77 protein-coding genes, 4 tRNA genes and 2 pseudogenes (1 of these 83 running past the window's edge) are annotated in these 89,293 nt (G+C 59.9%); 50 read left to right on the plus strand and 33 right to left on the minus strand.

The window, feature by feature from the left end; all coding sequences use genetic code 11:
• The 3 genes in view from HF257_RS28980 to phnP are tightly spaced (each overlapping or abutting the next) and all read left to right on the plus strand, a layout consistent with a single transcriptional unit that may run on beyond the window.
• Positions 1-897, plus strand: the 3' portion of a protein-coding gene (locus tag HF257_RS28980) for an alpha-D-ribose 1-methylphosphonate 5-triphosphate diphosphatase (protein WP_185708845.1). It extends 249 nt beyond the left edge of the window; only the last 897 of its 1,146 coding nucleotides appear in the window; its start codon lies beyond the left edge, outside the window; it ends in the stop codon at positions 895-897.
• Positions 897-1,469: a phosphonate metabolism protein/1,5-bisphosphokinase (PRPP-forming) PhnN gene (phnN, locus tag HF257_RS28985; RefSeq protein ID WP_185708846.1), complete on the plus strand. Its 573-nt coding sequence runs from the start codon at positions 897-899 to the stop codon at positions 1,467-1,469. Before HF257_RS28980 ends, phnN begins: the two co-directional genes overlap by 1 nt.
• Positions 1,460-2,209: a phosphonate metabolism protein PhnP gene (gene phnP, locus HF257_RS28990; RefSeq protein ID WP_185708847.1), complete on the plus strand. Its 750-nt coding sequence runs from the start codon at positions 1,460-1,462 to the stop codon at positions 2,207-2,209. The genes phnN and phnP overlap by 10 nt, the downstream gene beginning before the upstream one ends.
• A gap of 33 nt (positions 2,210-2,242) precedes the next feature.
• Here the strand turns inward: phnP and HF257_RS28995 are convergent, their stop codons facing one another.
• Positions 2,243-3,142, minus strand: coding sequence for a LysR family transcriptional regulator (locus HF257_RS28995; RefSeq protein ID WP_185712132.1), 900 nt, complete (start codon positions 3,140-3,142; stop codon positions 2,243-2,245).
• A gap of 191 nt (positions 3,143-3,333) precedes the next feature.
• Here HF257_RS28995 and HF257_RS29000 point away from each other — a divergent pair, with 191 nt between their 5' ends.
• Together HF257_RS29000 and HF257_RS29005 are read left to right on the plus strand one after the other, a co-directional pair.
• Positions 3,334-3,522: a type II toxin-antitoxin system HicA family toxin gene (locus tag HF257_RS29000; protein ID WP_185708849.1), complete on the plus strand. Its 189-nt coding sequence runs from the start codon at positions 3,334-3,336 to the stop codon at positions 3,520-3,522.
• A gap of 11 nt (positions 3,523-3,533) precedes the next feature.
• Complete coding sequence (locus HF257_RS29005) at positions 3,534-3,938, plus strand: type II toxin-antitoxin system HicB family antitoxin (protein ID WP_185708850.1); 405 nt, start codon at positions 3,534-3,536, stop codon at positions 3,936-3,938.
• 38 nt (positions 3,939-3,976) lie between these two features.
• Here HF257_RS29005 and HF257_RS29010 read toward each other — a convergent pair whose 3' ends face one another.
• Positions 3,977-5,173 carry an MFS transporter gene (locus HF257_RS29010; protein ID WP_185708851.1) on the minus strand — a complete coding sequence of 399 codons (1,197 nt, stop codon included), beginning with the start codon at positions 5,171-5,173 and terminating at the stop codon, positions 3,977-3,979.
• Positions 5,174-5,351: 178 nt separating this feature from the next.
• Here HF257_RS29010 and HF257_RS29015 point away from each other — a divergent pair, with 178 nt between their 5' ends.
• Positions 5,352-5,966: a DUF5666 domain-containing protein gene (locus HF257_RS29015; protein WP_185708852.1), complete on the plus strand. Its 615-nt coding sequence runs from the start codon at positions 5,352-5,354 to the stop codon at positions 5,964-5,966.
• A 122-nt stretch (positions 5,967-6,088) separates the two neighbouring features.
• The gene (locus tag HF257_RS29020) at positions 6,089-7,456 is read left to right on the plus strand and encodes a hypothetical protein (RefSeq protein ID WP_185708853.1); all 1,368 of its coding nucleotides are present in this window, start codon (positions 6,089-6,091) and stop codon (positions 7,454-7,456) included.
• Between the two features lie 37 nt (positions 7,457-7,493).
• Here the strand turns inward: HF257_RS29020 and HF257_RS29025 are convergent, their stop codons facing one another.
• The 8 genes from HF257_RS29025 to gcl all read right to left on the minus strand — a co-directional run bounded on the left by HF257_RS29025 (position 7,494) and on the right by gcl (position 16,974).
• Entirely contained in the window at positions 7,494-8,498 is a 1,005-nt protein-coding gene (locus tag HF257_RS29025; protein ID WP_185708854.1) for a sulfate ABC transporter substrate-binding protein, read from the minus strand.
• Positions 8,499-8,603: 105 nt separating this feature from the next.
• Positions 8,604-9,425, minus strand: a complete 822-nt coding sequence (locus HF257_RS29030) for an ion transporter (protein ID WP_185708855.1) — start codon at positions 9,423-9,425, stop codon at positions 8,604-8,606.
• A gap of 31 nt (positions 9,426-9,456) precedes the next feature.
• A complete protein-coding gene (locus HF257_RS29035; RefSeq protein WP_185708856.1) occupies positions 9,457-10,332 on the minus strand; it encodes an urea transporter in 876 nt (291 codons plus the stop codon).
• A gap of 129 nt (positions 10,333-10,461) precedes the next feature.
• On the minus strand, positions 10,462-11,877 hold the full coding sequence (pyk, locus tag HF257_RS29040; protein WP_185708857.1) for a pyruvate kinase: 1,416 nt from the start codon (positions 11,875-11,877) through the stop codon (positions 10,462-10,464).
• Positions 11,867-13,147, minus strand: a complete 1,281-nt coding sequence (locus HF257_RS29045) for a glycerate kinase type-2 family protein (protein ID WP_185708858.1) — start codon at positions 13,145-13,147, stop codon at positions 11,867-11,869. The genes pyk and HF257_RS29045 overlap by 11 nt, the downstream gene beginning before the upstream one ends.
• A 190-nt stretch (positions 13,148-13,337) precedes the next feature.
• Positions 13,338-14,231 (minus strand): 2-hydroxy-3-oxopropionate reductase, encoded by an 894-nt coding sequence (locus HF257_RS29050; protein ID WP_185708859.1) that lies wholly within the window; start codon positions 14,229-14,231, stop codon positions 13,338-13,340.
• Positions 14,232-14,405: 174 nt separating this feature from the next.
• On the minus strand, positions 14,406-15,188 hold the full coding sequence (gene hyi, locus HF257_RS29055; protein WP_185708860.1) for a hydroxypyruvate isomerase: 783 nt from the start codon (positions 15,186-15,188) through the stop codon (positions 14,406-14,408).
• A gap of 10 nt (positions 15,189-15,198) precedes the next feature.
• Positions 15,199-16,974: a glyoxylate carboligase gene (gcl, locus tag HF257_RS29060; protein ID WP_185708861.1), complete on the minus strand. Its 1,776-nt coding sequence runs from the start codon at positions 16,972-16,974 to the stop codon at positions 15,199-15,201.
• A gap of 255 nt (positions 16,975-17,229) precedes the next feature.
• On the opposite strand from gcl, the gene HF257_RS29065 reads away from it, so the two are divergent.
• Positions 17,230-17,670 carry a GlcG/HbpS family heme-binding protein gene (locus HF257_RS29065; protein ID WP_185708862.1) on the plus strand — a complete coding sequence of 147 codons (441 nt, stop codon included), beginning with the start codon at positions 17,230-17,232 and terminating at the stop codon, positions 17,668-17,670.
• A 131-nt stretch (positions 17,671-17,801) separates the two neighbouring features.
• Here the strand turns inward: HF257_RS29065 and HF257_RS29070 are convergent, their stop codons facing one another.
• Complete coding sequence (locus HF257_RS29070) at positions 17,802-18,260, minus strand: REP-associated tyrosine transposase (protein WP_185708863.1); 459 nt, start codon at positions 18,258-18,260, stop codon at positions 17,802-17,804.
• A gap of 209 nt (positions 18,261-18,469) precedes the next feature.
• Positions 18,470-19,075 (minus strand): TetR/AcrR family transcriptional regulator, encoded by a 606-nt coding sequence (locus HF257_RS29075; RefSeq protein WP_185708864.1) that lies wholly within the window; start codon positions 19,073-19,075, stop codon positions 18,470-18,472.
• Between the two features lie 212 nt (positions 19,076-19,287).
• Here HF257_RS29075 and HF257_RS29080 point away from each other — a divergent pair, with 212 nt between their 5' ends.
• Genes HF257_RS29080 through HF257_RS29095 form a run of 4 tightly spaced genes read left to right on the plus strand, consistent with a single transcriptional unit; the run spans position 19,288 to position 28,030 of the window.
• Entirely contained in the window at positions 19,288-20,412 is a 1,125-nt protein-coding gene (locus tag HF257_RS29080; RefSeq protein WP_185708865.1) for an efflux RND transporter periplasmic adaptor subunit, read from the plus strand.
• Positions 20,413-20,425: 13 nt separating this feature from the next.
• Complete coding sequence (locus tag HF257_RS29085; RefSeq protein WP_185708866.1) at positions 20,426-23,488, plus strand: efflux RND transporter permease subunit; 3,063 nt, start codon at positions 20,426-20,428, stop codon at positions 23,486-23,488.
• A 4-nt stretch (positions 23,489-23,492) separates the two neighbouring features.
• Positions 23,493-26,618 (plus strand): efflux RND transporter permease subunit, encoded by a 3,126-nt coding sequence (locus HF257_RS29090; protein WP_185708867.1) that lies wholly within the window; start codon positions 23,493-23,495, stop codon positions 26,616-26,618.
• Positions 26,615-28,030, plus strand: coding sequence for an efflux transporter outer membrane subunit (locus HF257_RS29095; RefSeq protein WP_185708868.1), 1,416 nt, complete (start codon positions 26,615-26,617; stop codon positions 28,028-28,030). Before HF257_RS29090 ends, HF257_RS29095 begins: the two co-directional genes overlap by 4 nt.
• 149 nt (positions 28,031-28,179) lie before the next feature.
• Here the strand turns inward: HF257_RS29095 and HF257_RS29100 are convergent, their stop codons facing one another.
• On the minus strand, positions 28,180-28,968 hold the full coding sequence (locus tag HF257_RS29100; protein WP_185708869.1) for an MlaA family lipoprotein: 789 nt from the start codon (positions 28,966-28,968) through the stop codon (positions 28,180-28,182).
• Positions 28,961-30,259, minus strand: coding sequence for a serine/threonine protein kinase (locus HF257_RS29105; protein ID WP_185708870.1), 1,299 nt, complete (start codon positions 30,257-30,259; stop codon positions 28,961-28,963). Before HF257_RS29105 ends, HF257_RS29100 begins: the two co-directional genes overlap by 8 nt.
• A 236-nt stretch (positions 30,260-30,495) precedes the next feature.
• Here HF257_RS29105 and HF257_RS29110 point away from each other — a divergent pair, with 236 nt between their 5' ends.
• The gene (locus HF257_RS29110) at positions 30,496-30,864 is read left to right on the plus strand and encodes a hypothetical protein (protein ID WP_185708871.1); all 369 of its coding nucleotides are present in this window, start codon (positions 30,496-30,498) and stop codon (positions 30,862-30,864) included.
• Between the two features lie 98 nt (positions 30,865-30,962).
• Here HF257_RS29110 and HF257_RS29115 read toward each other — a convergent pair whose 3' ends face one another.
• The gene (locus HF257_RS29115; protein WP_185708872.1) at positions 30,963-32,516 is read right to left on the minus strand and encodes a glycoside hydrolase family 17 protein; all 1,554 of its coding nucleotides are present in this window, start codon (positions 32,514-32,516) and stop codon (positions 30,963-30,965) included.
• 332 nt (positions 32,517-32,848) lie between these two features.
• On the opposite strand from HF257_RS29115, the gene HF257_RS29120 reads away from it, so the two are divergent.
• The 3 genes from HF257_RS29120 (at position 32,849) to HF257_RS29130 (ending at position 35,954) form a co-directional block, all read left to right on the plus strand.
• Complete coding sequence (locus HF257_RS29120; protein ID WP_185708873.1) at positions 32,849-33,700, plus strand: glycine betaine ABC transporter substrate-binding protein; 852 nt, start codon at positions 32,849-32,851, stop codon at positions 33,698-33,700.
• A gap of 287 nt (positions 33,701-33,987) precedes the next feature.
• Positions 33,988-34,299 (plus strand): DUF485 domain-containing protein, encoded by a 312-nt coding sequence (locus tag HF257_RS29125; protein WP_185708874.1) that lies wholly within the window; start codon positions 33,988-33,990, stop codon positions 34,297-34,299.
• Positions 34,296-35,954 (plus strand): cation acetate symporter, encoded by a 1,659-nt coding sequence (locus HF257_RS29130; RefSeq protein WP_185708875.1) that lies wholly within the window; start codon positions 34,296-34,298, stop codon positions 35,952-35,954. The genes HF257_RS29125 and HF257_RS29130 overlap by 4 nt, the downstream gene beginning before the upstream one ends.
• A gap of 272 nt (positions 35,955-36,226) precedes the next feature.
• On the opposite strand, the gene gltA is transcribed toward HF257_RS29130, so the two are convergent.
• Positions 36,227-37,516 carry a citrate synthase gene (gltA, locus tag HF257_RS29135; RefSeq protein WP_016979565.1) on the minus strand — a complete coding sequence of 430 codons (1,290 nt, stop codon included), beginning with the start codon at positions 37,514-37,516 and terminating at the stop codon, positions 36,227-36,229.
• A 364-nt stretch (positions 37,517-37,880) separates the two neighbouring features.
• Between gltA and sdhC the strand changes: the two genes are divergently transcribed.
• The 11 genes from sdhC to HF257_RS29190 all read left to right on the plus strand — a co-directional run bounded on the left by sdhC (position 37,881) and on the right by HF257_RS29190 (position 51,897).
• Positions 37,881-38,255 carry a succinate dehydrogenase, cytochrome b556 subunit gene (gene sdhC / locus HF257_RS29140; RefSeq protein ID WP_016979564.1) on the plus strand — a complete coding sequence of 125 codons (375 nt, stop codon included), beginning with the start codon at positions 37,881-37,883 and terminating at the stop codon, positions 38,253-38,255.
• The gene (gene sdhD, locus HF257_RS29145) at positions 38,249-38,617 is read left to right on the plus strand and encodes a succinate dehydrogenase, hydrophobic membrane anchor protein (protein ID WP_016974690.1); all 369 of its coding nucleotides are present in this window, start codon (positions 38,249-38,251) and stop codon (positions 38,615-38,617) included. The genes sdhC and sdhD overlap by 7 nt, the downstream gene beginning before the upstream one ends.
• 3 nt (positions 38,618-38,620) lie before the next feature.
• A complete protein-coding gene (gene sdhA, locus HF257_RS29150) occupies positions 38,621-40,393 on the plus strand; it encodes a succinate dehydrogenase flavoprotein subunit (protein ID WP_010211741.1) in 1,773 nt (590 codons plus the stop codon).
• An 11-nt stretch (positions 40,394-40,404) separates the two neighbouring features.
• Positions 40,405-41,109 carry a succinate dehydrogenase iron-sulfur subunit gene (locus HF257_RS29155; protein ID WP_003172807.1) on the plus strand — a complete coding sequence of 235 codons (705 nt, stop codon included), beginning with the start codon at positions 40,405-40,407 and terminating at the stop codon, positions 41,107-41,109.
• A gap of 262 nt (positions 41,110-41,371) precedes the next feature.
• A complete protein-coding gene (locus HF257_RS29160; protein ID WP_185708876.1) occupies positions 41,372-44,203 on the plus strand; it encodes a 2-oxoglutarate dehydrogenase E1 component in 2,832 nt (943 codons plus the stop codon).
• A 44-nt stretch (positions 44,204-44,247) separates the two neighbouring features.
• Complete coding sequence (gene odhB, locus HF257_RS29165) at positions 44,248-45,468, plus strand: 2-oxoglutarate dehydrogenase complex dihydrolipoyllysine-residue succinyltransferase (protein ID WP_185708877.1); 1,221 nt, start codon at positions 44,248-44,250, stop codon at positions 45,466-45,468.
• A 99-nt stretch (positions 45,469-45,567) separates the two neighbouring features.
• Positions 45,568-47,004, plus strand: coding sequence for a dihydrolipoyl dehydrogenase (gene lpdA, locus HF257_RS29170; protein WP_185708878.1), 1,437 nt, complete (start codon positions 45,568-45,570; stop codon positions 47,002-47,004).
• A 204-nt stretch (positions 47,005-47,208) separates the two neighbouring features.
• Positions 47,209-48,375, plus strand: coding sequence for an ADP-forming succinate--CoA ligase subunit beta (gene sucC, locus HF257_RS29175; RefSeq protein ID WP_003210567.1), 1,167 nt, complete (start codon positions 47,209-47,211; stop codon positions 48,373-48,375).
• Complete coding sequence (gene sucD, locus HF257_RS29180) at positions 48,375-49,256, plus strand: succinate--CoA ligase subunit alpha (protein ID WP_010166265.1); 882 nt, start codon at positions 48,375-48,377, stop codon at positions 49,254-49,256. Before sucC ends, sucD begins: the two co-directional genes overlap by 1 nt.
• 419 nt (positions 49,257-49,675) lie before the next feature.
• Positions 49,676-50,989: a branched-chain amino acid transport system II carrier protein gene (gene brnQ / locus HF257_RS29185; protein ID WP_185708879.1), complete on the plus strand. Its 1,314-nt coding sequence runs from the start codon at positions 49,676-49,678 to the stop codon at positions 50,987-50,989.
• A gap of 170 nt (positions 50,990-51,159) precedes the next feature.
• Positions 51,160-51,897 (plus strand): DUF599 domain-containing protein, encoded by a 738-nt coding sequence (locus HF257_RS29190; protein ID WP_185708880.1) that lies wholly within the window; start codon positions 51,160-51,162, stop codon positions 51,895-51,897.
• Positions 51,898-52,001: 104 nt separating this feature from the next.
• Here HF257_RS29190 and HF257_RS29195 read toward each other — a convergent pair whose 3' ends face one another.
• Positions 52,002-52,253, minus strand: coding sequence for a hypothetical protein (locus HF257_RS29195; RefSeq protein ID WP_010211724.1), 252 nt, complete (start codon positions 52,251-52,253; stop codon positions 52,002-52,004).
• A 158-nt stretch (positions 52,254-52,411) separates the two neighbouring features.
• On the opposite strand from HF257_RS29195, the gene HF257_RS29200 reads away from it, so the two are divergent.
• From HF257_RS29200 to HF257_RS29215, 4 genes are all read left to right on the plus strand, one after another.
• The gene (locus HF257_RS29200) at positions 52,412-52,888 is read left to right on the plus strand and encodes a PaaI family thioesterase (RefSeq protein ID WP_185708881.1); all 477 of its coding nucleotides are present in this window, start codon (positions 52,412-52,414) and stop codon (positions 52,886-52,888) included.
• A complete protein-coding gene (locus HF257_RS29205) occupies positions 52,885-53,337 on the plus strand; it encodes a PaaI family thioesterase (protein WP_185708882.1) in 453 nt (150 codons plus the stop codon). The genes HF257_RS29200 and HF257_RS29205 overlap by 4 nt, the downstream gene beginning before the upstream one ends.
• An 89-nt stretch (positions 53,338-53,426) precedes the next feature.
• Positions 53,427-55,331 carry a molecular chaperone HtpG gene (htpG, locus tag HF257_RS29210; RefSeq protein ID WP_185708883.1) on the plus strand — a complete coding sequence of 635 codons (1,905 nt, stop codon included), beginning with the start codon at positions 53,427-53,429 and terminating at the stop codon, positions 55,329-55,331.
• Positions 55,332-55,397: 66 nt separating this feature from the next.
• Positions 55,398-56,120, plus strand: coding sequence for a dienelactone hydrolase family protein (locus HF257_RS29215; RefSeq protein WP_185708884.1), 723 nt, complete (start codon positions 55,398-55,400; stop codon positions 56,118-56,120).
• A 97-nt stretch (positions 56,121-56,217) separates the two neighbouring features.
• Here HF257_RS29215 and HF257_RS29220 read toward each other — a convergent pair whose 3' ends face one another.
• Entirely contained in the window at positions 56,218-57,084 is an 867-nt protein-coding gene (locus HF257_RS29220; protein ID WP_185708885.1) for a pirin family protein, read from the minus strand.
• Between the two features lie 64 nt (positions 57,085-57,148).
• Positions 57,149-57,565 (minus strand): OsmC family protein, encoded by a 417-nt coding sequence (locus HF257_RS29225; RefSeq protein ID WP_185708886.1) that lies wholly within the window; start codon positions 57,563-57,565, stop codon positions 57,149-57,151.
• 208 nt (positions 57,566-57,773) lie between these two features.
• Here HF257_RS29225 and HF257_RS33810 point away from each other — a divergent pair, with 208 nt between their 5' ends.
• A complete protein-coding gene (locus HF257_RS33810) occupies positions 57,774-59,399 on the plus strand; it encodes a methyl-accepting chemotaxis protein (protein ID WP_185708887.1) in 1,626 nt (541 codons plus the stop codon).
• Between the two features lie 186 nt (positions 59,400-59,585).
• On the opposite strand, the gene fabB is transcribed toward HF257_RS33810, so the two are convergent.
• The 5 genes from fabB to HF257_RS29255 all read right to left on the minus strand — a co-directional run bounded on the left by fabB (position 59,586) and on the right by HF257_RS29255 (position 66,531).
• Complete coding sequence (fabB, locus tag HF257_RS29235; protein WP_017734322.1) at positions 59,586-60,806, minus strand: beta-ketoacyl-ACP synthase I; 1,221 nt, start codon at positions 60,804-60,806, stop codon at positions 59,586-59,588.
• A gap of 11 nt (positions 60,807-60,817) precedes the next feature.
• On the minus strand, positions 60,818-61,333 hold the full coding sequence (gene fabA, locus HF257_RS29240; RefSeq protein ID WP_010211704.1) for a 3-hydroxyacyl-[acyl-carrier-protein] dehydratase FabA: 516 nt from the start codon (positions 61,331-61,333) through the stop codon (positions 60,818-60,820).
• 248 nt (positions 61,334-61,581) lie between these two features.
• Complete coding sequence (locus HF257_RS29245; protein ID WP_185708888.1) at positions 61,582-63,483, minus strand: ATP-binding protein; 1,902 nt, start codon at positions 63,481-63,483, stop codon at positions 61,582-61,584.
• Positions 63,480-64,409, minus strand: coding sequence for an ABC transporter substrate-binding protein (locus HF257_RS29250; protein WP_185708889.1), 930 nt, complete (start codon positions 64,407-64,409; stop codon positions 63,480-63,482). The genes HF257_RS29245 and HF257_RS29250 overlap by 4 nt, the downstream gene beginning before the upstream one ends.
• A 1-nt stretch (position 64,410) precedes the next feature.
• Positions 64,411-66,531: a TonB-dependent receptor plug domain-containing protein gene (locus HF257_RS29255; protein WP_332872229.1), complete on the minus strand. Its 2,121-nt coding sequence runs from the start codon at positions 66,529-66,531 to the stop codon at positions 64,411-64,413.
• 195 nt (positions 66,532-66,726) lie between these two features.
• Between HF257_RS29255 and HF257_RS29260 the strand changes: the two genes are divergently transcribed.
• From HF257_RS29260 to HF257_RS29300, 9 genes are all read left to right on the plus strand, one after another.
• On the plus strand, positions 66,727-67,752 hold the full coding sequence (locus HF257_RS29260) for an NAD(P)H-dependent glycerol-3-phosphate dehydrogenase (RefSeq protein WP_185708890.1): 1,026 nt from the start codon (positions 66,727-66,729) through the stop codon (positions 67,750-67,752).
• Between the two features lie 10 nt (positions 67,753-67,762).
• Complete coding sequence (locus HF257_RS29265) at positions 67,763-68,110, plus strand: DUF4389 domain-containing protein (protein WP_185708891.1); 348 nt, start codon at positions 67,763-67,765, stop codon at positions 68,108-68,110.
• The gene (sixA, locus tag HF257_RS29270; protein WP_185708892.1) at positions 68,107-68,556 is read left to right on the plus strand and encodes a phosphohistidine phosphatase SixA; all 450 of its coding nucleotides are present in this window, start codon (positions 68,107-68,109) and stop codon (positions 68,554-68,556) included. The genes HF257_RS29265 and sixA overlap by 4 nt, the downstream gene beginning before the upstream one ends.
• A gap of 85 nt (positions 68,557-68,641) precedes the next feature.
• The gene (locus tag HF257_RS29275; protein ID WP_185708893.1) at positions 68,642-70,291 is read left to right on the plus strand and encodes an AMP-binding protein; all 1,650 of its coding nucleotides are present in this window, start codon (positions 68,642-68,644) and stop codon (positions 70,289-70,291) included.
• Positions 70,292-70,321: 30 nt separating this feature from the next.
• Entirely contained in the window at positions 70,322-70,765 is a 444-nt protein-coding gene (locus tag HF257_RS29280) for a hotdog fold thioesterase (protein WP_185708894.1), read from the plus strand.
• 97 nt (positions 70,766-70,862) lie between these two features.
• Positions 70,863-71,666 carry an alpha/beta fold hydrolase gene (locus HF257_RS29285; protein ID WP_185708910.1) on the plus strand — a complete coding sequence of 268 codons (804 nt, stop codon included), beginning with the start codon at positions 70,863-70,865 and terminating at the stop codon, positions 71,664-71,666.
• Complete coding sequence (locus tag HF257_RS29290; protein ID WP_185708895.1) at positions 71,663-72,517, plus strand: alpha/beta hydrolase; 855 nt, start codon at positions 71,663-71,665, stop codon at positions 72,515-72,517. The genes HF257_RS29285 and HF257_RS29290 overlap by 4 nt, the downstream gene beginning before the upstream one ends.
• Before the next feature lie 102 nt (positions 72,518-72,619).
• Complete coding sequence (locus tag HF257_RS29295) at positions 72,620-73,438, plus strand: DUF4892 domain-containing protein (protein ID WP_185708896.1); 819 nt, start codon at positions 72,620-72,622, stop codon at positions 73,436-73,438.
• A gap of 72 nt (positions 73,439-73,510) precedes the next feature.
• On the plus strand, positions 73,511-74,572 hold the full coding sequence (locus HF257_RS29300) for an AI-2E family transporter (RefSeq protein ID WP_185708897.1): 1,062 nt from the start codon (positions 73,511-73,513) through the stop codon (positions 74,570-74,572).
• A gap of 17 nt (positions 74,573-74,589) precedes the next feature.
• Here HF257_RS29300 and HF257_RS29305 read toward each other — a convergent pair whose 3' ends face one another.
• Both HF257_RS29305 and HF257_RS29310 read right to left on the minus strand, forming a co-directional pair.
• The gene (locus HF257_RS29305) at positions 74,590-75,627 is read right to left on the minus strand and encodes a sensor histidine kinase (protein ID WP_185708898.1); all 1,038 of its coding nucleotides are present in this window, start codon (positions 75,625-75,627) and stop codon (positions 74,590-74,592) included.
• On the minus strand, positions 75,627-76,391 hold the full coding sequence (locus tag HF257_RS29310; RefSeq protein ID WP_185708899.1) for a response regulator: 765 nt from the start codon (positions 76,389-76,391) through the stop codon (positions 75,627-75,629). The genes HF257_RS29305 and HF257_RS29310 overlap by 1 nt, the downstream gene beginning before the upstream one ends.
• Before the next feature lie 259 nt (positions 76,392-76,650).
• On the opposite strand from HF257_RS29310, the gene pyrF reads away from it, so the two are divergent.
• A complete protein-coding gene (gene pyrF, locus HF257_RS29315; protein ID WP_095015338.1) occupies positions 76,651-77,349 on the plus strand; it encodes an orotidine-5'-phosphate decarboxylase in 699 nt (232 codons plus the stop codon).
• A gap of 123 nt (positions 77,350-77,472) precedes the next feature.
• Here the strand turns inward: pyrF and HF257_RS29320 are convergent, their stop codons facing one another.
• A complete protein-coding gene (locus tag HF257_RS29320; RefSeq protein WP_185708900.1) occupies positions 77,473-78,480 on the minus strand; it encodes an NADP-dependent oxidoreductase in 1,008 nt (335 codons plus the stop codon).
• Between the two features lie 230 nt (positions 78,481-78,710).
• Between HF257_RS29320 and HF257_RS29325 the strand changes: the two genes are divergently transcribed.
• The 4 genes and pseudogenes from HF257_RS29325 (at position 78,711) to HF257_RS33720 (ending at position 83,170) form a co-directional block, all read left to right on the plus strand.
• Positions 78,711-79,472, plus strand: a complete 762-nt coding sequence (locus HF257_RS29325) for an SDR family oxidoreductase (protein ID WP_185708901.1) — start codon at positions 78,711-78,713, stop codon at positions 79,470-79,472.
• A gap of 203 nt (positions 79,473-79,675) precedes the next feature.
• A pseudogene (locus tag HF257_RS29330) lies at positions 79,676-81,087 on the plus strand (aminotransferase-like domain-containing protein).
• 1,033 nt (positions 81,088-82,120) lie between these two features.
• Positions 82,121-82,309: pseudogene (locus HF257_RS33715) on the plus strand (HAMP domain-containing protein); the annotation flags it as partial.
• 18 nt (positions 82,310-82,327) lie between these two features.
• Complete coding sequence (locus HF257_RS33720) at positions 82,328-83,170, plus strand: methyl-accepting chemotaxis protein (protein ID WP_408635753.1); 843 nt, start codon at positions 82,328-82,330, stop codon at positions 83,168-83,170.
• A 36-nt stretch (positions 83,171-83,206) separates the two neighbouring features.
• On the opposite strand, the gene HF257_RS29340 is transcribed toward HF257_RS33720, so the two are convergent.
• Positions 83,207-84,019 carry an alpha/beta fold hydrolase gene (locus HF257_RS29340; protein ID WP_185708903.1) on the minus strand — a complete coding sequence of 271 codons (813 nt, stop codon included), beginning with the start codon at positions 84,017-84,019 and terminating at the stop codon, positions 83,207-83,209.
• Between the two features lie 116 nt (positions 84,020-84,135).
• A complete protein-coding gene (locus HF257_RS29345) occupies positions 84,136-84,906 on the minus strand; it encodes a hypothetical protein (protein ID WP_185708904.1) in 771 nt (256 codons plus the stop codon).
• Between the two features lie 370 nt (positions 84,907-85,276).
• On the opposite strand from HF257_RS29345, the gene HF257_RS29350 reads away from it, so the two are divergent.
• The 4 genes from HF257_RS29350 (at position 85,277) to HF257_RS29365 (ending at position 85,689) form a co-directional block, all read left to right on the plus strand.
• Positions 85,277-85,352: transfer RNA gene (locus HF257_RS29350), tRNA-Glu, on the plus strand.
• Positions 85,353-85,355: 3 nt separating this feature from the next.
• Positions 85,356-85,431 (plus strand) — tRNA-Gly (locus HF257_RS29355).
• A gap of 103 nt (positions 85,432-85,534) precedes the next feature.
• Positions 85,535-85,610: transfer RNA gene (locus HF257_RS29360), tRNA-Glu, on the plus strand.
• Positions 85,611-85,613: 3 nt separating this feature from the next.
• Positions 85,614-85,689, plus strand: a tRNA-Gly gene (locus HF257_RS29365).
• A gap of 75 nt (positions 85,690-85,764) precedes the next feature.
• On the opposite strand, the gene HF257_RS29370 is transcribed toward HF257_RS29365, so the two are convergent.
• From HF257_RS29370 to HF257_RS29380, 4 genes are all read right to left on the minus strand, one after another.
• On the minus strand, positions 85,765-87,330 hold the full coding sequence (locus HF257_RS29370) for a type VI immunity family protein (protein ID WP_185708905.1): 1,566 nt from the start codon (positions 87,328-87,330) through the stop codon (positions 85,765-85,767).
• Between the two features lie 2 nt (positions 87,331-87,332).
• On the minus strand, positions 87,333-87,941 hold the full coding sequence (locus tag HF257_RS33485; RefSeq protein WP_332872230.1) for a VRR-NUC domain-containing protein: 609 nt from the start codon (positions 87,939-87,941) through the stop codon (positions 87,333-87,335).
• Positions 87,913-88,269 (minus strand): hypothetical protein, encoded by a 357-nt coding sequence (locus HF257_RS33395; protein WP_233081483.1) that lies wholly within the window; start codon positions 88,267-88,269, stop codon positions 87,913-87,915. The genes HF257_RS33485 and HF257_RS33395 overlap by 29 nt, the downstream gene beginning before the upstream one ends.
• On the minus strand, positions 88,269-89,293 hold a 1,025-nt coding region (locus HF257_RS29380; RefSeq protein WP_408635751.1), incomplete at its 5' end, for a bacteriophage T4 gp5 trimerisation domain-containing protein. The genes HF257_RS29380 and HF257_RS33395, both read right to left, overlap by 1 nt.

An 89,293-nucleotide genomic window follows, 5' to 3' on the forward strand; every position in this document is an offset into this window, starting at 1 on the left:
CACGACGCGCAGATCATCGCGGCGGGCATCACCACGGTGTTCGACGCGGTGTCCATCGGCGACGTGAACCCCAAGGGCAACCGCATGAAAAAACTGCCGGCGATGCTCGATGCTATCGCCTCGGCAGAAAGCGCTGGGCTCACCCGTGCCGAGCACCACCTGCACCTGCGCTGTGAGTTGTGCCATCCAGACACCCTCAGCGTGTTCCGCGACCTGGTGGAAAACCCGCTGGTGCGCCTGGTGTCGGTGATGGACCATTCGCCGGGTCAGCGCCAGTTCGTGCTCGAAGCCAAGTACCGTGAGTACTACATGGGCAAGTACCACCTGAACGACGAAACCATGGACGCGTTCATCGTGCTGCAAAAGGCCAACTCCGAGGCCTACAGCGACCGGTATCGTGCGGCCATCGTCGAGCATTGCCTGGGGCGCGGGCTGTCGGTCGCCAGCCATGACGACGCGACCTTGGCGCACGTGGAAGAGTCGGCACGCTACGGCATGACCATCGCCGAATTTCCCACCACGCTTGAGGCGGCGAAGGGTTGCCACGCGCTGAACATGAAAGTTCTGATGGGCGCGCCGAACGTGGTGCGCGGGGGGTCGCACTCGGGTAATGTGGCCGCCGCCGGCCTGGCTGCCGAGGGATTGCTGGATATACTTTCCAGTGACTACTACCCGGCCAGCCTGTTGCAGGCGGCTTTCGTGCTGGCCGACCAACAGGACGGCGGCGACCTGTCGCGCGCGGTCAAGATGATCAGTCTGGCGCCTGCGCAAGCGGCGGGACTCAATGATCGCGGTGAGATCGCCATCGGCCTGCGCGCCGACCTGGTGCAAGCCCGCAGCCGCGAAGGGCTTCCTGTAGTGCAACAAGTGTGGCGACAAGCGAAGAGGGTGTTTTGATGGCAGGCAGGTTGATCTATCTCATCGGGCCGTCCGGCTCGGGCAAGGACAGCCTGCTGGATGCCGCACGCCCGCGTTTAGCCGAGCGCGGTTGTCGCATTGTGCGCCGCGTCATCACCCGTTCGGCGGAGGCTGTGGGTGAAGCGGCGCAAGGTGTAAGCCCGGAGCAGTTTGCGGCGATGGAGGCCGAGGGTCAGTTTGCCCTCAGCTGGCGGGCGAATGGGTTGTGCTATGGCATTCCTCGCGAGATCGACGATTGGTTGGCGGCGGGAGATGACGTAGTGGTTAACGGCTCGCGTGCGCACCTGGCGCGAACCCGCGAGCGCTATCCGACATCGCTGGTGTTGCTGCTGACGGTTGACCAGGCGGTACTGCGCCAGCGCTTGATCGCGCGGGGGCGTGAGTCGTTGGCGGATATCGAGGAGCGCCTGGCGCGCAATGCGCGCTTCACGGCCGAGTTGATCACCGGTCATGGCACGGGCTTGTTCGTGTTGGACAACTCCGGGCCGTTGGCACACACAGTCGAGCGCCTGCTGTGCTGCCTGGACCATGGGCACTCGGCATGCGCCTGACGTTGCTGGGCACCGGCGACGCGCGGCAAGTCCCGGTGTACGGCTGCGAATGCACGGCCTGCGTCCTGGCCCGCAGCGATGAACGCCTGCGGCGCCGACCGTGCAGCGCGTTGATCGAATGCGGTGATCAACGCTGGTTGATCGACAGCGGCTTGCCCGACCTCACCGAACGTTTCCCACCGCGTAGCTTCAACGGGATTTTCCAGACTCACTATCATGCCGATCATGCCCAGGGTTTATTGCACCTGCGCTGGGGGCAGGGGCTAGTGATTCCAGTGCATGGTCCGGCGGACCCAGAGGGGCTGTCCGACCTCTACAAGCACCCCGGCATCCTCGATTTCAGCCAGCCATTCAGCGAGTTCGAGACGCGGCAGTTTGGCGCGTTGAGCGTCACTGCGTTGCCGTTGCAGCATTCCAAGCTGACGTTGGGCTACCTGTTGGAAGGGCAGGGGCGGCGCATCGCCTACCTCACCGACACCGTTGGCCTTCCCCCGGCGACATTGGCATGGCTGCGCCGCGAACCGCTGGACCTGCTGGTGCTGGATTGTTCAATGCCGCCACAGCCCCAGGCACCGCGCAATCACAATGACCTGACGTTGGCGTTGCAGAGCATCGAGGACACGGGGGCGCAGCAGGGCGTACTGACGCATGTGGGACATACGTTGGATGCGTGGCTGCTGGAGCATCGCCGCGCGTTGCCGCCCCGTGTCACCGTGGGGTGGGATGGTCGGGAGCTCTGATATGGACGGTGCGCCCACTTCCACACGCGAACGTCATGGTTTGGCCGAGGGCGTCTCGGTCAGCAATTGCTCCACATATTCCACAAACGCCCGGGCCTTGGCACTCGCCATCCGTCCCGTCGGTAACACGGCCCATAGGTCCCGTGGCGGCAGTTCCCAGTCCGTCAACACGGCCTTGACCTCGCCACTGGCGATTTCCGGGGTGAACATCCATTCGGCGGTCATGGCCAGGCCATGATGGGCGAGCACGCCAGCGCGTATGCCCTCGGAAGAGGTCACGCGCAGGCGGCCGTGCGCAGCGATGGGCTGTTCGTGAGTGCCTTGCGTGAACGGCCAGCGCATCGTCTCCCCCAGGCTGTAGATCACCGCCTGGTGGTTGAGAATGTCAGCCGGGCTCTGCGGCTCGCCGAAACGTTCGAAATACGTTGGCGTGCCGAAAATTCGGCAGGGGCTTTGCGCGATACGCCGTGCCGTGAGGCTTGAGTCGCTCAGGTTGCCGATGCGCAGCGCGACGTCGATGCCTTCTTCCACAAGATTGAGCCTGCGGTCATCGAGCATCACGTCGATGTTCAAGCCAGGGTGTTGTTCAAGGAACGGACCCAGGTGGGGGATGATGTGCATGCGCGAGAGCGTGACCCCGGCGCTCACGCGCAAGTTGCCCGACAGCCCGGCACCCACGCTACGGGCAACATCATCGGCGTGGTTGGCCTCATCGATTGCACGCTTGGCACGTTCGAAATAGGCCAGGCCTGCTTCGGTCGGGGTGAGGCCGCGAGTGGAACGCAGCACCAACCGCACCGCCAGGCGGGCTTCCAATTGCGCAATGCTCTTGGAGACCGCCGGTTGGCCAATGCCCAGGCGTTTGGCGGCAGCGGAAAACGAGCCGGTTTCGACCACGTGGACAAAGGTTTCCATGGCGGTGAGGCGGTCCATCGGGTGTTCCTGTCTGGTTTGGCAGTGCTCAAGCCTAAGGCGACGACCTCGATGTGTCATGCGTTTCCAGCAGTGAGTCGATGGGTTTTCAATATCCGGTAAAACAGCCGTCAGTCAGGCTCGCGTATTTTGTGCTTGAGTAAAGATAACTCTAGGGTTACTTTTATTCAGGCCAGGCCAAGGAGGCGGCGGTGCAAAGCAGGTTATTGATCAAGGAACTGCAAGAGGCAGGTTGGGTGCTGGATCGGGTTACGGGCAGTCATCATATTTTTACCCATCGCTATAACCCCTACACGATTCCGGTGCCCCATCCCAAAAAAGACCTGCCCCTGGGCACCGTCAGAAGCATTCGGAAGCGTGCTGGCTTGTTTGATTTTTAAGGAGAGCATTCATGCAATACCCAATCTGTATCGAATGGGGCGATGACTTCACCGCCACCGGCATCCAGATCCCCGATATTCCAGGCGCAGTCACCGCCGGGGACAGTTTTGAAGAGGCGTACAACGCCGCAGTGGAAGTTGCGCACATCATGCTGCAAGAGATTGCAGCAGAGGGCGGGCCGATTCCGATGCCAACCTCGGTGGCCAATCATCACGCCCACGCAGACTACGCGGGGATGGGCTGGGGGATGCTGGAGCTGGACATCTCGCCCTATCTGGGCAAGACCGAGAAGGTCAATGTGACCTTGCCCGGTTATGTCATCCAGCGAATCGACCGGTATGTGCGGGAGCACAAGGTCAAAAGCCGCTCGTCATTCCTGGCGGACGCGGCGTTGGAGAAGTTGGTGCGTTCGTGAGGTGAACTCTGTGGGAGCCAACTCCCACAGGTAATGCTTTATGCCGCTACCGGGGCAGCTTCACGCGAAGCGCTCAAGAAACGCAACAACGCCACCAGCGGGAATGCACTGCCCACCAGCATCACACCCAGCCAGCCGCCGTGTTCAAAGACGCTGCTGGCAATCGCCGAGCCGAAGGCACCGCCGATGAAGATGCTGGTCATGTACAGCGCGTTCAAGCGGCTGCGGCTGTTGGCGTCGAGGGCGTAGATGGCGCGTTGGCCGAGCACCATGTTCATCTGCACGCAGAAGTCCAGGACCACGCCGGTGACAGCCAGGCCGATCACGCTGTACAGCGGGTGTACGAAGGCCGGCAGGAAGCTCAACGCAGCAAACAGCATGGCCAGCAGCGAGGCGAGGTGTGTATGGCCCGCATCGGCCAGGCGACCGGCGATAGGCGCGGCGATAGCGCCCAACGCGCCGACCAGGGCAAACAGCGCGATCTCGCTTTGGCTAAGGCCGTGGTTACGCGCCAGTTCCAGCGGGGCGGCGGTCCAGAACAGGCTGAATGTGGCAAACATGCAGCCTTGGTAGAACGCCCGTTGACGCAGTACCGGTTGGTTGCGCAGCAACGTGCCCAGCGAGCGCAGCAGTTGGCCATAGCTGGCGCTGTGATCGGGCTGGCGCTTGGGGATGGTCACCAGCAACACCACGCTGATAAACGCCATCAACGCAGCGGCGGCCATGAACATCGCACGCCAGCCGAAGTGATCGGCCACCACGCTGGACACAGGCCGTGCCAGCAGGATGCCCAGCAACAGGCCACCCATGATGCTGCCAACCACACGCCCACGGGATTCGGCTGGCGCCAGGTGCGCGGCCAATGGGATGAGGATTTGCACCGACACCGAACTGAAACCGATCAGCAACGACACCAGCAGGAACAGGTTCGGTTGCTCGGTAAACGCCGCCCCCAACAAACTGGCGATAGCCACGACCGTGGTGGTGATCATCAGCTTGCGGTTTTCCAGCAGGTCGCCCAGTGGCACCAGGAAGAACAGGCCCAGGGCGTAGCCTATTTGCGTCAGGGACACGATCAGGCTGGCCATGGCCGGTGTGAGGCCGATGTCCGGGGCGATCAGCTCGATGATCGGTTGCGCATAGTAGATGTTGGCAACGATGGCGCCGCAGCAGAACGCAAACAGCATCACCATCCCGCGGGTCATGGTGCTTGAAGCGTGTGGGGTAGCGTTCATGGTGTTCTCATAAAAGCGAAGGAGGATGGCGTGCGAGAGTAAAGACATCGCCCCGTGCGCAGTAGGCCGCTGGCAGTGATAACACTCATGCCGCAAATTAATGACTGAATCGTTAACTTTTGGGTCGAACGGCAATGATACATTCAGACACAACTGCCGAAACAGGAAATCCACTGTCATGAAGATCACGCTGAACAAGATGCTCCTGGCCTCAACCCTCGCCGCCGCCATGGCGGTTGGCTTGGCCCACGCTGCCGATGCGCCGCGCGTGGGTGTGCGGGGTGCCATTACGGCGATTGATGGCGATGCGATGCACGTCAAGGTCAACAGCGGGGAAGATGTCACCGTGCACTTGACCAAAGATACCCAGGTTCGCGCCGTCACCCTGGCCAAGATCGACGAGATCAAGCCGGGCAGTTACATCGGCTCCGCCGCCATGCCCAATGCCGATGGCACCCTGACCGCGCTGGAAGTGCACGTGTTCCCACCGGCCATGGCCGGCACCGGCGACGGGCATCGCGCGTTCGACTTGAAAGAAGGCAGCAGCATGACTAACGGCACCGTTGGCGACTTGGTGGTGAGTAACGGACGCACGTTGACGGTGAAGTACAAGGGCGGCGAGCAAAAGATCGTGGTGCCGGACGACGTGCCGATCGTGAACCTGGAACCGGGGGATCGCAGCTTGCTCAAGGTGGGGGTGAAGGTGGTGATGTTTGCGGCGAAGGGGGCGGATGGGACGATCACGGCGCAGGCGATTTCAGCCGGTAAAGACGGTGTTACACCGCCGATGTGATGGTTTCTGTATAGGCCAGTTCCGACAATGCTATAGGACCCATCTGGCAAGACCGCATGGCCTGTTCGCTCTAGATTCAACGCCTGCACGTTTGCAGACTGAATCAGGGCAGGAATCTGACCATGCGGATGATCAAGATGTTGGTGCTGTGGGCGCTGTTGCCCGCAATCGCGGACGCCGCTACAAACAGACGTGCGACGATCAGTAACGCTGCCTACGTCGAGCGGATGGCTTCCGCCAGCGCAGCTGCGTGGCCAAGGCTAGCGAAAATGGAACGCTTGAAAAAGCAGACCGGGTTCTATGCCGAGGCGCAGATTTTGATTTACGACGGGGTCGCGGCCTGGTTGATCAATGCAAACGGCTATCGGTCGATTGCAGTGGAGCCAGTACACGCGCTCGGCTTGGCATCGGACTACAAGACCTTCAAACAGCTGGTATGGGAAGGGCGCCCTACCGTGTATATAGGGCTGGGCCAGAGCGTGTCGGAAGAAGAGGCACAACACATGCTCAACAATCCCAACGCTGTGCCCGATTTGTTTGGATTGGCAACCCATGAAGCCTTTCATCTTTTTGGGCAAGCGGATTGGCGGCTGGGGACGGGATCGCGTTCCGTGCGCTATCCCGCAAACCCTATACCTCGGCAGTACCGGCAGCATCTGATCAGCGCCTTATATGCTTCGCTGCAAGGCGATGCCGAGGCCTTGGGAAAGGCCCGCTACTGGTATGACCGCTGGCAGACTGAGTTCGCCCTGGAAGCGCAGGAAATCCATTATTACGACATTATTGAAGGCACCGCAGAATACATAGAAGGGCTTGCCCGGCGCTTTGCGAGTGGCGTCGCGGATACGCCTGAAGCCTGGGCGCGGAGTGTGATGGAGCGTTTCCCGAGCGCCGCCGTGTTGTCGGTGGACGGTGAAAGCTATGCACTGGGGGCCTTGGCTATCTATCTTCTTGACCGTATGGATGCTGCGGGCTGGCAGGCGGTCATCGAGGGCCAGCCGCCGACCCAGCGCTTGTTGGCGTCCGTTGCGCAAATAGTCGATGTTCCAGACGCTGCGCTGAGTCAGCGGATTGCCCAAGAAGTGAGTGCGCGCAATCAGCGCCTGAAAGCAGTCATCGACCCTGTCGTCGCCCAATTGACGCGTTCCGATACGGTGCGCTTGTTGGTGCCCATGGCCTCTGTTGCGGGGTCTATCAGCTTGAGCGGTAGTTACCAGGTGGAACAGGTGCCCGAAGAGCTATTCGTGGATTTACAGGCACGGTTTTCGCCGTCGGACGGCCAAATTACGTTCGACGGAGCGACCGTTGCCCTGACGGTCAGCGAGTCCTGTGGAGAGGAGGGAGGTTTTGTGGTGGTGCCTTTTGCTGCAAGGGACTTCCCGGTCGAGCAGGCTGGGCGCCTTCGACTGAAAAAGAGGGGATTGGAAATTGACGTACCTTTCCCCGATAAAGGCAAGGGCAATGAAAATGTCTGGTGTGTTCGGGTGTAAAAAAAGCCCCTGAATTCAGGGGCTTCTAAAACAACGCTTACTGCCCGCTGTAGATCTGGTCGAAAACACCACCATCATTGAAGTGGGTTTTCTGCACGGTACGCCAGTCACCAAAGGTCTTCTCGACGGACAGGAACTCGACTTTCGGGAAACGATCGGTGTACTTGGCCAGCACTTTTGGATCACGTGGGCGCAGGTAGTTGTTGGCGGCGATTTCCTGGCCTTCCGGCGACCACAGGTATTTCAGGTAGTCTTCGGCTGCCACGCGGGTGCCTTTCTTCTCGACCACTTTGTCGACCACCGACACTGGCGGCTCGGCTTCGGCGGACACGCTTGGGTAGATCACTTCGAACTGATCACGGCCGAATTCACGGGCGATCATTTCCGCTTCGTTCTCGAAGGTCACCAGCACGTCGCCGATCTGGTTGGTCATGAAGGTAGTGGTCGCCGCACGGCCACCGGTGTCCAGTACGGGGGCTTGCTTGAACAGCTTGCCGACAAAGGCCTTGGCCTTGTTCTCGTCGCCGCCGTTTTTCAGCACGTAGCCCCAGGCCGACAGGTAGGTGTAGCGGCCATTACCCGAGGTTTTCGGGTTGGGTACGATCACTTGCACGCCATCCTTGAGCAAGTCCGGCCAGTCTTTCAGGGCCTTTGGGTTGCCTTTGCGCACGATAAATACCGTGGCGGAAGTGAACGGCGCGCTGTTGTTCGGCAGGCGGGTGACCCAGTTGTCCGGCACCAGTTTGCCGTTGTCTGCCAGGGCGTTGATGTCGGTGGCCATGTTCATGGTGATCACGTCAGCCGGCAGGCCGTCGATCACCGAGCGCGCTTGTTTGCTGGAACCGCCAAAGGACATCTGCAGGGTCAGCTTGTCGTTAGGGTGTTCGGCTTCCCAGTGTTTCTGGAAGGCGGCGTTGTAGTCCTTGTAGAAGTCGCGCATCACGTCGTAGGAGACGTTGAGCAGTGTGACGGGGGCGGCCTGGACGGCGCCCGCCAAGGCAAGGCCGGCGGCCAGGAGAGAGGCGCTAACGAGTTTTTTCACTGCTCATTCCTTGTTGTTCGAGAAGGTTATTGATTGAGTGGGGGCAATTTGCCATCGACTATAACGGGCAGCGCATAGACGTTTAAAGATTAAAACGCTCTTTGCTTATTCGATTTTCTTGAAAAGATTATTCCCACAGCGTGCACAGAAAGCGGCGTTGGGCTCGTGGCTGTTTTTCTTGCACACCGGGCAGTCGTGTTGCAGCTGTTCTCCGCGCATGGCATTAGCCAGTTCTGCGGTGAAAATTCCGGTGGGCACCGCGATGATCGAATAACCGGTGATCATCACCAGCGACGAAATCACCTGGCCCAGCGGGGTCTTGGGCACGATGTCGCCAAAGCCAACGGTGGTCAGGGTCACGATAGCCCAATAAATACCCTTGGGAATGCTGGTAAACCCGTGTTCCGGGCCTTCGATCACGTACATCAGGGTGCCGAATACCGTCACCAGCGTGCACACGCTTACCAGGAACACCACGATCTTCTGCTTGCTGCCCCGCAGTGCCGCCATCAGGTAGTTGGCTTGCTTGAGGTAGGGGCCCAGCTTGAGCACACGGAAAATCCGCAGCATCCGGATGATCCGAATGATCAGCAGGTACTGCGCGTCGCTGTAATACAGCGCGAGGATGCCGGGCACGATGGCCAGCAGATCCACCAGCCCATAAAAGCTGAACGCATAGCGCAACGGCTTGGGGGAGCAATACAGCCGCAACCCATATTCGATGGCGAAGATGATGGTGAAGCCCCACTCGATGTAGGCCAGCACATCGGCGTAGTTGTCGTGCACCTCCTGGATGCTGTCGAGGATCACGATCACAAGGCTGGCGAGGATGATCAGCAGCAGGGTGGAGTCGAAGCGTCGGCCGGCCACGGTGTCGCTCTGGAACACCATTACATACAGCCGTTGACGCCAGTTGTTGCTGTCCATGGAAATCGCCTGAATCGAAGATCGAGCAAGCCTAGGGGGATTCGAAGGGGCTGTCCATGCGGGGTTTGCGCAGCATCCGGCGGGTGGCATGCACCAGCCAGCAGGCGAGGATAAACGGCGCGGTCAGCGCGGGCAGGTGCAGGGCAGCGAAGCCCGGCGTAAGGATGATTGCCAGGCCGATGCCGAGCAGTGGCATCCAGGGTTGGCGACGTGTCTGGCTCAGGGCCAGCGCGGCCAAGGCCGGGTTATAGCTGTGCAGGCCGAGCAGGGCGCCGGTGGGTTCGCCGAGCAGCAGCGCGATCAATACCCCCGCGCAGGCCCCGATAAGTGCCCATACGGCAGCGCGCGGGCTGGCCAGCCACAGGCCAACGGCGATCAACACACCGACCATGGGTTGATCCAGCAGCATGATCTGGGCAAGCCCGGTAAAAGGCGCGCTGATGAGCGACAACATGTCCGGTTCGGTCAAGGCAAACGTGCTCGGCGGCACGCTGCCCAGCAGCAGCCAACCTAGGCCGACAAACGGTGCGGTGTAGGCCGGCAAGTCACCGGGACGGCTGGCGTGTTTCAACCATTGCCGCGTCAGCATCGCCGCCAGGCCACCGCACGCCAGGATCAGCGGTGGCAACAGCGCCGACCAATCGAAATGCTGACTGATCAACAGGCCCAGCAACACACCGTTGTAGCTATAGAGCCCGGCCTGGCGCTCGGCCTTGGGATAGCCCCGGCGCTGGGCCGTGAGCAAACCCGCAACGCCACCCAGCAGTGCGCCGCCGAACAAGGCCGGGGCGCCCACCAGGATGGCCAGCAGGCACAGCAGGCCGCACAGCGGCTGGCGCTGCAGGAAAATCTGGCTGAAGCCGTTGAGCAGGGCTTCGGCCCAGTCGGGGCAGTTTGGGTTGTGCATTTGGGTAAGTCAGTTAGACCGAGTTGCCCCCTTCGCGAGCAAGCCCGCTCCCACATTTGATCGCTTTCCAAAGTTGAAACTCGGTCAAATGTGGGAGCGGGCTTGCTCGCGAAGAGGCCTTTACAGACGCTAAATCAACGTCTCGATACGCAGCGAATTGGTCGACCCCGGCTGCCCAAACGGCACCCCCGCGGTAATCACCAACGTATCCCCGCGCTGCGCCATGCCTTGGGCCTGGGCAATTTCCAACGCCGTCGAGCACACTTCATCCACCTGGCGCAGTCGATCGTTCACCACCGAATGCACGCCCCACGCCACGCTCAAGCGCCTGGCGGTAGACAGGTTTGGCGTGAGGTTGAGAATCGGCGCCACTGGCCGTTCACGTGCCGCGCGCAGGCTGGAGCTGCCGGACTCGCTGTAGTTCACCAGCACCGCCACTGGCAGGATGCTGCTGATACGGCGGATCGCACAGCTGATGGCGTCCGATACGGTGGCATCGGCTTTTGGCCGGCTGACATCCAATTGCGTCTGGTAGTCCGGGCCGTTTTCCACCTGGCGGATGATCTTGCTCATCATCTGCACGGCTTCCAGCGGGTACTCGCCCGAAGCGGTTTCGGCCGACAACATCACCGCGTCCGCACCTTCGGCCACCGCATTGGCAACATCAGTGACTTCGGCGCGGGTGGGCGCCGGAGAGAAGCGCATCGACTCAAGCATCTGCGTCGCTACCACCACGGGCTTACCCAACTGGCGACAGGTGCTGATGATGTCTTTCTGGATCTGCGGCACGCTCTCGGCCGGCACTTCCACGCCCAGATCCCCTCTGGCCACCATGATCGCGTCGCTCAGTTCGGCGATTTCCTGCAGGCGCTGCACGGCCGAGGGTTTCTCGATCTTGGCCATCAAAAACGCTCGGTCGCCGATCAGCTCGCGGGCTTCGCGGATGTCCTCCGGGCGCTGCACAAAGGACAACGCCACCCAGTCCACGCCCAGCTCCAGGCCAAAGCTCAAGTCGCGCCGATCCTTGGCGGTCAATGGGCTGAGTTCCAACAGGGCTTGCGGGACGTTCACACCTTTGCGGTCCGACAGTTCGCCGCCATTCAATACGGTGGTATCGATCGCATTAGCGTGCTTGGTGATGACGCGCAGGCGCAGCTTGCCGTCGTCCAGCAGCAGGTCCATGCCGGGTTCTAGCGCCGCGATAATTTCCGGGTGAGGCAGGTTGACCCGGCGTTGATCACCCGGTGTTTCGTCCAGGTCCAGGCGCAAGGCCTGGCCGCGCACCAACTGCACCTTGCCCTCGGCAAAGCGCCCGACGCGCAGCTTCGGCCCTTGCAGGTCCATGAGGATGCCCAGCGGGTAATTGAGCTGGCGTTCCACCTGACGAATCCACTGATAGCGCTGGGCGTGGTCGGCGTGGTCGCCATGGCTGAAATTGAGCCGGAAGATGTTCACCCCAGCTTCCACCAGCTCGCGGATATCATCGATGCCGTCGGTGGCCGGGCCCAGGGTGGCGAGGATCTTGACCTTCTTGTCAGGCGTCATGTGTCGGGTTCCCAAGAATCAGAATGGCGCGGAAGTCGTTGACGTTGGTGCGCGTCGGCTCGGTGACGATCAACCCGTCGAGGGCGGCGAAATAGCCGTAGCCGTTGTTGTTATCCAACTCATCACTGGCCGACAGGCCGAGGGCTTCGGCGCGTGAATAGCTGCACGGCGTCATGATTGCGCCGGCGTTGTCTTCCGAGCCGTCGATGCCGTCGGTGTCACCGGCCAGGGCGTACACGCCCGACAGGCCCTTGAGGCTGTCGGTGAGGCTCAGCAGGAACTCGGCGTTGCGTCCGCCACGACCATTGCCGCGCACGGTGACGGTGGTTTCACCGCCGGACAGGATCACGCACGGCGCCGCCAATGGCTGGCCGTGCTGCACGATTTGGCGAGCGATGCCGGCGTGCACCTTGGCCACGTCCCGCGCTTCGCCTTCGAGGTCTCCGAGGATCAACGGGCTGAACCCGGCCTGACGGACTTTTACCGCCACCGCTTCCAGGGATTGCTGGGGGCGGGCGATCAGTTGGAAATGGCTGCGGGCGAGCACCGGGTCGCCGGGCTTGACGGTTTCCGAGGCGGGGTTCTGCAACCAACTGCGCACCGAGGCAGGAGCGTCGATGTTGTAGCGCTTGAGGATCGCCAGGGCCTGCGCCGAGGTGCTGGGGTCACCGACGGTGGGGCCGGACGCAATCACCGTGGCCTGGTCGCCCGGCACATCGGAAATCGCGTAGGTGTACACCGTGGCCGGCCACGCGGCCTTGGCCAACCGGCCGCCTTTGATTGCCGAGAGGTGCTTGCGCACGCAGTTCATCTCGCCAATGGTGGCACCGGATTTGAGCAAGGCTTTGTTGATGGCCTGTTTGTCGGCCAGGGTGATGCCTTCGGCCGGCAACGCCAGCAGGGCAGAGCCACCGCCGGACAACAGGAAGATCACTCGGTCGTCTTCGCTCAGGTTGCTGATCAGCTCCAGCACGCGCTTGGCCACGGCCAGACCAGCGGCATCGGGCACGGGGTGCGCGGCTTCGACCACTTCGATTTTCTTGCACGGGGCGCCGTGACCATAGCGGGTAACCACCAGGCCGGTGACTTCACCTTGCCAGCAGTTTTCCACCACCAGCGCCATGGCGGCAGCGGCCTTGCCGGCGCCGATCACGATCACACGGCCACTGCGGTCGGCAGGGAGATAAGGTTCAAGGACTTGCCGGGGGTGGGCGGCGTCGATGGCTGTGGCAAACAGCTCGCGAAGCAGGTGTTGCGGATCGACCGACATAAGCGGGCTCCCGGGGGATTCTTGTTATTTGGGGTGCATCACGTTTCGGATTGGAATGCGATCAAATGTGGGAGCGGGCTTGCTCGCGAATGCGGTCTGACATCCAACATCCATGCCGACTGATCCACCGCTTTCGCGAGCAAGCCCGCTCCCACATTTGACCGCATTTCAAAGGTAGGAGCGGGGTGTACTACTTGTTGTCGCGGATCGAGAAGTTGGCCATATGTTCCAGGCCCTTGATCAGCGCCGAGTGGTCCCAATTGCCGCCACCAATTGCCGTGCACGTACTGAACACCTGTTGCGTGCCAGCGGTGTTCGGCAGGTTGATCCCCAGCTCCTTGGCACCGGCCAACGCCAGGTTCAAATCCTTCTGGTGCAGGTTGATACGGAAGCCCGGATCGAAGGTGCCCTTGATCATGCGTTCGCCATGCACTTCCAAAATCTTCGACGAAGCAAAACCACCCATCAGTGCTTCACGCACCTTGGCCGGATCCGCACCGTTCTTGGAGGCGAACAGCAGCGCTTCGGCCACCGCCTGGATGTTCAGCGCAACGATGATCTGGTTGGCCACCTTGGCGGTCTGGCCGTCGCCATTGCCGCCCACCAGGGTGATGTTCTTGCCCATGGCCTGGAACAGCGGCAGGGCGCGTTCGAAGGTCTGCGGCTCGCCACCGATCATGATGCTCAGGCTGCCAGCCTTGGCGCCCACTTCACCGCCGGACACGGGTGCATCCAGGTACTGCGCGCCGGTCCCGTTGATCTTGGCGGCAAATGCCTTGGTGGCGGTGGGGGAGATCGAACTCATGTCGATCACCACCTTGTTTGGCGACAGGCCAGCGGCCACGCCGTCGGCGCGGAACAGCACGTCATCGACCTGTGGGGTGTCGGGCACCATCACGATGATGAACTCGGCTTCCTGAGCCACTTGCTGCGGGCTGGCCAAGGCGATGGCGCCGGCGTCGATCAGCGCTTGAGGCGCCTTGCCGTGGTGCTCGGAGAGGAACAGTTGGTGACCTGCTTTTTGCAGGTTCGCGGCCATGGGTTGACCCATGATGCCGGTGCCGATAAATCCGATTTTAGCCATGAGAAATTCCTCTTGTTATTCGGTGGGCAGGCCTGTCGCGGTCTGCCAAACACAGGAAGTCCAAATGTGGGAGCGGGCTTGCTCGCGAAGGTCTTTCATTCAACAGCTGCGTCGACTGAGACTCCGCTTTCGCGAGCAAGCCCGCTCCCACATGTGGGTTTTGTGTTGTGTCGGTTAGATCGCGTTGTGGGTCTTGAGCCAGCCAAGGCCGGCTTCGGTGGTGGTCAGCGGCTTGTATTCGCAACCCACCCAGCCCTGGTAACCAATGCGGTCCAAGTGTTCGAACAGGAAGCGATAGTTGATCTCACCGGTGCCCGGCTCGTTGCGTCCTGGGTTGTCCGCCAGCTGGATATGGTTGATCTCACCCAGGTGCGCGGCCATGGTGCGGGCCAGGTCGCCTTCCATGATTTGCATGTGATAGATGTCGTACTGCAGGAACAGATTGGCGCTGCCCACCTGCTCGCGAATCGACAGGGCTTGGGCCGTGTTGTTCAGGTAGAAACCCGGGATGTCGCGGGTGTTGATCATCTCCATCACCAGCTTGATCCCCACCGCTTGCAGCTTGTCGGCGGCGTACTTGAGGTTGGCGACGAAGGTTTTTTCCAGGGTTTCGTCATCCACACCGGCAGGACGAATACCCGCCAGGCAGTTGATCTGGGTGTTGCCCAGCACTTGGGCGTAGGCGATGGCCAGGTTGACCCCGGCGCGGAACTCCTCGACCCGATCCGGGTGGCACGCCAGGCCGCGTTCGCCCTGGGCCCAGTCACCGGCTGGCAGGTTGAACAGCACTTGGGTCAGGCCGTTGGCGTCGAGATGTGCCTTGATTTCAGCCGAGCTGAATTCGTAGGGGAACAGGTACTCGACACCTTCGAAGCCCGCCTTGGCGGCCGCTTTGAAGCGAGCAAGAAAGTCCTGCTCGGTGAACAGCATGGACAGGTTGGCGGCGAAACGCGGCATAGGGTTCTCCTTAATCGAGCAGGGAAATAGCGGTCGGCGCGTCATTGCCCACCAGTGCCAGATCTTCGAATTCGTTGACGGCGTTGATCTCGGTGCCCATGGAAATATTGGTCACGCGCTCCAGGATGATCTCGACGATCACCGGCACCTTGAACTCTTCGATCATCTCTTGTGCCTTGCGCAAGGCCGGCTGGATCTGGCCTGGTTCAAACACACGCAGGGCCTTGCAACCGAGGCCTTCGGCAACGGCGACGTGGTCGACGCCATAGCCGTTCAGTTCCGGTGCGTTGAGGTTGTCGAAGGACAGCTGCACGCAGTAATCCATCTCGAAACCACGCTGCGCCTGGCGGATCAGCCCCAGGTAGGAGTTGTTCACCACCACGTGGATGTACGGCAGCTTGAACTGCGCGCCCACGGCCAGTTCTTCGATCATGAACTGGAAGTCATAGTCGCCGGACAGTGCCACCACCTTGCGGCTCGGGTCGGCCTTGACCACGCCGAGGGCTGCCGGAATGGTCCAGCCCAGCGGGCCGGCCTGGCCGCAGTTGATCCAATGGCGAGGCTTGTACACGTGCAGGAACTGCGCGCCGGCAATCTGCGACAGGCCGATGGTGCTGACGTAGCAGGTGTCTTTGCCGAACACTTGGTTCATCTCTTCGTAGACGCGTTGCGGTTTGACCGGCACGTTGTCGAAGTGAGTCTTGCGGTGCAGGGTGGCCTTGCGCTGCTGGCAGTCGTTCAACCAGGCGCTGCGGTCCTTGAGCTTGCCGGCGGCTTTCCACTCGCGGGCGACCTCGATGAACATCGTCAGTGCGGAACCGGCGTCGGACACGATGCCCAGGTCCGGGGTGAATACGCGGCCGATTTGCGTCGGCTCGATGTCGACGTGAATGAACTTGCGACCTTCGGTGTACACCTCAACCGAACCGGTGTGGCGGTTGGCCCAACGGTTACCGATACCCAGCACGACGTCCGACTTGAGCATCGTCGCGTTGCCGTAGCGATGGGAGGTTTGCAGGCCAACCATGCCGACCATCTGCGGGTGATCGTCGGGGATCGTGCCCCAGCCCATCAGGGTCGGGATCACTGGAATGCCGGTCAATTCAGCGAACTCCACCAGCAGCTCGCTGGCGTCGGCGTTGATCACGCCACCGCCGCTGACCAGCAATGGTCGCTCAGCCTGGTCGAGAAGGGCAAGGGCTTTCTCGACTTGCACGCGGGTCGCCAATGGCTTGGCTAGGGGCAGCGGCTGGTAGGCGTCGATGTCGAATTCGATCTCGGCCATTTGCACGTCGAACGGCAGGTCGATCAGCACCGGGCCTGGGCGGCCGGAGCGCATTTCGTAGAAGGCTTTCTGGAACGCGTACGGCACTTGGCCGGGTTCCAGGACAGTGGTAGCCCACTTGGTCACCGGCTTGACGATGCTGGTGATGTCCACGGCCTGGAAGTCTTCCTTGTGCATACGTGCACGCGGGGCTTGGCCAGTGATGCACAGGATCGGAATCGAGTCCGCCGAGGCGCTGTACAGGCCGGTGACCATGTCGGTACCCGCCGGGCCCGAAGTGCCGATGCACACGCCGATGTTGCCGGCCTTGGTGCGGGTGTAACCCTCGGCCATGTGGGAGGCGCCTTCAACGTGGCGAGCAAGGACGTGATCGATGCCACCCACCTTCTGCAAGGCCGAGTACAGCGGGTTGATCGCGGCGCCTGGGATACCGAAGGCGGTGTCCACGCCTTCACGACGCATCACCAGGACTGCGGCTTCGATTGCTCTCATTTTGCTCATGGTTTTGGTGCCTCTTGCGTTTTGTAATTGTATACAAGTGGTGTCTGGACAAAGTGTATTCACGGCGAGCAGCGCAGGTCAATCCATTTTATTGGCAGGCCTTTGCGTTCGTCGGAAGGCATTTTTTCGACGTATGGAAGGTTTGTGCGAAAATATTGTATACAAAAACAAATGTCATTGTGTTCTATTTGTTTGATCGAGCATCTGATCTTTCAGGTCTCCACCGGTTTTCCATAACAAGATAAGGACGGCACCATGAGCGCTTTAACCTTGAAAATTGCCACCCAACTGGCCAGCCAGGCCCTCACCGCAGGACGCACCATTTCGGCGGCACCCCTGACTATTGCGGTGCTCGACAGCGGCGGCCATCTCGTCACCCTGCAACGGGAAGACGGCGCCAGCCTGTTGCGCCCGCAGATCGCCATCGGCAAGGCCTGGGGTGCGATTGCGCTGGGCAAGGGCTCACGCTTGCTGGCACTGGACGCGCAGCAACGCCCGGCATTTATCGCGGCGTTGAACAGCCTGGGGCAGGGCAGCGTGGTGCCGGCACCGGGTGGGGTGTTGATTCGGAATCTGGATGGAGTGGTGCTGGGGGCGATCGGGATCAGCGGGGATACGTCGGATATTGACGAGCAGTGTGCAATCACGGCGATAGAGGGGGTTGGGTTGTTGGCGGATGCGGGGGTTTCGGCTTGATTTTTCGCTGACTGATAGGGCCTCTTCGCGAGCAAGCCCGCTCCCACATTTGACTGCATTTCAAAGTTGAAACTCGGTCAAATGTGGGAGCGGGCTTGCTCGCGAATCCCACAGGCAACTCGGTCTCTGCTCTAAACCCAAATCGCATCCCACAGCGGATAGTCGCCAACCCGCTCCACCAAGCCTGCCCGCAAAGGATTGGCCACCACATACCGAGCCATTTTCACCAAATCATCCTCTTTTCGCAGTGCCCGGTCATGAAAGCTGGTTTGCCAAAGGCGGCCTTTACGGCCTGTGGCGCCATTCACACTTCGGGTACTGTTGGATTTCACCTGACACATCAAATCGCCTAATGAGCCCTTTTGCAGTTCGACCAGCCAGTGGAAATGGTCAGGCATCACCACCCATGCCAGGGAGTTCGCCAAGCCTTGATAGTGAGCGAGTCTAAATTGCCAAACCACCAAGCGACCCAGATGAAAGTTACTGAAAATTGGCACACGTTCGTGGGTGTTGGTGGTGATCAGATAAATGCGATTGCGTTCGCTGAACCGCCCGATACGCAGGCGGTGTGAGGTAGCAAGATCAGGCATTCCATGGCCTCTCTTCAGTGGGGGTTCTGAGAGGCTAGGTCTGGGTGGTTGATGCTGATGGCTAGGCTTTTGGCAGGATGTGTCTGGGAGGGTGCTTTCGCGAGCAAGCCCGCTCCCACATTGGATCTCCAGTGTTCATACATTGTGTGTCTGGCATCAATCCCTGTGGGAGCGGGCTTGCTCGCGAATCCCACAGGCAACTCGGTCTCTCAGTCCGGCTCACACCCCTTCAACACCAACCGAATAATCGTCTGCGCCGCCGCTTCATAATCCGCTTCATCCAGCTTGGCCTTCCCGGTCACTGCCGAAATCTGCCAGTCAAAATCCGCATACGTCTGCGTCGCCGCCCAGATGCTGAACATCAGGTGGTTGGGGTCAATGGCCGCGATCAGACCGCGATCTACCCAGTTTTGGATGCAGTTGATGTTGTGCTTGGCCTGGGCGTTGAGTTGCTCGACCTGGTCAGCGCTGAGGTGCGGGGCGCCGTGCATGATTTCGCTGGCAAAGACCTTGGAGGCGAACGGCAGGTCGCGGGAGATGCGGATTTTCGAGCGGATGTAATTGCTCAGCACTTCCTTGGGCTCGCCCTCCGGGTTGAACGGCGTGGAGGCGGCCAGGATCGGCTCGATAATGCTTTCGAGCACCTCGCGGTAGAGGTTGTCCTTGGACTTGAAGTAGTAATAGACGTTGGGCTTGGGCAGCCCGGCCTTGGCGGCGATGTCGCTGGTTTTGGTCGCGGCGAAGCCCTTGTCGGCAAACTCCTCGCTCGCCGCCCGCAGGATTTTTTCTTTATTACGCTCGCGAATGCTGCTCATAAACCTGGAATTTCCTTGCCAAGACTGGCGGTTGCGCATGGTAGCACCGGCGCTGCGCAGCGCTCAAGAATCGTGCCGCAGCCCGTGTACCACGGGCGTTACACAGACATTGTCTGTCTTGAGGCTGAACGCATTCAAGGTAGTACAGGCAGGCGTCGGGCAGGCTGCTAGAGTTCAGGTCAACCTAGTATTGGGCTTTCGAGTGAGAAACCGTGGAGAAACGCAAACGACGTACGTTCGCCTGGATCATCGGCGCCGTGCTGGTGGTGTTGGTGATTGCCCTCGGCCTGCATTTTTTGGGCGGCGCGCCCAAGGCCAAACCGCCGTCTCCCGGTGAGCCGGTCGCTGTGGTGCCGGTGGTGTTGCAGGACGTGCCGGTCTATATCGACGCTCTTGGCACCGTGACGCCAACCCGCAGTGTCACCGTGGTCAGCCAGGTCGATGGCATCCTCAGCAGCGTCGAATTCAAGGAAGGCCAGCACGTCAGCAAGGGCCAGGTGATCGCCCGTATCGACGACCGCGCGCTCAAGGCGCAATTGGCAGTGGCCAAAGGCACGTTGGCCCATGACCAGGCTGTACTCGCCAACGCCCAACGCGACTTGGCCCGCTACCGTGATCTGGTCAAGGCCGGCTCCACCAGTCAACAAACCCTCGATACCCAGGCCTCCCTGGTCCAGCAGCAACAAGGCACCGTGGCCGCTGACCAAGGCAATGTGCAGAACCTTGAAGTGCAACTGAGCTACTGCACCATCACCTCGCCGGTAGATGGCGTGGTCGGTTTGCGCCAAGTCGACCCGGGCAATTACGTGACCACCACCAGTACCACCGGCATCGTGGTCATCACCCAGATGAACCCGGCCACCGTGGTGTTTGCCGTGCCCGAGGATGACCTTGGCGCGATCAACCAGGCACTGGCCCGTGGCAGCGTCACGGTGCTGGCCTACGACCGCAATAAAAAGTCCCTGCTGGCCACGGGCAACCTGCTGGCTCTGGATAACCAGGTGGACACCAGCACCGGCACAATCAAGGTCAAGGCGCAGTTCGATGATTCGGGCAATGCGTTGTTTCCCAACCAATTCGTCAACGCACGCTTGAAAGCCGACACCTTGAGCCAGGTGGCCGTGGTGCCGACCCGTGCGATCCAGCACGGCAGCAAGGGCGACTTCGTGTTTGTGGTCAACGGCAACAAGGCCAGCCTGCGCAACGTGAAGACGGGCGCGTCGATGGGCGATGTTTCGGCGATCCTCGACAACGGCGTCAAGCCGGGCGAACAGGTGGTGACCGAAGGGGCCGACAAACTGGACGATGGATCGCCCGTGAAGGTCGTCGCCCAGTGAGGAGCCGCCGAACATGAACATTTCGCGGCCCTTTATCGAACGTCCTGTCGCTACCACCCTGATGATGGTCGCGGTGCTGCTGCTGGGCCTGTTGGGCTATCACTTGCTGTCGGTGTCGGCGTTGCCCGAAGTCGACTACCCGACCATCCAGGTCTTCACCCAATACCCTGGCGCCAGCCCGGACGTGGTCAGTTCCTCGATCACTGCACCGCTGGAGCGCCAGCTCGGCGAAATGCCGGGCCTTAAGTCGATGAACTCCACCAGTTCTGATGGCGCCTCGGTGGTCACGTTGCAATTTGACCTGTCGTTGTCGCTGGACGTGGCCGAGCAGGAGGTGCAGGCGGCGATCAACGCGGCGGGCACTTTCCTGCCGGCCAACCTGCCGTACCCGCCGGTGTATAGCAAGGTCAACCCGGCGGATGCGCCGGTGCTGACCCTGTCGCTGACCTCCGACGTGCTGCCGCTGACCAAGGTCGAAGACCTGGCCGACACGCGCCTGGCGCAGAAGATCTCGCAGATCACCGGCGTCGGCCTGGTGACGATCAGCGGTGGCCAGCGCCCGGCAGTGCGGGTCGAGGCCAACACCTCGGCGCTGAACAGTCTGGGGCTGTCGCTGGATGATTTGCGCACCTCGCTGGGCAACGCCAACGTCAACCAGGCCAAGGGCAATATCGATGGCAAGTTCCAAGCGTATTCCATCGGTGCCAACGACCAGTTGCAGTCGGCCGAGGAATACCGCGACCTGGTGATTGCCTACAAGAACGGCGCGCCGATTCGCCTGTCGCAGATCGCCAGTTCCACCCAGGGCCCGGAGAACCCACGCCAGGCCGCCTGGACCAATGACACGCCGTCCATCGTGCTGAATATCCAGCGTCAACCCGGCGCCAACGTGATCCAGGTGGTCGACCGGGTGCAACAACTACTGCCCAAATTGCGTGCCAGCTTGCCGGGTACCTTGAAGGTCGCGGTACTGACCGACCGCACCCAGACCATCCGCGCCTCAGTGACCGATGTGCAGTACGAACTGGGCCTGGCGATCCTGTTGGTCGTCATCGTGATCTTCATTTTCCTGCGCAATATCCCGGCGACTATCATTCCCGCCGTCACCATCCCGCTGACGTTGATTGGCACGTTGGCAGTGGCCTACGCGCTGGGCTTTTCCCTCAACAACCTGACGCTGATGGCGTTGACCATCGCCATCGGGTTCGTGGTGGATGACGCCATCGTCATGATCGAAAACATCACCCGTTACCTGGAGGCCGGCGACACCCCGTTACAGGCGGCGCTCAAAGGCGCGGAGCAGATCGGCTTCACCATCATTTCGTTGTCCATCGCGCTGATCGCGGTGATGATCCCGTTGTTGTTCATGGGCGATGTGGTCGGGCGGTTGTTCCGGGAGTTCGCCATGACGGTGGCGGTGACCATTGTGATTTCGGCGGTGATCTCGCTGACGCTGACGCCGATGATGTGCGCGCGCATGCTCAAGTCCAAACACGAGGAGCGCCGGCCGGATTTCTTCGACCGTATCAACCACCATTACGTCCGCGGCCTGGACTGGGTATTGGCGCACCGCACCCTCACGCTGATCTCGGTGGTGCTTACCGCCGCGCTGACCTTGTTCACGTTGGTGATCATGCCCAAGGGCTTTTTCCCCGACCAGGACACCGGCCTGATCCAGGGTATCTCCCAGGCTTCACCGACCATCTCGTTCCAGCAGATGCAGGTGGAGCAACAACGCCTGGCCGCGCGCATCCTCAAGGACCCGGCGGTGCAGAGCCTGTCGTCGTTCGTCGGGATCGACCAGACCAACCCCACCCTCAATCAAGGCAACCTGCTGATCAATCTCAAGCCACGCGGCGAACGTGACAGCAGCACCGCTGTGATCCGCCGCCTCGCGGATGCCAACGCCGACGACGCCGGCATCCGCCTGTACCTGCACTCGGTGCAGGACCTGACCCTGGACGCCACGGTGTCCACCACCAGCTACCGCCTGGGCCTGCAAGCCACCGACCCGGATGAGCTGGAGCAATGGACCACCAAACTGCTGGCGGCGATCAAGCAAGACCCGATGTTCACCGACGTGCAAAGCCAGGCCATGCAGTTCGGCAACCAGCTCAAACTGACCTTCGACCGCGCTACCGCTTCACGCCTGGGCATCACCCCACAGGCCATCGACGATGTGCTGTACGACGCCTTCGGCCAGCGCCAGGTGTCGACCATCTACACCCAGCTCAACCAGTACCACGTGGTAATCGCCACCGACCATCCGCCGCGCAACCTGCCGGATTTGCTCACGGGTTTGTACGTGGATATTCCCGGCGGCGGCGTGGCGCCGTTGTCGAGCATGGCGACCATGGAAGTGGTCCGTGCGCCGGTGACCATCAACCGCCTGGGGCAATTCCCCTACGCCGATGTGTCGTTCAACCTGGCGCCCGGGCAGACGTTGGGCGCTGCGGTCACGCGCCTGCAGGACATCGAGGCCAAGGTTGGCTTGCCGCTGTCGGTACAGGCCAACCTTGAAGGCGCGGCGGCCACATTCCAGGCGTCGCTGTCCAACCAGGTGTTCCTGGTGTTGGCGGCGATTGTGGTGGTGTACCTGATGCTGGGGATTTTGTACGAGAGCTTCGTGCACCCGGTCACGATCCTCTCGACCCTGCTGTCGGCAGCGCTCGGCGCGCTGCTGGCGCTGCTGATCACCGGCACGCAATTCGACATCATCGGCTTGATCGGCATCGTGCTGCTGATCGGCATCGTCATGAAGAACGGCATCATGATGGTCGACTTCGCCCTGGAGCTGCTGCGTGAGCAAGGCTTGAGCCCGGTGGACGCGATTCGCCAGGCGGCGGAGCTGCGGTTCCGGCCGATCCTGATGACCAGCATGGCCTCGCTGTTTGGTGCGGTGCCGTTGGCGTTGGGCACCGGTATCGGTTCGGAACTGCGCCACCCGCTGGGCATCGCAATCATCGGCGGGCTGTTGCTGAGCCAGTTGCTCACGTTGTTTTCCACACCGGTGATCTTCCTCGCCATGCACAACCTGGGTGAGCGTTTCAGCCGTCGCCAAGCGGCCGTGGAATGATGCGATGAACCTCAGCGCGCCGTTTATCCATCGCCCGATTGCCACCACGTTGCTGGCAGCGGGACTCGCCTTATTTGGCATATTGGCCTTCAACTTGCTGCCGGTGGCGCCACTGCCGGAAGTGGACTTCCCGACTATCAGTGTCAGCGCCTCGTTACCCGGCGCCGACCCGACCACCGTCGCCAGTTCAGTGGCCACGCCGCTGGAGCGCCAGTTCGGGCAGATCGCCGGGGTCACACAGATGACTTCCGCCAGCAGCCTGGGCTCGACTCGCATCACCATGCAGTTTGACCTCAGCCGCGACATCGACGGCGCGGCGCGGGATGTACAGGCGGCGATCAACGCCGCGCGCAGCAACTTGCCCAGCGACCTCTCCGGCAACCCGACCTACCGCAAAGTCAACCCGGCCGATTCGCCGATCCTGATCATCAGCCTGACCTCCGACAGCGCCACGCCGGGGCAGATGTATGACGCCGCCTCGACCGTGCTGGAGCAGCGCCTGTTGCAGACCACCGGCGTCGGCGATGTGACGGTGGGCGGCGGTGCGCTGCCGGCGGTGCGTATCGAACTCAACCCGGACCGGCTCAACCAATACGGCGTTAGCCTGGAGCAAGTGCGCCAGGTGATCAGCGCATCCAACGCCAACCTGCCCAAGGGCAATGTGGCGGTGGGTGACCGCTCCTATGGCATCGGCGCCAACGACCAACTGCTCAATCCTGACGATTACGGGCCGCTGGTGGTCAAGGAGAAGAACGGCGACCTGATTCGCATCGCCGACCTCGGCTATGTGCGTGAAGACGTGCAAGACCTGCGCAACTTCGGCTTGTCCAACGGCAAACCGGCGGTGTTGCTGGTGGTGTTCAAGCAGCCAGGCGCCAACGTGATCGACACGGTGGACGCGGTGAAGGCTTCGCTGCCGTTTCTGCAAAGTTCGATCCCGGCTTCGATCAAGCTCGACCTGTTGATGGACCGCACCACCACCATCCGCGCGTCTCTGCATGATGTGGAAGTGACGTTGCTGGCGTCGATCCTGCTGGTCACCCTGGTGACCTTCGGTTTCTTCCGCGACTGGCGCAGCACCCTGGTACCGGCGATTGTGGTGCCGTTGTCGTTGCTCGGCACCTTTGGCGCGATGTATTTCCTCGGCTACAGCCTGAATAACCTGTCGCTGATGGCGCTGACCATTTCCACCGGTTTTGTGGTGGATGACGCCATCGTCGTGGTGGAAAACATCATGCGTCACCTGGAGAAAGGCGAAAGCCGGGTGCAAGCGGCGCTGGCGGGCACCAAGGAAGTCGGGTTCACCGTGCTGACCATCAGCGTGTCGTTGGTGGCGGTGTTTATACCGCTGTTGTTGATGGGCGGGATCGTCGGGCGACTGTTTCGCGAGTTCTCGGTGTCGTTGTCGGTGGCCATCGTGATTTCGATGGTGATCTCGTTGACGGTCACGCCGATGCTTGCCAGCGTATTGCTGCGTGCGCCCAAGGACATTCGCGAGGGCAACGAGCACCCGGACTCGCGCTTTCATCGTTTCTACGACCGCACCTTGGGCTGGGTGATCGACCACTCGATCCTGATGGGTTGTGTGACGGTGCTGGTGATTGTGCTGGCGGGCGTGCTGTACGTGCTGGTGCCCAAGGGCTTTTTTCCCCAGGAAGACACCGGGCGCTTGCAGGGCAGTATCCTGGCGGCGCAGAGCATTTCCTACGGGGCGATGCAGAAGGACTTCACCGCGATCAACCACAAGGTCATGCAAAACCCCAACGTGGAAACGGCGGCGGGGTTTGTCGGCGGCGGTGGCGGTGGTGGCGGGGCGGTCAACAGTGCGCAGATGTTCGTGTTGCTCAAGCCTATCGACCAACGCAAGGACAGCGCCACCGAGGTGATCGGCCAGATCCGCCGTACCCTCGGCAACTTGCCCGGCACCAAGCTGTTTTTGCAGGCGGCTCAGGACATCACCGTGGGCGGTCGGCAAAGTGGCGCGCAGTATCAATACACGCTGACCGCCGACGACCAACAGTCCCTGGATGAATGGGTGCCCAAGGTGGTGGCGGTGCTGCATAAGCTGCCGCAACTGACCGACTTGAATACCGACCAGCAGGACAACAGCCTGCTGGCCAATGTGCAGGTCAACCGCGACACCGCTGCGCGGCTCGGCGTGGGCATGTCGGCGGTGGACCAGACGCTGTACGACGCGTTCGGCCAGCGTCAGGTTTCAACCCTCTACCGCGCCGCCAACCAGTACCACGTGGTGATGGAAATCGCGCCCGAATACTGGGCCGATCCGTCAGCGCTCAAAAGTATTTATGTGCCCACCGGCAGCCAGGCGGTGTCGAGCAAAGGCAGTGCCGCCGCGCCAAACCTGTCCAGCCAGGTGACCTTGGTACCGCTGTCTGCGCTGGCAGATAACTCGGTCGCGCGCACGGCCATTTCCATCAGTCACCAAGGCACCTTTCCGGCGGTGACGGTCTCCTTCAACCTGGCGCCTGGCACCTCGATCGGCCAGGCCACGGCGTTGGTGGACGATGCAGTGAAACAGCTGCGCATGCCCGCCAGCATCACCGGGCAGTTTGCCGGGACGGCCCAGGTGTTCCAGTCCTCGGTGGCCAGCGAGCCGTTGCTGATTGTCGCGGCGCTGCTCTCGGTGTACGTCGTGCTGGGCATCCTCTACGAGAACCTGATGCATCCGCTGACGATCCTCTCCACGCTGCCCTCGGCAGGTGTCGGTGCGTTGATCGCCTTGCTGCTGACCGGCACCGAGCTGTCGATCATCGCGTTGGTGGGGGTGATCCTGTTGATCGGCATCGTGAAGAAGAACGCGATCATGATGATCGATTTCGCCATCAGCGAACGGCGCGAGTTTGGCCTGACGGCCAAGGATGCGATTCGCCGCGCCTGCCTGATTCGCTTCCGGCCGATCATGATGACCACCCTCGCGGCGATCCTTGGCGCACTGCCGCTGGTGCTTGGCAGCGGCTATGGCTCTGAACTGCGTCGCCCCTTGGGCATCTCGATTATTGGCGGGTTGTTGCTCAGCCAGGTGCTGACGCTTTACACCACCCCGGTGATTTACCTCTGGCTCGACCGGGCGTCCCAACGCCTGGGGCGGCACAAGGAAGCAAGGTCATGAAACTCAGATACAGCGTGCTGGTGGTTGGCCTGATGCTCGGCGGCTGCATGGTCGGGCCGGATTATCAGAAACCGGCCATGGCGTTGCCGCAGTCGTTCAAGGAGGGCGCGCAGTGGCAGCGCGCGGTGTCCAATCCCCAAGGCGCGTTGGACAGCCAATGGTGGCTGGCCTATCAGGACCCGGTGTTGAACGACTTGGTGGCGCGGTCGGCCAAGGCCAACCAGTCGATCATTGCGGCGGAGGCCGCCTATCGGCTGGCCCAGGCACAGGTCGCATCGAGCCGAGCCGGGTTGTGGCCGACGGTGGGCGTGGGGTTGTCGGGATCGCGAGGCGAGGGCGGTGACGGCACGACCTCCAGCACCACCACCTCTGCCGGCGTGAAAAACACGGTGAGCGCCACGCTCACCGCCAGCTGGGAGCCGGACCTTTGGGGCCAGGTGCGTCGGGGCATCGAGTCGAGCCAGGCCACGGCGCAGCAGTCCGATGCGTTGCTGGCCGGCGTGCGTTTGTCCATCAGTTCCAGCGTGGCCAGTAACTACCTGGCGTTGCGCCAGATGGATATCGATGTTCGTTTGTTGCAGCAGCAACAGACCATCAACCAGCAGTTGCTGGAGATGATCCAGGCCCAGTTCACCCAAGGCGTCGCGACGAATGACCAACTGCTGGTGGCCCAGGACCAACTGACCACGTCAATTGCCGACCTGCAGACCTCGCTGCGTGACCGCGAACAATACGAGCACGCCCTGGCGGTGCTGGTGGGCATGGCGCCCAGCGAGTTCAGCGTGGCGCCGCGCAATGATTTCAGCTTCGTTGTGCCCCGGCCACCGCTGACCTTGCCGTCGACGTTGCTGCAACGGCGACCAGATGTGGTGGCCGCCGAGCGCTCGGCTGCAGCGGCCAACGCCAAGATCGGCGTGGCCGAAGCGGCGTTTTTCCCGACCTTGGATCTCACTGCGTCGCTGGGCTATCGCGGTAGCGCGTTGGGTGGTTTGTTTTCGCTGCCTAATCGCATCTGGACGTTGGGCCCAGCGTTGGCGGAGACGATCTTTGATGGCGGCGCGCGTGAAGCGGCAGTCAAGCAGGCCGAGGCCAGTTATGACCAGATCGCCGCCAACTATCGCGGCACCGTGCTTAGCGCTTTACAGAACGTTGAGGACAACCTGTCGGCGATCAATCACCTGCAGACCCAGGCCGATGCCTTCCAGCAGGTGTTTGCGCGTAACCAGCAGTTGTTCGGCAGCCAGGAGGCACAGCTGCGTGCGGGTACGGTCAGCCGCGAGGCGGTACTGACTCAGCAGTTGGTGTTGTTGCAGGCCGAGCAGAATCTGCGGGATACCCAAGGGCAGTTGAGCCAGGGCAGTGTGGCGTTGATTCAGAGTTTGGGGGGAGGGTGGCAGGCGACTGGGAAATAACTGACGCACCCTATCCAAATGTGGGAGCGGGCTTGCTCGCGAATGCTGAGTTTCAGTCAATACATCTGTGACTGATACACCGTAATTCGCGAGCAAGCCCGCTCCCACATTTGAACTGCGGTTACCCGCGAGAGCACAGTACCTTTGAACTACTCCGCAATCTGCAACTTGCGCGATTCGGTATAGATGTACCGCACCTTTTCATACTCGAACGGCGAGTTCATCTGACCATAGCGGAAGCTGGTCTGATAACGCTTGTCGACCGCGCGCAGCGCCCAGATTTCCGGATGGTTGGAGCTGACTTCGGACACGTTGAGGAAGTTGATCTCGGTTTCCGCGCCGTAGTCGACGATCAGGCCGGTGGTGTCACGCAGGTTCGACGGGCCGAAGATCGGCAGTACCAGGTACGCGCCGCCGGGTACGCCGTAGAAGCCCAGGGTTTGGCCGAAGTCTTCGCTTTGACGCGGCAGGCCCATGGCGGTGGCCGGGTCCCACAGACCGGCGATGCCGATGGTGGTGTTGAGCAGCAGGCGCCCGGTGGTTTCCAGGGAACGATGGCCCTTGAGTTGCAGCAGGCTGTTCAACAGGTTGGGCACGTCGCCCAGGTTGTTGAAGAAGTTGCTGACGCCGGTGCGCAGGAAGCTTGGGGTCACGTAGGTGTAGCCGTTGACCACGGGCAGGAACACCCATTGGTCGAAGCGGTAGTTGAAGTGGTACACCCGGCGGTTCCACGACTCCAGCGGGTCATAGACGTTGAGGGCGGTGAGCGACGAACGCTCGAACTCGCGCTGGTCCAGGCCGGGGTTGAACTTGAGCTTGGACAGCGGCTCCTTGAAGCCATCGGAGTCGACCTTGATCGGCTCGTGTGCCTTGCTGTTGTCGGCATTGGCCACGCCCGCGCACATCAAGGCGGCGAGCAGCAGAAGATATTTAGCCACGGAAGAACTCCAGCATGGCGTCGGCGTTGACGCGGTAATTGAGGTTGCCGCAGTGGCCGCCCAGCGGGTAGACGGTCAAGCGATCGCCGAAGGTTTTACGCAGGAAGCCGAGGTCGCCTGGGCCGAGGATCACGTCGTCAGCGTTGTGCATGACCGCGATTTTCGGGCTGTTGTGCAGGTAATCCTTGAGTGCGTATAGGCTGACCTGGTCAACCAGTTGCAGCAGGCTGCCGCCGTCGGAGCGGGCACGCCACATCGGAATCACCTGCTCGGTGAGGTAGCAGTCGAAGTCACATTGCAGCGCACGCTTGAGGAACGGCGTGAGGCTGGTGCCTTCGGTGATCGGGTATTTGGGCGGGATGATCAGGCCGCGACGGTTGATCAGGTCCGAGGTAAAGGCGATGTCGGCCGCCGAGAAGCGGAACGAGGTGCCGATCAGCATGGCCATCTGTTCGTTGGTCAGGTGCTGCTTGGACTGCTGGAAGTCGTAGAGCAGGGCGTCGTTAAGGTCGATGTAGCCTTTTTGCTGGAAGTAGCGGGTCAGCTTGTTCAGCACCAGCTCATAAAAGGTGGTGGTGTTGTTGATGCCCTTGACCTCGGTCTGCACCAGCTTGTCGAGGTTGGTGATCGAGGTGTAGAGGTTGACCGGCGGGTTCAGCAACAGCACTTTCTTGAAGTTGAAGCTGCGGCGGGTTTCGTCCAGTTTGGCCACGAACGCTGCGTCCAGGCCGCCCAGGCTGTAGCCGGTTAGGTAGAAGTCGGTCACCGGCAACGAGGCGTTTTGCGCGCGCACCGCTTGCATCACGCGGTACATGTCCTCGGCGTCTTCCTGGGTGATCCCCGGGGTGGCGAAGCGCGAAGCGGCGCTGATGAAGTCGAAGCTGGTGGGCGACGACAATTGCACCACGTGGTAACCAGCCTGGTAGTACAGCTTTTTCAGGTATTCGTTGAGGCTGCTGTCATACCGCGCACCGGTGCCTGCGATCAGGAAGATCAGCGGTGCGGCGCGGTCTTGCTTGGCGATGCGGTAGGTGAGCTTCTTCACCGCCCAGAAGTTGTCCGGCAGGCTGAACTCGCGCTCGGGGCGCATGTTCAGGGTGTAGTCGGACTGGTTGATCTCGTCATCACGCGGCAATTTGGGCCGCAGGTCGGGCGGGGTTGTCGCGATGGTCGCTTCAAACGGGTTGGTCAAAGGGTAGCCATAGCTGGCTTGGTCGATATCGACCGCCAGTGCTGACGCACTCAGAAAAAGGCTGCCCAGCAGGGCAGCACAGCGTAAGGAACGGAGCATGACTTAATCCCTAAGAGGAAACGTGCTTAATGAAGTTCGCAGGCTATGACCACCGCGTTGTCACCGAAGTGCCAGCACTCGGCACGAAAAGTCGGAAAATAACGTCGGAATCGAGGTAATAGTAGCCAGACGATACACTTTGCCACGCTTTGGTGAACACTAATTGTGTGTATGCGCCTTGCTAACGGTTGCCAGGGCATTAAGCTGAGCGCCGTTTTTGCCTATTGGAGTCCCCCATGTCCCGTCGTTTGCCATTGATTTTGCTGCTTATTGCCCTACCGCTGTGGCTGGCCGCCAGTTACGGCGCGCGTTATGGCTTTATGGAGGATGGCAGTTGGGTGGGGATTTGTGCCGATGAAGCCGGTCGCTGGGAATGCCAGCTGCGTTCGAACCTGGGCTTGATGATTCACTTCAAGGTGCTGGGCTGGGCCGCGCTGGTCACCTCGGTGCTGGCGTTCTTTGTGCCGGGGCGAGTGGGCTGGGGCTTGGCAGTGCTGGGGATGGTGTTCGGGTTGCCGGCGTTGGCGTTGTACAACACGACCTTTGCGGTGTTTGCGGTGGTGGTGGCGGGGTTGCGGTTGGTCAGGAAACCTCGGGGCGTCTGATCGGGCCCCTTCGCGAGCAAGCCCGCTCCCACACTTGACCGAGTACATCCTTTGGAATGCGGTCGAATGTGGGAGCGGGCTTGCTCGCGAAAGCGGTGTTAAGCCTTGCGCACCCGCAAGCAACGCCACAAAGCCCCGACCATCAACACGCTGACCACCGCCCAGCCCCAAGCCTGCTGGTTCATCAGACCTTCACGGTACAATTGCGGCGCAACGCCGGCACCGATGATAAAGGCCAGCAAGGCGATCTCCCGGCGTGGTCCAGTCACTGGTCGAACCAGGTATACCAGCGCCGGCAACACCAGTGCCGCGCTCGGAAAACTGCGGTAACGCGGATCAAACACCAGCGCCAGCATCATCACTGCCCCTGCAAACCCGGCGATCGCCACCAGCCAGCCTGCACGTTGTTCCAGCCAGTTGAACGCACGTTCACGCCAGCCCTCGCGACCGCTCAAGGCCAGCGCAGCGTGGGCCAGCACCAGCAGGTTCAGCACGACCAGCAACCCGGCCCACACCCACTCATCATTGAAGCGTGCCGTGACGCGGGTCAGTTCGGACCAAGTGCCGATGGAGCAGGCGGCCACCGCGCCCAGCAGCGGCAGGAGCAGCGCGGCCCGTGTGCTGCGAACGCGCCCACCCAATGCCAAGGTGCCGAGCAGGATGATCCCGCCCACCCCAAGCCACAGCGGCCAGTACGGCACGTTGGTCACCGGCCCGGCGAGGATGCCCTTGTCTTGGCGGTCTGCATCGAACAGGCCCCAGTAACCCCCCACCGCACCTTCGCTGGCACGTTTCCAGGGTTGGTCAAAGGCTTCGATCAGGTTGTAGTGCCAGCCATTGGCTTCGGCCATGGCGACGAAGCCGCGCATGAACTTGGCTTCGTTGACCCGGCTCGGCACTGCGGTTTCACGCTGGCGGCCTTCACTGGGCCAGCCGGTTTCGCCGATCAGCACATCCTTGGGCGCGAACTTGTTGCCGAAGGTCTGGCGGACATCGCCCACATGTTTGAGGGCCTGGTCGATGCCGGATGGGTCATCTTCCCAATACGGCAGCAGGTGAATGGTGAGGAAGTCCACCGCCGGGGCGATTTCCGGGTGTTGCAGCCAGAATTCCCACACGTCGGCGTAGGTCACCGGTTGCTTGATATGGCTTTTGACAGTGTGGATCAGCGCCACCAACTGTTTGGCGGTGACTTCCTTGCGCAGCAAGGCTTCGTTGCCAACGATCGCAGCAGTGACCACATCGGGGTTGGCATTGGCTGCGGCGATCAGTTCGTCGATTTCCTTTTTGGTCGCCACCGGATCACTACTGACCCAGGCGCCGGCCATCACCTTCAAGCCATGCTTGCGTGCCATGTCCGGCAGGGCTTCCAGGCCGGTCATGGAATAAGTGCGGATGCATTCAAAGCGGGTAGCCAGCAGCGCTAGGTCGGCGTCCATCCGCTCTGGGCGCAGCGTGAACGGCTGGTCGAAAGGAGATTGGTCTTTATCGAAGGGCGTGTAGGACGCACATTGCATTTTGTGACTGGCGCTGGCTACATCCGGTAACACCACGGGACGGCCGAGGCCATACCAGTAACCGACCAGGGCCAGCAGGCCAAGGATCAAGGCGAAGAAATAGGGCAGGGCAGGGAAGCGGGCGGTCGCAGGCATGGTCGACTTATCTGGGGGAGCAAAGGCGCGCATCTTACCCGGATTTGGCCCATCCCAGTGGGGCTGCATAATTTTGACATGCAAAGTTCGGGCGGGATTTTGACGTCAAGTCCTACAAAACGTCCTGCTGGCTATGTGATGTCGTTTCTTGCTTGCATGAGGTCGCTGACAGAGCAGGTCGAAGCCTGCGCCGGGTTGATGATCAAGGCGTCAGCACTCCACTGATGTCGCAGCAGCCGAATCGAGGCGCGTGAGGGGGGCGCGGTGCACCACATAACAACAGGTTGACGTCGCTCGGCATCCGTCGGGCGCAGCACTTTCGGGGAAGTACTATGAAGATGCGACGACTCTTGGGCGCAGCTGCCACTCTGGTAGTTGCGATGGGCTCCACACTGGCCAGCGCCGACGGCAAAACCCTGAGCATCGGCTATGTAGACGGCTGGTCCGACAGCGTGGCTACCACCCACGTGGCCGCTGAGGTGATCAAGGAAAAGCTCGGTTATGACGTGAAACTGCAAGCCGTCGCCACCGGGATCATGTGGCAGGGCGTAGCCACCGGCAAGCTCGACGCCATGCTCTCCGCCTGGCTGCCCGTGACCCACGGCGAATACTGGGCCAAGAACAAGGACAAAGTGGTCGACTACGGCCCCAACTTCAAGGATGCGAAGATCGGCCTGATCGTGCCGGAGTACGTGAAAGCCAAGTCCATCGAAGACCTCAAGACCGACACCACCTTCAAGAACAAGATCGTCGGCATCGACGCCGGCTCAGGCGTGATGCTCAAGACCGACGAAGCCATCAAGGCCTACGGTCTGGACTACAAGCTGCAAGCCAGCTCGGGCGCAGCGATGATCGCCGAACTGACCCGTGCCGAAGACAAACAGGAATCCATTGCGGTCACCGGCTGGGTGCCTCACTGGATGTTCGCCAAGTGGAAACTGCGTTTCCTTGACGATCCAAAAGGGATTTATGGTGCTGCTGAAACCGTCAACAGCATCGGCAGCAAGGGCCTGGAGAAGAAAGCGCCGGAAGTCGCGGCCTTCCTGAAGAAATTCCAGTGGGCCTCCAAGGACGAAATCGGCGAAGTCATGCTGGCGATCCAAGAGGGCGCCAAGCCTGATGCAGCGGCCAAGGATTGGGTGGCCAAGCACCCTGAGCGCGTAGCTGAGTGGACCGCTAAGTAACCAATACCCTATAGAGAGCACGCCGCGAACCTAATGTGGGAGCGTGCTTGCTCGCGAAAGCAGTGTGTCAGTCGACGCATAAGTTGACTGGACTCCCTGCATTCGCGAGCAAGCCCGCTCCCACATTTTTTTGTGCGCGTTTCAGGCAGCTGTTTATTTGTTGGCAGCAAAACTTGCGAAGTTGCTATCTCCTTCTACTACTAAGGTCGTCTGGAACCTCTACGGCAGCCGCATACAGTGGATACGTTCCAAAATAATAAAAAAGCTGTGCTGCGAGGATAAAAACAATGAACGACAGCATTTACCTCTCGATTCAAAACAGCCCGCGTTTCAAGGAGCTGGTAAGGAAAAGGGAACGGTTCGCCTGGATTCTCTCGGCGATCATGCTAGGGCTTTACTCCGCTTTCATCCTGTTGATCGCCTACGGGCCACAAATACTGGGCGCCAAGCTCAGCCCAGGTTCTTCGATTACCTGGGGCATTCCCCTGGGCGTCGGGCTGATTGTGTCTGCCTTTGTCCTGACCGGTATCTATGTACGCCGGGCCAACGGCGAATTTGACGACCTGAACGCTGCGATTCTCAAGGAGGCTGCGCAATGATCGGTCGTCTACTGGCAATACTCGTCGCATCGTTCTTTGCTCCGGCCCTTTGGGCTGCGGATGCCTTGACCGGTGAAGTGCACAAACAACCCCTGAACGTGTCGGCCATCGTGATGTTTGTCGCGTTTGTCGGCGCCACCCTGTGCATCACTTACTGGGCGTCCAAGCGCAATAAATCGGCGGCCGACTACTATGCGGCCGGCGGCAAGATCACCGGTTTCCAGAACGGCCTGGCGATTGCCGGTGACTACATGTCGGCGGCGTCCTTCCTGGGGATTTCCGCACTGGTGTACACCTCCGGTTATGACGGGCTGATCTACTCGATCGGCTTCCTGGTGGGCTGGCCGATCATTCTGTTCCTGATCGCCGAGCGCCTGCGTAACCTGGGCAAGTACACCTTTGCCGACGTGGCGTCCTATCGCCTGGGCCAGACCCAGATCCGCAGCCTGTCGGCATGCGGCTCGCTGGTGGTGGTGGCGTTTTACCTGATCGCGCAAATGGTCGGTGCCGGCAAGCTGATCCAGCTGCTGTTCGGCCTGGACTACCACGTTGCGGTGATCCTGGTAGGCATCCTGATGGTGCTGTATGTGCTGTTCGGCGGCATGCTGGCGACCACCTGGGTACAGATCATCAAGGCGGTGTTGCTGCTGTCCGGTGCCTCGTTCATGGCGCTGATGGTGATGAAACACGTCAACTTCGACTTCAACATGCTGTTCTCCGAGGCGATCAAGGTTCACCCTAAAGGTGAGGCGATCATGAGCCCCGGCGGCCTGGTGAAGGACCCGATCTCGGCATTCTCGCTGGGCTTGGCGCTGATGTTCGGTACCGCTGGCCTGCCGCATATCCTGATGCGCTTCTTCACCGTGAGTGACGCTAAAGAAGCTCGCAAGAGCGTGTTCTACGCCACCGGTTTCATCGGCTACTTCTACATCCTGACCTTTATCATCGGCTTCGGCGCGATCCTGCTGGTCAGCACCAACCCGGCGTTCAAAGATGCGGCAGGCGCCTTGCTCGGTGGCAACAACATGGCGGCGGTGCACTTGGCCAACGCGGTGGGTGGCAGTATCTTCCTGGGCTTCATCTCGGCTGTGGCGTTCGCTACCATCCTTGCGGTGGTTGCTGGCCTGACCCTGGCCGGTGCTTCGGCGGTGTCCCATGACCTTTACGCCAGCGTGATCAAGAAAGGCAAGGCGAACGAGAAAGATGAGATTCGCGTGTCGAAGATCACCACCGTAGCCTTGGGTGTATTGGCAATCGGCCTGGGTATCCTGTTCGAAAGCCAGAACATCGCGTTCATGGTGGGCCTGGCGTTCTCGATCGCTGCCAGCTGTAACTTCCCGGTGCTGCTGCTTTCCATGTACTGGAAAAACCTCACCACCCGTGGCGCCATGATCGGCGGCTGGTTGGGCTTGATCAGTGCCGTTGGCCTGATGATCCTTGGCCCGACCATTTGGGTCTCGATCCTGCACCATGAAAAAGCCATCTTCCCTTACGAGTACCCGGCGCTGTTTTCGATGATCATTGCGTTCGTCGGTATCTGGTTCTTCTCCATCACCGACAAATCGGCGGCGGCAGAGAAAGAACGTGCGCTGTACTTTCCGCAGTTTGTGCGTTCGCAGACTGGCCTGGGGGCGAGTGGGGCAGTTAATCACTAAGGTTGTAGCCTGATAAAGAAATGCCCCGGTCGAAAGGCCGGGGTATTTTTTTGTCTGAATACTGGGTGAGGGTTGGTTGTAGTGAGCGGGCTTGCCCCGCGCTGGGTGGCGAAGCCGCCCCAAATCCAGGCGTCGCGGTCTTTCTGAAGTATCGCGGCTGCCTTGTTGGGGCGGCTTCGCCACCCAGCGCGGGGCAAGCCCGCTCACTACAAGTGCACAAATAAAAACGGCCTCCACTAAGGGAGGCCGTTTTCAGTGCAACTAAGCAATGCTTACTTGCGATCTTCCAGCTTGGTGATGTCACGCGACTCGTAGCCGGTGTACAGCTGGCGCGGGCGGCCAATCTTGTACGGGCTGGAGAGCATTTCTTTCCAGTGGGAGATCCAGCCCACGGTCCGCGCCAGGGCGAAGATCACGGTGAACATGCTGGTTGGAATGCCGATCGCCTTGAGGATGATCCCCGAGTAGAAGTCGACGTTCGGGTACAGCGAGCGTTCAATGAAGTACGGGTCGGTCAGGGCGATCTCTTCCAGGCGCATGGCCAGTTCGAGTTGCGGATCGTTCTTGATGCCCAGTTCCTTCAACACTTCGTCGCAGGTCTGCTTCATGACGGTGGCGCGTGGGTCACGGTTCTTGTAGACCCGGTGACCGAAGCCCATCAACTTGAACGGATCGTTCTTGTCCTTGGCCTTGGCGATGAACTTGTCGATGTTGGAGACATCGCCGATTTCATCGAGCATGGTCAATACGGCTTCGTTCGCACCGCCGTGAGCAGGGCCCCACAGTGCGGCGATGCCGGCGGCGATACAGGCGAACGGGTTGGCACCCGAAGAGCCTGCCAGGCGCACGGTAGAGGTCGATGCGTTTTGTTCGTGGTCGGCGTGGAGGATGAAGATCCGGTCCATTGCCTTGGCAAGCGTCGGGCTGATCGGTTTGATCTCGCACGGCGTGTTGAACATCATGTGCAGGAAGTTTTCTGCGTACGTCAGGTCGTTACGCGGGTACATCATGGGTTGGCCCATGGAGTACTTGTAAACCATTGCGGCCAGGGTCGGCATCTTGGCAACCAGGCGGATCGCGGAGATTTCGCGATGCTGCGGGTTATTGATGTCGAGGGAGTCGTGATAGAAGGCCGACAGGGCGCCGACCACACCGCACATGACGGCCATCGGGTGGGCGTCGCGACGGAAACCGTTGAAGAAGGTCTTCAACTGCTCGTGAACCATGGTGTGGTTCTTTACGGTGCTGACGAACTGGGCTTTTTGCTCGGCTGTTGGCAATTCGCCATTTAGCAGCAGGTAGCACGTTTCCAGGTAGTCCGATTTCTCGGCCAGTTGCTCGATCGGGTAGCCGCGATGCAGCAAAATGCCATTATCACCATCGATATAGGTGATCTTCGACTCGCAAGAGGCGGTCGACATGAAGCCTGGGTCGAATGTGAAACGGCCCGTGGCCGTCAGGCCCCGTACGTCGATAACATCGGGACCAACGGTGCCGGTTAAAATGGGCAGCTCGACGGGGGCTGCGCCCTCGATGATCAACTGCGCTTTTTTGTCAGCCATGTGGCCTCCTATTTATGCTTCAAATCATCAGACAGACCCCCCACGCAGGGCCCGCACCACTATATTGATATAAATCCAGATGTCAATTTGCCTAAAGTCTTGCACCAGAAGGCTTTAACCGTACTTTTTCCTCGAAATTGACTGCCATTTACGCCTTTTATCCCGCCAGCGCAATCAGCTATTAGGGTGAGGTGAGCGCGTTGTCATTAGTAACCTAACTGTCTATACTCGGCCACCGACCGCCAAGGGCTTTTGGGCTTGCTTTCATTGGGGGTCGCACTCCCTGGGTGGTGCTTACCTGACCAGTGCACTCCCCAACAACTTTGCCCTGATTGTTAGGGGCTCTTCAGTGTGAAAAAAAGCCGTGAATAGCCAACGACCTGTAAACCTAGACCTAAGGACCATCAAACTCCCCATCACCGGCGTTACGTCGTTCCTGCACCGTGTTTCCGGCATCATCCTGTTCCTGGGCTTGGGCATCATGCTTTATGCATTGAGCAAATCCCTGGGTTCCGAGGAAGGATACGCCGAGGTGAAGGCATGCTTGACCAGCCCGCTGGCCAAGTTCGTAGCATGGGGCCTCCTGTCCGCTCTGCTGTATCACCTGGTAGCCGGTGTGCGCCACTTGATCATGGATGCGGGTATCGGTGAGACGCTGGAAGGCGGCCGCCTGGGCTCGAAAATCATCATCGCCATTTCCGTGGTGCTGATCGTTCTGGCAGGAGTTTGGATATGGTAACCAGCGTTACGAACCTTTCGCGTTCGGGCCTCTATGACTGGATGGCACAGCGTGTGTCTGCGGTCGTTCTCGCGGCTTATTTCATTTTCCTGATCGGATACCTCGTCGCAAATCCAGGCATTAGCTATGAGCAATGGCACGGCCTGTTTTCCCACAATGCGATGCGAATCTTCAGTCTGCTGGCCCTTGTAGCCCTGGGCGCACACGCCTGGGTTGGCATGTGGACCATCGCGACCGACTACCTGACGCCGATGGCGCTGGGCAAGTCCGCGACTGCAGTACGTTTTCTCTTCCAGGCAGTCTGCGGCGTCGCGATGTTCGCTTACTTCGTCTGGGGTGTGCAGATTCTTTGGGGTATCTGATTCATGGCTAACATTCCAACTATTTCATTCGACGCCATCATTATTGGTGGCGGCGGTGCTGGCATGCGCGCTGCGCTGCAGCTGGCCCAGGGTGGTCACAAGACTGCCGTGATCACCAAGGTGTTCCCGACCCGTTCCCACACCGTATCGGCCCAGGGTGGCATCACCTGCGCCATCGCCTCCGCCGATCCGAACGATGACTGGCGCTGGCACATGTACGATACCGTCAAGGGTTCCGACTATATCGGTGACCAGGACGCTATCGAGTACATGTGTCAGGAAGGCCCGGCTGCAGTATTCGAGCTGGACCACATGGGTCTGCCGTTCTCCCGTACCGAGCAAGGCCGTATCTACCAGCGTCCATTTGGTGGTCAGTCCAAGGACTACGGTAAAGGCGGGCAGGCTGCCCGTACTTGCGCAGCCTCCGACCGTACCGGTCACGCGCTGCTGCACACCCTTTATCAGGGCAACCTGAAAGCCGGTACCACGTTCCTGAACGAGTACTACGCTGTCGATCTGGTGAAGAACGCACAAGGCGAGTTCGTCGGTGTGATCGCCATCTGCATCGAAACCGGTGAAACCACCTACATCCGCGCCAAGGCTACTGTTCTGGCGACTGGCGGTGCAGGCCGTATATACGCGTCGACCACCAACGCCCTGATCAACACCGGTGACGGCGTCGGCATGGCATTGCGTGCTGGCGTACCGGTACAAGACATCGAAATGTGGCAGTTCCACCCGACTGGCATCGCCGGCGCTGGTGTACTGGTTACCGAAGGTTGCCGTGGTGAAGGTGGTTACCTGATCAACAAGCACGGCGAGCGTTTCATGGAGCGTTATGCTCCGAACGCGAAAGACCTGGCAGGTCGTGACGTTGTTGCTCGTTCGATGGTTAAGGAAATCATCGCCGGCAACGGCTGCGGCCCGAATGGCGACCACGTACTGCTGAAGCTCGATCACCTGGGCGAAGAAGTACTGCACAGCCGCCTGCCTGGTATCTGCGAGCTGTCCAAGACCTTTGCCCACGTTGACCCGGTGGTTGCTCCGGTTCCGGTTGTTCCGACTTGCCACTATATGATGGGCGGCGTGCCGACCAATATTCATGGCCAGGCGATCACCCAGAACGCCGAAGGCGAAGACGAGATCATCCACGGTCTGTTCGCTGTAGGCGAAGTGGCTTGCGTATCGGTACACGGTGCCAACCGTCTGGGCGGCAACTCGCTGCTCGACCTGGTGGTATTCGGCCGTGCTGCTGGCCTGCACCTGGAAAAAGCGTTGACCGACGGCATCGAATACGATGACGCCACCGACGCCAACATCGAAGCTGCCCTGGCGCGCCTGAACGCTCTGAACGAGCGCACTGATGGCGAAGACGTGGCTACCCTGCGTCGCGAGCTGCAAAGCTGCATGCAGAACTACTTCGGTGTATTCCGTACCGGCGAATACATGCAGAAGGGTATTGCCCAGCTGGCTGACCTGCGCAAGCGCATCGCCAACGTCAAGATCAACGATAAGAGCCAGGCGTTCAACACCGCTCGTATCGAAGCCCTTGAGCTGCAAAACCTGCTGGAAGTTGCCGAGGCGACCGCAATCGCTGCCGAGGTTCGTAAAGAATCCCGTGGTGCCCACGCCCGTGAAGACTTTGAAGATCGCGACGACGAAAACTGGTTGTGCCACACCCTGTACTTCCCGGGTGACAAGCGCGTAACCAAGCGTGCCGTGAACTTCTCGCCGAAGACGGTTCCGACGTTTGAACCGAAGATTCGGACTTACTAAGGGTGGCTGCCATGTTGAAAGTCAGTGTTTATCGCTACAACCCTGATCAGGACGCTGCGCCGTTCATGCAGGAATTCCAGGTCGATACCGGTGGTAAAGACCTGATGGTGCTGGATGTATTGGCACTGATCAAAGAGCAGGACGAAGGTTTCTCGTATCGTCGCTCTTGCCGTGAAGGTGTGTGCGGTTCCGACGGCATGAACATCAACGGCAAAAACGGCCTGGCGTGCATCACGCCGCTGTCCGCCGTGGTTAAAGGCAACAAGCTGATCGTTCGTCCACTGCCAGGTTTGCCGGTTATCCGTGACCTGGTCGTCGATATGAGCATCTTCTACAAGCAATACGAGAAAGTTAAGCCGTTCCTGCAGAACGACACGCCGGCTCCGGCCATCGAGCGTCTGCAGTCTCCGGAAGAGCGTGAGAAGCTTGACGGTCTGTACGAGTGCATCCTGTGCGCTTGCTGCTCGACCTCTTGCCCATCCTTCTGGTGGAACCCGGACAAGTTCCTGGGTCCAGCTGCCCTGCTGCAAGCGTACCGCTTCCTGGCAGACAGCCGTGACACCAAGACGTCCGAGCGTCTGGCTTCGCTGGATGACCCGTTCAGCGTATTCCGCTGCCGCGGGATCATGAACTGCGTCAACGTATGTCCCAAAGGCCTGAACCCGACTAAGGCCATTGGTCACATCCGTAACATGCTGCTGCAGAGCGGCGTGTAACTGACGTTGTAGTAAAGGCAGGACCGTTGTGCCCGTAAATGCTACGGCGCAGGCTTCAACCGGCGCCGTAGTTTTAACTTGAGCAGCGACTTACAAAGCCGCAGCTCTTATTTTGAAGAAATGAGACAAGCAGGGGCATTCGGGTTGGTACCCGAACTATCAGCGTGATCCTAAGTGGCTTGTTTTGGTCGCTGCACTTGGCCTTTTGCAAGCAAACTCGGTGTTTTCGCCGGTGGTGTCCCCAAATCGAGGGTGACCAAGCATGCAAGAAAGCGTGATGCAGCGCATGTGGAACAGCGGCTATCTTTCAGGTGGTAACGCTGCCTATGTGGAAGAGCTTTATGAGCTCTACCTGCACGACCCTAACGCTGTGCCAGAAGAATGGCGCACCAAATTTCAGACGTTGTCTTCAGACGGCAACGCTGCCACCGATGTATCGCACGCAACAATTCGCGATCAGTTCGTGCTGCTGGCAAAGAACCAGCGCCGCGCCCAACCGGTTTCCGCCGGTAGCGTGAGCAGTGAGCACGAGAAGAAGCAAGTTGAAGTACTGCGACTGATCCAGGCCTATCGGATGCGTGGCCACCAGGCTGCCCAGCTTGACCCGCTGGGGCTCTGGAAGCGTCCTGCACCTGCTGACCTGTCGATCAATCATTACGGCTTGACCAATGCCGATCTTGATACGACCTTCCGTGCCGGCGACCTGTTCATCGGCAAAGAGGAAGCGAGCCTACGCGAAATTCACGAAGCGTTGCAGCAGACATATTGCCGCACCATTGGCGCTGAGTTCACGCACATCACCGATTCCGAGCAACGCCACTGGTTCCAGCATCGCCTGGAAGGCGTGCGTGGCCGTCCGGTTCTGTCCGCAGACGTACGCAGCCACCTGCTTGAGCGCGTGACTGCTGCCGAAGGCCTGGAAAAATACCTGGGTACCAAATACCCGGGCACCAAGCGTTTCGGCCTGGAAGGCGGCGAAAGCCTGATTCCGATGCTCGACGAGCTGATCCAGCGTTCCGGTTCCTACGGCACCAAGGAAATCGTGATCGGCATGGCTCACCGTGGTCGCCTGAACGTGTTGGTCAACACCTTCGGCAAGAACCCGCGTGAACTGTTCGACGAGTTCGAAGGCAAGAAGAAAGTTGAACTGGGTTCGGGTGACGTTAAATACCACCAGGGCTTCTCGTCCAACGTAATGACCACCGGCGGTGAAGTTCACCTGGCCATGGCCTTCAACCCATCCCACCTGGAAATCGTTTCTCCAGTGGTCGAGGGTTCGGTCCGTGCTCGCCAGGATCGTCGTAACGACACTACCGGTGAAAAGGTCCTGCCGATTTCCATCCACGGTGACGCGGCATTCGCCGGTCAAGGCGTGGTCCTGGAAACGTTCCAGATGTCGCAGACTCGCGGCTTCAAGACCGGCGGTACCGTTCACATCGTCATCAACAACCAGGTTGGCTTCACCATCAGCAACCCGCTGGATGCGCGCTCCACCGAGTACGCCACCGACGTTGCGAAGATGATCCAGGCGCCGATCCTCCATGTGAATGGCGATGATCCGGAAGCCGTACTGTTCGTGACCCAGCTCGCGATCGACTACCGCATGCAGTTCAAGCGTGACGTGGTCATCGACCTGGTTTGCTACCGCCGTCGCGGTCACAACGAAGCGGACGAGCCTAGCGGCACCCAACCGTTGATGTACCAGCAGATCACCAAGCAGCGCACTACCCGTGAGCTGTACGCCGAAAGCCTGACCAAGGCCGGTGTGGTTGACGACGCGCGTGTTCAGGCGAAGATCGATGAATACCGCAATGCGCTGGACAATGGTCTGCACGTAGTAAAAAGCCTGGTCAAAGAGCCGAACAAAGAGCTGTTCGTTGACTGGCGTCCGTACCTGGGTCACACCTGGACTGCGCGTCACGACACCTCGTTCGATCTGAAGACCCTGCAGGAACTGTCCGCCAAGCTGCTGGAAATTCCGGAAGGCTTCGTGGTTCAGCGCCAGGTTGCGAAGATCTACGAAGACCGTCAGAAGATGCAAGCCGGCGGCCTGCCGATCAACTGGGGTTACGCTGAAACCATGGCGTACGCGACCCTGGCGTTCGAAGGTCACCCGATTCGCATGACCGGCCAGGACATCGGCCGTGGTACGTTCTCGCACCGTCATGCTGTGCTGCACAACCAGAAAGACGCGGGCACCTACATCCCGTTGCAAAACCTGTACGAAGGCCAGCCACGTTTCGACCTGTACGATTCGTTCCTGTCCGAAGAAGCCGTACTGGCGTTCGAATACGGCTACTCGACCACCACGCCAAACGCGCTGGTGATCTGGGAAGCCCAGTTCGGCGACTTCGCCAACGGTGCCCAGGTGGTAATCGACCAGTTCATCACCAGCGGCGAGCACAAGTGGGGCCGTCTGTGCGGTCTGACCATGTTGCTGCCACACGGTTATGAAGGTCAGGGTCCGGAGCACTCCTCGGCCCGTCTGGAGCGTTACCTGCAGCTGTGCGCCGAGCACAACATCCAGGTGTGCGTGCCGACTACCCCGGCCCAGATCTACCACTTGCTGCGTCGCCAGGTGATCCGCCCGCTGCGCAAGCCGCTGGTAGTGCTGACTCCGAAATCGCTGCTGCGTCACAAATTGGCCATCTCGACCCTGGAAGATCTGGCGGATGGCTCGTTCCAGACCGTGATCCCGGAAATCGACACGCTGGATGCGGCCAAAGTGACTCGTCTGGTCCTGTGCAGTGGCAAGGTCTACTACGACTTGCTGGAAAAACGCCGTGCCGAAGGCCGCGAAGACATCGCCATCGTGCGTATCGAGCAGCTTTACCCGTTCCCGGAAGACGACCTGATGGAGGCCATCGCGCCTTACACCAACCTCACCAATGTGGTGTGGTGCCAGGAAGAGCCGATGAACCAGGGCGCGTGGTACAGCAGCCAGCATCACCTGCGTCGTAGCATCGGCAACCACAAGCAAGGCTTGGGCCTGGAGTACGCCGGTCGTGATGCTTCTGCTGCACCTGCGTGTGGTTATGCGTCGATGCACGCCGAGCAGCAGGAAAAACTGCTGCAAGATGCTTTCACTGTTTAACGCCTTCGCGCTGACTGAAACCGAATTTTAAGGACACACAGATAATGGCTATCGAAATCAAAGCCCCGTCATTCCCGGAATCGGTTGCCGATGGCACCGTTGCCACCTGGCACAAGAAACCAGGTGAGGCCGTCAAGCGTGACGACCTGATCGTCGACATCGAGACCGACAAAGTCGTTCTGGAAGTGTTGGCCGAAGCTGACGGCGTGCTGGGCGCAATCGTTGCCGAAGAAGGCGCTACCGTTCTGTCGAACCAGGTTCTGGGCTCGATCGAAGAGGGCAGCGCTGCTGCCGCCGCTCCAGCCGCCGCTGCACCGGCTGCTTCGGCTCCAGCTGCCGCCCCGGCTGCTGGCGCTGAAGACCCGATCGCTGCTCCAGCTGCTCGTCAGTTGGCTGAAGAGAACGGTATCAACCTGGCTTCCGTCAAAGGCACCGGCAAAGACGGTCGCATCACCAAGGAAGACGTGGTTGCTGCTGTTGAAGCGAAGAAAAACGCTCCAGCCGCTGCACCTGCCAAGGCTGCTGCCCCGGCTGCCGCTGCTCCTGTGTTCGCCGCTGGCGACCGCACCGAGAAGCGCGTTCCAATGACCCGTGTGCGTGCAACCGTGGCCAAGCGTCTGGTGGAAGCACAGTCGAACATGGCGATGCTGACCACTTTCAACGAAGTCGACATGACCGAAGTCATGGCCCTGCGTTCGAAGTACAAGGACCTGTTCGAGAAGTCCCATAACGGCGTACGTTTGGGCTTCATGTCGTTCTTCGTGAAAGCGGCCACCGAAGCACTGAAACGCTTCCCGGCAGTCAACGCTTCCATCGACGGCGGCGACATCGTTTACCACGGCTACGCTGACGTCGGCGTTGCCGTCTCCAGCGACCGTGGCCTGGTAGTACCGGTTCTGCGTAACGCCGAGCTGATGAGCCTGGCTGAAATCGAAGGCGGCATCGCCGGCTTCGGCAAGAAAGCCCGTGACGGCAAGCTGACCATCGACGAGATGACCGGCGGTACCTTCACCATCACCAACGGTGGTACCTTCGGTTCGATGATGTCGACCCCGATCGTCAACCCGCCGCAAGCTGCGATTCTGGGCATGCACAACATCATCCAGCGTCCGATGGCCATCAACGGCCAAGTCGTTATCCGCCCGATGATGTACCTGGCACTGTCTTACGATCACCGCCTGATCGATGGTAAAGAAGCCGTGACTTTCCTGGTGACCATCAAGAACCTGCTGGAAGACCCGGCTCGTCTGCTGCTGGATATCTGATTGAAGCAGCTGCAAGTTGCGAGCTACAAGCTGTAAGAAAAAGCAGCTTGGCTTGCGGCTTGCGGCTAAAAGCTTGTCGCAAATAGAGGATCTATTTTCATGACACAGAAATTTGACGTCGTAGTGATTGGTGCAGGTCCTGGCGGCTATGTTGCCGCTATCAAGGCCGCACAACTGGGCCTCTCGACTGCTTGCATCGAAAAATACACCGACAAGGAAGGCAAACTGGCGCTGGGCGGTACTTGCCTGAACGTTGGTTGCATTCCTTCCAAGGCGCTGCTGGACAGCTCCTGGAAATTCCACGAAGCCCAAGACGGCTTCGCGATCCACGGTATCAACCATGCTGGCGTGACCATGGACGTGCCAGCAATGGTCGGCCGTAAAGCCAACATCGTTAAAGGCCTGACTTCCGGCGTTGCAACCTTGTTCAAGGCCAACGGCGTAACGTCCCTGCAAGGCCACGGCAAGCTGCTGGCCGGCAAGAAGATCGAAATCACCAAGCCAGACGGTTCGGTTGAAGTCATCGAAGCCGAAAACGTGATCCTGGCTCCAGGTTCGCGCCCAATCGACATTCCACCTGCTCCAGTCGACAACAACGTCATCGTTGATTCGACCGGCGCCCTGGAATTCCAAGCTGTGCCTAAGCGTCTGGGCGTGATCGGCGCTGGCGTGATCGGCCTGGAACTGGGTTCGGTATGGTCCCGCCTGGGTGCCGAAGTGACTGTGTTGGAAGCCCTGGACACGTTCCTGCTGGCTGCCGACACCGCTGTTTCCAAAGAAGCACTGAAAACCCTGACCAAACAAGGTCTGGACATCAAGCTGGGCGCTCGCGTGACCGGTTCGAAAGTCAACGGTGAAGAAGTTGTTGTTAACTACACCGACAAAGATGGCGAAAAAACCATCACTTTCGACAAGCTGATCGTAGCGGTAGGTCGCCGTCCAGTGACCACCGACCTGCTGGCTGCGGACAGCGGCGTGACCCTGGACGAGCGCGGCTACGTGCACGTTGACGATCACTGCGCAACCACCGTGCCTGGCGTCTACGCCATCGGCGACGTGGTTCGCGGCATGATGCTGGCGCATAAGGCTTCTGAAGAAGGCATCATGGTTGTCGAGCGCATCAAGGGCCACAAAACCCAGATGAACTACGACCTGATCCCATCGGTTATCTACACCCACCCGGAAATTGCATGGGTCGGAAAGAACGAACAGCAGTTGAAAGCTGAAGGCGTTGAAGTTAACGTCGGCACCTTCCCGTTTGCCGCTTCTGGCCGTGCCATGGCAGCCAACGACACCGGTGGTTTTGTCAAAGTCATCGCTGATGCCAAGACTGACCGCGTATTGGGCGTCCACGTGATTGGCCCAAGCGCTGCAGAACTGGTTCAGCAAGGCGCAATCGGTATGGAATTCGGCACCAGTGCCGAGGACCTGGGCATGATGGTCTTCTCCCATCCGACCCTGTCCGAAGCGTTGCACGAAGCTGCGTTGGCAGTGAATGGCGGCGCCATCCACATCGCCAACCGCAAGAAGCGCTAAGCGAGATAATAAGAAACCACGGCGGAGTTGCCCGTCGTGAGCCTTGCGCGCAAGACTCACCGCGGAATATCCGCTGGACGCAGCCTTGCGCAGCTTTACGGGCCTTGAGCCCCGCAAGTTGCGCAAGCAGCAGTCACAGGTGGCGCGGCACTCATAATGAGCGCAGCGCCGAATGCGCAGTACCTAACGAAGACGGTAAAAAGCATGAATCTTCACGAGTATCAGGGTAAGCAGCTGTTCGCTGAATACGGCCTGCCAGTTTCCAAGGGCTACGCAGTAGACACCCCGGAAGCAGCAGCAGAAGCTTGCGACAAAATCGGCGGCACCGAGTGGGTTGTCAAAGCCCAGGTCCACGCTGGTGGTCGCGGTAAAGCGGGCGGCGTTAAGCTGGTTCGCAGCAAAGAAGACGCCAAGGCCTTCGCACAGCAGTGGCTGGGCAAGCGTCTGGTGACTTACCAGACTGATGCCAATGGCCAGCCAGTCACCAAGATCCTGGTTGAATCGTGCACTGATATCGCTAAAGAGCTGTACCTGGGCGCTGTCGTTGACCGTTCGAGCCGTCGCATCGTGTTCATGGCTTCCACCGAAGGTGGCGTGGACATTGAGAAGATCGCCGAAGAAACCCCAGAAAAAATTCTGAAAGCCACTATCGATCCACTGGTTGGCGCTCAGCCATTCCAGGGTCGCGAGCTGGCTTTCCAGCTGGGCCTGGAAGGCAAGCAAGTTGCCCAGTTCGCCAAGATCTTCGTAGGTCTGGCCAAACTGTTCCAGGATCACGATCTGGCCCTGCTGGAAGTGAACCCGCTGGTGATCAAGGCTGACGGCGATCTGCACTGCCTGGATGCCAAGATCAACATCGACGCCAACGCCATGTACCGTCAGCCTAAGCTGAAGACTTTCCACGATCCGTCGCAAGACGATCCGCGCGAAGCGCACGCTGCCAAGTTCGAACTGAACTACGTAGCCCTGGAAGGTAACATCGGTTGCATGGTCAACGGTGCTGGCCTGGCCATGGGTACCATGGACATCGTCAACCTGCATGGCGGCAAACCAGCCAACTTCCTCGACGTGGGCGGTGGTGCTACCAAAGAACGCGTTACCGAAGCGTTCAAGATCATCCTGTCCGACTCCAACGTCGCTGCAGTACTGGTCAACATCTTCGGCGGCATCGTTCGTTGCGACATGATTGCCGAAGGCATCATCGGTGCAGTGAAAGAAGTCGGCGTTAAAATCCCGGTTGTTGTGCGCCTTGAAGGTAACAACGCTGAACTGGGCGCTAAAGTACTGGCAGAAAGCGGTTTGAACATCATCGCGGCTACCAGCCTGACCGACGCTGCTCAACAAGTTGTCAAAGCTGCGGAGGGCAAATAATGAGCGTCCTGATCAATAAAGACACCAAAGTTATCTGCCAGGGTATTACCGGTTCGCAAGGTAGTTTCCACACCCAGCAAGCCATCGAATACGGCACCAAGATGGTTGGCGGCGTAACTCCAGGCAAAGGCGGCACCGAGCACCTGGGTCTGCCAGTGTTCAACACCGTGAAAGATGCTGTAGCTGCCACTGGCGCCACCGCCAGCGTGATCTACGTTCCAGCTCCTTTCTGCAAGGACTCCATCCTGGAAGCAGCATTCGGCGGCATCAAGCTGATCGTTTGCATCACCGAAGGCATTCCTACCCTGGACATGCTGGACGCTAAAGTTAAGTGCGACGAGCTGGGTGTTACCCTGATCGGCCCTAACTGCCCAGGCGTGATCACTCCAGGCGAATGCAAGATCGGCATCATGCCAGGTCACATTCACTTGCCAGGTAAAGTCGGTATCGTTTCCCGTTCCGGCACCCTGACCTACGAAGCTGTCAAGCAAACTACTGACGCCGGTTTCGGTCAGTCGACTTGCGTCGGCATCGGCGGTGACCCGATCCCAGGCTCCAACTTCATCGACATCCTGAAGCTGTTCCAGGAAGACCCGAAGACCGAAGCGATCGTCATGATCGGTGAGATCGGCGGTTCGGCTGAAGAAGAAGCGGCTGCCTACATCAAGGCACACGTGACCAAGCCAGTTGTTTCCTACATCGCTGGTGTGACTGCCCCTGCTGGCAAGCGCATGGGCCATGCTGGCGCAATCATCTCTGGCGGCAAGGGTACTGCAGACGAGAAGTTTGCTGCCCTGGAAGACGCAGGCGTTAAAACCGTGCGTTCGCTGGCAGACATCGGCAAGGCTTTGTCCGAGCTGACCGGTTGGGCTGTCAAGTAAGCCTCGCGCTTAGCTGACGCTTTACCAAGCAAAGGCCACCTTCGGGTGGCCTTTGTGCGTTTCGGATCTGGTGAAGATCAAAATGTGGGAGCGGGCTTGATCGCGAATGCAGTGTGTCAGTCGATGCATAAGTTGACTGACACACTGCATTCGCGAGCAAGCACGCTCACACATTTTTTGTCCGTATTGTCAAATTAGGTATGAAAACGCGACATTTGAATGTCGCTTATCGGACAGTTCGCCCCGCAACAGTGCGTTTGTCAGTCGATTTCTGTAACCTAGCCGCCTCTTTATGCGTGTGCCTCCCAAAAGGAAGCCCCGCGCTAGACCGGTCGGCCCCCATAAGGGCTGGCAGTATTTCCCTCATCCATAGGGAATCCCTCTCTAAATTCCGATTCAGTAGTGTGGTATTTCCCGAAATGAAAGTGTTGAAAAGCCAGGATGTCCTGGCGTTGGGTTTCATGACCTTTGCCCTGTTCGTGGGCGCCGGCAACATCATCTTCCCGCCTATCGTTGGTTTGCAGTCCGGGCCTCATGTCTGGATGGCAGCGCTGGGCTTCTTGATCACCGCAGTGGGTTTGCCGGTGGTCACCGTGATCGCCCTGGCCAAGGTCGGCGGCGGTATGGACGCGTTGAGCAGCCCGATCGGCAAGATCGCCGGTGGCCTGCTCGCGGCGGCGGCGTATCTGGCGGTAGGGCCGCTGTTCGCCACCCCGCGTACCGCGACCGTGTCCTTTGAAGTGGGCCTGGCGCCATTGACTGGCGAAAGCCCGCTTGCACTGTTCCTCTACAGCTCGGTGTATTTCCTGGTGGTGTTCTTCGTGTCCCTGTACCCAGGTCGACTGCTGGACACCGTAGGCCGATTCCTCGCACCGTTGAAGATCATTGCGCTGGCCGTACTCGGTATTGCCGCGTTTGCCTTGCCGGCCGGTGAAGTGGGCGTTGCTACCTCTGAATACGTGGCGGCACCGTTCTCCCAAGGCTTTATCAATGGTTACCTGACCATGGATACCCTGGGCGCGCTGGTATTCGGCATTGTGATCGTCAACGCCATCCGCTCCCGTGGCGTTGAATCGCCAAAGCTGATCACTCGCTACGCGATCATCGCCGGCCTGATTGCCGGTGTGGGCCTGGCGCTGGTGTACATCAGCCTGTTCCGCTTGGGTGCGGGCAGCCATGCGGTTGCCGCCGGTGCCAGCAACGGCGCTGCGGTACTGCACGCTTATGTGCAACACACCTTCGGTTCCCTGGGCAGCGGCTTCCTGGCCGTGCTGATCTCCCTGGCATGCCTGGTGACGGCAGTGGGCCTGACTTGCGCCTGCGCCGAATATTTCAGCCGTATCCTGCCGCTGTCCTACAAGGCGTTGGTGGTGATCCTGGCACTGTTCTCGCTGTTCGTGTCCAACCTGGGCCTTACTAAGCTGATTGCGTTCTCGATCCCGGTGCTTACGGCGATTTACCCGCCGTGCATCGTGCTGGTAGCCCTGAGCTTCTGCAAAGACTTCTGGCAGGAGCAGGGCCGCATCGTTGGTCCGGTGATGTTAGTGTCGTTCATCTTTGGCAGCATTGATGCGCTCAAGGGCGCGGGCTTGGCGGGCTGGATGCCGTCGCAATTGACCAACCTGCCGCTGAGCGAGCAAGGCCTGGCGTGGCTGGTGCCGTCTGTGATGGTGCTGGTAGTGGCGGTGGTAATTGACCGCATGTTGGGCAAGCGCAGCGAAGCGATCGCTTAAGCGGATTTCACGCTGCACCGAAATGCCCCGTATCAATCGATACGGGGCATTTTTTATGCTCGTCAGGCTGCAACCTTCTACAGTTGGAACACGGTTAAAAATGTGGGAGCGGGCTTGCTCGCTCCCACATTTTTAACCGTGTTCCCAACCCCTCATGGACAAGGACCCGCATGTCGTTCGTCGAAACCAACCAGATCCACCTGCTCGCTGCCTTCTGGTTCGCCCTGTGCTGGGGTGGCTACACCCGTTATGCCACCTGGAAAGCCCGGGATACTGCTTGCCTCGCCAGTGTGCTGCATCTGTATCGCGAAGACTGGATGCGCCGCATGCTGATGCGGGACAACCGCATCGCTGACGCCAGCGTGATTGGCAACCTGGAGCGCAACGCCTCGTTCTTCGCCTCCAGCACCTTGATTATCCTTGCTGGCATTCTTACCGTGCTCGGCGCTTCCGAGCGGGCGGTGTCCTTGCTCGCGGATATTCCGATGGTGCAGCAGGCGTCCCAAGGCATGTCGGAAATCAAGCTGCTGTGCCTGGCGCTGGTGTTTGTCTACGCGTTCTTCACGTTCAGTTGGTGCATGCGCCAATACAACTTTGCGGCGGTGCTGGTAGGTTCTGCGCCGATGATTGGAGAGCGGCATGTGTCGGAGCAGGAGCGCAAGGCGTTTGCCCTGAGGGCGGCGCGGGTGATATCGATGGCGGCCAACCAGTTCAACTTTGGCCTGCGTTCTTATTACTTCGGCATGACCATGCTGGCGTGGTTTGTCAGCCCCTGGCTATTCATGTTGATGAGCAGTGGGGTAGTGGTGGTGCTGTACCGTCGGGAGTTTCATTCCGACGTGCTGCAAGTCATGGTCTATACGCCCACCGATATGCCGTCGCAGGACCCTATAAAAGAGCCCGCTTAATCCATTCAGTGCATTAACGTCGGGACTAAAAACAGCAGACAAAGTAAAGCCCGCTATCTAAGCGGGCTTTCTTTTTTACAGCGAAGCTATTTCAACGCGCGGTATCAAGAACCGGTAGCTGGGGTAGCAGGTGCTGCTTCTTTTGCGGCGGCTTCGTTCGATTCAGCCTGAGCTTTGGCAGCATCGGCGTTTTCTTTCGCAGCGTCGTTCACTTTATCCTGAGCCTTCGCCATGTCTTTCTGAGCTTGCTCGGAATGTGCAGCGGCGTCTTGGGCTTTGTCTTCGGATTTTTTGTCGCAGGCAGCGAGACCGAGGGCAGCGGCGAGCATCATGGAAATAGCTAAAGTCTTGCGCATGGGGTGTTTCTCCTTATTGAAGATATCTACTGGCCTTTCGAGCATAAGGGTTCAGCATTAGTTCCTTTTATTGCACAGATATATAAAGCCCCGGCCCAAAGGAACTTTCGCCGGTACCGTTTTTTCTGCCGTTCAACACTAATAAGAGTCTGGAACGAATGACCGAAAATCCCTTGTTAGAGCGCGCGACGCGCTTTGTGTCGGCCTTGCGCCATTGTCAGGTGCTGGGTATTTGCGCCCACGGCGCGAGCGAGGAGGGCATCACCTTGATCATGCCCTACGCCGCGCATCTCGTCGGCGACCCCCATACCGGCGTAATCCATGGTGGCGCGTTGACCTCTTTGATGGACACCGCCTGCGGCATGGCCACCCTGTGCGTATTGCCGGAATTCGAGGTGTGCCCAACGCTCGACCTGCGCATCGACTACATGCACCCAGCCGAACCGCACAAGCCCGTGTACGGCTTTGCCCAATGTTATCGGGTGACCATCGACGTGATTTTCACTCGCGGCTTTGCCTATCAGGATGACCCACAACAACCCATCGCCCATGTGGTAGGCACGTTCATGCGCATGGGCAAGCGGCTCAAAGGCACGCAAGGATTGGGTAGCACGATCAAGGGAGAGCAGGTATGACGCATCGATTCAAGACCCGCTTGGAGCAGGCCCATGAGCGCGGCAATTACGACGCACTGCTGGATTTGATCCCCTACGCCAGACTGATCGGCATCGAATGCACGCGGTTGGGGGATGAATTGCTGTTTCGCCTGCCGGCCAGCAAGGACAATATTGGTAACCCCATATTGCCGGCGCTGCATGGCGGGGTGATCGCCGGGTTCATGGAGCTATCGGCTGCACTGCATTTGCTGGTGTTCACAGGCGCGTCGGGTTTGCCCAAGATCATCGATTTTTCCCTGGATTACCTACGCGCAGGCCAGTTTCGCGACACCTACGCCAAATGCCAGGTGTGGCGTCAGGGACGACGGGTGGCCAATGTGGCAATCACCGCTTGGCAAAGCACCTCGGCCGAGCCGATTGCCACGGCCCGCGCGCATTTCAAGATCGAGGAATCAGGCCGCCCTTGAAATCCTGGTCTTAGCCCCCAACTTTGATGACAACCCGCCGCCAACCCTCAAGGGAGCGGCCACTGCCATCCAATTGGAGTTTGATGACCATGAGTGTGGAAACTCAAAAGGAAACCCTGGGCTTCCAGACCGAGGTGAAGCAACTGCTGCACCTCATGATCCATTCGCTGTATTCCAACAAGGAAATCTTCCTTCGCGAATTGATCTCGAACGCCTCTGACGCTGTCGACAAATTACGTTTCGAAGCCCTGTCCAAGCCTGAGTTGCTGGAAGGTGGCGCCGAACTGAAAATCCGTGTGAGCTTCGACAAAGACGCCAAGACCGTCACCCTCGAAGACAACGGTATCGGCATGAGCCGTGAAGATGCGATTACCCATTTGGGTACCATCGCCAAATCCGGCACCGCTGATTTCATGAAGAATCTGTCGGGCGACCAGAAAAAAGATTCGCACCTGATCGGCCAGTTTGGCGTGGGCTTCTACTCGGCCTTTATCGTTGCCGACAAGGTTGAAGTATTCAGCCGTCGTGCTGGCCTCGCCGCCGGCGAAGGCGTGCACTGGTCCTCCAAAGGTGAGGGCGAATTTGAAATCGCCACCATCGACAAGGCTGACCGTGGTACTCGCATCGTGCTGCACCTTAAAGACGGTGAAGACGAGTTCGCTGATGGTTGGCGCCTGCGCAACATCATCAAGAAGTACTCCGACCACATCGCACTGCCGATCGAGTTGCCGAAAGAGCAGGCTGCTGCCGAAGGCGAAGAGGCCCCAGCCCAGGAATGGGAAGTGGTCAACCGTGCCAGCGCCTTGTGGACCCGTCCTCGTACCGAAGTTAAGGACGAGGAATACCAGGAGTTCTACAAGCACATCGCCCACGATTACGAGAACCCGCTGAGCTGGAGCCACAACAAGGTCGAAGGCAAGCTGGAGTACAGCTCGCTGCTCTACGTACCTGCCCGTGCTCCGTTCGACCTGTACCAGCGTGAAGCGCCGAAAGGCCTCAAGCTCTACGTACAGCGCGTGTTCGTGATGGACCAGGCGGAGTCGTTCTTGCCGCTGTACCTGCGCTTCATCAAAGGTGTAGTGGACTCCAACGACCTGTCACTGAACGTGTCGCGTGAAATCCTGCAGAAAGACCCGATCATCGACTCCATGAAGTCGGCGCTGACCAAGCGCGTCCTCGACATGCTGGAAAAACTGGCGAAGAACGAGCCTGAGCAATACAAGGGCTTCTGGAAAAACTTCGGCCAGGTCATGAAAGAAGGCCCAGCCGAGGATTTCGCCAACAAGGAAAAAATCGCCGGCCTGCTGCGTTTTGCCTCTACCCAGGGTGAAGACGGTGAGCAAGTGGTGTCCCTGGCCGAATACCTGGCACGCGCCAAGGAAGGTCAGGACAAGATCTACTACCTGACCGGTGAAACCTACGCGCAGGTCAAGAACAGCCCGCACCTGGAGGTCTTCCGCAAGAAAGGCATCGAAGTGCTGCTGCTGACTGATCGTATCGATGAGTGGCTGATGAGCTACCTCAACGAATTCGACGGCAAATCCTTCGTCGACGTCGCCCGTGGCGACCTGGACCTGGGTAACCTGGACTCCGAAGAAGAGAAAAAAGAAGCCGAAGAAGTCGCCAAGTCCAAAGAAGGCCTGGTTGAGCGGATCAAGGCGTCCCTGGGCGAGGCTGTCAGTGAAGTGCGTGTTTCGCACCGCCTGACCGATTCCCCGGCGATCCTGGCCATTGGCGAGCAGGACCTGGGCATGCAAATGCGTCAGATCCTTGAAGCCAGCGGTCAGAAGGTTCCGGATTCCAAGCCGATCTTCGAGTTCAACCCGGCTCATCCGCTGATCGAGAAACTCGATGGCGAGCAGAGTGAAGAGCGGTTCGGCGACTTGTCGCACATCCTCTTCGACCAAGCGGCCCTGGCCGCGGGTGACAGCCTGAAAGATCCGGCCGCCTACGTGCGCCGCCTCAACAAGCTGTTGGTTGAACTGTCAGTCTGACACTGTTGTAGAAAAACCCGCTTCGGCGGGTTTTTTTGTTCTAGAGCACCTCAACTGGAGTAAATGATGAGCCAAGTCACTGTGCGTTCCGTGGTCTATCAGATTGATGGCCAGTCCTATGAAAGCCGTCTGGCGTTCGATGCCAGCCACAAGGGTCCATTGCCGGGCCTGCTGATGGCGCCGAACTGGATGGGTGTGAGTGCGGGTGCCGAGGAAATCGCCAAGAGCGTGGCCAGTAAAGGCTACGTGGTGCTGATCGCCGATCTGTACGGGCAAACCGTGCGTCCGTCGAATGGCGATGAAGCCGGTGCGGCGATGATGCCGTTGAAGAATGACAACCCAGAGCTGCTCAAGCGCCTGCAGGCTGCCTTTGAACAACTGCAGGGCCAGGCCGAGGTGGATACCTCGAAGCTGGCGACCTTTGGTTTCTGCTTTGGCGGCTTCTGCTCGCTGGAGCTGGCGCGTACCGGTGCGCCGTTGAAGGCTGCCGTATCGTTCCACGGCACGATCGACACCCAGAACCCGGCAGGCGCGAAAAACGTCAAGGGTTCGGTGCTGGTGCTGCACGGTGCTTCCGACCCATTGGTACCGAAAGCCCAGTTGCCGGCGTTCGAAGACGAAATGAACGCGGCCGGTGTGGATTGGCAATTGCTGAGCTACGGCGGTGCGGTGCATTCATTTACCGACCCGCATGCGAATGTGCCGGGCAAGATGATGTATGACGCGAAGACGGCCAAGCGGGCGTTCAAGTCGATGCATGATCTGTTGGATGAAGTGTTCCAGGGCTGATCTCTAGCATCTGTTCGGGCCTCTTCGCGAGCAAGCCCGCTCCCACATTTTGATGTGTGAATACATTCAAATGTGGGAGCGGGCTTGCTCGCGAATGCTATCTCACCGGCAATTCAATCCTTTCTGACTCCCCCGGAACTGTCGGCCAATCCCCGGCCGCCCAGCGCTGGCGTGCCTGCTCGATCATCGCAGGGTCACTCGCCACGAAATTCCAATTGATCCGCCGTGGCCCATCCAGCGGCGCCCCGCCAAACACCACCAGATGGCAATCCGTCTCGGCAAACAGGGCCATCTCCTGACCCGCCGGCAATACCACCAGGCTGTGCACCTCCAGTGTTTCGCCGTCCAGTTGTGCTTCACCTTCCAGCACATACACCGCCCGTTCCTCGTGCTCATCCGAGATCAGCAGGGTCGTGGCCGTCTGCATCCGCACTTCGGCGTACAGCGTGGGGGACAGCACCGGTACTGGGGATTTGAGGCAGAAACCACTGCCGGCGATCAGGCGGATCTGCACCCCCAGGTTGTCACTGACCGGCAGGCTAGATGCCGGGTGATGGCTGTAATGGCCTGGCCCGGTTTCGTGATCTTTCGGCGAGGCCAGCCACACTTGCAGGCCGTGCAGGCTGAAACCTGCGGCCTTGACGGCATCAGGTGTGCGTTCGACATGGGCTATCGCGCTGCCGGCGGTCATCCAACTGACGTCACCGGCGTGTACGACCTGATCCGAGCCCAGGCTGTCCTTGTGTTGCAGCGTGCCTTCGAACAGGTAGGTGAGGGTCGAGAGCCCGATATGCGGGTGCTGGCGAATATTCATGCCGCTGCCGGGCGCGTAGCGGGTGAGCAGCATGTGGTCGAAAAATACAAACGGCCCAACGCTGCGACATTCCCGCGAGGGCAGTGGGCGCAGGATCGGCTGGCCTTCGACGTCTTCGGGGCGAGGGCGGATCACGGTGAGGGTGTTCATGGTGCATCCCTGTCTGAGCGGGTTGGATGCCACTGAGCATAACCCGCTCGACGGGAGGATGGCGCTATTGGCTGAAGGCGCCTTCCGACAGCTCTGTCTCGATGGTCACCTCGGCGGTGGTCATCAGCTTGTGGACTGGGCAGCGATCGGCGACGCGGTGCAGTTCATCGCGCTGCTCATCGGTGAGCACGCCCTTGAGGGTCAGCTTGACGTTGAGCGTGTATTTGCCTTTTTGCTCGTCGGTGCTGTCGTGGGTGACTTCCACGGTCACGCCGGTGAGAGGAATGTCCTTCTTCTGCGCATAGAGCTTGACGGTCAGCGCCTTGCAGGAAGCCAGCGCCGCGTCGAAGTAATCGTGGGGGGAGGGCGCCGAGTCGTCGCCGCCCAGGCTCTTGGGCAAGTCGGTGAAGAGCTCGTGGTTGTTGATATTCACGCTGTGGCGAAAGTTGTCGTGGTTCAGGGTATTGACGGTAACAGGCATGGCAAACCTCACGAGGTGGCAGGATGAAGTGTCATGCAGTTATAGAGCATGCTGGCACTGGGGTGTTCCGTGTTTTATGCAATCAATGTCGGCGCGATTGTTGCGCACGTTGATATCGCGTTTTCGTCTTACGCAAAAAAGCCAACGGGCCGATACCTTTCAAGAGCCAGCTGCAATCGGATGCAGCGCATTTGGAAGGAGCCAAGGCATGAGTATCAGAAGTTTGAACATCGCCCCGCGTGCTGGGTTGGGGTTTGGCGTTCTGGCGTTGATGGTGTTTGCCCTGGGCGGTTTTGCCCTGTTGCAGATGGCGAATATGCGCCAGCAGTCAGACCAGGTGGAGAACAACTGGCTGCCCAGCGTGATGGCGGTGGGGGAAATGAGCCAGGACCTGCTGCGGGTGCGTGCGCTGACCTTGCGTCTTCTGCTCAACCGCGATCCCCAGGCGCTGGCGCAGAATGAGCAGAAGCTCAGCGACCTCAAAAGCGGCCTGCACCATGCACAGAGCCTGTATGAAGCGCTGATCGTGCTGCCCGAGGAGCGCACACTGTTCGACCGGTTCAAGGTCCAGGAGCAGCAATACCTGCAACGTCAGGAACAGGTCATGGGGTTTTCCAAGGCCAATCAGTTGGACGACGCGATCAAGGTGGTCAACGGCGAGATGAACCAGCTTGCCGACGAGATGGCGGTTACCTTGCACGACCTGGTCAACCTCAATAAAGCCAACGCCAACCAAGCAGCCAGCCTGGCGCAGAGCGTATTCAGCCAGTCGCGCAGTTGGGTAGTGGGCATGATCGTGCTCACGGCACTGATCACCATCGGCCTGGCCGTGTGGCTGACGCGCAGCATCGTGCTGCCGCTGGCCCAGTCATTGAAAGTCGCCCAGGGCGTGGCCAGTGGCGATTTGACAGGTGAGATCAGCGTCACTGGCAAGGATGAGCCAGCACGCCTGCAGCAGGCGCTCAAGGGCATGCAGGAGAACCTTCGGGACACCATCCGCCAGATTGCCGAGTCTTCGAACCAACTTGCCTCCGCCTCTGAAGAGCTCAGTTGCGTGACCGAGGATGCGACTCGCGGGCTGTATCAGCAGAATCAGGAAATCGAGCAGGCGGCTACCGCGGTCAACCAGATGACGGCGGCGGTGGAAGAAGTGGCCAGCAATGCCGTGGCCACCTCCCAAGCCTCCCGTGAGTCCGACCGTATCGCCCAGCAGGGGCGTGAACAGGTGCAGCAGACAGTGGTGTCGATTGAAGCGCTGGCCTCGGATGTAACGGCCAATGCGAACCAGGTCGAGGACTTGGCGCAGAAGGTCTATGGCATCAGTAAAGTGCTGGATGTGATCCGTTCGATTGCCGAACAGACCAACCTGTTGGCGCTGAACGCTGCGATCGAGGCGGCGCGGGCTGGGGATGCCGGGCGCGGTTTTGCGGTGGTGGCTGATGAAGTGCGGGCACTGGCTCATCGCACGCAGCAGTCGACCCAGGAAATCGAGCTGATGATCAGCGGGATTCAGCAGGGTACCGATCAGGCGGTCAGTTCCATGCAGCAGAGCAATACGCGGGCCCACGCCACGCTTGATATTGCCAAGTCGGCGGGGACGGCGTTGGAGGCGATTGCGTCGGCGTTCACCCTGATCAATGAGCGCAATCTGGTGATTGCCAGTGCGTCGGAGCAGCAGGCGGCGGTGGCGCGGGAGGTGGATCGCAACTTGATGAACATCCGCGACCTGGCGCACCAGACGTCTACGGGGGCGAACCAGACCAGTGCGGCGAGCCAGGAGTTGTCGCGGTTGGCTGTAGGGTTGAACACCATGGTGGCGCGGTTTTCTGTGTAGGGCTCGGAATCCGGTTGGCCCCTTCGCGAGCAAGCCCGCTCCCACATTTGACCGTATTCCACAGGATGTACTCGGTCAAGTGTGGGAGCGGGCTTGCTCGCGAAGCAGGCGACTCGGTCCCAATCCATTGCCCATAAAAAAGCCCCGAACCAGTCGGGGCTTTTTCATGCAATCAAGCTACAGGTCTTACTTACCCTGCCAGCGCTTCAGCACCAGGGTGGCGTTGGTGCCACCGAAGCCGAAGCTGTTGCTCATCACGGTATCGATCTTGGCGTTTTCAACGGTCTTGAGCTGGATCGGCATGTCAGCAACTGCTGGGTCCAGCTCATCGATGTTGGCCGAGCCGGCGATGAAGTTGCCTTCCATCATCAGCAGGCAGTAGATCGCTTCGTGAACGCCAGCGGCGCCCAGGGAGTGACCCGACAGGCTCTTGGTGGAGCTAATAGCTGGGGCCTTGTCGCCGAATACCGCACGCACACCTTCCATTTCCTTGGCGTCGCCGACCGGAGTCGAAGTGCCGTGGGTGTTCAGGTAGTCGATTGGGGTATCAACGGTGGACATTGCCATCTGCATGCAGCGGATGGCGCCTTCACCGCTTGGCGCAACCATGTCGTAGCCGTCGGAAGTCGCGCCGTAGCCGACGATTTCCGCGTAGATCTTGGCGCCACGGGCCAGAGCGTGCTCCAGCTCCTCGACCACCACCATGCCGCCACCGCCGGCGATGACGAAACCGTCACGCTTGGCGTCGTAGGCGCGGGAGGCCTTTTCCGGGGTTTCGTTGTACTGGGTGGACAGTGCACCCATGGCGTCGAACAGGAACGACTGGCTCCAATGTTCTTCTTCACCGCCGCCGGCGAAGACGATGTCCTGCTTGCCCAGCTGGATCTGCTCAACCGCAGTACCGATGCAGTGGGCACTGGTGGCGCAAGCCGAGGAGATCGAGTAGTTCACGCCCTTGATTGCAAATGGCGTGGCCAGGCAGGCCGAAACGGTGCTGCCCATGGTCCGCGTTACACGGTACGGGCCAACGCGTTTCACGCCTTTCTCGCGCAGGATGTCCAACGCTTCCATCTGGTTCAGGGTCGATGCGCCGCCGGAACCCGCGATCAGGCCGGTGCGTACGTTCGACACTTGGTCTTCGCTCAGACCGGAGTCGGCGATGGCGTCTTTCATGGCCAGGTAGGCGTAGGCGGCAGCGTGGCCGACGAAGCGGTAGATCTTGCGATCAATCAGTTCTTCGAGGGGCAGGTCGATGGAGCCGGAAACCTGGCTACGCAGACCCATTTCGGCATATTCCGGGTTGAAGCGGATGCCAGGGCGACTTGCACGCAGGTTAGCGGTGACGGTCTCTTTGTCATTGCCCAGGCAAGAAACGATGCCCAGACCAGTGATAACGACGCGGCGCATGCGGATAACCCTTAAAAGTTGTCAGTGGAAGTGAATACGCCGACCCGAAGGCCTTCGGCAGTATAGATCTCGCGACCGTCGACGCTCACCGAACCATCGGCGATGGCCAGGTTCAACTTGCCCTTGAGGACGCGCTTGATCTGAATGTTGTAGGTGACTTTCTTGGCGGTCGGCAGGACCTGGCCAAAGAATTTCACTTCGCCCGAACCCAGGGCGCGACCGCGGCCCGGCAGGCCTTGCCAGCCGAGGAAGAAACCGACCAGTTGCCACATGGCGTCAAGGCCCAGGCAACCTGGCATAACAGGGTCGCCTTCGAAATGGCAGGCGAAGAACCACAGGTCCGGGGTGATATCCAGCTCGGCGACCAATTCACCTTTGCCGTACTTGCCACCCTCTTCGCTGATATGGGTGATGCGATCCACCATCAGCATATTTGGGGCGGGCAGTTGCGCGTTACCTGGGCCGAACAGCTCACCGCGACTGCAGCGCAGCAGGTCTTCCCGAGTAAAGGCGTTTTGTTTGGTCATGCGAGCTCCTCAATAATCCCATGCGGCAGGGTAGGGTAAATCTTCCCGAACCGACTGAAGCGTTACGCCTCATACCGGCAGCCTACACATAGACTATTGCGTTGTAGTGAAAGTCACAGCGGCAAGGCACTGAATGTACACTTGTTCACTGAAATTTTAAACCGAGCCTGTTTATCGGCCCGTTCGGGTGCCTAAGACTGCCGCACTTTCGTCTTTCACGCCAGTCGCAGTTGGCTGATGGCGTGGCGCTACTGTACCCAGCGCTGCAGGATTTTCTGCAAATCGGTGCGTTTGAACGGCTTGGCCAGGTAATCGTTCATTCCCGCTGCGATACAAGCCTCACGGTCGCCCTGCAAGGCATTGGCGGTCAGCGCGATGATCGGCAAGTCGGAGCAGCCTGGCAACTGGCGGATCTGCCGGGTGGCTTCGTAGCCGTCGATCAACGGCAGGCGGCAGTCCATCAGGATTGCCGTGAAAATCAGGCTCTCGGCGCTGCGGATCGCTTCGGCACCGTCAGTGGCCAGGCTCACTTCGAAGCCCAGGCTGCGCAGCATCGCTTCGACCACGGTACGGTTGACGGGATTGTCTTCCACCAACAACACATGGCGCCCATCGCCCGCACCGTTTTTGCCTTCCGCATCCTGTGCAATCGCCGGCGAGCTTTGTTGATCGATGGCCAATGGAATTTCCAGGGTAAACACCGAACCACGGCCTTCTTCGCTCTGTGCGCGAAGCGTGCCGCCCATGCGTTCGGCCAGGGTGCGGGCAATGGGCAGGCCCAGGCCGGTACCGCCGTAACGTCTTGAAATGGAACTGTCGGCCTGCTGGAACGCATCGAACATCAGCTCCAGGCGCTCGGCGGAAATGCCAATGCCGCTGTCGCGCACGGTGCAGGTGAACCACACCAGCTCGTGGTCCAGGGTCTGCCACTGCGGTTCGACCGTGACGCTGCCGTGTTCGGTGAATTTGAGCGCATTGCCGATCAGGTTCACCAGGATCTGGCGGATACGTGTCGGATCGCCCTGCACGCGCAGCGTGGCCAGCCCGGGTGGGATCGGCAGGTTGAGCGCCAAGCCACGCTGTTGGGCGCTGTGCTGGAAGGCCTGGGCGCAGCTGTTGATCAGGTCCGCGAGGTTGAACGGAATGTGTTCCAGCTCCAGGGCTGCGCGTTCGATGCGCGAGAAGTCGAGAATGTCGTTGATCACCTTGAGCAAATGCTCGGTGGACTCGGAGGCCAGCGCCGCGTATTCGGTTTGCTCCTCAGTCATCTCGGTGGTTTCGAGCAGCTGCAGCATGCCCAGTACGCCGTTCATCGGTGTACGTAGCTCATGGCTCATCATCGCCAGGAAATCCGACTTGGCGTTGTTCGCGCGCTCGGCTTCTTCGCGGGTCTGGATCAACTGGGCCATGGCCTGTTGTTGTTCTCGGCTGGCGTGGTTGAGGCCTTCGGCGAGGTTGTTGATATGCCGCGCCAGGTCGCCCAGTTCCGAGTCGTCCACGATCGGCAGTGGCGTCGTGTAGTCGCCCTGTTGGATCGCCTTCACCGCATTGCCCATGGCGCTGATCGGCTGCGACAGGCTGGCTGCCAGGCGCCGCGCCAGCAAAAAGGTGAACAGCAGGGCGAAGAGCGCGAGGATACCGGCCTTGAACAGGATTTCCTGCTGGCGCTGGCTGAACGCATCGTTGGACATGCCGACGATCACGCGGCCCAAATAGTCCGCACGGGGTGCCTTGGGTTCGTTGAGGTTGTCCTGGAAAAAGTCATTGCCCAGCTGGATATGTTGCAGGCGAATTGGCGCCTGGAAGACTTTTACCGAGAGCGAACGATCGTGTTTTTCCGACGGCTGCTCGACGTACACCAGTATGTTTTCGCTACTGTCCTGGATCTCCAGGAAACGCACATGAGGCGTGGCCAAGGTGGCACGCAGCAGGCTGTCGAGCACATCGTTGTTGCCGGAGATCACGCCGTATTCAGTGGCGGGGGCCAGTTGGTTGGCGATCAGTTGGCCGGTGTGGTCCAGCTCCTGGCGCAAATCCTGGATACGCACGAAGGTGAAGAAGCTGATCAACAGCAACGTCAGCAACAGCGCCGGGCCCAAGGTGATGAGCTGGGTGCGGGTGTTGATATCCCAACGTCGACGCAAGGTCATGGGCGTTTTTCTCCTTCGTCCAATCGGGCGGCGACGCTGGACTCGTCTACCTGTTCGATCCCCAGTGAGCGTGCGACTTGCGGGTTGCCCACGACTTTGAAGTGATCCGGGTACAGCGAGCGTGGCCAAGTTGCTGGTGGGTGGTCCAGCAAACGATTGAGCACGGCCAGCCAGTCGCTCTGGTCGCTGTAGGTGCTGGCCAGGCTACCGGCACGCACAAAGCCCGCATTCGGCCCCACCAGCGGCAGTTGCTGGGCGTAGCTGCTCAATAGCAGGTTCTTTGCAGTCTTCGGGTTGTACAGTTGGGGGTCGTCGAGGCCGAGCAACACGTCACTGTTCCTGAACAGGGTTTGCAGCGGGCGACTGTCACTGATGTTGTCCCAACGCTGGGGCACGATCTCCAAGTCCATGGGCGTGGCGTACTGGCGCAGTTCGGGCAACAGGAACTCACTCTCGGCCCCGTAAAGCACGCCGATGCGCCGCGCCTGGGGCAGGACATTGGCGATCAGCCGCAGTTGGCGGTCCAGCGGTGGGTCGCTCCATAGCAAGCTGATGCGCGGGGGCTGCGTGGTGCCCAAGCGTTGATGGGCTTGTAGCCGGCTGATGCGCAACACCAGCGTCGGCGGTCCCTGGGTTTCTTGCAGGCGCCAGTCAAGGCCGGGCAGGTCCAGCAGGATCAGCCGCGTGTTGGCCGGTAGCCGGCTGGGGGCCGGCAAGTCTTTGAGGGGCTTGAAGGTGACGCGGTCTTCGGGACGTTGCTGGGCCAGGGCTTGTGCAAAGGCTTGCACCCCGTCACCGTCTTCGGCGGCGGTCAGCAGGATCTCGGCGCACCACGCAGGCGTCGCCAGCAGCAGGCAGGCAAGCAACAGCCCGCGCCGCAACAGCGTGTAGATAAAGAAGAAGGTCATCCGTGACGAGTTGCCCATGTCAGAACTCTAACTCCGCGCTGAAGTAGAGTACGTGGCGGTGGTCATAAACGTTGTCGGCCCAGGTGGTGGGCTGGTTATCGAGGCGTTGTTGCAACATGCCGGCCAGCTCCACGTTGGCGTTGCCCAAGGCAATGCGCTTGGCCACCCGCAGGTCGACCCGTTCGAAGCGATATCTGTTGAGTGCGTCGTCGCCATAGTAGAACAGCGCGCTGGACCAGCCTTGCCCCCATTCACGCAGCCAGCCGGCCGAGCCACTGTTGCGCGCGGTCTGCATTTTGTCCAGCGGATTGCTGGTGGTGGCATCCACGTAAGCATAGGTCAGTCGGAGGCGGTCGGCGTTGCTCAGGCGCCAGTCGAACTGCGACTCGGCCCCGGTAAACCGCGAGCTATTTGCATTGCTGGCGATGTATTGGTTGTTGCGCAAAGGTGAGCTGATCATTTCGGTGATTTCGTCATAGAACAGTTTCACGTCCATGCTCAGCCCAATGTCGGCAAAGAAACCGTTGTAACCCAATTCTCGCGAGCGCATCAGTTCTTTATCGAGGTTGCCAGGGCCCCGCGTCTTTACGAAGTATTGCCCGCTGCTCTGGCCAAAGGCCGGAGAGCTGAGATTGGTGACGCGGTAGCTCCAGTTGACGTTGTTCTCGAACATGTCCGGCGAACGGATCGCTTCGGAATACACCGCACGCAGGCCGTGGCGCGGGTTGATCAAGTAATTGACCGCCACCCGTGGTGTCAGCGAGCTGCCGCTCAGGTGCGTATCTTCAAACATGGCGCCGCCTTGCAGCAGCCAGTGTTCGCTGGCACGCCATTCCAGTTGCCCGAACAGGCGCCAGGTGGTGTCGTCCAGGGTGCCATTGAAATAGGTGTCGGAGTCGGCGCGGTCGTAGCGGTAATTCACACCACTGACCAGGCGCAGGCTGTCGGACAGGCTGAGGGTGTCCTGAACCTCCAGGTCGTAGCGGCTTTCACGGGTGCTTTGGTCGATGTCGCCGCAGACGCTCTGGCTGGCGCCATCACGCCATTGATCCAGCACGGTATTGGCCAGCGCTTGCTCAGCCGCGCCGCCGGGTGGTGCGCTGCCTTGGCTGTAGATGTCCATATGCCGGGCCAGTCGTTCGGCGTAGTTGGGGTTCAGTTGCCACAACTGGGTCAACTGCGGGCTGAACGAGATCTTGGCGTCGCAGGCTTTCCAGATTTGTCGACGGTCCCACTGTTGGGCCGAACCCTGGATATACAGGCTGTGATCGGGGTTGAAATCGAAATTCCAGCGCAGGGAGCCCGCATAGTCCTTGGCGGTGACGTCGGAATTATTACCACCTTCGGTAATCCCGGCGAATACTGGCATGTAGGTATAAGGCCGTTGGTTGGTGCCTTCCTTGGCATCCAGCTGCCAATCGATGCTTTGCTGCGCATTCAGGGTTTGGCTCACTGCCAGGCTGAAGCGGTTGAGGCGGCGGCTGTCACGACGGTCGGCACCGGCGGCGTCGCTGTCGAAGCCATCGTCTTGCTGGCCTGAGAGAGACAAGCGCAGATCGCCGGTTTCCCAGCCCACGCCCTGGCTGGCATAGAAGTCATTGATGCCACGTTCGCCACGCACCACCTTCACCCGCGTGCCGTGGCTGTTGGCTGGCGAGCGCGTAAGGATGTTGACCACTGCCATCAAGGCATTCGCGCCGTAGCTGACGGTGTTGGGGCCGCGGAACACCTCGATGCGCTCGATATCTTCCATGGCGACCGGGATATCGCTCCAGTCCACGGTGGCCAGGCCCGCGCGGTACACCGAGCGGCCGTCGATCAACACCTGCATGCGTCGTGCATCGCTGGCGCTGGTGCCGTGGTAGTTCACCGCCGCCTGGTTGCCGGTGGTGTAGCCGACCATCATGCCGGGCACCAGGCGCAGCAGTTCACTGATGTCTCGCGCGCCGCTGGCCTTGATCAGTTCGCTGTCGATCACGGTCATGCTGCCAGGGACAGCGGCGGCCGATTGCTTGAGGCGCGTGGCGGTCAAAACCTGGGGCAGCGGCTGGTTGTCGAGAAACAGATCGTCGGCCAGCGCGGGTACGCTGCACATCAACATCAACCACAGGGATGAACGGGGAGGAGGGCCCAAATACACGGCACGGCCTTGATAATTGCGGATAGCCGCCCATGTTAACTGAGGTGATGTCTTTTGCCAGTCGCAGGACTTGCATTTACATCACACAAATGTGGCATTTTCCGACAAGCGTGTGAATTGACACGGGGGCTGGCCGCAAGCGGGTCGCCCCGTATAATGCCGCCATCGCCACTGGTATGGATTAACGGATTGCATATGACTGAACAGCGCCCTATTGCGGTCCTGGGAGGCGGAAGTTTTGGTACCGCCGTGGCTAACCTGCTGGCCGAAAACGGCCATTCAGTGCGCCAGTGGATGCGTGATCCCGAGCAGGCCGAGGCCATTCGCGTGCACCGCGAGAATCCGCGCTACCTCAAAGGCATCAAGATTCACCCGGCGGTCGAACCCGTGACGGACCTACTGGCCACCCTGAACGACTGCGACCTGAGTTTTGTCGCGCTGCCCTCCAGTGCCTTGCGCTCGGTGCTGGCACCCCATGCCGACCTTTTGGCCGGCAAGCTGCTGGTCAGTCTGACCAAGGGCATCGAAGCGCAGACCTTCAAGTTGATGAGTGAAATCCTTGAAGAGATCGCTCCACAAGCGCGGATTGGCGTGTTGTCCGGGCCGAACCTGGCGCGGGAAGTCGCCGAGCACGCATTGACCGCCACGGTGGTCGCCAGTGAAGACGAAGCGCTGTGTGAGCGTGTGCAAGCGGTGCTGCATGGCCGCACGTTCCGCGTGTATGCCAGCAACGATCGCTTCGGCGTCGAGCTGGGCGGCGCATTGAAAAACGTCTACGCCATCATCGCTGGCATGGCGGTCGCACTGGGCATGGGCGAAAACACCAAAAGCATGCTGATCACCCGCGCCTTGGCCGAGATGACGCGTTTTGCGGTGAACCAGGGTGCCAACCCGATGACCTTCCTCGGCCTTGCGGGCGTGGGCGATTTGATCGTGACCTGCTCGTCGCCGAAAAGCCGCAATTACCAGGTCGGTTTTGCACTGGGCCAGGGCTTGAGCCTGGAAGACGCCGTGACGCGGCTGGGCGAAGTGGCCGAAGGGGTCAACACCCTAAAGGTGCTGAAGGCCAAGGCTCAGGAAGTCGGTGTGTATATGCCGCTGGTCGCTGGGCTGCACGCGATCCTGTTTGAAGGGCGCACCTTGAACCAGGTCATCGAGTTGTTGATGCGGGCCGAGCCGAAAACCGATGTCGACTTTATTTCCACCAGTGGTTTCAACTGAGGAACGCGCCATGAATGATCCAAAAGCAGCCCCCAAGTACGAATCCATTGTCTTGCGCATCCTCTGGATGCTGGTCTTTGCCCTGGTGTGGCAGGTGGCGCAGTTCCTGCTCGGCGCCTTGGTGATCGTGCAATTGATCTACCGCCTGGTGTATAGCGCGCCGAACCTGGGATTGATGAACTTTGGCGACAGCCTCAGCCAGTTCCTTGCGCAGATCGGTCGCTTTGGCAGCTTCCACACCGAACAAAAGCCGTGGCCATTCGCTGATTGGCCAACCCCCCGTGCGCCGGAGGGCGAGGCCGCCCACAGCGTGCCGCCAGCGCCGCACCCAGTGCGTGATGAAGAGCCGAAACTGTGAAGCTTTGGATTTTGCGCCACGGTGAGGCCGAAGGGCATGCGCGCACCGATGCCGAGCGCAACCTTACCGAACATGGCCGTGGCGAAGTGTTGCGCAGTGCTGCGCACCTGATCGGCCAGCCCCTCAGTGCAATCATCGCCAGCCCGTATGTGCGTGCGCAGCAAACCGCGCACCTGGTGCGCGATGCACTGGGTTTCGAGCCGCAGATTCGCACCGTGCCGTGGCTGACGCCTGAGGGCAACCCGTTGCAGGTGCTTGATAAGCTCGACACGGATGACACTGTGCTGCTGGTCAGCCATCAACCGTTGGTCGGCAGCCTGATCAGCTTTTTGCAACACGGTCACCCGCGTCAGCCGCAGCCGATGCACACCGCCAGCCTGGCGGAACTGGAAGGGGATTTTCCGCTGGCGGGGTTGATGAGCCTGGTCAGTGTGAAGCATCCGTAGGCTTTATCGCTGCTTTGTGTGTGCTATATAGTCAGCCAAGCAAGTGCTTGGTTGGCTATCGTCGGACCACAAAGGAGCGTGTCCCATGCCCGTTGCTTTTCGTTTGCCGTTGCAGGTTTTCTTCGAACGTGAAGCGCGACATCCGCGCCAAACCTTTTTGGTCCAGCCCGTGGGCGATGGCGAGGTGCAAGCCCTCACCTGGGGCGAAGTGGGCCATCAGGCCCGATGCGCAGCGCATTGGCTACGCGCCCGGGAGCTGCCCCAGGGTTCGCATATTGCGTTGATTTCAAAGAATTGCGCGCACTGGATCATCGCCGACCTGGCGATCTGGATGGCCGGGCATGTGTCCGTACCGCTGTACCCTAACCTCACCGCCGACTCCGTCGCCCATGTGCTCAGCCACTCTGAGGCTGCGCTGGTGTTTATCGGCAAACTTGACGACTGGCCTGCCATGGCACCTGGCGTGCCGGTGGGGGTGCCGACCATCAGCCTGCCGCTGTGCCCGCTCGGCGACTTCGACTTCCGCTGGGCCGACCTGCAGGCGTGCTCACCGATCCAGGACGAGCCCACGCCTGCAGCGTCGGACGTTGCCACCATTATCTACACCTCCGGTACTACCGGCCTGCCCAAGGGCGTGATGCATAGCTTCGGCGCGCTGGGCTTTGCCGCCACCCGTGGCACCGAGCTGTTTGGGCTGGGGGAGGGTGACCGGCTGCTGTCGTACCTGCCGTTGTGTCATGTGGCGGAGCGGATGTTTGTGGAGATGGCCTCGATCTACACCGGGCAAACGGTGTTTTTCGCGCAAAGCCTCGATACCTTTCTGACCGACCTGCGTAGGGCGCGTCCTACCGCATTGTTTGGTGTACCGCGAATCTGGACCAAGTTCCAGATGGGCGTCTACGCCAAGATCCCGGAAAAACGCTTGGACACCCTATTGCGCCTGCCCTTCATCGGCAAGCGTGTGGGCCACAAGGTGCTTGCCGGGCTGGGCCTGGATGCGCTGCGTATCGCGTTGTCTGGTGCCGCGCCGGTGCCTGAGGCTTTACTGCGCTGGTATCAACGCCTGGGCCTGGATGTGCTGGAGGTGTACGGCATGACCGAGAGCTGTGGCTACTCCCATGTGTGTCGCCCCGGCCAGCAGACCCTAGGTTGGATAGGCTTGCCATGCCCCGGCGTTGAAGTGCGTATCGACTCCTTGGGCGAGGTGCAGGTGCGCAGCGGTGCGACCATGCTCGGGTACTTCAAGGACCCGCAAAAAACCGCCGAAACCATCACCGCCGATGGCTTCCTGCGTACCGGCGACAAGGGCGAACAGGACGCCGACGGTCGCTTGCGCCTGACCGGTCGACTCAAGGAAATCTTCAAGACCAGCAAGGGCAAGTACGTGGCCCCCGCGCCGATTGAAAATCGCCTGGCCGAACATGCGCGCATCGAGCAGGTGTGCGTAGTGGGTGATGGGCTCGCCGCGCCGATCGGTTTGTGTGTGTTATCGGTGGCAGACGAAGCCCCGAAAGCACTGCACGCCAGCCTTGAACGCTGGCTGGAGCAGGTCAACCAGACGCTGGATAAACATGAGCGCTTGCGCCAACTGGTGGTGGTCAAGGACAGCTGGGCGGTGGAAAACGGTTTCCTGACGCCGACCTTGAAGATCAAGCGCAACGTGATCGAGTCGACTTACGGCGCACACTTTCAAGCCTGGAGTGAACGCTCTGAATCTGTTCTGTGGCAGGATTAATCTCATCATAAAACCAACAAGGACACCTTCATGGGCCTGTGGCGCACGCAACCTAATATCGAACAACTCAATGCGATCCAGAAAAACACCATCGGTGAGCTGCTGGACATTCGCTTTGAAAGCTTTGACGACGAGTCCCTGACCGCCAGCATCGTGGTCGACCATCGCACCCATCAACCCTACGGCCTGTTGCATGGCGGCGCGTCGGTGGTGCTGGCCGAGAGTGTGGGCTCGATGGCGGCGTATCTGTGCATTGACCCCAGCAAGTTCTATTGCGTGGGCCTGGAGGTCAACGCCAACCACCTGCGCGGTGTGCGCAGCGGGCGGGTGACAGCGGTGGCGCGGGCGATCCATATCGGCCGCACCACCCAAGTCTGGGATATCCGCCTGACCACGGAGGACGGCAAGGCCAGCTGCGTTTCGCGCCTGACCATGGCCGTGGTGCCGCTGGGCGAGAACCCGCCGGCGCGATAGGCGTGGCGTGAGTGTCATCATTCCTGGCAGTTACAGTCATTGCTGTGCTGCCCAGGCATAGGGACAATCGATGTCTGTTCTTGTAGATGGGTCCGGTATGTCGCAGCACGTGTTTTTCGCCCATGCCAATGGGTTCCCTTCGGCCACCTACGGCAAGCTGTTTGCCGCATTGTCCCCGGAATACGCGGTGGCGCATTTGCCACAGCACGGTCACGACCCCAGGTTTCCGGTGGATGATAACTGGCAGAACCTGGTGGATGAACTGATCCATCATTTGGAGCTGCAACCTGAACCGGTGTGGGGCGTAGGCCATTCCCTGGGTGGTGTGCTGCATCTGCACGCGGCCATGCGCTGCCCGCAGTTGTATCGCGGCGTGGTGATGCTCGACTCGCCGGTGCTGACCCGCGCCGATCGCTGGGTGATCCGCGCAGCCAAGCGCTTTGGTTTTATCGACCGGCTGACACCCGCTGGGCGGACGTTGGGCCGTCGTGAAGAGTTCAGCGACCTGGAAGCAGCGCGCAGCTACTTCGCTGGCAAGACGCTGTTTCGTGGTTTTGACCCCGAATGCTTCGACGCTTACCTGCAACATGGCCTGCTGCAAGTCGGCGACCGCCTGCGCCTGCGCTTCGACCCGGCCACCGAAATCAGCATCTACCGTGGCGTGCCCCACACCAGCCCTGGCCAGGTGCGCCAATTGAAGGTGCCGCTGGCTGTGGTGCGCGGTCGCCAGAGCCGCGTAGTGATGCGTCACCATGCCAGCGGTGTGGACCGCCTGCCCATGGGCGAGATGCTGACCATGCCCGGCGGGCATATGTTTCCGCTTGAGCGCCCCCAGGACACCGCGACGTTGATCAAGCACTTGTTTGCCCGCTGGGAAGCCCGCGAGCGCAACTGCGCATGAGCACGCCGGTCGAGGAAGTGCGCCTGAGCCTGCCGCACATTGAGTTGGCGGCCCATCTGTTTGGCCCAGAAGACGGCTTGCCCGTGATCGCCCTGCATGGCTGGCTCGACAACGCCAACAGCTTTGCGCGGCTGGCGCCTAAGCTGGCGGGTTTGCGTATCGTAGCCTTGGACATGGCGGGGCATGGGCACTCGGCGCATCGTCCTACAGGCGCCGGTTATGCCTTGTGGGATTACGTCTATGACGTGTTGCAGGTCGCCGAACAACTGGGCTGGAAACGTTTTGCATTACTTGGCCATTCCCTCGGCGCCATCGTGTCCCTGGTGCTGGCCGGCGCGTTACCGGAGCGAGTCACGCACCTGGGTTTGATCGACGGCGTTATCCCACCGACCGCCAGTGGCGAGAACGCTGCCGAGCGGTTGGGCATGGCGCTGCAGGCGCAATTGAACCTGCAGGACAAGCGCAAACCCGTCTACAGCACCCTGGATCGTGCCGTCGAGGCGCGGATGAAAGGCGTGGTGGCCGTCAGTCGTGAAGCTGCCGAACTGCTGGCCCAGCGCGGTTTGATGCCTGTACCGGGCGGTTACACCTGGCGTACCGACAGCCGGCTGACCCTGGCTTCGCCGATGCGTCTGACGGACGAGCAGGCCATGGCTTTCGTGCGGCGTGTGGCTTGCCCTACGCAGTTGGTGGTTGCTGCTGACGGCATGTTGGCGAAACATCCCGAATTGCTTTCCCAGCTACCCTTTACCGTGACCACGTTACCTGGCGGCCATCATTTACACCTGAATGACGAGCCCGGTGCGCTCCTTGTTGCAGACTGTTTCAATCGGTTCTTCTCCGTGCCTTGACTTGGGGCGGTCAACTGCCGAGGCTGGGCGGATTGAAAGGGAGTCAACCATGAATAAAGTCAGTACCGCTGCGACCTCCGATGGCCAGGGCGCGTTGATCCGATGAGCGTGCCTAACGGATGTTTCCGTATCCTGGGCTTGAGCCTTCTCAGCCCATTGGTGTTCGCCGCCGACGTACCGGGCAGCCAGGACCTGCCCACCGTGACCCGCCAGGTCGACGCACAAATTGTCGATTACCGCCCCGCCGAAGAAAAAGAACGCATCTACCCCATGGGCGCGATTCGCAAGATTAGCGGCCAGTTGCGCTACGAAGGTCAAGCCACTGCACGTGGCCAAGCCACGGCGATCACCTATGAACTCCCTCCCGAACACAGCTCCAGCGCAGCCTTCACCGCGACGCGTGAAGCGTTGCAGGCCAAGGGCGCGCAGTTGCTGTTCTGGTGCCAGGCCCGTGACTGCGGGGAAAGCAGCCTGTGGGCCAATGAGGTGTTCGGCAACGCCAAGCTGGTGGGTGCCGATGGCCAGCAGGAATACCTGCTGTTACGCCTGGCCGCTCCGCAGGACAACTCCCTGGTGGCGCTATACGGCATCACCCGTGGCAACCGTCGCGCCTATTTGCATGTAGAACAACTGGATGCCAGCGCTCCGCTGGGCGATCTGCTGCCCACCTCCGCGACGTTGCTGCGCGAACTGAAAAGCACGGGCGAGCTGGATTTCCCTACGTTGGGCACCGAGCCTGATGCCACCTGGCTGACCCTGATATCACGCGGACTGAACCTCGACGCCACCTTGCGCGTCAGTTTGACCGGGCCGACCGCCGAAGCCTGGCGCCAGGGCCTGATCGACAGCGGTGTGCGCGCTGCACGGATGGAAACCGGCACAGGTGATGCAAAGGGCCTGCACCTGCATCTGATACGCTAAGCATCACAAGGCGAACGGACCCGCGCCGTTCGCCTAAGCTGTCTTCCTAACGTCTTCTTCTAGAGAAACCCCATGCTCAATAACGATCGCCTGCTGGTGCAAATCCTGCTGCTGGTGCTGTTTGGTGCCAGCTTCTGGGTGATGGCGCCGTTCTGGTCGGCGCTGTTCTGGGGCGCGGTGCTGGCGTTTGCCAGTTGGCCGCTGATGCGCCTGCTCACCCGTTGGCTGGGTGGCCGTGAATCCCTGGCGGCCGGCATCCTCACGTTAGGTTGGATGTTGTTGGTGGCGGTGCCTTTGGTGTGGCTGGGGTTTAACCTGGCGGACCATGTGCGTGACGCCGTCGGCCTGATCAAGGATATCCAGGTTGATGGCTTGCCCGAGGCGCCCACGTGGTTGGGCTCCATTCCATTTGTTGGCGAGCGCCTGGTCGGGATGTGGAACAGCATCGACCAACAGGGCGCGGCCCTGATGGTCACGCTCAAACCCTACCTGGGCCAGGTGGGCAACTGGCTGCTGGCCCGCAGTGCGCAGATCGGTGGCGGGATCCTTGAACTGACCTTGAGCCTGGTGTTCGTGTTCTTTTTCTACCGCGATGGGCCGCGCTTGGCGATGTTTGTACACCGCTTGCTGGAGCGTCTGATCGGTGAGCGTGCCGGCTATTACATCGAGCTGGTGGCGGGCACCGTACAACGCGTGGTCAACGGCGTGATCGGTACCGCCGCCGCCCAGGCCCTGTTGGCGTTGATCGGCTTCCTGATCGCCGGCGTGCCGGGCGCGCTGGTGTTGGGCATCGTGACCTTCCTGCTGAGCCTGATTCCCATGGGCCCGCCGCTGGTGTGGATCCCGGCCACGGCCTGGCTGGCGTGGAAGGGCGACTACACCTATGCAGTGTTCCTGGGCATATGGGGCACATTCATCATCAGTGGCGTGGACAACGTGCTCAAGCCGTACTTGATCAGCCGTGGTGGCAACCTACCGCTGGTAATTGTGCTGCTCGGGGTGTTTGGTGGGTTGATCGCTTTCGGCTTTATCGGCCTGTTTATCGGCCCGACCTTGCTAGCGGTGGCGTACAGCCTGCTGATGGACTGGAGCGCGACCCAGGCCCAAGGCCGCCGGGAAGATAAATCGATCTAACTGATTGATTGAGACCATTAGGCCCTGGGCAGCCACATCACTGCGGTCAAACCGCCGCCTGGGGTTTCCTCCAGGCTCAGGCGACCGCCAATGCGCTCTACCGCCTCCTTGGAAATCGTCATGCCCAGCCCCACGCCGCCGGAATTACGGTTGCGTGAGCCTTCCAGCCGATAAAACGGCTCGAACACCGCCTCGCGTTTGTCGGCAGCAATGCCTGGCCCGTGATCGATCACACGAATCACCAGCGCTTCGCGACTGTCTTCCAATTCCACCTGCGCCGTGCCGGCATAGCGCAACGCGTTGTCGATCAGGTTGTTGAGGCACGATCGCAAGGCCATCGGCTGCACCTGCAACGGTGCGCAGGTGCCGGAAAATTGCACGTCGGAGCCTTGGTCCTGGGCGTTTTCACTCATGGACTCCACCAACGCCTGCACGTCCAACAAATGCCGGGTTTCGCTGGTGCGCTGTTCATGCAGGTAGCTCAGGGTGGCGTCGAGCATGCCGATCATGTCGTTCAGGTCCTGACGCATCTGCCCCTGCAACTTGGTGTCTTCGATCTGTTCCAGGCGCAGCTTGAGGCGTGACAGCGGGGTGCGCAGGTCATGGGAGACCGCGCCCAACATGCGTGCACGTTGGCTGACTTGCTCACGGATTCGGCGCTGCATCAGGTTGAAGGTATACGCGGCCTGGCGTGCCTCGCGGGGGCCGGTTTCTTCCAGGGGCGAGCTGTCGAGGTCCAGGCTGAGGCGTTCGGCGGCATCGCTCAGACGCTGGATCGGCCGGCTCAACAGCTTGGCGCCATACCAGGCAGCGATGATCAGTGAGATGAACTGGAATGTCAGCGGTACCACCGGGCCACCAAACCAGGGCCGATGGTGCTCCTTGATCAGCGGCTTCATGGTGCCGTCAGGTTGCTCGACAAACGTTTCCTGAGGCGGCGGTGGCGGGGGGCCGTAATGGCGGAACCATGCGATGGCCAGCACATGAGCCAGGATGATCGCCACCAGCAACACACCGAACAGCCGACCGAACAGCGTGTTGAAGTGGGCTCGCATCAACCGATATCTCGGGCGTCGAACAAGTAGCCTTCACCGCGCACGGTCTTGATCAACTGCGGTGCCTTGGGGTCATCCCCCAGTTTTTGCCGCAGGCGCGAGACCAGCAAGTCGATGCTGCGGTCGAACGCTTCGATGGAGCGCCCGCGGGCCGCATCCAGCAGTTGTTCACGGCTCAATACCCGGCGAGGGCGTTCGATAAACACCCACAACAGGCGGAATTCGGCGTTGGACAGCGGCACAACCAGGCCATCATCGGCCACCAGTTGGCGCAGGACGCTGTTCAGGCGCCAGTTATCGAAGCGAATATTGGCGCGTTGTTCGGTGCGATCATCACGCACACGACGCAGGATGGTCTGGATGCGCGCGACCAGCTCTCGCGGTTCGAAGGGCTTGGACATGTAGTCGTCGGCGCCCAGTTCCAGCCCGATGATGCGGTCGGTGGGTTCGCAGCGGGCGGTGAGCATCAGGATCGGGATGTCCGACTCCGCGCGCAGCCAGCGGCACAGTGACAAACCGTCTTCGCCCGGCAGCATCAGGTCGAGCACCACCACGTCGAAGGTCTCGGCTTGCATGGCCTGGCGCATTGCGGCACCGTCGGTCACGCCGGTGGCTAGAATATTGAACCGTGCCAGGTAGTCGATCAGCAGTTCGCGGATCGGCACATCGTCATCGACGATCAACGCACGGGTATTCCAGCGCTTTTCTTCGGCGATCACTGCGCCTTTTTGCTCTTCGTGTACAGAGACGGTAGGGGTATGCATAGTGCGATCTTCTGCCCTGTTGTTGCGGTCAGCATAGACGGCCAGCCCCATGGCTGGTAGTGCTGGACGGTGGGTCGTGCGAGCGAGGCTAGCCGTGGGGCGTGTTGGGGGCATGTCGTGAATGTATCAGCTTTGAAATAATTGGCTGAAATGCCCGCCCAAAGGCGCTTGGTCAGTATTTACCGATCATCGGATCCCGCAACGGCGCCGCTTGCGCTACAATCCGCGCCGATTTCGACTTGCCTGAGAGCCCATTCCAATGTCCGTCTGCCAGACTCCTATCATCGTCGCCCTGGATTACCCCACTCGTGACGCCGCACTGAAGCTGGCTGACCAGTTGGACCCGAAGCTGTGTCGGGTCAAGGTCGGCAAAGAACTCTTCACCAGTTGCGCTGCAGAAATTGTCGGCACCTTGCGTGACAAAGGTTTCGAAGTGTTCCTCGACCTTAAATTCCACGACATTCCCAACACCACTGCCATGGCGGTGAAGGCCGCCGCCGAAATGGGCGTGTGGATGGTCAACGTGCACTGCTCCGGCGGTCTGCGCATGATGAGCGCCTGCCGCGAAGTGCTGGAACAGCGTAGCGGCCCCAAACCTCTGTTGATCGGCGTGACCGTGTTGACCAGCATGGAGCGCGAAGACCTGGCCGGTATCGGCCTGGACATTGAGCCACAGGAGCAAGTGCTGCGCCTGGCGGCCCTGGCGCAGAAAGCCGGCCTCGATGGCCTGGTGTGTTCGGCGCTGGAAGCCCAGGCCTTGAAGGCGGCCCACCCGTCGCTGCAACTGGTGACCCCCGGCATTCGCCCTGCCGGCAGCGCCCAGGATGACCAGCGCCGTATCCTGACCCCGCGCCAGGCATTGGACGCAGGGTCCGACTACTTGGTGATTGGCCGTCCGATCAGCCAGGCGGCAGATCCGGCGAAGGCGTTGGCGGCAGTGGTTGCCGAGATAGCCTAACTTTCAGCGATCTAAAATGTGGGAGCGGGCTTGCTCGCGAATGCGGTGGATCAGTCGAAACATCTTTGACTGACACACTGCATTCGCGAGCAAGCCCGCTCCCACATTCTTATCCAAGGTGTGTCAGCTGACTTTCAACACCAACTTCCCAAAGTTCTCCCCGTTGAACAGCTTCATCAACGTCTCCGGGAACGTCTCCAGCCCCTCCACGATATCTTCCTTGCTCTTGAGCTTGCCCTGCGCCATCCAGCCGCCCATTTCCTGGCCGGCAGCGGCAAAGTTGGCGGCGTGATCCATCACCACAAAACCTTCCATACGTGCGCGATTGACCAACAGTGACAAGTAGTTGGCTGGGCCTTTCACCGCTTCCTTGTTGTTGTACTGGCTGATGGCACCGCAAATCACCACCCGTGCTTTCAGTGCCAGACGGCTGAGTACGGCGTCGAGGATATCGCCGCCGACGTTATCGAAATACACATCCACGCCTTTAGGGCACTCGCGCTTGAGGGCGGCGGGCACGTCTTCGTTTTTGTAGTCGATGGCCGCGTCAAAGCCCAGTTCATCGACCAGGAACTTGCACTTGTCGGCGCCGCCCGCGATGCCCACCACGCGGCAGCCTTTGATCTTGGCGATTTGCCCGGCAATGCTGCCCACGGCGCCGGCCGCGCCGGAGATCACCACGGTCTCACCGGCCTTCGGTGCACCGGTGTCCAGCAGGGCAAAGTAGGCCGTCATGCCGGTCATGCCCAGGGCGGACAAATAACGTGGCAGCGGCGCCAATTTCGGATCGACTTTATAAAAACCTCGCGGCTCGCCAAGGAAATAATCCTGCACGCCCAGTGCGCCGTTCACGTAGTCGCCGACGGCAAATTTCGGGTTGTTCGAGGCAAGCACCTGGCCTACACCGAGTGCGCGCATCACTTCGCCGATACCGACCGGGGGAATGTAGGATTTGCCCTCATTCATCCAGCCACGCATGGCGGGGTCGAGGGACAGGTATTCGTTGCGCACCAGCACCTGCCCGTCCTGGGGTGTGCCGACCGGCACTTCCCGGTAGGTGAAGGTTTCCCGCGTGGCCGCGCCGACCGGGCGTTTGGCAAGCAGAAATTGGCGGTTGGTCTGGGCGGTCATGGCAGGGACTCTTCTGGAAATGAACCTAGAGTGATAGACCCTGAACAGCCAGGGAGCAAGGTTTACCGAGGGCCGCGAATGCTCCTCGATAGGTGTCGTTGATAGTTGGGCGGACAGCTTTATCACTGTGACTCATGCAGTGAAAACCGGCCCTCTGATAGTGCTGATGTGCCAGTGGAGGTGTTGGCTAGACTCGGTACACCGTAACTTTTCCCACAGGATATCCCTCCATGAGCATGACGTTTTCCGGCCAGGTCGCCCTGGTGACTGGCGCCGCCGCCGGTATTGGCCGAGCCACCGCGTTGGCGTTCGCCGCCGAAGGCTTGAAGGTAGTGGTTGCCGACCTGGATGCGGCGGGCGGTGAGGGTACCGTAGCGCTGATCCAACAGGCCGGAGGTGAGGCCCTGTTTGTACGCTGCAACGTCACCCTGGAAGCGGATGTGCAGCAACTGATGGCGCAGACCCTCAGCGCGTACGGTCGCCTCGATTATGCCTTCAACAACGCCGGGATCGAGATCGAGAAGGGCAAGCTGGCGGACGGCAGCCTTGACGAGTTCGACGCCATTATGGGGGTCAATGTCAAAGGTGTTTGGCTGTGTATGAAACACCAATTGCCGCTGCTGCTGGCCCAGGGCGGTGGGGCGATCGTTAATACCGCATCGGTAGCAGGGCTGGGGGCAGCGCCGAAGATGAGTATTTACGCAGCGTCCAAGCATGCGGTGATCGGCCTGACCAAGTCGGCAGCCATCGAGTACGCGAAGAAGAAAATCCGCGTCAACGCTGTGTGTCCGGCAGTGATCGATACCGATATGTTCCGGCGTGCCTATGAAGCCGACCCGCGCAAGGCGGAATTTGCCGCTGCCATGCACCCGGTGGGGCGCATTGGCAAAGTCGAGGAAATTGCCAGCGCGGTGCTGTACCTGTGCAGCGACGGGGCGGCGTTCACCACAGGCCAGGCGTTGGCAGTGGACGGCGGCGCCACGGCTATCTAGGATCTCGCGTCGCTCCCTATTCGAAAAGGATTAGGGGGCTGTGGGGCTTTTCCATGGCTGGCAGAGTGCCTTGCCCGAATGTGTTTCATTAGGTAAATAATCTAATAAAATCAATGATTTAATGAATTTTAGCGACCGGTAATCCTGGCCTTCTGTGCTTAACTGCTTCGGGTTGAATAACAGACAGTTGAAGTGAGTGGCTCATGGATTTAGGGATCGATCGACAAGCCCTTGTACCGGTGGTGCAGCAAATCGTCAGTGCGGTGGCGGAGTGGATCCGCAAGAGCGGGGTGAGCCCCGGTACGCGTCTGCCGTCCATTCGGCAAGTGGCCCTGGATAACCTGCTCAGCCAGTCCAGTGTGATCGAAGCCTTTGAGCGCATGGTCGCCCAAGGCTTGCTGGCTGCCAGGCAAGGCTCCGGGTTTGTGGTGGCTCAGCCTTCAGCCGAACACCAGGATCATTGGTATGAAGGCGCGGAACAGCAGTGGGGCGACTTCACCGATAGCCCGCTGGGTGAGTTGAAGCTGGGTTGCGGTTGGTTGCCGGACGCCTGGCGCGAAAGCGATGACATCAGCTATGCGATTCGCGAAGTGACCCGCACCGACACCGCCGGCCTGTTCAACTACAGCACCCCGTTGGGCCTGCCCTCGTTGCGCGAGCAATTACTCAAACGCCTGAACCGGCTGCATATCGCCTCCAGTCTTGACCGTATCCTCACTACGGCAGGTGCCGGCCATGCCCAAGACCTGCTGATACGTACGTTGCTTCGGGCCGGCGATTGTGTGGTGGTGGAAACACCCGGCTACGGCAACCTCTACCGGCAGTTGGCATTTCAGGGCGTCACGTTGCTGGAAGTGCCACGCACCCGGGGCGGGCCAGACATTCCGAAGCTCGAAGCCCTGTTGCTGCTGCATCGTCCCAAGTGCCTGTTTATCAACAGCCTCTATCACAACCCCACCGGTTCCAGCCTGTGCCGCGCAGTCGCCGAGCGCTTGCTGGAGCTGGCGCGTCGCGAGAACTTCCTGATCATCGAAGAAGACGTGCTCGGCGACCTGCAGCACGCGAGTTGTACACGACTCGCAGCGTTGCCCCACGATGACCGGGTGATCTATATCGCGAGTTTTTCCAAGACCTTGAGCAGTGCGTTGCGCGTGGGGTACCTCAGCGCCAGTACGGCGATCATCGCGCAATTGGCCAGCCTCAAGACCCTGACCGGTTTCGGCACATCACGGTTTGCCGAAGCGGTGGTCGCGACCTTGTTGGCCAATGGCACATATCGCAAATGGGTCCAGCGCCTGCGCAAGCGCTTGAACACTGAAATGGCGGCCACCCTGCAGGTCTTGGAGGATGAGGAGTGGGAGGTGTTCACAGTGCCAGCCGGTGGCATGTTCCTGTGGGTGCGTCCGGCAGAGGCCCACCGTTCGCGGTTGCAGGCGTGTGCCCGGCGGCTGGGGGTGCTGTTGTCGCCGGGTGCGTTGTTCAGTCCGACCGGGGAGCACAGTGAGTGGATGCGCATCAATGTGGCTTACGCGGGGGATCAAAGGGCGCTCGCGTTGTTTCGTGGCGTGGGCCTGCCAGATCGACCTCGACCATCCTGAAAACGACGAGTGTGTAGCTTTTTGCCATTATTCCGGCGCCAGCGTCTTGTGTTCAGTGCCTTGGGGTTGCCAATCTCGCTTCAGGTAAATCGGGCTTGATGGCATCTGCCATTGCAAGAGGATGCAAGTGCAATGATTTCGGCCGTGCAACGACGTTTCGCCAACCTGGGTATGGCAAAAAAACTGGGCTTGGGTTTTACCCTGGTGCTGCTGCTGACTGCCCTCGTGGCGGCTATCGGCGTGTGGTCCCTGCAAACCGTTGGCCAGCGTTTCGAGGGCCTCAAGGCCATGTCGTCGCTCAACAGCGGTTTGCTCAAGGTGCGCCTGATCGAACAGGACTATGCGCTGCATGCCGACCCCAAGGCCGTCGACGCCTTGCATGAAAGTGTCGATGCCCTGGCGGCCCTGGCGGCGAGTCTCAAATCCCAGTCGGCGGCCAACGTGCCCGTGATGACCGATGTCGAGCAAGCCTTGGCTGCCTATCGCAAGGCGTTCGATGAGTTTGTCGAGCTGACCCAGACCAAGGACCTGGCACTGGAAATGGCCAGTTGGTCAGTGTCCAGCGTGGCCAATAACCTTGACGTGTTGCAGGCCGGGCTGGCGGATGACGGCGCCTATGGTCTCAAGGAAAGCCTAGGCAAGGAGGGCGCCGAGTTTATCGAGCAGGCGGGACAGGTCAGCCAGGTTTCGCGCTTGATGCTGCAAGCGATGAACGAAGCGCGGGTGCGCCTGGACCAGAGCCGCAAGGTGAGTGAAGACGACACCGAGCAAGGCAAGATCGAGCAGGCCGACCAGGCGTTGGCCCAGGTCGAGCAGCTGAAAACGTCGGTCAAGGACTCCGGCTATCAGACGGTGCTCAATGAGGTCTCCGGCCATATCGCGGCATTCAGCGAAAAACTCGGCGAATACACCGGCCTGTTGGCCCAGGAAAAGGTGGTCTACAAACAACTGAATGATCGGGCGGCCCAAGTGGTCAGCCGGGTCAACCAGGCCTACGAGGCCGAAGACCAGTCGATGCAGGCGCAGTTGAAGAAAAGCGCGGTGTTGATCATGGGCTCTTCGGCGCTGGCTCTGCTGGTGGGTTTGATCGCGGCATGGGTGATTACCCGGTTGATCGTCGCACCGCTGCGCAGTGTGATTGCGGTGGCACAGCAGATTGCAGCGGGTGATTTGAGCGGGCGCATGGAGGTCAGCCGCCGCGATGAAATCGGCCAGTTGATGCAGGCGATGCAGCAGATGGGCAATGGCCTGAGCCATATGGTCAGTGGCCTGCAAGCCGGTATCGAGCAACTGGCCAATTCGGCGCATTCACTGTCCAGTGTCACCGAGCAGACCAATATTGAGGTCAGCAGTCAGAAGGAAGAAACCGAACAGGTGGCCACGGCGATGAACCAGATGACCGCCACCGTTCATGACGTGGCGCGCAATGCCGAAGAGGCCGCCCAAGCCGCGCAGACCGCTGACGATAAGGTCGACAGCGGCCAGCAGGTCGTGCGTCAGAGTTTGCAGCGCATTGAGTTGCTGGCCACGTCCAGCACCCGTGCCAGCGCCAGCATCGAAAGCCTGAGTGCAGAAATCCAGAACATCGGCACGGTGTTGAGTGTGATCAAGAGCGTCGCCGAGCAGACCAACTTGCTGGCCCTTAACGCTGCCATCGAAGCCGCTCGTGCCGGTGAGCAAGGTCGCGGCTTTGCCGTGGTGGCCGATGAGGTGCGGGCACTGGCCAAGCGCACTCAGCAGTCCACCGAGGAGATCGAGCGCCTGGTCAGCACCTTGCGCGGCGCCGCGCAGTCTTCGGTGCAACAGATTCAACAGAGTGGCGAGTTGGTCAAGCTGGCGGTCAGCGATGCCCTGGAAACTGAAAGCGCCCTGGGCAGCATCGCGGCCGCTGTGTCGTTGATCCAGCAGATGAACCAGCAGATTGCCGCAGCGGCCGAGCAGCAAAGCTCAGTGGCAGAAGAGATCAACCGCAGCGTCACCAGCATCCGCGCCAGTGCCGATCAGTCGGCGTTGAGCATGCAAGGCAATGCCGCATCGAGCATCCAACTGGCGCAGTTGGGCGCGGAACTGAAAGGCATGGTGGGTCACTTCCGCCTTTGATCGCCGCCAGCGCGCGACGATCAAAGGGCAGGGCGGTCAGGCGTTATTGGCCAGGAACGTCAGCAGTGCTTCGTTGACGTATTCCGGGTTTTCCCGGGCGCTGATATGGCCTGCTTCCGGGATCAGGATCAGGCTGCAGCCGATCAGCTCTGCCATTTCCTCGGCTTCGGTGGGTGGCCGGGGCTTGTCATGCTCGCCGCACATCACTTGAGTGGTGTCGGCATCCAGGTGCGAAAGCTGTTCCAGCACATCCTCACGGCTGAAAATCAGCCGGCCCAATGGCACGATGCTGTCCAGCAGGCGCTCGCGGGAGTGCGCCTGCAACGACGCGCGAAAGTCCTGATACAACGCAGATTCACGGTCGATACCCGGGCGGAAAAAGATCGGTGCGATCACATCCAAAAGCGGTTCGGGGATGGCGCCTGCGTCCTCGATCATCTTGAACAGCGAGAAGTAGTACTGACGCGTGGCCTCGGGTTCGGCCCCGAGGTAGGTGTCCATCAGTACCAGGCTGTTTACCCGCTGTGGAGCAAGCAGCGCGAGGCGTGCGCCCCACATGCCGCCGACCGAAAGGCCCACCAGGTTGATCTGCGCGATATCCAGCTGGTCCAACAGGGCCAAGGCCTGGCGTGCCAAATCGTCTAGGGAACGGGTGTGTGCCGGCAATGGGCCGGATTCGCCATGGCCCCATAGTTCGGGGACGATCACGCGGTACTGTTGCGAGAGTGCTTCGATCTGTGGCGTCCACATGTCATGGCCCCACAGGTAGCTTGAACCCAGCAGGACGACAGGGCCGGTGCCCTGGTCGATGTAGTGCAGCGGTTGTCCATCAATGACGGCGACAGGCATAGCGAGCCTCTGACTTCACGGAGTGAGGGGCATTTTTTACGCTAGAAGGAGGCGGGGGGATAGATGCAAAGTGATGGCTTATGGCGAACAATGTTCGCCATAGGCGACACGGACGATCAATCGTAGATGACTTTCTTTTTCCACTCGGCGTCGGTTTCGACCACCTTCATGCCTTCGGTCAATTCGTTGACCTCGTCTTCGGCAGGCTTGCTGTTGGTCAGCACGGTGGAGTTGGCGCGCGCCAGTTGTGCCTCCAACTGTTGCAGTTGTGCGCTGTAGATCACCGGCTCCGGTTGTTTGCGCAAGTACTGCACGCCACGTTCGAAGGCCAGTCGGGCCTGGCCCGGTTGGCCTTGCTGCAAGGCATGCTGGCCGAGATTGTTGAAGAACTCGATGTGCAACAGCACGAGGATATGGCGAATTTCCTTGATCCAGTGCTTGGCCTCGTTGGTCGGCAGGAAGCCGTCCTGGGCGGCGCGGGTCACTTGGCCGTGCAGGGCTTCGAGAAGGAAGCGTACGTCCTTGGCCTTGGCTTCGGTCTGGATTGGGGCCGGCGGGTTGTTGACCGGGATCGACTCACCCTGGGCGACCAGCGCATTCAACTCGGTGATCCGCGCCTTGACCGGTGCACTGCTCTTGTTGAGGTGGAGCAGGCGTTGGTTGACGTTGAGCTCCAGGCGGGTCAGCAACAATTTGAGCGACGGGGTCATCAACTGGCCCGGGAATGTCTCGGTAATTTCACCGCAACGGCGCAGGCGATCGTTAAGCTCGATCTCGGTGCGCTTCTTCTCCAGTTTGTTGTTTTCCACCACATGGTTCATGTAGCCAATGGCGATCAGTATTACGATCCCGGCTATTACCAGCAGGGTGATCATGAGTGGTGTCACCGGTGTGACCTCTTTATAGGGTTTGCTGTGGAGTGTAGTGATTGGGCCATCCGGCGGATAGGACTGATCGACCAGTTGCCCAGGTAGATTCTTCTATATAGGTACGCTTTTAACGCGGGGCTCCCTGCATGGATGCACATTGCCATCATTTGCTGTGGCGAACTATAGCGCCTTGTCGCGCGTCAGAATATAGGCGTCAAGGTCCAGACAGGCAGAATCCCTGTAGAGCCCCGGAAAGCAGGTCGAAGTCATTGATTTTAATAAATTTATCCTTGGGGGTTGACGACCTTTCAATCCATCCATAGAATGCGCGCCACTTAAAGCGTAAAGCACACAGCGAAACGCGGCGGGTAGTGAATGTTGTACGTGTGTCCCCTTCGTCTAGTGGCCTAGGACACCGCCCTTTCACGGCGGTAACAGGGGTTCGAGTCCCCTAGGGGACGCCATTTGCGGGAATAGCTCAGTTGGTAGAGCACGACCTTGCCAAGGTCGGGGTCGCGAGTTCGAGTCTCGTTTCCCGCTCCAATTTAAGCAGTGTTGCTCTTGGGCGGCACTGAGTGAAACCAGGGCATAATCTTCGGATTTAACCTCTGGGCACTGGAATACACACCATGTGTTTCAGTAGCGTGTCCCCTTCGTCTAGTGGCCTAGGACACCGCCCTTTCACGGCGGTAACAGGGGTTCGAGTCCCCTAGGGGACGCCATTTGCGGGAATAGCTCAGTTGGTAGAGCACGACCTTGCCAAGGTCGGGGTCGCGAGTTCGAGTCTCGTTTCCCGCTCCATATTCAACAAAAACGCCGATCAGAGATGATCGGCGTTTTTGTTTGTGCGCGAAAATCCATGCTTATCCGTCGCTATCACGATGGCTGCAGTCCCATCCAAAGCCAGACGACGTTCTCGCCATCCACAGTCGGCATCAAAACGCCGTGTTCAATGACTTGCTTACTCTCCAACTTATATTCACACACCCAGGTACCCGGATACGGGCAGGGTTGACCGCTGTTCGCGCGCATGCCGCTGACCGTCCAGTGCCAGCGCACAACCCGGCCTTCATGGGTGGGGAGCCGTTCGTTCAACTGAACATCGCGTGCGACGAATCGATCGTTTTCAACTTCCCAGCGTCCCGCGCGAGGCGCCGGTTCATGAGTATTGGCATAGCGGGCAGGCGCTGGTGCTGTTTGATCAAGATCACGCTGCCATGTCACCAGATCGTCTGTGGACGCCGTATCGAGGCCTGGCATGATCTCGCCCTGTTTGAAGGCTCGCCGGGTTTGCGCCCGCCCTGGAACCAGCCACCATCCGGCTTGAATGCAAGCTGTTCCCGCCACCATACGTAAAGGCATCGGTGCAGAGATCTGGGCAGAAGGCATGGGCAATGGAGCGATGAAGCGCGTTGCTGGCGTAGGCCAATCGCTGTCAGTGTCAAAGCGGGCCATCCAGCGCCGACTGTCAGCATCGGTAAAACGCTCGTTGGGGTCGCCATCCCATTGGCCGAAGCCCAGCAATCCCAAGTCGTCGTTGCGGATCGGCTTGAGCAGTTTGTTCAAGAGCATGGGCAGTTCGGGCACGCCTTGTTCGACCGGATACAACTCTGGCTGATCGCCCAGTTCGATCCATTGGCCGCTCTGTAATTCGGTGATGCTGATGCGTGGGTGAGACAGCGCCGTACGTATTTGCTCGCGGGTCAGGTCAAGTTTTTCGCGCCAGTGGTCGGCGAGCAGGAAGGCCCAGGTGGGGGGGCGGATGCCGTGGACCAGTTCACTGTTCATACAGAAGGTGTAGTCGATATCCAGGCCGTAGAAACTCGGGGTGAGTGCCCGCTCCCAAGTGGTGATGGCTGATCGCGTACCAAATTCAAGCGGGTTGGCCATGGCGAAGCCGCTGTAGACCTGATGCGCCTTGAGCAGGTCAATGGTCTTGAGCACAAAGCGGCGCCATGCTTCGCGGTTGTCCAGCCACCATTGCCAGCGGTAATAGAACGTTATTGAGGAGTAAGGGTTATAACTACCTTCGTATTCTAAAAATGATGTTCGCCAGAAGTAACCTGCCGTTGTGGGTGACGTGGCATGGTTTTTTTCATCAGTGAAGTTAAAGACAAAAGTTTTATAGCGAGAAATTTTCCTGGCCTGTTCACGAAGATCTGGCAGGCGTGTGGAGCCATATGGGTGTGGACGCTCCGACATTGGATGGGTGCCAACGGTGTAAGGCTTGCCAAGAAGTTGTTCGAAGGTTTCATGGATATCCACCATCATCAGCGCTGCTTCTTGGTGGTTGTCTGGGCCAGGGGGGAAGTAGAAGCTGATGAAAGGGCTGACGCTGTGTCGAGCATCGTCAGTACCCCAATCAGTGTTTGGCCACTCCTTGAGCTCTGCAATAAATTCATCACGCTCATTTTCATCAAACAAATTATGGGTAGTACTCACGTTCACCTCCTGCTTTTGGCGCCCTTGGATGTAGGGGGCCGTCTGTTATCCGTTTCAGAGCCAGTGCAATCTTCCGGAACGCGTAGCAAGGCCACTTTCTCCCGCCCAATCTTTTCTCGGTTGGCGCCTGTTTTGGGTCTCATCAGTCGTGCGTAATCGTTTATTTGTGTTTGCTTTACCCAATCCCCCGGAAACTTGATCTCGACCGCCGCAAATACGTTTTCGATCTCAAAGGGCTCCTGACGGTATTCCACTACCACCAAATCCGGTGCTAGCGAGCTCGGGCGAGGCCAGAATGGCTGTATCGCGCTGCCAAACCGTTTGGGGCGAGTTGTTGGATCGCCAAGCAACGCTTTTTGGCTGCTGCGGTTGTAGTTCGGCTCGGCCTTGAGTGGGCTTCTCCATTCCAGCGCCTCGTCCACGGACTCAAAGAACAGCGAGGCCGTGAACTGCTTGAGTGCAACCTCAATCGTGGTTTCCACTCTGTCGCCCGCGATCTTCTTGCGAATGCGGCGTGGCACCTTGATCGGCGCCTGCAGGGCGACTGTGCAGACTTGGCTGATAGCTGGGCGAAAAGGTACTTTACGTTCGATGTATTCCTTGAAATTCACGTTCTCTCTGCCTCTTCGAGAAAGGTACTTTACGTTCGATGTATTCCTTGAAATTCACGTTCTCTTTGCCTCTTCGAGAAACCGTGCTGTTGCCACCCCGGTCTACTGCGGCAAACGTGGAACTTTTGCGGTCGATTTCACGCGCCATTGCTTCGATGGTGTCTTGAAGAACTTTTTTAATCTGCTTTCTTCGCTCGTTAATCTCTACGGCAAGCTGGGCCAGTTCGGTGGCAGTTTTGGCGTTTTCATAAGCCTGGTTTGCTCGGTAGGCCCGATAGGCTTTGTCGATAACGTGAGCGAGAGTTCGGGCAATGGGGATTACTGGCATCAGTCGAGGCCTTCGCTGTAATGGGCAAGAAAGTCATCAGGAAAAATGACCTTGGTCTCTACGGGTGGGGTCTCATCATCGAAAGCCATCAGATAGGGCTGCCAGGTTTCGGTGATTCGCTGATCGTCGCGCATGATTGCCTTGTGGGCCTGCACGGGTCTGGATGCCTCGGTAACAGTCCAGTCAGTTGCCCCTTGGGGGCAGGTGAGGCCTTCGCTGAGTAGGGTGGCGCCATCAGTGATGCGATATCGATAGCCCGCGAAAGCACGTTGATCGTTCTTCAGCAACGTGTAACGTCCCAGGAATGCTCCAAGTGGTGCGGCGGGAGATGGTGGACTGCCGAGCGGGTTGCCCGTACCGATTGCATCTGTGGTGACGGGGCCTTTGAGCTTTATGGTCAGCCCATCAAGGGTAATGCCATCGCTATCAATCGTGATGCTGCCACCGGGGGCTCTCAGGACAATGCGTTCGCCTGATGAAACATCGAACACTGTCGTTTTTTGCTCAATGCGTTGCCCTGCGCACAGGTAGTAGCGGTTTTGGACTGATTGCTCGGCACTGCCTCCAATCTGGATGTTATGGTCAGCGGCGATTTTATCATGCCGGTTGTTGGCAATTTCCTCGACGCGGTCCCCGCCGATGCTGGTGTGATGATTGCGTCCCAGCGTCTCAATTCGGTCACGACCCAGTTGCAGATGCTGATCCTGCACAATAGCAATGTGCTCGTCGTTACCTACTCGCTTGCTGCGGTTACGGCCGATTTCTACCTGCTCGTCGTGTTCGACCTTCTCGCTTCGGTCGTTACCCACGTAGTGGGTGTTGTTGTGTTTGATATGGACGTTCTTATCTTTCTCTGCATGGATGAACACTTCCTGATGGCCCAACTCATCCTCAAAACGCAGCTCATTGAAGCCATCACCCTTATGAGTTCGGCTTTTGATGGTCATCCGCGTCTTGTGCTTGGGCAGCTCATACGGCGGCAGATTGGTCTGGCGGTAGGTGCGGCCCGTGGCGATAGGCTGGT

This window comes from Pseudomonas cremoris (assembly GCF_014230465.1).

Bases quoted from the DNA above. Each gene is read 5' to 3' on its own strand.
- phnN (WP_185708846.1), top strand. From the start codon at position 897: ATGGCAGGCAGGTTGATCTATCTCATCGGGCCGTCCGGCTCGGGCAAG.
- phnP (WP_185708847.1), top strand. From the start codon at position 1,460: ATGCGCCTGACGTTGCTGGGCACCGGCGACGCGCGGCAAGTCCCGGTG.
- HF257_RS28995 (WP_185712132.1), bottom strand. From the start codon at position 3,142: ATGGACCGCCTCACCGCCATGGAAACCTTTGTCCACGTGGTCGAAACC.
- HF257_RS29005 (WP_185708850.1), top strand. From the start codon at position 3,534: ATGCAATACCCAATCTGTATCGAATGGGGCGATGACTTCACCGCCACC.
- HF257_RS29010 (WP_185708851.1), bottom strand. From the start codon at position 5,173: ATGAACGCTACCCCACACGCTTCAAGCACCATGACCCGCGGGATGGTG.
- HF257_RS29015 (WP_185708852.1), top strand. From the start codon at position 5,352: ATGAAGATCACGCTGAACAAGATGCTCCTGGCCTCAACCCTCGCCGCC.
- HF257_RS29020 (WP_185708853.1), top strand. From the start codon at position 6,089: ATGCGGATGATCAAGATGTTGGTGCTGTGGGCGCTGTTGCCCGCAATC.
- HF257_RS29030 (WP_185708855.1), bottom strand. From the start codon at position 9,425: ATGGACAGCAACAACTGGCGTCAACGGCTGTATGTAATGGTGTTCCAG.
- HF257_RS29035 (WP_185708856.1), bottom strand. From the start codon at position 10,332: ATGCACAACCCAAACTGCCCCGACTGGGCCGAAGCCCTGCTCAACGGC.
- pyk (WP_185708857.1), bottom strand. From the start codon at position 11,877: ATGACGCCTGACAAGAAGGTCAAGATCCTCGCCACCCTGGGCCCGGCC.
- HF257_RS29045 (WP_185708858.1), bottom strand. From the start codon at position 13,147: ATGTCGGTCGATCCGCAACACCTGCTTCGCGAGCTGTTTGCCACAGCC.
- HF257_RS29050 (WP_185708859.1), bottom strand. From the start codon at position 14,231: ATGGCTAAAATCGGATTTATCGGCACCGGCATCATGGGTCAACCCATG.
- hyi (WP_185708860.1), bottom strand. From the start codon at position 15,188: ATGCCGCGTTTCGCCGCCAACCTGTCCATGCTGTTCACCGAGCAGGAC.
- gcl (WP_185708861.1), bottom strand. From the start codon at position 16,974: ATGAGCAAAATGAGAGCAATCGAAGCCGCAGTCCTGGTGATGCGTCGT.
- HF257_RS29065 (WP_185708862.1), top strand. From the start codon at position 17,230: ATGAGCGCTTTAACCTTGAAAATTGCCACCCAACTGGCCAGCCAGGCC.
- HF257_RS29070 (WP_185708863.1), bottom strand. From the start codon at position 18,260: ATGCCTGATCTTGCTACCTCACACCGCCTGCGTATCGGGCGGTTCAGC.
- HF257_RS29075 (WP_185708864.1), bottom strand. From the start codon at position 19,075: ATGAGCAGCATTCGCGAGCGTAATAAAGAAAAAATCCTGCGGGCGGCG.
- HF257_RS29085 (WP_185708866.1), top strand. From the start codon at position 20,426: ATGAACATTTCGCGGCCCTTTATCGAACGTCCTGTCGCTACCACCCTG.
- HF257_RS29090 (WP_185708867.1), top strand. From the start codon at position 23,493: ATGAACCTCAGCGCGCCGTTTATCCATCGCCCGATTGCCACCACGTTG.
- HF257_RS29095 (WP_185708868.1), top strand. From the start codon at position 26,615: ATGAAACTCAGATACAGCGTGCTGGTGGTTGGCCTGATGCTCGGCGGC.
- HF257_RS29105 (WP_185708870.1), bottom strand. From the start codon at position 30,259: ATGCTCCGTTCCTTACGCTGTGCTGCCCTGCTGGGCAGCCTTTTTCTG.
- HF257_RS29110 (WP_185708871.1), top strand. From the start codon at position 30,496: ATGTCCCGTCGTTTGCCATTGATTTTGCTGCTTATTGCCCTACCGCTG.
- HF257_RS29115 (WP_185708872.1), bottom strand. From the start codon at position 32,516: ATGCCTGCGACCGCCCGCTTCCCTGCCCTGCCCTATTTCTTCGCCTTG.
- HF257_RS29120 (WP_185708873.1), top strand. From the start codon at position 32,849: ATGAAGATGCGACGACTCTTGGGCGCAGCTGCCACTCTGGTAGTTGCG.
- HF257_RS29125 (WP_185708874.1), top strand. From the start codon at position 33,988: ATGAACGACAGCATTTACCTCTCGATTCAAAACAGCCCGCGTTTCAAG.
- HF257_RS29130 (WP_185708875.1), top strand. From the start codon at position 34,296: ATGATCGGTCGTCTACTGGCAATACTCGTCGCATCGTTCTTTGCTCCG.
- gltA (WP_016979565.1), bottom strand. From the start codon at position 37,516: ATGGCTGACAAAAAAGCGCAGTTGATCATCGAGGGCGCAGCCCCCGTC.
- sdhD (WP_016974690.1), top strand. From the start codon at position 38,249: ATGGTAACCAGCGTTACGAACCTTTCGCGTTCGGGCCTCTATGACTGG.
- sdhA (WP_010211741.1), top strand. From the start codon at position 38,621: ATGGCTAACATTCCAACTATTTCATTCGACGCCATCATTATTGGTGGC.
- HF257_RS29155 (WP_003172807.1), top strand. From the start codon at position 40,405: ATGTTGAAAGTCAGTGTTTATCGCTACAACCCTGATCAGGACGCTGCG.
- HF257_RS29160 (WP_185708876.1), top strand. From the start codon at position 41,372: ATGCAAGAAAGCGTGATGCAGCGCATGTGGAACAGCGGCTATCTTTCA.
- odhB (WP_185708877.1), top strand. From the start codon at position 44,248: ATGGCTATCGAAATCAAAGCCCCGTCATTCCCGGAATCGGTTGCCGAT.
- lpdA (WP_185708878.1), top strand. From the start codon at position 45,568: ATGACACAGAAATTTGACGTCGTAGTGATTGGTGCAGGTCCTGGCGGC.
- sucC (WP_003210567.1), top strand. From the start codon at position 47,209: ATGAATCTTCACGAGTATCAGGGTAAGCAGCTGTTCGCTGAATACGGC.
- sucD (WP_010166265.1), top strand. From the start codon at position 48,375: ATGAGCGTCCTGATCAATAAAGACACCAAAGTTATCTGCCAGGGTATT.
- brnQ (WP_185708879.1), top strand. From the start codon at position 49,676: ATGAAAGTGTTGAAAAGCCAGGATGTCCTGGCGTTGGGTTTCATGACC.
- HF257_RS29190 (WP_185708880.1), top strand. From the start codon at position 51,160: ATGTCGTTCGTCGAAACCAACCAGATCCACCTGCTCGCTGCCTTCTGG.
- HF257_RS29195 (WP_010211724.1), bottom strand. From the start codon at position 52,253: ATGCGCAAGACTTTAGCTATTTCCATGATGCTCGCCGCTGCCCTCGGT.
- HF257_RS29200 (WP_185708881.1), top strand. From the start codon at position 52,412: ATGACCGAAAATCCCTTGTTAGAGCGCGCGACGCGCTTTGTGTCGGCC.
- HF257_RS29205 (WP_185708882.1), top strand. From the start codon at position 52,885: ATGACGCATCGATTCAAGACCCGCTTGGAGCAGGCCCATGAGCGCGGC.
- htpG (WP_185708883.1), top strand. From the start codon at position 53,427: ATGAGTGTGGAAACTCAAAAGGAAACCCTGGGCTTCCAGACCGAGGTG.
- HF257_RS29215 (WP_185708884.1), top strand. From the start codon at position 55,398: ATGAGCCAAGTCACTGTGCGTTCCGTGGTCTATCAGATTGATGGCCAG.
- HF257_RS29220 (WP_185708885.1), bottom strand. From the start codon at position 57,084: ATGAACACCCTCACCGTGATCCGCCCTCGCCCCGAAGACGTCGAAGGC.
- HF257_RS29225 (WP_185708886.1), bottom strand. From the start codon at position 57,565: ATGCCTGTTACCGTCAATACCCTGAACCACGACAACTTTCGCCACAGC.
- HF257_RS33810 (WP_185708887.1), top strand. From the start codon at position 57,774: ATGAGTATCAGAAGTTTGAACATCGCCCCGCGTGCTGGGTTGGGGTTT.
- fabB (WP_017734322.1), bottom strand. From the start codon at position 60,806: ATGCGCCGCGTCGTTATCACTGGTCTGGGCATCGTTTCTTGCCTGGGC.
- fabA (WP_010211704.1), bottom strand. From the start codon at position 61,333: ATGACCAAACAAAACGCCTTTACTCGGGAAGACCTGCTGCGCTGCAGT.
- HF257_RS29245 (WP_185708888.1), bottom strand. From the start codon at position 63,483: ATGACCTTGCGTCGACGTTGGGATATCAACACCCGCACCCAGCTCATC.
- HF257_RS29250 (WP_185708889.1), bottom strand. From the start codon at position 64,409: ATGGGCAACTCGTCACGGATGACCTTCTTCTTTATCTACACGCTGTTG.
- HF257_RS29260 (WP_185708890.1), top strand. From the start codon at position 66,727: ATGACTGAACAGCGCCCTATTGCGGTCCTGGGAGGCGGAAGTTTTGGT.
- HF257_RS29265 (WP_185708891.1), top strand. From the start codon at position 67,763: ATGAATGATCCAAAAGCAGCCCCCAAGTACGAATCCATTGTCTTGCGC.
- HF257_RS29275 (WP_185708893.1), top strand. From the start codon at position 68,642: ATGCCCGTTGCTTTTCGTTTGCCGTTGCAGGTTTTCTTCGAACGTGAA.
- HF257_RS29280 (WP_185708894.1), top strand. From the start codon at position 70,322: ATGGGCCTGTGGCGCACGCAACCTAATATCGAACAACTCAATGCGATC.
- HF257_RS29285 (WP_185708910.1), top strand. From the start codon at position 70,863: ATGTCGCAGCACGTGTTTTTCGCCCATGCCAATGGGTTCCCTTCGGCC.
- HF257_RS29290 (WP_185708895.1), top strand. From the start codon at position 71,663: ATGAGCACGCCGGTCGAGGAAGTGCGCCTGAGCCTGCCGCACATTGAG.
- HF257_RS29295 (WP_185708896.1), top strand. From the start codon at position 72,620: ATGAGCGTGCCTAACGGATGTTTCCGTATCCTGGGCTTGAGCCTTCTC.
- HF257_RS29300 (WP_185708897.1), top strand. From the start codon at position 73,511: ATGCTCAATAACGATCGCCTGCTGGTGCAAATCCTGCTGCTGGTGCTG.
- HF257_RS29305 (WP_185708898.1), bottom strand. From the start codon at position 75,627: ATGCGAGCCCACTTCAACACGCTGTTCGGTCGGCTGTTCGGTGTGTTG.
- HF257_RS29310 (WP_185708899.1), bottom strand. From the start codon at position 76,391: ATGCATACCCCTACCGTCTCTGTACACGAAGAGCAAAAAGGCGCAGTG.
- pyrF (WP_095015338.1), top strand. From the start codon at position 76,651: ATGTCCGTCTGCCAGACTCCTATCATCGTCGCCCTGGATTACCCCACT.
- HF257_RS29320 (WP_185708900.1), bottom strand. From the start codon at position 78,480: ATGACCGCCCAGACCAACCGCCAATTTCTGCTTGCCAAACGCCCGGTC.
- HF257_RS29325 (WP_185708901.1), top strand. From the start codon at position 78,711: ATGAGCATGACGTTTTCCGGCCAGGTCGCCCTGGTGACTGGCGCCGCC.
- HF257_RS33720 (WP_408635753.1), top strand. From the start codon at position 82,328: ATGGTCAGTGGCCTGCAAGCCGGTATCGAGCAACTGGCCAATTCGGCG.
- HF257_RS29340 (WP_185708903.1), bottom strand. From the start codon at position 84,019: ATGCCTGTCGCCGTCATTGATGGACAACCGCTGCACTACATCGACCAG.
- HF257_RS33395 (WP_233081483.1), bottom strand. From the start codon at position 88,269: ATGCCAGTAATCCCCATTGCCCGAACTCTCGCTCACGTTATCGACAAA.